Origin of the sequence: Chitinophaga agrisoli (genome assembly GCF_008386695.1) — a bacterium.
In the GTDB taxonomy this organism is placed as follows: Bacteria; Bacteroidota; Bacteroidia; order Chitinophagales; family Chitinophagaceae; genus Chitinophaga; species Chitinophaga agrisoli.
In genome coordinates, this window is sequence record NZ_VUOC01000001.1 from 1267169 (window position 1) to 1382511 (window position 115343).

A 115343-nucleotide genomic window follows, 5' to 3' on the forward strand; every position below is an offset into this window, starting at 1 on the left:
ACCACTATGGCCAATTTTAACCTTGCGCAGATCCTCATGCTGCAATGGCATGTACCAGACCTGGACCTCGTCTCTTTTAACACTTTCGGGAAACTGGGTCTGTTAAATAATAAACTGAACAAATATACCTGGCTTTGGGATGGCCCTTTTATGGTAACAGAATGGGGCGCTTACGGCCCCTGGGAGGTGAACAACACCGTTTGGGGAGCGCCTATTGAAAATACCAGCACTAAAAAAGCAGAACACTACCAGCAGTTATATGCGCAACTGCCGCTTAATAACCCCCGCTGCCTGGGCGCGCTCGTTTTTTACTGGGGCCAGAAACAGGAAACTACGCCTACCTGGTTTAGCCTGTTTGATGAAAACGGCGCTATGTCAGAAGCCGTAGCCGTAATGGAGCAATTGTGGACAGGTCATCAACCTGTTGCCAAAGCCCCGCAGATCCGCTATATGCTGCTGAATAATAAGGGGGCTGCAGACAATATCGTTATAAGACCGGAATTGCCGCAGGAGGCAGAAATACTAATGCAAAGCGCCGTTACAGACAGCCTTTCCTTCCGTTGGGAAATATGGCAGGAGGACTGGTTCAGCGAGTTGAAACAACGGCCGTTGAAGGTATTAGACACCCTAATGACCTCTGCCGGCAAAACAAAATTGTTATTTAAAGCGCCGCTAAAGCAAGGCCCTTACCGGCTGTATGTAAAAGTGACAGATCAACAGGGACATTTTTCAACTACCAATACGCCATTTTACGTAATGGAGTAAAAGAAGAAATAGATAGTTATGCGAACACCCAAAAAAGCATCGCCTCCTTCCCGGATGGAGTTATGGACATTAAGGCTGATGATCCTCATTGGCGCGGGCGGAATGGGGTATTTTTTATACAGCCTGGCCAATCCGCTGCAGGTAGGGTATGCGCCATTTTATTGGCTGCTTTTGGCAGCCACTGTTTTTAATTGCCTGCGCGTGCTGCACGAGTGGTACCACTACTTTTATATTACAGTGCCGCCCACGCCGCCGCTTACAAAAACATTCACCGTAGATATCTTTACCACCTTTTGTGCGGGGGAGCCTTATCCCATGATCGTGGAAACGCTGGAGGCCATACAGGCTATCAGCTACCCGCATACCACTTACTTATGTGATGAAGCGGATGATCCGTATCTGAAAGAAGTATGCCGCCGCCTGGGCGTACAACATGTAACCCGTACCGTTAAACGCAACGCCAAAGCCGGTAACATCAACAATGCCCTGCAGCAGGCCACCGGCGAATTATGCGTAGTGCTGGATCCGGATCATGTACCGCTGCCTGGTTTCCTGGATGCGGTGCTGCCACATTTCAGCAATGAGCAGATTGGTTTTGTTCAGGTGGTGCAGGCATATGATAACCTAAAAGACAGCCTGATAGCCAAAGGTGCTGCTCAGCAAACTTTCCAGTTCTATGGCCCTATGATGATGACCATGAACCGGTATGGCACCGTGCTGGCAATTGGCGCTAACTGTACCTTCCGCAGAGCGGCCCTGGACTCCATAGGCGGCCATGCGGCAGGGCTCTCAGAGGATATGCATACCGCCATGCAGTTGCACGCCAAAGGCTGGAAGTCCGTATACGTGCCGGAGGTATTGACCTATGGCCTGGTGCCTTCTACCTTATCCGCTTACTATAAACAGCAGCTTAAATGGGCGCGCGGCACTTTTGAGCTGCTGGTCACCAGCTATCCCCGTTTATTTAAACAGTTCAGCTGGCGGCAACGCCTGCACTATGGCACCATTCCTTTCCATTATTTTTCAGGGGTTATTTTCCTCATCAACTTCCTGGTGCCTATCCTCTCGCTAACGCTGGACCTGATCCCGTTCCGTATGGACCTGCTTTCCTTTATGCTGGTAGCCTTGCCTTTTATGAGCACTACGCTGGCTATACGGCATTTTGTACAGCGCTGGGTGATGGGGGAGAATGAAAGAGGCAATCACGTGGTAGGCGGTCTGCTGCTCATAGGTACCTGGTGGATCTATATCCTGGGATTTGTGTATACCATCATCCGCAAAAAAATACCCTATATCCCCACGCCAAAGGATGATACGGAATCTGATAACTGGAAGCTGAACATCCCCAACGGCATCATGGCCCTGTTGTCTTTGCTGGCTATCGTATATGGGCTGCACCGCGACTGGAACCCCTATACCTGGGTAATGGCCGGTATAGCGGCTATGAACAGCGGCATCCTGTTATTTAACATCGTTATCAGCCGTCGCAATGATCTCAAACGTATCAAGCAACGCTTTACTACCCTGAAAGAATTGTTTGTTTACTGGCTGTTGTTTAAACGGCAGCTCTGGTGGTTCCGGCACGGTTTGTATACGGGCATCCGCAGGTTTGCGCTGCTGTTCATAATGGGTATTTCCCTTACCGTGTTATACTGCCTCACAGGCGCATCGGGGCTGCCGGCGCCTGCCCATCGCCGCATATCCAAACAGCAGATCTTTTATGCCGGCATATTTGATCCTGTTAGCGATAATGGCCTTTCCTCCATGCAACATATCAATAGGTACCAGCTGGGATATGATGTGCATTTTGGCATTGTATCCCTATACATACCCTGGGGGGATGAAGAAAGATGTTATTTGCCGCAGGCGCTGGTAGACTCCATTTACCGGCAGGGCGCCTGCCCTATGATCACCTGGGAGCCCTGGGAAGGGTTGTTTAAACGCGCCGCCGGCGATGATACGCTGCGGCAGGAGAAAAAAGTATTTGCGCATGTGGTGCAAGGGAATTTTGACCGCTACCTGGAAAAAATGGCCGCACAGCTGCGTGCCCTGAACCGGCCGGTGTACCTGCGCTTTGCCCATGAGGCGGATAACCCGCAGTATCCATGGTCTGCTACCGGTGATAATACGCCGGAAGAATTCAAAGCGGCCTGGCAATATGTGCACGATTTTTTTGTACAACATAAAGTATATAATATCATCTGGGTATGGAATCCCTGGAAACCGGAGGCGGCTGCCGCTTATTTCCCCGGCGCTGCTTATGTGGATTGGTTAGGCGTTACCAGCCTCAATTACGCTAAGGGCGCGTGGAGCGGGTTCCGGGAGCTATATGCGCCTTTTCACCAGCTGCCCTTATTCCGCACTGGTTTGCCGGTAATGGTGGCAGAAGGCGGCTCCCTGCGGGAACAGGGACGGCAGGAACAATGGCTAAGTGATGCGTTTACAGACATCAATACAACATTCCGGGAAATAAAGGCATTTGTGCTGTTTAACTCAGATCTGGATAAGCGGCTGCCAGCGGGCGACAGCGGCACGTTACATTGGAAACTGCAACATCCGGGCACTTGTTTTGCCGCTATAAAAGCACAACAATCTTCCCGCGGTTACCGCGCGTCAACCAGGCAAACAGCTGTTCCTGCCTTACCGGTCTATAACAGCCCGGTAAGGTACCGGCGTTTATTGCCGGATAGCATCCGTGGTATCAATTACCAGAAAGGCCAGCACTGGTACCGCAACTTTTACGCCCTTACCAGCCGGGAGCTGGCCCGTGATATGGAAGGCATGCAGCAGCTTGGCATCAATACCATCAAACGTACGGGGCCGGGCGTGTACGACAGGAATATACTGGCGGCCGCCGCCAGTTACAATATGCAATTGCATTACTGTTTTGATGTGCCGGAGATCAGGGATGTATTTGCAGACAAGAACCGGCTGGATGGGGTTACCGCACAGGTCATCTCTACGGTGCAATCACTAAAGAACAATAAACATATTATAGCCTGGAATATTGGCAATACCCGCTGGCAACAGCTGGATGCGCATTTTTATAAACCCACGCTGTTATACCAGCAACAGGCGTATTTTTCCTGGCTTAAAAAACTGGTGAACCGCATAAAAGCGCTGGATCCGCTACGCCCTGTTACTATGGATGTAGCGGTGAACAATAGCTTGCAGGCAACCATCCGCCTGCTGCAACAGGAATTGCCGGAGATAGATGCGTTTGGACTGGTAATAAACGATATTGCCGGGGCTGCGCAATTACAACGCTTGCCGGCACAAACTTTTATTAGCAGCGTATCTGCGCCGCAATATTTGCAACTGACGGCCGCGGCTACAAATACCTATATTAACAGCTGGCAGGATACCGGGGAAAAAGATCATCTCACATTTGACGGGTTGCTGGATCATTGGGGCCGCCATAAACGGGAGTGGCAGTTACTGGCAGCGCATTGGGGGCATGCCACCGCATCTACATTGCCGGAATTAAGGATCTTACGCCCCGCCAGGCTTACAAAGATCAACAGCCGGCTTACCTATCATGCCATGGTGCCGCAAAATGCCAGCTGGATCCAGGCAGGGGCATTACCCCTGCATTTTGAATGGCGCCTGGTAAAAATGGACGCCGGAGGTAATGCCGTGCTGATGAAAAACCTGGGTCAGGGCCCTGCCATTACATTGGATATTCCGCAGGACCCCGGTATGTATGAGTTATATCTGAGCGCCAGCCGGGGCAATGAGGTAACTACTACACAAACATCCTTAAACATCCCTTTATGACACCAGCCCTCTTTCCTGCAGCACCTTCTGCTCGTCGCCGGTGATGTAGGCAAATATTTTGAGCTCCTCATTACGGTGCTGCAGAAAATAGGTGACGTCAAACTCAATGGTTACTTCCGTCTGGTCTTTTTTAGTGTAGTAAGACTGCCAGTGCACCAACGCCATATAATGAAGATCGTCCAGCGCGGTGATGGTCACATGCCCAATGGTCATTTTAGTAGTGCCTATGCCTTTATAAAAATCATACCCCTTGGGAATGGCCTCGCGGAAAGCGGCATCGTTCTTACCACAGTGTACGCCCAGCGGGCTGGCCTCTATAAAGCAGTCCGCAAAGGCGCTGGTAATACTGGCCGTATCCACGTTGCCTGCCAGCCCATCCCGGAAACGTTTTTCATAGTCCCGGAAAAACTGTTCGATCTTTTCATTGATATGTTGCTGCATGGGAACGGGTTTTAGTCCTGTTTATCCCGGATCTCAGACTTCTTCAGATAGATCTTTTTACCCTTATCATCCACATAGTATTTGCGGTCCATTTTGTCAATATAAACAGTCTGTCCGTCCGGGCCTTCTTTACCTTTATATACTTTATCCTTTACGGCAGATGCGCCTTTTACGGCTACAGAAGCGGTTTTCTGGCCTACCTTCTTACCGGTTTGGCCTACTTTCTTAATAGCCGTATCTACCTGTGCCTGGGTTTCGCTGGCTATCAGGGTAGCAGAAAGGCCAACGGCCATGGCAAACAGCAGGGTGGGCAGTTTTTTCATTGTCTTCATAAAATGGAGGTTTTTTATAGAGGATGGTTCCAATAATAATGCCAGCAACCGGTAAATATTAACAACCTCAGCCGTTCATAATATGCCTGCAAATATGAGCTCATCAGCGTCAAATGCTTACTGCTGTGCCATTTCATGAAACCTGGGCTAACTTGTTAAAAAACTTGACCCATGGAACCCCATCTCTATATTGAAGATGCCGTCCCTGTTATGCCCTCCTTTGAGCTGTTGCTGGCCGAATTTGAAAACCAGTTCAAGGACCGCCTTTTCCCTTCCACGCCTGCTAATCTGTACAATGCCATTGCTTATGTGCTGGATAACCGGGGCAAACGTATACGCCCTGTACTGTGCCTGATGGGTAATGTATTGACCGGTCCTCTACAGCTGGATGCATTCCAGGCAGCCAATGCCATAGAGCTGTATCATAATTTTGCACTGGTGCATGATGATGTGATAGACCGCACACCGCTGCGGCGGGGCAAACCTGCGGTGCATATCAGGTATAATACGCCCACAGCCATCCTCACCGGCGATACCATCCTGTTATACGCCTATGAATACCTGAACCGTATCCAGGGCAGGTATAAGCATAAAGTGATGCAGACCTTTAATGAAGCGGCAAGAGCCGTTTGCGAAGGCCAGCAAATGGACCTGGACATGGAAACCCTGCCCCTGCAAAGCATCGCCTACCAGGACTACCTGCAGATGATCACCCTTAAAACAGCCGTGCTGGTAGCGGCCAGCCTGCAGATAGGCGCTATCATAGGCGGGGCCTTTACAGACGACCAGGAGCACCTGTATGCCTTTGGCAAATACCTGGGCACTGCCTTCCAGGTACAGGATGATTACCTGGATGCCTTTGGCGATTTCCGGAAAACAGGTAAACAACCCGGGGATGATATCATCACCAATAAAAAAACCTTCCTGCTGGTAAAAGCCTATGAATTGTGTAATAACGCGCAAAAATCCCTGTTGCAGGAATTACTTGCCCTGCCTATAGCCGATAAGATACCGGCAGTGTTACAGCTTTACAAGGATTGTAAGGTGGGCGATTGGGCCCTGAAGGAAAAGGACCGGCTGCAGCATCTGGCCCTGCAACACCTGGAAAGTATGTCCGTACCGGCGGTAAATAAACGTCCCCTGCTGGAACTGGCTACCTTGTTACTGAACCGCCAGTATTGATCTGGGTATTGATTTACAGTTGTTTATGTCCCTGAACAAACTTGCTCCCAGCTTGAACAGGCTTTGAAAAGGGCCGGTATGTTTTTCCACCCACCTTTGGCCAAAAAAGAACCATGGGAAAAAAAGCATTGCTGTACCTGTTTGCGATTTGTTTACCTGCCGCTGTAATGGCCCAAACAAAAAAAGGGGAGATCACCGTACCCTTAACGTCCCAGCACTGGGATTTTAAACCCGGCGCCGCCGTATTTGAGGATTATAAGGGAAAGCCTGCCCTGCGGATAATGGATTATAAAGGGCCGGTAGTATCAAAAGACCTGAAGTTCGCTAACGGTACCATTGAATTTGATGTTGCCCCGATAGACTCCTTTTTTGCCAACATGTATTTCCGGTATGTGGATACGCTGGAAAGCGAATGCTTTTACATGCGCGTACGGGGCGGATCAAGTCCCGGCGCTATATATGCCATACAGTACACCCCCATCATAAAAGGAGTGAACCTCTGGGATATGTTACCCCAGTTCCAGGGCCCTGCTACCTATAAAAAAGATGAATGGAACCATATTAAGCTGGTAATAAATGGCAGGCAAATGCGCGCCTATATCAACGACATGCGCAACCCGGTAATGGAGATACCCCGGCTGGAAGGTAATACCACCAGTGGTACAATAGCTTTTGATGGCAAGCAGGCTATTGCCAACCTGGTACTGAAACCCAATGAAACAGCAGGCGTTTCCCCGGAGGAGGGAGCAGACCCCACCGCCTTTGATCCCCGCTATATCCGGCATTGGGCTAAGAGCGCACCGGTGCTGCTGCCCTTTGGCCAGGAGTTATATGAGCGCAACCTGCCTAAGGATATCTCCTGGGATAATATAACCGCGGAACGCCGCGGGCTGGTAAACCTTACCCGCCTCTACGGAGAGAACCGGTTTCACCGCAGCGCCATATGGTTAAAAGTAAAACTACATGTGGCTACAGACCAGAAACACCGTATGGATCTTGGCTTTAGTGACGAGGTATGGGTATTCCTGAACCGCCGTCTGGCCTATGTGGATAAAAACCTGTTCGGCTCCCCGGGTATGAAAGAGCCGGAAGGCCGCTGCGCGGTGAACAACTGCTCCTTTACACTGCCGCTAAAAGCCGGGGACAATGAACTGCTGATAGGCGTATCCAACGACTTCTATGGCTGGGGTATCATTGCCCGGTTGGATGATATCGAGGGAGTGACAGTGATCCCCTAAAGTTCGTTACCTCCTAAAGCATGATACTATTTTGACAATGCTCTCCAAGGCTTCTCCCATGTTTCGGGCACCTCAGCGCACTTGTTAAAATAGTATCATTTTTATACTAAACCATTCGCAGGCTTACTCGGCTTCCACCAGTTTTTTGATCTCCACCAGGATAGGCTGCCATCCATCTGATCCTGCGGTTTCCTCATATCTCCGCTGGCCTTCTGCCACCTTTGAATAATCACCCTGGCTAACGGTCAGCTGTGTTTGGCCGCCTTGTTCTTCCAGGTCATAAGTTACCGTCAGGTAGTTTTCCGGTACATCTGCTATATCAGCATTATTAGGATCAATGGTAGTATAGGCCAGGTGTTTTTCAGGTACCAGCGCTACAATATCCCCTTTTACGGCCACCAGTTCCACCCCGTTAAAGGTGCCTTTCCACAGCAGGGGGCTGCCTATCTTCCAGTCAGACACGGTTTCGCAGCCAAACATATATTTTTTGGTCTGTGCAGGGTTCACAAGCGCGTCCCACACTTTAGCCGCAGGCGCATTAATAGTGATGCTGTTCTTTACAAGTAATGGCGTGTTCATAATATTTTTGGTTTATGAGCACAATATTAGCGTCTTTGCCGCAGGGGATGATTGCGTTTTACGGATTATTTCTAATGGAAAAAGGAGTTACGCCAAACTTTTTCTTAAAAGCATTATTGAAATGCTGGGGCGTGGCATACCCCAATTCAAAGGAGATCTCTGCCGCGGTTTTCTGCGTATCCCGCAAATACTGGTGCGCCAGCTGCAGGCGCTGCTCTGTAAGATAACCAAATACTGTATTGTTAAAGGTTTCTTTAAACCCGCGTTTAAGTTTATACTCGTTCAGGCCCACCGTTCTGGCGATCTCGGAAAGATTAGGCGGACAGTGCACCCGTTCATTGATCAGGTCCCGCACAGCAATGATCTTTTCTTTATCCGTTTTGCTTTTCAGGAACGCGTCCTGCCTGGCATTGGCCGCCTCGTAAGATTCTGCGCATAATACCAGCAATTCTATGCTTTTAGATAACAGGAACAGCTTCTTCAGATCACCGCCGTATTTGCAGTGGATGATCTGTTGCAGCACCTGTTGTATAGGCGCATCTATACTGCCCCATCGCTCAGAGAGCATTACATTCTTACCTTGTAATATATTTTCTGCAAAACGTTGTAAGGGAGCGTTGGCCTGCTGGGTAAACTGCACAAACAGCGCTTTTGGGAACTGGATGCCAAAGATCTCCAGCTCCAGCGTTTTATTCTGCACCTCAATATCAAACCCTTTTGAGTACATGATATTATGATGGCCGCCAATAAGGTCATAGCTGCGGTTAAGCTGCTTATAGGAAAAACTGTAATCCCCCTTCATCCCAAAATGAAAACGCACCACATCAGTATCGCTACTGCCCGGAAAGCTGGTAAGTGTGTGAAATTTTGAGATGGAATGCCCCGCCTGGATCCCGTCGAAGGTCCAGATAACACTATCCATAGTGCCGTATTCCGAAACGCGGTGTTGTTTATCCTCTTGCATAATGATCTTGCAGCACCTAAAGTACAAAATGTTGTGCACCCAATCTGATATGGTCAAAATTCTCAAAACTGAATCTGTAATGGTCTGGGTATTTTACAGAATTTTGCAGTATCAAACCAGAACATATGAACATTCCTTTTTACCAGGTAGACGCCTTTACAAAAATTCCCTTTAAGGGAAACCCGGCGGCCGTATGCATAGTGGATGATACGGTTACAGAAACCATGATGCAGCAAATAGCCGCGGAAAATAACGTATCGGAAACGGCTTTTGTATACCGTAATGAAGAAGGTTTTCAGCTGCGCTGGTTCTCCCCGGTAGTAGAAGTGCCATTGTGTGGCCATGCCACGCTGGCCACCGCGCATGTGCTGTGGGAAGAGGGCATAGTGCCCAAACAGGAAACCATCACTTTTAATACGCTCAGCGGCTGGCTCAGCGCAGCGCAGCATGATGGCTGGATAGCACTGAACTTTCCTTCCCTGCTGGGCCACCAGGTACCATTACCACAGGAGATACGCGACATCCTGGGCGTGAACCCGGTTAATGCCATGTTTATCCTGAACCGTTACCTGGTAGAGCTGGCCACAGAAGCGGAAGTACGCGCGCTTACGCCAGACTTTTCCCGGCTGGTCAATCATCCGCGGATCGTGGTCACTGCAAAAGGAGACCCCGGTTCCCCATTTGATTTTATATCCCGCATGTTCGCCCCCTGCGTAGGCATAAATGAAGATCCCGTAACAGGCGCCGCACATTGCGCATTAGCCCCATACTGGGCGCAGCAACTGGGTAAGCAATCCATGACAGCCTACCAGGCCTCTGCACGCGGCGGTGTGGTAAAAGTAAGACAGGAAGGCGACCGCACCGTGTTTTCCGGAGAAGCGGTAACAGTTATAAAAGGTACTTACACATTAAATCCATCTTATGCAACTGCCACTTTATCAAATTGATGCCTTTACGGATCAGCTTTTCAGGGGTAACCCCGCCTGCGTAGTGCCATTGGAACAATGGCCGGCAGATGAGTTGCTGAAGTCCATCGCCAAAGAGAACTATGTTTCTGAAACAGCTTTTTTTATTCCACAGGGCGATGGTTTTGCGCTCCGCTGGTTTACGCCGGATATTGAGATGGATCTCTGCGGCCATGCCACCCTGGCGGCTGCCCACGCTATCAAAACTATCCTGCAGTATCCCGGAGATAATATCGTATTCAGCTCCAACAGCGGCCCGCTGGAGGTAGCGGTAAAGGACGGCCGGTATACCCTCAACTTCCCCTCCCGTAAACCGGTGGCCGCCCCGCTGCCGGATAACATTTTGCAATCCCTGAACAAGGCGCCGCGTGAAGTGTTAAAGGCGCGTGATTATGTGCTGGTATACGACCAGGAACAGGATGTGCGGGATATCCGTATCAACCGCCAGTTGTTTGACAAGATCAACCTGGACCCCGGCGGCGTGATCATTACCGCAAAAGGGGATAAGGTAGATTTTGTATCCCGTTTCTTCACCACACAGGCCTCCCTGTTCGAAGATCCCGTAACAGGCTCTGCGCACTGCTCGTTGATCCCCTATTGGAGTGAGCAGTTAGGTAAAAAAGAAATGAACGCCCTACAGCTGTCAGAAAGGATGGGTACGTTGCATTGTGTGGATGAGGGCGATAGGGTACTGATCTCCGGCCGCGCCAGAACCTATTCCACCGGCACTTTATGGACGGAATAAAAAAATAAGCTCTTTTCTGTCACATATCGCATGTTCCCTTGTCTTCCTAGCGTAAATCATCGTTTTAAATCTAAATGTGAAGACAATGAGTACGCAGAGAATCACGCTGGCAGATGCGCCTAAGGGAATTACAGACGGTTTGTTTCAATCGGAGCACTATCTTAAAGATTCCGGACTTGACCCAAAACTGAGCAACCTGCTTTGTTACCGGGTATCGCAGATCAATGGTTGCGCTTACTGCCTGGATATGCACTTTAAAGAGGCTATTCATACAGGCGAAACAGAGCAGCGTTTATATTCAGTAAGCGCATGGAGGGAATGCCCTTATTACAGTGAAAAGGAAAGAGCGGCGCTGGCCTATGCGGAAGCGGTTACAAACGTGAACCTGGGGCCGGTGACAGACAGCATATTTGATCCGCTCACAAAATTTTTCTCCAAGGGGGAGATTGCGGACCTTACGCTGGCCATTGTCCAGATCAATACCTGGAACCGGCTCAATATAGCATTCGCTTCCATGCCTGGCGAATACCAGGTAGGACAATTTGCTGGATAAAACAGTGATGTAGCATCGAGAACGATACAAGCCCTCCCGCTCCAACGGGAGGGTTTGTTATTATAGCGCTATGCAAAAAAATAGGGATAAGTTGTCACCGCTTTTCCGGATATTTATTACCCATCAACACCTAAATAATTACATATGGAATACAGGCAATTAGGCGCATCAGGTTTACAGGTGTCAGTATTAAGTTTTGGCACCGCTACTTTTGGAGGAGGAAATGAATTCTTTAAGGCATGGGGCAGCACGCAGGTAGAGGAAGCTGCCCGGCTGCTGGACCTTTGCCTGGATGCAGGCATTAACCTGTTTGATACGGCAGATATCTACTCCCAGGGATTGTCTGAGGAGATCCTGGGAAAGGCCATGGAAGGTAAACGGGACCGGATGATCCTCTCTACCAAATCCACTTTCCCTTTTGGCGATGGCCCCAATAGCCAGGGCTCATCCCGCTACCGCCTTATCAGGCAGGTGGAGGGCAGCCTGAAACGTTTACGTACAGACTATATCGATTTATACCACATGCACGGCTTTGACGGCAATACGCCCGTAGAAGAAACCCTGCGCGCATTGGACGACCTGGTACAAAGTGGTAAGATCCGCTACCTGGCCGCCTCTAATTTCTCCGGCTGGCACCTCATGAAATCCCTGGGTATCGCAGACCGTTTTGGCTGGAACCGGTATATTGCCCACCAGGTATACTACTCTTTACTGAACCGGGAGTATGAATGGGAGCTGATGCCCCTGGGCATGGACCAGCGGGTAGGCGCTATTGTATGGTCGCCGTTAGCGGCCGGCCGGCTGGGGGGCAAATACCGCCGCAATCATCCCCTGCCCAAAGATAGCCGGGTAGCGCAGGGCGGCAGCCCGGTGCCGGATATGGCGGTGAACGAGGAGCTGCTGTATAATATCGTGGATGCGCTGGACGAGGTAGCCGCCGCCACCGGTAAAACCGTGGCGCAGGTGGCACTTAACTGGCTGCTGCAAAGGCCAACGGTAGCCAGTATCCTTTTTGGCGCCCGTAACGAGGCCCAATTAATGGATAACCTGGGCGCAGTAGGCTGGAGCCTTACAACAGCGCAGATCAAACGCCTGGATACCGCCAGCGATACCCCCACCATCTATCCCTACTGGCACCAGCAGCAAAACCTCACGCTCAACCCTCCGCCTAAATTTTATTGATCCCCGCTGATCATAAAGAGGGTCCTGCAATGTATCTTGCAGGACCCTTTCCTATTTATACCTATGAAACTATTTGACTGGTTTAAAAAGAAACCTAAGCCCGGAGAAGAAGAGGACTATGAGTCCGTCATGCACTTACACCTCATGAAAACAATGACGGAACAGCTGGCGATCTTACAGTATCAAGCCATTCCCTCGCCGGAATTTGACATCCTGGAAGTGAACGGCGAGTTTGCCATCGTCCCTTCTATTGGCCGGATCAATGAGCATCCAAACGCGTATGTAGTGCAGCTGGATGTACTTACACTCCATCCGGTTTACTTTCCAGAAGGTATTGAGGTGCACGTGGCTGGTTTGGGCCGGGAACTGGGCGAAGGCATTGCCAGCGCGGTAAATAATTACGTGGGAACCATATTCCCGCCCATTGTAGAAAGTTTTACCTGCAATCACCAACCGGATCTGGATTTTATATCCACCGCCACCGGCCGTGAGATCCTTTGGCATCCCAGGCCTGGTATTATGAGCTTACAAGGTACCTGGAACAGCATGCCGGAAGAGGATGCGTTGTTTGCGCTGCTCAAGACAGCGCTGCAGCAGAACCTGCCGGATCAGCAATTTAACTGGCTCAAACTATATATAGCCCGGCAACCGGACGGCGAGATCATTGCAGAATGTATACTCAATAACGTAGCCTGGGATCTGGGTACGGAGATCATATATACATATGCCCAGGCCTGGCCGCAACCGGGCGATTTCCTTTCCCAAAAGCAGTTTATCATGTTCCGGCGCTGCGATAGATATGATCTGTAGACCTTCGGGAAAAATTGGCAACTCTTTGGGCAAAATGTGCATTCCATAGCCAGGGTTCTTGCTGCACCTTTGTGTCGTTGATCGGAACAAAAATATCAACGAAACAGAACAATGAAAACTTCAACCCTGACAAACAAACTGAAAAGCGTATTAGTCGCTGTTGCCTTTATCTTATTAAACATTGCAGGGGCTAGCGCCCAGGTTAAGAACGTAGTACTTGTACATGGCGCCTTCGCAGATGGCTCCGGATGGAAAAACGTGTACAAGATCTTAGTAGCAAAAGGCTATCATGTAACCGTAGTACAGAATCCCCTGAGCTCACTCGAAGCAGATGTTGCCGCTACCAACGCTGCACTGGATCAGCTGGATGGTCCCGCTATCCTGGTAGGCCATTCATGGGGGGGCGTAGTGATCACACAGGCAGGTCTTAACCCCAAAGTGGCCGGCCTGGTGTATGTAGCCGCCTTTATGCCTGACCAGGGCGAGACCGCCGTAAAATGGATCAGCAGCGCGCCCGCCGCACCAGAAGCTGGTATCCTTGCCCCGGATGCAAACGGTATTGTGTACTATGACAGAGCTAAATATCATGCAGGTTTCTGCGCAGACATCAGCAAAGAAGACGCTGATTTTATGGCCGCCTCACAGGGTACCCTGTATGGTAGCGCATTTGGAACACCTGTTACAAATGTAGCCTGGAAAGAGAAACCTGCTTATGCAATAGTATCTACAGAGGATAAAGCCATTGTGCCTTCTATCCAGCGTGAAATGTACAAACGAGCTAATGCTAAAGTAACAGAGATAAAAGGCAGCCACGTGGTATTCATTTCCCAGCCGCAGGCCGTTGCTAAAGTGATCATCAGCGCCGCAGAAAACGTTAAATAAACGGCTGACTATAAGCTGAACAATTATATATCACAAGGCCGGGGATTTCCGTTGGGAAGCGGGAGCCCCGGTCTTTCATTTTTACCCCGCCATCACGTTCTTATGATACCGGCCCCGGTAATCCAGCGGCGATAAGCCCGTGATCTTACGGAAGATCTCCCGGAATGCTTTTTCATCAGAATACCCCACTTCATACATCACTTCACTGATCGTTTTCACCGTATTCTCAAACGCTTTTTTTGCTACTTCTATCTTTACCCGCTGCCAGTATTCCAATGGCGTATTGCCGGTAGCTTTAATGAAACGCCGGTCAAAATTGCGCCGGCTAACGGCTACCTGCGTGGCCAGTTTGCCAATGGCGATCCGCTCGCCGGGGTTGGCTTCCATCATATCCTGCGCTTTTTTTACCGCTTCATCATCGTGATCCTTTTGCCCGGTGAATATAATAAAGGGCGATTGGCTGCTGCGCCCAATATCTATCTGGAACACCTTGGCGCAGTAAATAGCCGTTGGACGGTCATAATATTTTTCGATCAGGTAAATGATCAGGTTAAGGAAAGAGAAAGCGCCGCCATTAGTATAGATATTATGCTCGTCTGTTATCAGGCGGTCTGGCAGTAGCGTTACCTCCGGGAACATGGAAATAAAAGCGTCTTTAACGGCCCAGTTGGTAGAGCAGGTTTTGCCATCCAGTAAACCGGTAGCCGCCAGCAGGAATGCGCCGGTGCAGATGCTGGCCACCGCGGCGCCCTGGTTATATTGCCATTTTATCCAGTCTGCCAGCTCCTGGTTTAAGGCCATCGTTTCCTCAAAGCAGTGATTGAGGGAGGGGATGATGATAAGATCGGTGTGCTTTATTTTTAACGCAGCCGTATGGGGTTTAATAGTAAAAAGTCCATCATATAGTTCTACCGCTTCAGACAGGCCGGCCAGCTGCACCTCAAAAACGGGCTCCCGCCCCTGCTTTACCCAATACTGATTGGCGCGGGTAAATATTTTCCAGGAGCCTACCATGCTGCTCAGGTTATTATGTCCGTCCGGGACAAGGATGGTTAAGTGTTTCATAACCATATAAAGCTAAGCCATTTTGCTGGCCAAATCAACCCGGGCGAATGGCCAAATGGCCTTATTACACCATTGACGGCGCCGCGCCAAACTGTTTCTTAAAAGCGGTGGAGAAATGCGAATAATCATTAAAACCTACCTCCAGGAATACCTCCGTGGGTTTCATCTTTTTCTGTTTTAAAAGCAGGTGCGCCGCTTCCAGCTTTTTCTGGATCAGCCATTTACCCGGCGTGGTATGATAGATCTTTTCAAAATCACGTTTAAAAGTAGAAACGCTGCGCCCCGTCAGGTAGGCAAAATGCTGCAGGTCGCCATCGTATTGATAATGCTCTTCCATAAAAGCCTCCAGGTCTATCTTACCCGGTTCGCTGAAATCAAACAGCAGGTGCTTCAGATCAGGATTAGCGCCCAGGAAAATAAGCACCGCCTCCTTGATCTTGGTCTTTAACAGTTCCCCGGTAATTTGTTGACTATTTTCCAGGTACGGCGCCAAAGAATCCATATAGTTCCGGAAAAGGGTATTGGGCTGCAGCAAAAATACATTGTCATAGGGCCGGCTGGCCGCAATACTCCGCTGGTAAGGGGCAGACATTTCCAGCAAAGTATCCTGGTCAATACAAATAGATACGGAACGGTATTCACCGCCATCAGGGGGCTGCTTTACAAACTTGCTCAGCCTGTTCTTGACGGCAAACCGGAAATCGCCCGCATTATAGGTCTGCGCCTTATTCCCAAAATACACCATCGAGCTGCCGGAAATAATATAGTCGATCACATGCTGGCGTATAAACAATTCCCCATCTATCACCCGTTTAGAAACGCAGGAATAAACAATTTGAGGAACGGTAGGATCTGTTGGGTTTGACATGATATCAAATATAATTAAAACAAGGCTATGCCTATACTGTCATAGCCTTGTTCAGGAGAGTCATATATTACCTATTGGCCTAAGAACAGCGCGCCCATCTCTTCGCGGGATGCTTCCGGTCCTACCTCCAAACGGCGCTCGTACATACCTTTCGCGTCAGCGCCTGCCGTATAATGCACCTTTTTCTTTCCATCCGTTACCGCCTCATAAACAACGGCGGCCACCTCTTCCGGTGTTGACCCGCTGGTATTGGGATCCATCATACCGGTCACCACGCCCATATACCGGTCCATTAAATCCTGGTAAGGAGCCGCCGGCGTATGCACAATATTGGATGCAAATGCCGTGCGTATAAAACCAGGCGCCACCGTTTTAATACTAATACCCCACGGCGCCAGCTCATAGCTCATGGCTTCACTAAAACCTTCCAGGCCAAATTTTACTGCATGGTAAATGCTATCGAACGGGAAAGTAACTAAACCGGCAATTGAAGTGATATTCACGAATAGGCCGCTTTTTTTGTTCCTGAAATGTGGTACAAATGCCTGCGTGATCCGGATAGCGCCCAGCAGGTTGGTATCCACCTGTTTCCTTAACTGCTCTTCGCTTAGCCCCTCTAATGGTCCCATAGCGCCGTAGGCGGCATTGTTCAATACCACATCTATTTCGCCAGCGGCAATGACCTGCGCAACAATGGCATTGATCTGCGCCGGATCCGCAATATCCAGCGGTAACACGGTTACATGTTCCATGTCATCAAATGAGGCTTTTGTAGTATCGCGCATGGTGGCGATCACTTTCCAGCCATTGTTATGAAACAGGCGCACGGCCGCTTTTCCCAGACCGCTGGAGGTTCCTGTAATGAATATTGTTTTCATGTTGCTTTCATTTGTTTTGTGATACAAAGAAAGCGAGGATGGTGTTAAAGGGGATTGTTGTAAGGTTCAAATAGCATGGGTGAGAAGTTCAATTCTATGACTGCTTCCGGAACCAATTACCAGCAGCTTTTCGCAGTTCGCTGTAATCCGGCTCCTTATCAGCCGCCCAGGCCACAATGCCATCTGGGCGTATCAATACAGCGCTTACACCTAAACGGTCTTTTACGCTACCAGAAATATATCTAATACCATATTCACCAGCCACCTTCTTAAGCGTATCATGACCATCAAGATCAAGCAATATCCCCTGGCCATCATACATTAGCTCCCCAAGGGTTTTCCCATTTTCAAACGTAAAATCGGGAACACTATAACCAACTAGCGGATGACCGCCACCAAGATCATAATGCGTCAAAACACCCCATACTCTTCCCGCAAAATAAGTAGCGCCATCGCGTGTATGCATAAGGTCATGGATAATGGCATGCAGCGCACGGGCATCCGGGTCCGGCCGCATAATAGCCACCTGTGCGCGCGACCAATCCAGTACCTGCGCGCCAATAGGATGCCGTTCCGTATGATAGCTGTCCAGCAAACCTTCGGGCGCTTTCTGTTGAATGGTGGCGGCCAGCTTCCAGCCTAGGTTCATGGCGTCGCCCAACCCCAGGTTAAGTCCCTGGCCGCCCAGGGGTGAATGAATATGCGCAGCATCTCCGGCTAAAAGTACCCGGCCCTTGCGGTAGGCGGTGGCCTGCCGGGCACGGTCTGTCCAGGTGGTGGCTACATGCAGGGCGCTGATAGTAACATCCGTATCCGAGATCCGGCGTAGTAACCCCTGCACATGTTCACGCGTGATAGGTTTGTCCGCATGATGAAACGCTCCGCCATCGAAATCCTGCATCATCAGGTAACCTGGCTGGGATTGAAAATACATGCCGGTGGGCGTCATATTCCGGCCGGGTTTAAGTTGCTCCGGATCGGCAATATCCACTTTCGCAGTGTAACCGGTAAATGCCGGTTCTGTACCGGCAAATTCAAAACCGGCTATTTTGCGCACAACACTCCGGCTACCATCGCAACCCACCAGCCATTTAGCGATAAAAGATTGGTCGCCTGATTGAACAGCTACCCCATGTTCGCTTTGTTGAAGATCTGTAACAGCCAGCCCGCGTTGGATCACTACCCCCAAAGCCTCTGCACGGCGGGCCAGCACAGATTCAAGCTCCGCCATTTCAGATATCATACTGGTATCAGTCGAACCTGGCAGGCGATACGCCCACTGTGAGGTATCAATATTGTCATAATGAAATGGGATACCGGCAAAATGCCCCGCCTGCCGGCTGGGCTGCGGTCCTTGTGTAGTAGCAAATGGATTTTTAAGGTGTTTGGGTACTTCCAGTTCATCTAGCAACCCACGGCGGTAAAGCGCTTCAATGGTAGGGGAGGAGAGGCCCCGTATACCAAAAGGCAATTGTTTTAATGGTGATAGTGGATGCTCCGCCTTTTCTAATATTAAGATGGAACACTTTGCCAGGGCTAGTTCACAGGCAAGGAACAGGCCCACAGGCCCTGCCCCGGAAATGATAACATCGTAGAAAGGATAGTTGGCTGCATTTTCGAGTGTAGCTTTCATATAACATGATTGTTACACAAAATTCCGCATTGCCGCTGCCCTAAGCTTGTACAAACACGACAAAATCCTTACTGCCCGGTTTTCCCTCTGTGCTTCCGCGCGAATGCTGCCGGCGTAGTACCGGTGTAGCGCTTAAATTCCCTGCTCAGGTGAGATTGATCTGTATAACCCAGCTCCTGCGCCAGGCCGGCAATATTGGAGTCTGGATAATGCCATAGTTGGTTGCGTGCCTGCTCAAAACGTATCAGACCGGAGACGTCTTTAACGCTGTAACCGGAAGACTGTTTGAACTTCCTTTCCAATGTACGTACCGTAGCATGCGCTGCTGCCGCTACCTGGCTTACCGCTATGGCGCCGTTGGCTTCCCGCATAGCAGTACCTGCTTTGAATAATGTATTGTCAATTGTGATCCGCGCCCTGGCGTCCAGTAGATACTGTTGTAGCTGCGCCAGCGCTTCATCTATCCTGCCGGCACGGATGCACGTGTCTAATGTGGCTTGCAACCGGGTTATAGGATGCTCCAGTATGCGCAGGCCATCTTTGCCGGATGGTAGCCCAAGCAGATCAAACACCGTCCACGGAAAACACCTGATAGCAATGATCTCCATACGGTCTTTCGTATTAAAAACGGCAGGCTGGTTAAGCAGCCCCATAATAAACGGGGAGGGCAATGGCTGCAGACCATCATCAGATACAAGGCTACACGCGCCCCCGAAATGGAAAATAATTTCGGCGTAGCCATCCGGTAATACTTCAAAATTGGATGGTAATGCGCCCAGGTTGATGCTGTCGTACCAGAAGCATTTTATGATATCACGTAATGCGTGGGGAGGGGCAAATTCTTGGTGCTGCATGTTACAATGGTTTTATGGGTTATAACAGGAGGTTAAGACACTTCAAATTAAAAAAGGCCTTAAGTGCAATCACCTAAAGCCTTTTCTCATTTTGTGGCCTCGCCAAGAATCGAACTTGGATCTGGAGCTTCGGAAACTCTTATACTATCCATTGTACTACGAGGCCGCTTTCTTCAAACCCTGGCCCTTGAGCCAGGAAGGAAGGCAAAACTAAGGTTTTTAGCGCTGAATTGCAAAATGCAATTTCTACATGTTTAAGTTGTTCTTAAAGATCTTCACCGCTATGGCCAGCAATATCACCCCAAAAAACTTACGCACCACCATCAGCCCCGCCTTGCCCAGTATCCGTTCTATCCAGCTCAGGGACCGTAGCACCACATAAATAATGATCAGGTTGACCAGGATGCCCGTTAATATATTATACTCGCCAAAATTCGCTTTTAATGACATGATCGTCGTCAGTGTACCAGAACCGGCTATCAACGGAAACGCAATAGGCACCACACTGCCCGTTTTGGTATCCTGGTCGCTGCTCTTAAAGAACTCTATCCCCAATATCATCTCCAGCCCTATCACAAATATCACAATAGACCCCGCCAACGCAAAAGAATGCACGTCCACGCTCATCAGGCTCAGAAAAGGCTCGCCTACCAGTAAAAAGCCCACCATCAGGAACCCGGAGGCCAACGTGGCCTTACCAGCGTCAATATGTCCCAGCTTCTCCTTCAGGGAAAGCAGCACGGGCACAGAGCCTACTATATCTATTACAGCGAATAAAGTAAAGGTTATTGCAAGGATCTGGTCAAAGCTGAACATTTGGTTGATATATTTTACACAAATATAATTTATTATATGAAGGAGCATAGTTAGCTAAAAAACTTGCTAATTGTCGCGCTATTCCCTTTCTTTGTCCGGTTGCTGGGCTAATCAATGACAATTTATTAGTATATGACGGAAGATATCATTATCCAGATAAGCAATAAGATAAAAGAAAAAAGAAAAGCAAAAGGTATTACTATCCAGGAATTGGCCGACCGGGCAGCTGTTAGTAAGGGGCTTATTTCACAGATAGAGAATAACCGTACTGTACCCTCCCTGCTGGTGCTCGTTAATATCATCCGTTCCCTGAACCTGGATATGAACGAGTTCTTTAACGAAATTGGCCAGCAACAGCAAAGCAGCCGCGTTATTATTAAACAACAGGCCTCCTACCAGGTATTCGAAAAGGAAACGGCCAAAGGCTTTCTCTACAAACGCGTGCTTACCAAAAATGTAAAGAACTACCCGGTAGATATTGTGATCCTGGAACTGAAAAAAGGCGCCCGCCGTACACAAATGGTAAAAACAGATGCCTATGAGTACAAATACATCCTGCAGGGTAGCGTAGAATACCAGATAGAGAACGATAAATATATCCTCAACGAGGGCGATTCCCTTTTCTTCGACGGCCGCCTGGGACATAAACCCGCCAACATAGGAGAGGAGGATGCAAAGATCCTGGTAGTATACTTCTTCCTCGAAACCGAAAACTAAGCCGGTACCCGCTCAAATCCTTGCCCCATATCCCTGATATAAGTATATGATCATGCCCGCATGCCCCATAATTACTTCAATTATTTACATATACTTAATGATAACTTTAGTATTACTTAACAATTAGGTTACATTCTTCTCCAACATTTGCATGATGAAAGGCCTTATGTAGTATTTAGCTATTGAATAACCTAAAACCAAATCTATCCATTATCATGCAAAATCCTTTACACAACCAGTCTAAATGGCTGTGCCTATGCCTCTTACTGTTGCTATCAGCCGCCACTGCGTGGGCACAACAGTCTGTAAGCGGCCAGGTGGTATCGTCAGAAGACCAGCAACCGGTACCCGGTGCTACCATTAAAGTAAAAGGCAGTAGCCGCGGCGCCATGACAGATGGTAAAGGCCAGTTTAGCATCATGGCCAGCCCGGAAGATGTACTGCAGATCACTTACATTGGTTTTACGCCAGCCGAAGTGCCGGTAAAAGACCAGCAAAACATCCTCATCACCCTGCATACCGATAACCGCTCCCTGAACGAGGTAGTGGTAACGGCACTGGGTATCAAAAAAGAAGTAAAACGCCTTGGTTATGCCGTACAGGAGATCAAGGGCGATGACCTGGTAAAAGCCCGGGAACCTAACCCCATTAACGGTCTTACCGGCAAAGTGGCCGGCCTTACGGTAGGCGCTTCCGCAGAAATGCTGGGTAGCCCCCAGGTTTTATTGCGCGGTAGCAACATTAGCCTGTTTGTGGTGGATGGTGTGCCTATCAGCTCAGATACCTGGAACATTTCTCCGGATGATATCGAAAGTTATACTGTGCTCAAAGGCGCTACGGCTTCCGCATTATACGGTTCCCGCGGCCTGAATGGCGCTATTATGATCACAACCAAAAGAGGATCTAAAGACAAACGCGGCTTTTCCGTGGAGTTTAACTCCAGCACCATGTTCGATAACGGCTTTATTGCTATTCCCAAAGTACAGGACGAATACGGTCCTGGCGACCATGGCCGTTATGCTTTCGTAAACGGTAAAGGCGCCGGCACCAACGATGCGGATTATGATATCTGGGGCCCTAAGTTCGAAGGCCAGCTGATACCGCAGTACGATAGTCCTATTGATCCGGTTACCAACAAACGCATTGGCACCCCCTGGACAGCCCGCGGTAAGGATAACCTGGCGCGTTTCCTGCAAACAGGTTTGCTCAGCACGAATAATATTGCCGTATCCGCCAAAACGGATAAGGCAGACCTGCGCTTCTCACTATCGCATTCCTATCAGAACAGCATCGTGCCTAACATGCACCTGAACATTACCAACTTCAATATTTCCGCAGGCTATAACTTCTCTTCCCGCCTGCGCCTGGAGTCTTACCTGAACTATAACCGCCAGTATACGCCTAACTTCCCGGATGTAAGCTATGGCCCCAACAGCCTTATTTATAATATCGAGATCTGGGGCGGCGCGGATTGGAATATAGACGATATGCGTAACTACTGGCAGCCCGGCCAGGAAGGCGTACAGTCCATCTACGCAGAATACCAGCGTTACCACAACCCCTGGTTTGTGGTGAAGGAATGGCTGCGCGGACACTATAAAACAGATGTGAATGGCTACATGAAATTGACTTACCAGATCAATGATCACCTGGAGTTGCTGGGCCGTACGCAGGTAAGTACCTACGATCTGCTGCGTACAGAAAAACTGCCTTACTCTGCGCACCCCTATGGCCGCGAAGAAGGTAAAGGTGATTACCGTGAGGACCGCCGCTCCCTGTTCGAGAACAATACAGATGTATTACTCACCTATCATAATACCCTGGCGGGTAAACTGGAGCTGCGCGCATCTGCCGGCGCCAACGCCCGCAGCTTTAAATACAACTCCAGCTTTGTAAGCACCAATTACCTGAACGCGCCGGGCTGGTATAGCTTTGCCAATACCCGCGATCCGCTGTTTGCCAGCAACTTCCGTTCAGACATGCTGGTGCTCAGCGCCTATGGTTATGTGGATATGACCTATAGCAAATATGCCACCCTGTCCCTCACCGGCCGTTACGACAAGCTGTCTACCCTGCCTCCCGGTAATAACGTGTACTTCTATCCCTCTGCATCTTTAAGTACCGTGGTATCTGATTATGTGAAGCTGCCGGAGGCTATCTCCTTCCTGAAATTGCGTGGCTCCTATGCTAACGTAAAAGGCGGCTTAACACAGGATACCATTGGCGCTACGCCACAGGGTTTTTATCCGCTGGGTTATGGCTCTAATTATTATGCTGCCTATGGCGGCCCTACCTTCCAAAACTCGGCAGGCTACAACGTATCGCCCGTTTACCAGAACCACGTGGGCGGATTTTATACGCATACCATCGCCAACCCCACGCTGAAGCCGTTTTCCAGTACCGCCTACGAAGCCGGTATGGACATCCGCTTCCTAAAGAACCGTATAGGTCTGGATGTTACCTGGTTCACCACTAAGAACGGTCCGCGTATTTACGAGCTGCAAACCACAGACGCTACTGGTTATGAAAAATACCTGGTGAACGGCGTTACCACCCGCAAAAATGGCTGGGAGGCCTCCCTTACCGGCTCGCCACTGCGTAGCAGCACAGGTCTTAACTGGGATGTGATGGTGAACTGGGCCACTTTTACAGAAAAATATGTGGACTTCTACCCGGGTGTTAACACCCTGAATGTGTTCTTTAAACCCGGCGACAGGGTGGATAAACTCTATGGTACCGCTTTTGTACGCACGCCGGATGGCCAGATCATCAATGATCCCGGTGATGGCCGCCCTATCGTAAACCCGGTAAACCAGTTCCTGGGTTATACCAATCCTGACTGGACCTGGGCTATCAACAACACCTTCCGTTACAAGCAATTCAACCTCAGCTTCCAGTTTGATGGTCGTGTAGGTGGTAGCATGATCAACTATATACAACAGCAAACCTTCCGCGGCGGCCGTAATATCCAAACCGTGCAGGGCGTTATGGGCGAAGCCCGCTACCAGGATTATAAAGGCGTTAAATCATGGTTGGGACAAGGCCAGGTGATCAGCAACGGCGCCGCCATCAGCTATGATAACAACGGTAACGTGACCAACTATAAGGATATGCAGTTTGCGCCTAATGGTACCAAAACCTTCCTGCAGGATTACATCAGCATCTATTACAACACCAATGAGGCAAACCTGATCAGTAAAACATTTGCCAAACTGCGCGAAGTAGTGATAGGTTATAACCTGCCGCAAAACTGGCTGGGACGTTCCTTTATCCGTCAGGCCAATGTGTCCTTCGTAGGCCGCAACCTCCTGTACTTTGCCAAGAACAAAGACCTGGATATAGAACAGTACGCGGGCGACCAGGGCATTTCTACCCTGCAAACGCCTACTACCCGCAGGTATGGCTTTAACGTAAACGTTACTTTCTGATGTAAGCGGCAGCGCTTTTCAAATTAAACACCATGAAAAAACTACATATCTTATCAATAATTGCCCTCATAATGGTAGGTACTGCCTGTAACAAGCAGTTCACTGATTATGAAGCAAACAGCAACAAACCCTCAAAGGTGCCACCCAGCCTGGTGCTGTCCGGTATCCTGTCAGATCTGAACACCATAAAACCCTGGAGCGATGTAATGCGCTGGAACCAGTACGATTGCTGTAACTATAACTACTACGGCAACCAGCGTTATGACTGGGGCGGGGCTAATCTTACCAGTTACGCTACTTTGGAGGATGTGGAGCAAATGGAGCAGGAATCCATCCGCCTGGGCGGTAACCCGCTCAATCCCTACACCGCGCTGGGTAAGTTCTTCCGGGCTTTTTTCTATTACCGCATGACCAGCCTCGTAGGCGATCTGCCTATGACGGAAGCCCTGCAGGGAAAGGAAAACCTTACGCCTAAGTATGACGAACAACGCACCATTTTTTTACATATCTTAGGATGGCTGGATGAGGCCAACACAGGATTGGATTCCCTGATCAATCATCCGGACCTGGTAAACACTTCAGAGGGACAAACACTCAGGAACGATTTCTATTACAATAACCAGCTGGACGCCTGGCGCAGGGTGGTGAACGCATTCCGCCTGCGGGTGCTGATCTCCCTTAGCCAGAAAGAAACAGACAGCGAGTTAAAGATCCAACAGCAGTTCAGCGATATCCTTGCCAATCCTACCAAATATCCTTTGCTGGAAAATATGGGACAAAGCCTGCAGTACATATACAACAACATCAACAAATACCCGGTAAACCCGGATAACCTGGGCTTTGATGCTACCCGGTATAATATGTCTGCTACGTACTTGAATACGCTGGTGAGCCTCAATGATCCCCGGGCGTTTATCACCGCGGAACCGGCCACCCAGCAGCTTACCCTGTATAAAAAACGGCCCGATAGCATCACGGCTTATGTAGGCGCTCCCTCCGGGGAGAACCTCGCGGATATGTCCTCCAAGATGTCCAGCGTAGATACCGCCGTATATTCCCTGCGCAGCCGTACCCGCTACTATTCCAACTACACCGCGGAGCCGGGTGTGCTGGTAGGTTATGCGGAAATGTGCTTTAACATTGCAGAGGCCATGAACCGTAAATGGGCCGCGGGCGATGCAGAGGCCTGGTATAAAAAAGGCATACAGGCATCCATGGGCTTTTATGGTATACCCGTAAGCGGTGCAGGCGTGGTAAGTAAAACATACAACAAGATAAAGTATGATATCCCCTTCAATTTCGACGGCGTATATTACACGCAGGCCACCGTTAAATACAAGGGGGATAATACCAACGGCCTGCAGCAGATCTTAACGCAGAAATACCTGGCGCTGTTTGAAAGCAGCGATTGGGAAGGATATTTTAACTGGCGCAGGACCGGTATACCGGCCTTTAGCGAAGGCCCCGGCACCGGCAACAGCGGCAAAGTACCGCTGCGCTTCAAGTATCCTGATAACCATCGTAATGCCAACGCCACGAACTGGGCAGATGCATTAAAACGCCAGTTCAATACCACCACAGATGATATTAACGCAGCCATGTGGCTGATAAAAAAATAAACCAATGTTATTAGCAGACGCCCAACAGATAGTAGATACCGTTTTTGCGTTGTATGAAAAGTACGGCGCTGCAGATTATATTGGAGAGCCTGTCTCCCAGCTGGAACACATGGGCCAGGCGGCCCTGCTGGCAGAGCAGGCAGGCAGCAGCGAGGAGGTGATCCTCGCTGCTTTCTTTCATGATATAGGCCATCTCTGCGAAATGGAAGGCGAATCCATGCACGGCTTGGGCGTAAAAGACCACGAACAGTTTGGCTATGACTACCTGTTAAGACTGGGGTTCTCAGACAATATCGCCCGCCTGGTACGTTCACATGTAGCCGCCAAACGTTACCTCACGTTTAAACATCCGGAGTATTATGCGCAGTTATCAGCAGCCAGCAAACAAACGCTGGGCTTCCAGGGCGGCCCCATGACCGCGCAGGAGGCCGCCGCATTTGAGGCAGATCCGCTGTTTGAGGCAATGGTGCGCCTGCGTACCTGGGACGATCTGGCCAAAGAAACCGGCCAACCCTTGCCGGAATTGCAGCGCTTCAAACAAATGGCGGTAAAACATTTAATGCAGCGTTAACAGCAGCGGTAACCTTTGTTAGTGATCACGGCATACATTCACACTAACGATCATTGCAGCCACTAACTATTAACAAACTATTGTTGATGCTAACTATTCCCTGGATACAGAAACAGTTAAAGCGTACGGACCAGTTTACCTTTTCCCTCTACGCGGCCCTGGTGTCATTTGGTACTTACTCTTGTATGTATGCCTTCCGTAAACCCTTTGCGGCAGCATTATTTGAGGGCGTGAGCTTCCTGGGGATAGACTATAAGATCTGGATAGTCATCGCCCAAACAATGGGATATGCGGCCAGTAAGATCTATGGTATCCGCTTTATTGCGGAAATGCAGAGCGGAAAAAGAGCGCGTAGCATTATATTCCTCATCCTCTTATCCTGGCTGGCGCTGTTACTGTTCGCCGTAGTGCCGGCTCCTTATAATATTCCCCTCCTGTTCCTGAACGGTTTTCCCCTGGGTATGATCTGGGGCCTGGTATTTGGTTACCTGGAAGGCCGGCGCGGTACGGAGTTTATGGGCGCTGTGCTGTCCATCAGCTTTATTTTCTCCTCCGGTTTTGTAAAGTCCGCCGGTAAAATGACGATCGTGGATTGGGGCGTAAGCGAACAGTGGATGCCTTTTATAACAGGCCTGCTGTTTATGGTTCCCCTGCTCATCTTTGTGGTGCTGCTGGAGCAGATCCCTCCGCCCACGGCAGAAGATGAGGCGTTACGTACACGCCGGGAGCCCATGAACAAACAGCAACGCAGGCTGTTCCTGCAACAGTTCCTGCCAGGTTTGGTATTATGTATCATCAGTTATGTGATCCTCACTATGCTGCGCGATATGCGCGATAATTTTGCCGCCAATATCTGGGAAGAATTAGGTATGGGCAAAGACCCCGGCATCTTCACACAAACAGAAGTGCCTATATCGCTGGCCATCTTATTTATTATGGGATTGCTGGTGTTTATAAAGGATAATTATAAGGCATTCATGCTTAATTACCTGATCGTAATCAGTGGTTTTGTGCTGGCCGCGTTGAGCTCATTGTTGTTTATGTATCATTACATGGGCCCTGTATTGTGGATGACGCTTACAGGCCTGGGGCTTTACATGGGTTATATCCCCTTTAACTGTATCTTTTTTGAAAGATTGATTGCCACCTTCAAATATGTAAGTAATGTAGGTTTCCTGATCTATGTAGCAGATTCCTGTGGTTATGTAGGCAGCGTAAGCATCTTGTTGGTAAAGAATTGCAGCAACCTGCACCTTTCCTGGGGCCAGTTTTTTATGAACACCGTATGGAGCCTATCCATACTGGGTATATTGATGATGGTGGGCTCTTACTGGTATTTCCGGAAAAAGTACCGGGAAAGCGTCTCACTCGTTCACACCTAACAATTCCAGGCGGCCGTCTGCCTGCACGCTTATACGTGCCATACGGCCATATTCCACCCGCAGCTCAAAGGAGTTTTCCAGTGGCGTATTAGTTACATAAGCCAGCAGCGAGCGTATTACGCCACTATGCGTTACCAGGGCGGCGTTCTGTTGTTTGGTTATTACCTCCCGGAAGATTTCCACGCTGCGTTTATACAGGTCCTCGTAGCTCTCGCCACCAGGTACACGGGCATACACGTAGTTGTCCATCCAGGCCTGCAGCGCATCCGGCCCAAGGTCGTCCCAGCGTTTCATTTCCCAGTCGCCAAAGTTCAGTTCCTTCAGCCGGTCGTCCGTAGTAAAGTTGTTACCAAATAAAAAACGGGCCAGCTTGCTGCAGCGTTGCAGCGGACTGGCGTAAACGGTCAACGGTGTTTGTGGCAGTAGCTGTTGTACACGGGCGGCTTCCTCCGGGAAGGAGGGGGCCAGGTCCAGATCAGAGAAGCCGTAGCAGGTGCCGCGTTCAATTGCCGGCGTAGTATGCCGGATCAGGTATATTTCCATTCCACTAAGCAAAAGCACAAATATACAACTGTTTCCGCCAATTGCTGTGTGGCGCCCAGGCAATCACCGGTATAACCGCCTATCCACTTTTGCATCAGGCGGCCCATATACCAGCGTGCCAGCCATACCGCCGGCAGGCAGATCAGCAGCCAGTAATCGTGTAATAGTACGATAGCGGCAGCCAGGGGCGCCAATCCAAAAAATGCGGCCAGCGTTAGTTCTCCGCCGCTAATGCCTTTGGATACAGGCTTGGCTTTACTGTCTTCATCTTCCCTTACATAGGAGTGGGTATAGATAATAGTAACAGCCGTAAAACGGCTAAGGGTATGCGCCACAAATATGGCTACCGCGGCTGTACAGGGGGCCAGGTAAAAAAGGCAAAAGAATTTCATCAGCATCAGCAGCAACAGGCCCACCATACCATAGGTGCCTATGCGGCTGTCTTTCATGATCAGCAATATCTTTTCTTTGGTCCAGCCACCGCCAAAGCCATCGCACATATCAGCAAAACCGTCCTCGTGAAAAGCGCCCGTCATCCAGATGCCGGTAAACAGGGATAGGAGTATGCCTATTGCCGGTGGCGCAATAAAGCTGCAGCCATACAATACCAGCGCCATGGTAATGCCCGTCATCCAGCCAATAAAGGGCAGGTAACGGGTGGCCCTGCTAAGCCGGTCCAGCCCATGTGGAATATTGCCCACCGGTATGCGCGTGTAAAACATGATTGCCGTGCGTAGCAGGTACCATTGCTCTTTCATAAACTAAATTATATATCAGGAAGTTCTGTTGGATACCTGCGCATCCGCAAAGCTGGCCATATGTTCCATAAATGCGGCGGCACATTGTATAACAGGCATGGCCATCGCTGCGCCAGTGCCTTCGCCCAGGCGCATATCCAGCTGCAGCAAAGCATTTACCTGCAGGTGCTCCAGCATCAGGCGGTGCCCTTTTTCATGGGAGCAGTGAGAAAAGATACAGTAGTCCGTAACAGCTGGTTGCATACGTTGGGCGGCCATCAGCGCAGCTGTTACAATAAAGCCGTCTATCACTACCATCATACCCAGCGCAGCGGCCTGCAGGATAGCGCCGCATAACATGGCTATCTCAAAACCGCCAAAAGTGGCCAGCACTGTTTCCGCATCGGTGGGTATGCCGTGCCGGTTCAGGGCTTCCTGTAACAACACCGTCTTTTGCAGTATCTGCTGATGGGTGCTGCCAGTGCCGGCGCCGGTACATTCCGCAATAGGCAGACCGGTAAAACAGCTCATTAAGAGGGAGGCAGACGCCGTATTGCCAATGCCCATTTCACCAAAACCGATGGTATTGCAGCCCTGCTGCTGTATATATTGCACGATCTCTGCGCCTGCTTCCATGGCTTTCCGGCACTGATCATGGCTCATAGCCGGCTCGTGCAGGTAGTTGTGGGTACCGTAAGCGATCTTGCGGTCGTTCAGCATGGCATGGGAGGGGAAATCGTGGTTTACGCCTGCGTCTACAATGATCAGCTCTATCTGCAGCTGTTTGCACAGCACATTAATAGCAGCCCCGCCCCGCAGGAAATTATATACCATTTGCGCGGTCACCGCCTGCGGATAAGGGTTTACAAGGCCTTTTTCCGCAATGCCATGATCGCCTGCAAATATGGCGATAGTAGGTTTGGTGATCACCGGCTTCAGTGTTTGCTGTATAAGGCCGGCCTGCAGCGCTATCTCTTCCAGCCTGCCCAATGAACCGGGCGGCTTGGTCTTCTGGTCTATCTTTTCCTGTAATGCGGCGCTAAGCGAACGGTCAACGGGGGAAATATGTATCATAACTGATTTTGCTGATCTGGTAATCATTTTATTGGCACCGCTATACCGGATACCATCAATACTACTTTCTCCGCATGACGGGCAATATATTGGTTCGCCCATCCCTGCAGGTCCGTGAATTTGCGGCCTATCACGGTGTCCGCATGCACGCCCATGCCTATCTCATTGGTCACTATGATAAGGGTAGCATCCTTTTGCCGCAGCAGGTCTATTTCCTGCTGAAGGCCTTTCAGGGTGGCGTCTATATCCTGTTGGTAATGTACAAAGAAATTGGTGAGCCAAAGCGTCACACAGTCAATAACGGCTACCCGTCCTTCCAGGGGGAGTGCGCTTACCTGTAACTGCTCTTCAAAATTGGTCCACTCCGGCCCGCGGTCTTGTTGATGGCGCTTCACCCGCTCTCCAAAATCTTCGTCCCAGATCTTGGCAGTGGCCACATACACAGGCTGAGGGGATAGGCTAAGGGCTAGTTCATGGGCGTACCTGCTTTTGCCAGACCGTACGCCGCCGGTGATAAGATGAAGCATATTAAGTTGGATTGGTCAATTACGCGTACAAAACATATGGCGGTGCAGGGAACCATAATCCCCGCACCGCCACATACAGTATATTATTCACTAACGCTGGGCGTTAGGTAGTTGATAGTTATTAGCAGACAGGGACTGATACCTGCGCTGGATAAGCTCAAATGCGCCAAAGAAGATAGCGCCGTAAAATACATTGCCAAAGAACATGTACTTCATATACGGTACAGCCATGGCATAACATTTTAACAGACCGGCCAGATCCTTCGGATACAGTTGTCCGGTGGTAGGATCCGTACAACCGCCCAGCCATACGCCAAAATCAGTGATCAGCCAGTGTGCAACGGCTGCCGCTACGGAGGCCATCACGATATTACCGATATGCACTTTTTTGATGATCAGCTGTCCGGACAATACCATAGCGGCAAAGCCCAGGTAAGTCCATGCCCAGCCCTGGTACAGCAAACCGCCCTGCGCAAACTCCGGGTAAAATACCCGCTGTATAATAACATCGCTTAAAAACAGGGTCAATAACGGAAACAGGTACGCCTTCCATTTATTATTGAAATAAGCGCCGCCAAACAAGGCCATAGCACCTATGGGCGTAATATTGGAAAGCGGCGTAATATGGCCCTCGCCCAATACCCGCAGAATGCCCGCTGCGAGAATAAACAACAGTAATACGCCCAAACGGGGATTCAGATTCTTAAGTGACATACATTAGTTTTTTGATGTGCGGATCTGTCAGTGACTGCAGCATATCCGCACATTAAATTAACACATTATAGATTAATAGTAACACCGCTGGTAAAATTAAAACGGCGGGTATTATATCCGGCAATCATAAAATACTGCTGATCGGTAATGTTCCGGAAATCAGCATATACTTTCAGGAAGCGGCCCACGCGGTATTCCGCATAAGCGCCCAGGGTATAATAATCCCCCAGCGGTTTAGGACTGGCCAGGTATTGCGGCTCCCAGCGCTGGCTGTTATATTTATATTGCGCGCTTACATACAGGGCAGGGGTTACATTATAACCCAGCTCCAGGTTCAGCGCGTGTTTGGGTATACGGTACAGGTTAAAATAGCTGGTATCCGTATCCAGCTCCTTCACCTTTCCATCGGTATAGGTATAGTTTACATTCAACTGTAATCCTTTAACGATCTCCCAGTTAGCTTCCAGTTCACCGCCATAGGCCTGCTGTTTATTGGCATTGATATATTTACCATACGGCGGATCAGGCAGGCTGTAAAAGGAGATCAGGTTTTTTGTCTCCCGGTAAAAGCCTACAACACGCAGGTTCAGCCGGTTATCGCATAAAGCGCCCTGGTAGCCAGCTTCGTAGTTTACAGAAGATTCCGGCTGCAGGTCTTTATTGCCATACTCAGAATACAGCTGGTATAAAGTAGGCACCTTAAACGCGGAAGAGATATTAACAAAGATCTTATGCTGGTCATTGATCAGGTAAGAAGGGTTAAATGAAATGGTCTGGTTACTGCCATAAATATTATGGTAGTTAAAACGGCCGCCCACTTCGAGGTTAAAACCGCCCACGTTATGCAGCAATAAGGCAGCATAATGGCTGAACTGCCGCATATGCGCACTATCGCCGCTCAGGACTGTGGTATCCTTATAAAACTCACTATAGAGCATGTTATATTGGTCAGTATTGGAAAAGCGGGCATCTGCGCCGGCAATCAGCTGTAGCTGCGGTATAATGTCCCAGTTCACGAAGGTTTCTACCTGGTGGGTGTTAGAAGAAAACTGACTGGTAGAGAATCCTGCATTGGGAGTGAACAGCGTATCATCCAGCAGGTTGCGCTTATTCTGCTGGAAGCTGTATACCACATTCCAGCTGCCTTTCTTAAAATCCAGCCTGCTGCTGATGGCATGCAGCATATACTTATTGTGCATGGTATAGTCCTTATCGTCCGTATACCCCCCGGCGTCCAGGTCCGTATGATAATCGCTCCAGTTCAGCAGGTATTGCAATTTCCAGCGGTTGGTCACCTGCAGGGCTGCTTTGGCAAATACGCTATGGCGTTTAAAACCGTCATTGTCATAGGTATGCGTATAAGCGCTGTCGAAAGCAGAGGAAAAGCCGTCAGACTTATTATACTGGTAGCCCGCGATATAAGAGAACTTGCCCACGCTGCCATTAATGCCTGCGCCGCCCTGCCAGCTTTTATAGCTGCCATAGGAGCCGTTGGCGCTAAGCCCTATCTTTTTATCGCCGGGTTTTTTGGTGATGATGTTGATCACACCGGCTACTGCGTCAGAGCCGTACAAGGTAGACTGACTGCCCCTCAGGATCTCCACGCGTTCGATCTGCGAAACCGGGATGAAGTTAAGGTCAAAGGCATTGGTGATCTGGGAGGCGTCGCTGGCAGGGATACCGTCTATCAGTATCAGGGTATTGCCTGTAGTAGCGCCCCGCATATACACATCCTGGTTGGTGCCGGCGGCATTCTCAGACCCGTTCACTATCAGGCCGGCCTGGTTGTTCAGGATACTGGTAAGCGACTGGCCACTGTGCTTTTGCAGATAGTCTGCCGCGAGCACAGTCACCACTTTGCCGGTTTCGCCGGACTTTTGCGGAAACCTGCTGGCGGTTACCACTAATTCGTTAAGCTGGTTAGTTCTTGAAGTATCCTGTGCATTGGCCAGGGTCGTTGCCCCCAGGATAATAGCCGGAAAGAAAAAGTAGAATTTCCTGCGCATAATGACTCTTGTGAAAATTGTAAGTAATGAACAATATGCGCTGCGGGAGAGATGTAAAAAAGGAATACGGCCACCTCGAACAGGTACCTACATCCTTGGCCTTTCACCCGAAAGCGCGCGGAATGACAATCGTACACCTGGCAGGTCTTCTGACTCTCCTGCTTTCCGGGCCGCCTTCCCGCCCCGCTTTATACGGAACAGTGGCCTTGATTGCCCTGGAAAACTATTCCTAAACCATGTTTAGGATACAGGATTACAGCTACGGGGATAGTTCCGGATTTACACCGGATTCCCATTTTAATCCCGGCTATTACACCGGGAACCAAATGCGGAGCAAACCTACGTAATTAATGTGAAAATGTGCTGATATGCTAATGTGCTAATGAAATCCCCTGACAGTTGCCCTGCATAAAAAGGGGCCGCACCGGCAAGGTGCAGCCCCTGTAAAAACGTATTCATTCATCAATTAATTAAAACCTCCGCTCCAATCCATCAGCACATTAGCACATCAGCACATCATCCCGGCATCCTGGAAATATACTTATCCATTTCCTTGATCTGGCTCACGATCTGCGCAGTCGTTGGCTTCTGCGCCTTGGCGCGGCGGAAAAAGTCTTTGGCGGATTTGAAATCGCGGCGGCTCATAGCAATAGACGCCAGTGTAAGTAACGCCGCAGCGGTATTTTCTTTATCAGGTAAACCCAGTCTAACAGCTTTCTTCAGGTTCTGATCAGCCGTTTTCAGATCATTTTTCTGGTAAGCAATAGTGCCCAGCTGAAAATACTGCATGCCTTCATATTCCTTCATCGGGCTACCCGTCTTAATGCTCTGGCGGATGGTCGCTTCTGCTTTATCCAGGTCCTGGTCATACATGGCCAGGTTACTTTGCATAAAATAGTATACAGAGCGGATGGGTTTGTACAGCAGCTTGGGGAAAGCAACTTTATTCATCAGGCCCATGGCATATTCCACATTACCGGCTTCCACGGCTTCCTGCACCAGGCGCATAGGGCCAAACAGGAAATGCGTAACCAGGCATATTACAGCCAATACCAGTACGATAGTGGCTTCCCACCAGCCCACGGTAAAACCCAGTACCAGGCCACCTAATAATAACACGATACCAATAGGTAAGCGGTATAGAATAAAAATGTTAAATGCTTTCATCCGTTATTTTAATAGAGAGCGCAAAGATAGTGAAAAATGGTCCATTGCATATTGTATTTAGATAATTGAAGGCGGCCCTTGGATACCGCCCGCGGACTCGCTAATCGTTCAACCACGCCCCGCCGACTGCCCATTTTTGACATTTGCCCGCTTCGCCAACTATCTATCCCAGCCAAATCATACAACCGGGTCAACCCGTAATTCATCCTTTCATAACCAGCAACAGTCTATCTATCAATCATTTAACCATCCCATCACCCTCTTCCCCCAAAAATCCCCTTGCATTTCCCAACCAACTCAACTACCTTTGCGTCATCATATCATCTGATGAATAATACCACTCCCATAAAACGGCTTAGTCTTACTGATGAGGTAGCCCAGCGTATCCAGCAGCAGATCTCCCTGGGGCAATACCAACCCGGTGACAAACTGCCTACAGAGCCGGCCCTGATGCAGGAATTCGGCGTAGGCCGCTCTTCCATCCGGGAAGCAGTCCGCATTTTGGCCAATGCTGGCGTACTTCGGGTACAGCAAGGCGTTGGCACATTTGTGGAAGCCCCCAATGGCGCGGAGCCACTCTCGCAACGCCTCAGAAGGGCAGATTTTTCCGACCTGGATGAAGTCCGGCAGCTGCTCGAGCAGAAAATAGCGGAAAAAGCAGCCCTGTACCGTACAGATGCAGATATAGAAAAGATGCGGGAATGCCTCCAGACACGGGACGAGCTCTCAGCGGCTAACGATATAATGGGCTGTATAAAGGCAGATATCGCCTTTCACACGGCTGTTGCCGCAGCGGCAAAGAACAGCATCATGGCAGACCTGCACACCACCGTGGCGCAGCACATGCTGCAGCATTTCATGGTAACACATACCACGACAAAGCCTTTTGTCGATACCCAGCAATGGCACTGGCAATTATTGCAAAGCATCATCGATCAGAAGCCGGAGGAGGTGCAGGAATTGGTATCCCTCATCGTAGGCTACCGCGTACAGGCCCAATCCAATCATTGATATAACGATATAATTTTTATGGACACGGAAACAAAAGCAACAACCGCAGTATTATCCGAAACGGCAAGGGAAACAGCAGAAAAAACGGTATTCTCCATACTGCTGGCCCTCAGCTTTTCACATTTGTTGAATGACACTATTCAGTCCCTTATACCGGCCATCTACCCGGTAGTAAAAGACTCTCTGAAGATCAGCTTTACGCAGGTAGGCCTTATTACGCTTACCTTTCAAATGACCGCCTCTATCCTGCAGCCGCTGGTAGGCTGGTACACAGACAAACATCCTATGCCTTATTCCCTGGCCATTGGAATGGGCTTTACATTGATAGGTCTTATCTGCCTCTCTCTGGCGCACAGCTTCGTAATAGTACTGGTAGCAGTAGGGTTGGTAGGTATGGGTTCCGCCGTATTCCATCCGGAATCATCCCGGCTGGCCTATATGGCCTCCGGTGGCCGGCACGGTATGGCGCAATCTCTTTTCCAACTTGGTGGGAATGCCGGCAGCTCCCTGGGCCCGCTGTTAGCAGCCCTGATCATTGTGCCTTATGGCCAGTTTAACGTGATCTGGTTTTCAATAGCAGCCCTGCTGGCTATTGTGGTAATGTTAAATATCGCCGCCTGGTATAAGGGTAATAAACATCGTGTAAAACCTAAACGCCGTGCGGCAGATGGTACCGCGGTACAGTTGCCTAAAAGCAAGATCGTGTTTGCCCTGTGCATCCTGCTGGTGCTTATCTTCTCCAAGTATTTTTACATGGCCAGCATGACCAGCTACTACACCTTCTACCTCATCGATAAATTCCATCTGTCTGTACAGAGCGCGCAGTTCCACCTGTTCATCTTCCTGTTTGCCATAGCTGCAGGTACGCTTATTGGCGGCCCGGTGGGCGACCGCATAGGCCGCAAATATGTGATATGGATCTCTATACTGGGTGTAGCGCCGTTTACTTTGCTGCTGCCGCACGTAAATCTTTTCTGGACTTCTGTGCTCAGCGTATTCATTGGCGTAATATTATCCTCCGCTTTCTCCGCCATCCTGGTATATGCCCAGGAGCTGGTACCGGGTAAAGTGGGTATGATCGCCGGTTTGTTCTTTGGTCTGGCCTTTGGTATGGCGGGTATTGGCTCTGCCGTATTAGGCCGCCTGGCAGATCATACCAGCATTAACTACGTATTCCAGGTTTGCGCCTGGTTACCGCTGATAGGCCTGCTCACTGGCTTCCTGCCCGATGTAGAGAAGAAGCGTAAATAAAAGATATCATTCCGCTGCGTTGCTCACTTTAGCGGGCGCGGCGCCCTGTTCCCCGCTGGCCGGTAAGATCGTCACCCAAATCCTGGCGATGTTTGCCGGCTAGCGCTTTTGAGGGGTTTACTGCCTCCGGAAACTGTCCCTGTACATCCAACGTCTCTCCCGGATCATGCAATGCTTCCGGTCCCTGCACATCCACCACCCCTCCCGGGTCATGCCGCGATCATCTGACACTTCCGGTCGCTGGCAAACAAATTTTTTGTAACTTATTACGTATTTCGAACCTATTGCGAAACGGGAAGCAACCCATAAAGACAGAGATAAAGTCTTTTTACAATCATGATATCCGGACTATCACAGTTTTTTCAAAAGATCCGCACATATACCAATCTGACGGCTGAAGCAGAAAAAGCATGGACGGATCTGCTACAGGAAAAAACCTTTCAAAAAGGAGCGGATTTTATCAGCATGGGACAAACGCCTCAAAAGGTAGCCTTTGTCACTAAAGGACTTTTTTCCCAATACTATATCACTGACAATGGCGATACAGTTATAAAATATTTCTTCCCGGAGGGCAGGATTGCAGGTTCAATCCCCGCCACATTAACAAGATCCGCAAGTCTTTTTACTATTACCGCATTAGAGGATACAACTGTTCTCGAATACAATTTCCATGATTTTAAGAAATTGGTCTCCATTTACCCTGACATCGCCGGATTTTACATTCGTTACATGGAGCAGCATTGGATCATAGACAAAGAGCCGTTCGAAATCTCCTTGCGAAATGATACCGCCAAAACCCGCTATGATGAATTCCTCAAAAACTACCCGGAATTAGTGAACCGGTTAAAAAAACATCATTTAGCCGCCTATCTTGGCATTACGCCCACGCAGCTGAGCAGGATCTTCTTCGCCAACAAATAATTTTTTGCTTTCTCAACATATGTAAAGGGTTTTGAAAGAGCACTGTCTCATTTTTGTACCATCAATAACAATTAAAACAGTTAAAAATGGCAACAAAAGTATTCATCAATCTCCCCGTGAAGGAGCTGAACAGATCAATGGATTTCTTCACAGCGCTGGGATTTAGCTTTAACCCGCAATTCACAGATGAAAAAGCTGCCTGTATGGTAGTAAGTGAAAGCATCTACGTAATGCTCCTTACCGAAAGCTATTTTCAGACCTTCACCCGCAAAAGTATTGCTAACGCAACTCAATCAACGGAAGTGCTGATTGCATTAGATGCCGCCTCCAGGGACGAGGCCAAACAAATGATCAGCAAAGCCCAATCCTTAGGCGCCCAGATCTACGCAGAGCCTCAAGACCACGGATGGATGTATCAACACAGCTTTGCAGACCTCGACGGCCACCAGTGGGAATTTGTTTATATGGATGAATCACAGCTGCCCAATCAGGAGTAACATTGAATGAGTTGCCGCTTACCCTTTTGTTGTTCCGCTCAACTCAATCAAATTATCACCTCCTGCATTCATTATCCCAAAATGTAGCTGAGTATACGGTACATACAGAATCTTTACACCGGCACAGGCAGAACAGCAAAACTTAAATATCAACAGTTACCTGATTACAATTGGCAGTTTACTGACACGTATTATCTTTAGTCTTACCTATATTCATAAAACCAAAAGCATCATGCCCACGACCAACAAAATCGACGAGTTTGTAAGTAAACTCACACATCCCTTAAAAGCTGAAATTGAAGCAGTCATTAAGATTATCCGCGAAGCCAGCACAAAACTGGAAGAAGACGTAAAATGGGGCGGCCCAAGTTTTGACTACCAAGAACCAATGGCCACCATGAATCCCAGAATTACAGATTATGTCGTTTTCATTTTCCACAAAGGCGAACTGTTAAACGATAAGACCGGATTGCTTGAACCTGCGCCTAAAGGCAAAGCATATGCAAAATTTCATTCAATGGACGATGTGAAAAAGCATAAAGCAGATCTCCAAAAGGTCATAAAGGACTGGATAAAACTAATGGACCAACAATAGGTTTTAAACAAGAATGCCAGCCCTAACCGTATTGGGTACCTGGCAGGCTGACGTATCTCATAAACTAATTACTACATCTAAACTTATCCGCTTCGATAAAAGCTGCTGCTCTTCAGTGGCTTTTATCTTTTGTAAACGCTATTGATCGCTAACTAACCTAAAAGTCCCATTACTATATTTGAATACACCATAGCATCTACCGGACCATCAACAGTTACCCATCCCATTTCAAACAATCCCCATCATCTGCTCCTTTATCAACCCCTTCTCATCAATATGATGCACGATCACCTGCTCTTGCACCAGCACTGCGCCTATCAGCTTACTGCGGTGACACCTCGCCGGATCACTCTCACTACACATGATCGCCAGCGGCACATTCTGTGCATACGCCTTTTGAAGCCGGCGGATGCTATCCTTAAAACTGTCCTTCGCACTGATCACCTCGTAATTTACACAGCCATCCGTCTGGTAACAATCCGGGTCCGACGGCCGCCCTCCCAGGCTGTCGCCCATAAATACATAACGGATGCCCTGCAGGGCCAGCGCAGTCTGTAACTGATTACGGTTAAACTGGGGGTTAAAACGGGAGTAAGGAATGGAGCGCACATCTATCAGGTAGCGGATCTGGTAGGTATGCAGTAGCTCAATAAGTTCCGTAATGGTCCTTCGCCCGTGTCCAATGGTATATAGGGGTCGCTTTTCCATATTCTAAATTACTAAAATTTTTAGTAATTCGGATGGCTTTTATTGAAATGGCCACAATTTGGCGCTTGAAATTCCGGCGAATTTGGTACGCACTGCGTTCCAAAAAAAACAAACCCGGCCGTCTCCGACCGGGCTATAATCAATGCCTTATCCCAACCATTACTGGTTATCCACCCTCGCCTCTATCGTCTGCTGCACAGACGCCGGCAAACTAGATAAAAGATCATACCCCGTAGCGCTTTCAATCGCATCTACAGAAGTCCTGTACTGTTTCCAATCTGTGCTGGTAGTATTAATATTCGGCGTATTCACCGCAATCACACGTGTGCCGGTTGTAATACGGCCCAGGTCATTATTCCCGTTCGGTATCACCACCAGTACTTTCCACACACGGGCAGGCACAGTCACATGGCCATTATCAATAGTATTTACCGTGCCATTGCTGCCGGTACCGCCAGTGCCATAGCTACCCATAATAACATACACCTCATTCCCGGCGGATACAAGTGAGCGTCCATAGCTCTCCAGGTTATTCCAGGTCTGCTGGTTATTATTAGGCGCCTGCGGTATCATGTTCGTCATCAGGAAAGTGGCAGAGTTGGCCGTGGTAGAAGAAGTCCTGTCTGCAGAGGGACAGTTATGCCCACGGTCAAAACCGCTGCCGGAATAGCTGGTGGCCTGTACCTGGTACCAGCCGGAAGGCAGGGTATTATCCGCGCGGAAATCATCCTGACGGTCAGCACTGCCAATGTCGGAGCTGCCGAGGTGCCAGCTAACCCAGTTAGGGGTACCGCGGTCACGGTTATAAGACAGCGTATAATAGGTCCTTACCATCAGGTAGTTGCCGGGATTGGAGGTGCTGGCTACCGCGCCGCTTGGATTGCCCAGCAGCAGGTTATCATTATCGCCGGGGGTAGGCGTGCCACCGCCGCCGGTGCTGCCGGAGCTTACCGTGATATTGTCAATATTGATACGGTTGCTGCCGCCGGATACCTTGCGGATAGACAGGCGGTAGCTGCCGCTGATGTTAACAGTGAAGCTAGCCGTTTGCAGGCTGGTAGAAGAGCTGGTAATGGTGCTGCCTGCCTGGCTGTAGCTGCTGCCGCCATTGGTGGAGATCCACAATTGCCAGGTGCTGCTGCCATCACTGCCAAACACGCCATGGCCAATGGTGATGGTGGTAGCGCCGCCAGTGGCGTCAAAGTTCATGGTAAGGCTACCCGTGTTGCGGATACGGGCGCTCTTAGCGCCTGTTTTGGCGTCTGTGCTCAGATCGCCAACCAATGCGTCGTTAAAGCTCCATGATCCGCTGCCCAGGGTAACATTGCCGGTGGCATAGGCCGTCTTGGAGCCGGTTTCAAAGGTCTCAGATAAAGTGGTTACCGCAGCAATATTGGCAGACATCTGCGCATTGCCGGGCATAGGTTGTAAAGGCGGTGTAACAGCTTCTTTGGTACATGCAGCTAATAGCAGCACCAACAAGATGGCATAACGGGCCTGGATCTTCATGATAGTTTGTTTAGATGGTTTTCAAAAAAGGGAATTAATAGGATTGCTCCGGTTCGTGTTTTTAATGGAATGCTCTGAAGTTTGCTTTAGATAAAATATGGCTTTGATTACGGCCCGAAAATACGCCGCTTGATGGAGTATTAATATGCGGATATGTTATCTGAACTTTAAATAACGCAGGCAATGTTAGATTCTAACATTGCCTGCGGGGGGGTTAACAGTGATGTTACTTCGTACTCGCGCCAACCGCTACCATGTTACCATCACAATGGCTATAATATAATTACCACGGTACAATTACAATATATAGAACCGCTCTGCCTGCTGCGTCTCCGGTACTTGCCTGTCCTGCAATATCTGCTTCAGATCCCGCTCAATATTCCGGGAGATAGCCGTCACCGGCGTATCCGTAGGTTTATTCTCAAACGGGTCCTGCAAATGGATGGCCATTTTCTCGATCAACAAGAAGGAAGCAGAGATCGCTACCACCAGCGGTATCTCAATCACCCCAAAGAATTCTATCAAGCCAAAAGGCAGCAGGATAATAAACAGGTTCATGGTGAGATGGATGTACAGGCTATACGTGGCCGGGAATATTGTATTCTTGATACGCTCACATTTTCCCATTGAGTCACACAGCCGCGTCAGCGTTCTGTCCAGTTCCACCTGCTGGTAACGGTTGATCCATCCCTGTTTCAGCGCATAGTCCAGATCGCGGGCATGCAGCTCCAGTAAGGCTACCGGTTTATTATCAAATTTGGAAATATATTCCAGTTCCCGCGCGCTGATCAGCCGGTCCAACCCATGCATAGGCATCAGCTTACGTAAGGATTGCCCCAGTGCATAACACCAGGCGATCTGCCGTTTTACAAACAGTTCCCGGAAACGCATCACCTCCGGTGGCGTCTCCTCCGGGTGGGCGGTAAACGTGATCAGCTGCCGCGTAAGCGTGCGCGAATCATTTACAATTGCGCCCCAGATAATACGGGCCTCCCACCAGCGCTCATAAGCCTGGTTAGAGCGGAAACCTAATAACAACGAGATCACCGTGCCCAGTATAGCCGGTATGGCTATGGGCACGGAAATCCTTAACGCATGGAAATTATGATGGAAGATAGCGATCGCCATAGCATACAGCGATATCCATACAAGTTCAAACTTGATCTTACCAAACACGTAACCGAAAGGAATATTCTCTTTAAGTAGCATACAACACAATTTTAGTTGGGACATGAACAAACGGCCGTTCTGCAGTAACAGCCGTTCTAAAATGATCAGGCAGTAGCAGCTGGCCGCAGGATCTTTATACGCAGGGAATCTTCGCGGCCATTGGGCGTTAAGGACAACAGCTGACAGCCGGACTTTTCAATAATGCGCAAGGGATCGATACTGTTTTTGGTTACCTTATTAAAACGGTAATACCGGTCATATGCGATCAGCGAAATAGCATTGCCAAACAGGAAGTTCTTGAACACCGCAATGGTGCTGCCATAAAAACATTCTACCTTAATACTGTTAATACGGGCGGGATAACTCTTCTCCAGTTCCGCGCACACCTTGCGGAATTCTTCGCTGATGTGCTCGTAATCTTTCATCCGGCGGGATAGCATCATCAGTTCCTGGATATTGTCAGACATTTTAAAGAAATGCACCAGCAATATGTTCATAGGCTCGTTAATTTCGGCGTTTACTGCCGCCTTTACCATGTCCAGTGAGCGTACGCTAAAGTCAGTGGGGATTAAAATATTTTTCATACACAATGTTTTTTGATGTTCTTGTTTTGTAGCACAAAGAAACACCCGCGGGGTTAGGGCGGCTTAAGAGCAGCATTAGAATGTTATGAGGAAGAGATTAGAACGGGATTAGAGAATAGGTATGTAGTTGATTATTAGCTTATTGCTACCGGCAGGTAGATCTTCACCATGGTGCCGCGCGGTTCCTGGCTTTGTATATCTATAGAGCCTTTATGCAGCCGGATGATGTTCAGGGTTAAAGGTAATCCAATACCATGCCCTTCATAGGGGGATGTGTTGGAGGCCCGGAAAAATGGCACAAATACCTGGGATAGCTCGCCTTTCGGTATCCCTATACCCTGGTCAGTGATCGTGATCATGAGGATGCGCGGCGTGGCCGTTAGCTGTACCACTACCATTTGGTTATCGGAGTATTTACAGGCGTTCAGCACTACATTGCTCAGCGCGAGTTTTAATAGGGTAAGGCTGCCTTCTGTGCTAAGGTTATCCGCCTCTTCCGGCAGGTTATTCAGGTCCAGGACCACCTGGTTGTTAGGATAGATTTGATCTGCCGTGGTCTTCACGCTCCATAGCAGCTCATCCAGCCGTATCTTTTCCCATTGCAGCTTTTGACCGTCAAAACCTGTCTGCGCCAGGCTTAGCAGGCTGCTCACCAGTTGGTTCAGCCGTCCTGCTTCCTGCATGATCAGTTCAAAGGAAGCCCGGTGCTCCGGCGGCAGGCTGCTTTTCTGCATGGCCAATTCCGCTTCCCCGGAGATGATGGTCAACGGCGTGCGGAATTCATGCGAGGCATTGCTGATAAAATTATTCTGCGTTTCAAAAATGGTCTCCAGGCGGGCCAGCATATCATTAAAGGTGATGGCCAGTTCCGCTATCTCATCGGTGCCATTACCGGTGTTTAACCGTAGGTGCAGGTTATTGGCGCTGATCTTTTGCACGTTATAGACAATATCACGCACCGGCTGGAAGATCTGTTTGCTGAAAACAATACCCGTGGTGAATACCACCACGGTAAACACCAGGAGGCCCACCGTTAGTACCTGCTTAAGGTTCTGCAGTTCCTCCGTGCCATACACATCCTGCGCGCTGGTCACCACCATAAAATCATGCCCCTTGCCCAGATATAAACCGGTATAAAAAATGCCATCCCGGTAAAAGCGCGTAGTGCCGTTTTCAATAGCATTTGTATAGAAATAGGTGGGCAGGGGCAGGGGCGATTTCTCCTTCAGTTCCGTTGTGCCGGGTTTAAAGTCCAGGTAATAGTCCTTCTCAAAAGGCAGGTTCTCCAGGTGTTCCTCCTTTAAGCGGAAATAGATATCCGTATTCAGCTTGTCTTCTTCCAGTTTGGCATGCGCTACTATCCGGGCCCTTACTTCCAGCCGGTGGTAGAAGTTCTGGAAAGTGCTGCGGGAGACGAAATAATAAATGAAAATACTCAGCAGCAGCATAATGCCCCCTGTAAGGCCGGTAAAAAGAAAGGCTATCTTATTTCGTATCTTCATATTCTTCGCGCATTACATACCCCATGCCTACCACAGTATGTATAAGTTTAGAGGAGAAATGTTTGTCTATCTTCTTCCGCAGGTAGTTTACGTATACATCCACTACATTGGTGCCCAGGTTAAAATCAATATCCCATACATGCTCCAGGATCTCGATGCGGGATAATACCCTGCGCTGATGTTTCATCAGGAATTCCAGCAGCCGGTATTCTGTGGCCGTCAGGTTCAGCTGCCGGTTGTCGCGGCGGGCGGTTTTGGAGGTGGTATCCAGTTCCAGGTCCCCTATGCGCAGCAAGTGTTCCTCCGGCTGCACGCTTTTTATACGCCGGGTAAGGGTCCGCACCCGGGCGCTTAGTTCCGCCAGCTTAAAAGGCTTTACCAGGTAATCGTCGGCGCCGCTGTCCAGTCCTGTTACAATATTTTCCGTGGTGCCTAATGCGGTCAGCATCATGATGGGGATCTCCTTATTCTGCTTACGGATGCTGCGGCAGATCTCCACGCCATTGATGCCAGGCAGCATAATATCCAGTATCACCAGGTCAAAATCATGGTCAGTGCTCATTTGCAGACCAGATACCCCGTCCATGGCCACGCTGATATCATAGCCGGATTCCGCCAGCCCTCTTTTTATAAGTGATACCACATTCGGCTCATCCTCCACCAATAATATCTTCATCAGCTCCGTTTTGGATGAAAATAATGAAATTCTGCACGTTACCCGTTTGTACATACATAGTTACATAGCTGTCCTGCCCCGTTATAATGCCTGCTGCCTAAGGGAATGGCATTTTATAATGAAATGTTAAAAGTTATAAATGTTAAAAAAGTACACTATTTCCGGCAAATAGTGCACTATGTATAATTGTTACAACAATTAATTTTAATCATCAGAAAACGGAATGGAAAGCATTTACGTATTCGTAAGGAACAAGGACTAAAAAACATTCATAATATGACTACCTGGAAAATTGATGCAGCACACAGCGAAGTAGGATTTAAAGTAAAGCACCTTATGATCACGAATGTGAGCGGGAGATTTACCAACTTTGAGGGAACCATTCACACCAACAGCGAGGACTTTCATGACGCCCGTATCAGCTTTGAAGCAGACGCCAGAAGCGTAACCACCTCCAACCACCAGCGCGATGAGCACCTGAAAACACAGGATTTCTTTGACTGCGACCAGTTTCCCCGGATAAGTTTTGTATCCAGACAGGTCAAAAAAGTAAGCGATGAACATTACCGCCTCATAGGCGATCTCACCATACGCAACCACACGCACAGTATAGAGCTGCATGTTACGTACAACGGCAGCACCCGCGATCCCTGGGGCCAGACCAAAGCGGGTTTTGACCTCAGCGGCCGCCTGCACCGCTCTGATTACGGCCTGCGCTGGAGCGCTACCACAGATACCGGTGGCCTCATACTGGGCGATGAAGTGAAGCTGCACATGCATATAGCGCTGGTACAGGAAGTACCGGTAAGCGTGGCGCAATAAAGGGTCAACTTAACTGACCAGCCACCGGCTGTCAACAATATAACATCCGTTCCCATTCCTCCGGAACATCAAAAAGTCGCTGATCATCAACGGGCAAATTCCCTGCAATCGCTGATGGCTGGCGGCTTTTTGCGTTTCAGATATGCTGACTTTATCCTCAATAATGGGAGTCCATCCTCATGTTTAATGTGTGAGGGGTACGCATTGTTTTGCGTAGAAAGTGTTCATAATCAATCTCATCCATTTCAGCCAAAATGGTGGCATATTTTTCATACAATAAAGGTGTTAAACCTTTTTGCTTATCTTAAATATTGAGCCATGAAAAAGATTGCATTATCATTGATGTTCGTTGCTTTTGCAGGTATGCTGACCGTTAGTGCCAACCACAAACAAACAGTAGCTCAGGTACAGGTGCAGGATGAAAGGAAACCCGTGAAGGTAGAAGAACTGCCCGATGCCGTGAAGACTACCCTGGCTACAGATGAATACAAAGAGTGGACAGCAGACAAGGCCTATTGGGTAAAACCTGCCAGCGGCTCAGAATTCTATGAAATTGAGCTGAAGAAAGGTGATGAAGCAAAAACCGTAAAATTAGATAAAGACGGTAAACCTGTTGCTTAATCCAATCCGTTACTTAACCAAGAGAACCCTGGACATGCAGTAGATAAACAACGGAAGTCCCCCCTAGGGGGGACTTCTCTATTTTTGTTTAATCCGCATTAGTTGACTAATATTACAGTTAAACGGAGTACCAGAATAATACACGCTATGCCCAATATATTACTTGTCGAGGATGACACTACTTTTTCGCAGATCCTGGAAGGCTTCCTGAAGAAGCATGGCCATGACGTAGATGCTGTTTATAACGTAAAGAACGGCGTCCGCTCCCTGGAAAAGAAAGAGTACGACCTGCTGCTGCTGGATTATCGCCTTACGGATGGGAACGGGCTGGAAGTACTGGCTGCCGCCAAAGAACGGGGCATGCATATACCCGCCATTATCATGACCAGCTTTAACGACGTGCGCACCGCTGTACAGGCCATGCGTTCCGGCGCTTTCGACTATATCACCAAACCGGTAAACGCTGACGAGATGCTGCTCGTGCTCAATGAAGCGCTTAACCGTAAGGATGCTGAGCCTGCCAGCCAGCAAAAGGTATTATCTGGTTTTATTGAAGGCGATAGCGAGGTTTCCCATAAATTATACGAATACATTAAGCTGGTAGCCCCTACCGATATGTCTGTGATCATATTGGGGGAAAGCGGTACCGGTAAGGAATACGTGGCCCGCTCTATCCACAGCCTCAGCAAACGGGCAGAGAAGCCTTTCATCGCCGTGGATTGTGGCGCCCTCTCCAAAGAGCTGGCCGCCAGCGAGCTGTTTGGCCATATTAAAGGCGCTTTTACCGGCGCCCTCCAGAACAAAAAAGGCCTGTTCGAAGCCGCCAACGGCGGTACCCTCTTCCTTGATGAAGTAGGCAACCTTAGCTACGAAGTACAGGTAAAGCTGCTCCGCGCCCTGCAGGAAAGGGTTATACAGCCCATTGGCAGCACCCAGCAGATAAAGGTGGATGTACGTATCATCACCGCCACCAACGAAGACCTGCCCTCAGGTAAAAGCAATTTCCGCGAAGACCTCTACCACCGTCTTAACGAGTTTAAGATGGAAGTACCCGCCTTACGGGAAAGGGAAGAGGACCTGGAGATCTTCACCGAGCATTTCATCAAGCTGGCCAACCAGGAGCTGGGCCGCTCTGTAAAACGGATCTCTTCCGGCGCCATGACCGTGTTCCGCCAGTACGACTGGCCGGGTAACCTGCGTGAGCTTAAGAACGTAATCCGGCGGATGGTATTACTCTCCGAAACAGAGACCGCCGGTATGGAAAGCCTCCCTGACGAGATGACCTTCTCTGTGAACCAGATGCCCAAATCACCCAGTACAGACCTCAAGGCCCTTAATGAAACCAATGAAAAAGAATTGATCCGGGAAATACTGCGCCAGGTAAAGAACAATAAAAGCAAAGCCGCCCGGCTGCTTAATATTGATCGTAAGACGCTTTATAAAAAGATGGAGAAGTATCAGATTGAGGGATAAACAGGGAGTCTACCTTGTACAGCAAAGCCCTCATGGCTACGGCCACCTGGTCTATCGCTGCTGCGGCGTCACTGGGGCTGACGGTATCCTGTTGCAGCGATATTTCCAGTACCCGCATCCTGGCCGCCAGTTCACCCGCCCCTATCTGGGCAGTACGGCCGGCCATCCGGTGCAGTAACAGCATCATCTGCTCCATATCCTCACCCTTAGCCGCCATACACAGCTGGTCCAGGTCATAACGGTTATCATTGCTAAAACGTTCCAGGATCTTCTGGATCTGGGTTTTATCCCCAAAAGTCAGTTTTTCCAGTGCGGCCAGGTCAATATCTTCCTCCTCGTTTTCCATTTCATAATCGCCGCCTTCGTCTACATAGTGCTCATCCAGCAGGGCCAGGATCTCCGCTTCGCGGAATGGCTTCATCAGCAGGCCATCAAACCCGCCTGCCTGCAGCACCGCCTCCCGTTCTTCCGGTAAGGCCTGCGCGGTAAGGGCAAAGATCTTCACATCGTCCGGTATATAGGTCCGTAGCCGGTGGCACAGCTCTGCGCCATTAATGCCCGGCATACGCATATCTGCCAGTATCAGCGTTACGTCGTCATCCCAGGGTGTTTCCAGCAGGGTTTCCGGTAGATGGAAGCATTTATGGGCAATGGCATGTTTTTCAAAAATAGAGGAGCACAGGTGCAGGATAAATGGATCATCATCCACTACCCATACCTTACCCTCAAAATGGCCATAATAATGGGTGGCCTCTGTAAGCGGCAGTATAGGCGCACCGCTGGCGGCTGCAAAGGGCAACGCTATGGCAAAGCTGGAGCCCTTGCCCGGTTCGCTGGTCACCTCTATGGAGCCATTCTGCGCTTCCGTGAGGGCTTTTACTATGCTTAGTCCCAACCCGGTGCCGTTATAATTGGCGGTATCGGTAGCCTGTTCAAACTGGTTAAAGATGCGGCGCACATCCTTGGGGGAAATGCCTTTGCCGGTGTCGCTTACGGTAAACGTCAGCAGTACGCCATCGTCTTCCGTGGTGGCGCTATCCTCCACACTCAGGGTAACCTGCCCTTCGTCCGTAAACTTAATGGCATTACCCAGCAGGTTATATAGCAGCTGTTTCAGGCGGAAGGGATCTCCGTTCACCACGCCGCCGCCTGTAATATTATTGTTCAGGGCGAGGACCAGCGCTTTTTTCTCCGCCTGCGGACGGATCACCGCTATTACCTCTTCCAGCAATGGGCGCAGGTCAAAATCCCGGCGCTCAAACGTGAACTTCCCGGAGATGATGCGGCTATAATCCAGCACCTCGTTCACAATATGCAGCAGGTGCTCAGAGGAGTGGAAGATGGCGTCCAGGTGTTTCCGGGACGGTTTGTCCTGCTGCCGCAGCAGGTCCGCATAACCAATAATGGACTGTAAGGGCGTCCGGATCTCATGGCTCATATTGGCCAGGAAACGCTGTTTGGCCATGCCATGATACTCCGCTTCCTCCTTGGCCTGTTCCAGCTCTTGCCGGTACGCATTACTCCGGGTTATATCGGTAAGGATAAGATATACAAGGATGGCCATCAGCAGCAGGAACACGCCCATGATGATACTGATGCGCATAACGCTGGTGCTAACCGTGTTTCTGGCCAGCACATTGTTATGCTCCTCCTGTTTCACCACTTCTTTTTCTACTTCCTGCAGGATAGAAAGCATTTGGCTGGTCAGCACATTACTGGCGTTGGCCAGCTCTATTTCCCGGTTCACAAAACGGCTGCTCTGCAGGCGGCGCTCTTTTTCATAGTCCTGCATAGCCTTTTCAACCTCCCACATAATGCTGTCCTGTTTGGCCAGGGCCAGGGTGTCTATTTTCACATTCACCTCTTCCTTCACCATTTTAGTGGGCGCCTGCTGGGCCGGTGGCGGCACTTCGGCCTCACCTTCCGCCGGTGGCGGGGGCGATTCTGGCTTTTTCTTACCAAACAGGCGGCTAAAGAAACCGCTTTTTACAGGCGGCGTTTCTTCTTCCTTTTCCGCCACGGTGGCGGAATCAGAGGGGTATATAAAGGTGGTGGAGATCTTTTTCTCTGTGGTGATCACCGTACTGTCTATCTGCGGGGCGCTGTTCAGGATCAGTTCGGAAAGGGTCTGTATCTGTTTGGTAAGATCGTTATTGTCTACCAGCCCTTGTCTTACCTGCAGATAGTTCAGGAACAGCTTATCCCGCTCCAGCAGCAGGTGTTTCATAGAATCCAGGCGTTCCCTTTGATTGGCATTATCGCGGTACAGATCACGCAGGCTATCCATTGCCAGGCGGAGCATCTTGGATTCGTTCAGGAAAGTTTTGTAGGAATTGGCCTTGATGAGGGCTTGCCGTTTCTGTAGCTGGTCAAGTTGGGTAATATCGCGGAAAAGGGTGTTTACGATCCGCAGTTTCTCATTAGGCTCAGAAAGGCTTTTTACCGTGTGCAGCATTTCCCGGAATGCGGTACGGCTCACTATCCACGCTAGTCCCAGGGCAATACAACCTGCCAGGAAGGCAATCACCACCTTCCCCTTGACAGACCGTGTAAAAGAACTGTTACCGGGATAATTCATCAATCACAAACCTTTTTGCGCTATCAATAATAAGCCTTTTTGCCCTATTAGGGAAGCTTTTTCACATGTTTTAACGTTTGATTATAAACTCCAGGCGGGGCAAACAGTTGGCTAGTGCCCTTAATAATATACCTATTGCGTGACCAATACGACAGATGTATGGTGCAAAATCCGGACCATATCTACCTCACTTTATACAACCCCGCCGCCACACTTTCCACCACCCCCTTGGGCAACAACCTTACCGCCGCTGCCGTCACCACATTCAGTACCCCGGGTATGATCTCCGCCTTACCCGCAAACAATCCCTGCACGCACCACTCATATACTTGTAGGGCAGCGCCCGCTACAGAAAGGTCTTGCACCAGGTAATGCACGGTAATATTATATTGGGTGGATAACAGGCCGGCCAGCTCTTGTAACTCGCTGCCGGAGCGCGCTACCAGCAGCAGATTATATTTTTAGCAGCCAGCAGGTGAGCCATGGCCCGGCCTATTCCCCTACTGGCCCCGGTAATGAGGGCGTATGATGACATGAAGGTAATGTAGAAACTTTTTTGTATTATTATCCGATCCTCCTTTTTTGAACACGCAATTATTTATCTACGCTGCATGCAATCTGAGAACCATATAACATGGTGGAATGCGTTTAAACAGGGCGATTGGACAGCTTATACGGCTTTGTATGAAGCGTTCTACGCGCCGCTGAATAACTATGGCGTTAAATTTACAGACGATGCGGACTTGGTGCAGGATGCCATACATGATCTGTTTGTACAGCTGTGGACCAGCCGCAATAACCTCAGTGTTCCCGCATCGGTAAAGAATTACCTCTATAAATCCCTGCGCACCCTTTTATTCCGCAAAATACAATCACAGGCGAAGGTAGTGGACATTGATGGCGTGGCAGCCAGCGAACGCTTCACCGTTACCTTTAAACAGGAGCTTACCTTAAATATAGAGGCGCAGGAACTGCGGCAACAGGTAGCCGCCCTTATAGAAAAACTGCCCGCCCGCCAGCAGGAGATCATCTTCCTCCGTTTTTTCGAAGGCGCCACGTATGATGAGATTGCAGACATCATGGGCATCAGCACCAACTCCGCCTATAAATTATTATATAAAGCGCTGGAAAATCTCCAGCGCATTTTAAATAAACGCGCTTTGGCGCTACTGTACTGCATTTTACTGCAATCTGAAATTTTCTTTAAATTTTTTCAGGAATGGGAGGGATAATTTTTCCTCTTTTTGTCTAATAGATTTAAACGGCCCATTAATGCATGCATAACGACAAATACATAGCATATAGCTTACAGGATTTCCTGGATGATGATGCATTTGTCAAATGGGCTACCGGCGCAGTGCCGGGCCAGACAGAGGCCGGCCGCTTCTGGTCTTCTTTTACGGAAACATACCCTGGTAGTGCTGGCAACTTTACACAGGCTTTACAATTCATTCAAACCTACCGCAGCCAGGAGGTAACCACCGCGGCAGACCGGAAAGCGGCCCTGCTGAACAGGATCACCCAAACGCTGGAAGGACAGCAGCAGTTGCCGGAGGCGCCGCAGGCGACGAAGGCATCCCGCGCCTCGCGGGACACTCTCCCCGCGCAAAAGGCACGGCTCCGTTGGCTACGCCCCTGGATGAAAATAGCTGCCTCGCTGCTGCTGATACTGGCCACCGGGTACCTTACCCTCCAGTTCATGCACCGCAAACAGATCGTAGACACTGGCTACGGAGAAAAACGTACCGTAACGCTGCCGGATCATTCCATAGTGATACTCAACGCCAACTCCAGCCTGCACTACGCTAACAGCTGGGATACCAGCGCCCCCCGCGAAGTGTGGATAGAAGGCGAAGCCTTCTTCGATGTGGCGCATATTAATACAGATCCGTTACACATCCACCCGCACGAACGGTTTATCGTACATAGTAAAGACATAACAATAGAAGTACTAGGCACCTCCTTTAATGTGAAAAGCCGCCACGGAAAAACTAACATAGGGCTCGTTACAGGTAAGATCAAAGTAAATTCCACAGGTACGCATGATAGGCCGGCTATCGTGATGTTACCGGGTGATTATATAGAATACGGCGGCGAATCGCTGCTACGCAACCAAAAACTAGAAAGGCCAGAAAAGCTAAAGGACTGGACCAGGAAGGAAATAATCTTTACCAACGCCGCACTGGAGGAAATAATCGAAACACTCCAGGACAACTACGGCTATACCGTTGAAACAAAAGACGAGCACATCCGGCGAATGAAAATCGAAGGAGAGATCAACGTTGCCAATGTTGACGAGCTCCTCACCGTCATCTCTACTACGCTGAATGTCAAAGTGAACAAATCTTCAGAAAAACATCTGGTTTTTTATTTAGGTAGATAGCGGAATATCTGCTAAAAAAAAAGACATGACACGAACAGACCAAAATCTCATTTTGGGCCTCCTTTGGTGTGCCCTCACGTTTGGTATGGGAAGCCCTGTAACTGCGCAGATTGGTAAAGTGTACGCATCCAGACAAACAACCACGTTTCACGCTACCTCCCAGAGCGGAGGTAACAACAAAGCTACGATCTCGTTAAAAGAGGCGCTGGACCGCCTCCGCAAGTTCCATAATATCCGTATCGCGTATCGCGAAGGCCTGCTGGATGGAAAGACCATTGCCGCAGACCTGCTTGATAAAGCAGAACGTATGGAGCCGGAAGCCGCGCTCAAACAGGTTTTAACAGATCAGCGGCTGGAGTATAAACGGATCAATGAAAAACAATTCTCCATCTTTAATCCATCCGCACACACCACAGATAGCCTCGCCAGCCTGCTAAGCGTTTATATGATGGCGGATAAGCTAAAGGGACGCGTGATCTCTTCTAAAGACAGCGGCGCCATACCCGGCGCTACCATCTACCTGAAGAGCGATCCCTCCACCGCTACCATGGCGGATGGCGACGGCCGGTTTGAGCTGACGCTAAAAGACAAGGATAAAACCGGCCCCCTGGTGCTCGTCATCTCCTCTATCGGTTTTGAAAAACAGGAGGTCACCGTATCAGACCCAAACGGCACGATAATCGTAAAGCTGGAAGACGCTAACAAATCGCTCTCAGAAGTGGTGGTCACCGCGCTGGGCATCCGTAAGGAAAAGAAAGCCGTGGCCTTTGCCGTAACAGAAGTAAGCGGCAGCGAGTTCACCAAAGCGCGCGAAATCAACATCGCCAACGCCCTCAGTGGAAAGATCGCGGGCGTAAATGCCACCAGCCTGGCCAGCGGTCCCGGTAGCTCCAGCCGTGTGATCATACGCGGTAACGGCTCCCTTAACGGGGATAACCAGCCGCTGTACGTGGTGAACGGTATGCCCATAGATAATACAAGCCCCGGCGGCACACCCACTACCAGCGATGGTGGCCTGAACGTAGACCGTGGGGATGGTATTGCCGGCATTAACCCGGATGATATTGAGACCATGAGCGTGCTCAAAGGCGGTCCCGCGGCAGCCCTCTATGGTTCCCGCGCGGCTAACGGGGTGATACTTATTACAACGAAAAAAGGCAGGGCAAGAAAGGGCATAGGGGTTGACTATAACACCACGTTAACGCTCGAAAACCCTTCGGTTACTCCGGACTGGCAATATGAATACGGACAAGGGGATGGTGGAGTAAAACCGACCACACAGCAGCAAGCCATTGACTGGGGGCGCCGTTCATTCGGTACCCCCATGGATGGCAGCCTGTACACCGCTTTTGATGGTAAACAACATCCCTATTCGCCGCAGAAGGATAATATTAAGAACTTCTACAACACCGGCACTACCTTCATCAATACCCTGGCATTTAACGGCGGCTCAGAAGTGGTGAATTACCGTTTCTCCCTGTCTAATACAGACAGCAAAAGCATCCTGCCCAATTCTTCCCTCAATAAGAAGATCGCTAACCTCAATGTAAACGCCTACCTGGGCAAAAAGATCAGCATCGAAGCGGTAGCGCAATACAATGTGGAGAACGCCAAGAACCGGCCCAGCGCTGGCGATGCAACGGGCAATCCTAACTGGGCCGTGTACATGATCGCCAATACGGTGGATATACGGTCCATGGCTCCGGGTTATGACTCGGCCGGCCGGGAAATACAGTGGAACGAAACGCCCTATGCGTCCAACTCCTATTTTGTGATCAACCGTTTCCAGAATAACGATACCAAAAACCGTTTCATTGGCCAGGCCAGTATCCGGTACGATGTGCTCAAGAACCTGTTTGTAAAAGGCAGCGTGAGCCGCGATTTCTTTAACTACGATTTCACCGGCATCATACCTACCGGCACCGTGTATACATTGGGTGGTACGGGTACCTATAGTGGCAAAAGGGTATCCGTGGCAGAGACCAATGCCATGCTCACGATGAACTACAATACAAAGTTCTGGGATAAAGTAGGCCTTAACGTGCTGGCTGGCGGTAACAAACGCAAGTACACCAGTGACGAAACAGATATAGACGGTACGCAGTTTGTAATACCGTTCTTCTATAGCTATACCAACCTGGCTACCGTTACCACCAAACCTATCCGCAACCGTACCGCTACCAACTCCCTGTTTGGTTCAATAGACCTGGATTATAAATCACTCATCTTCCTTACCCTTACCGGGCGGCAGGACTGGTTCTCTACCCTCAGTCCTTTAAGCAACAGTATCTTTTACCCGGCTATTGGTACCAGCTTTATTTTATCAGATGCGGTGCAGCTGCCTGCCTGGGTGAACTTCGCAAAGATCCGCGCTTCCTGGGCGCAGGTGGGCGGCGCTACGCCAGACCCGTATATCCTGAACCAGACCTTCAGCAGCGTACAGGGCGGCCACCTGGGCCAGCCGGTACAGCAGGTGACTACTTCGCAGAATGTGAACCTGGTGACCAATGCCACGCTTAAACCGCTTACCTCTACCACCTACGAGGCTGGCCTGGAAGCGCAGTTCCTGCACAACCGCTTAGGTATAGACCTTACCTTCTACGATCGTAAAACCACTAATGATATCGTACGCACTGCCATCTCCCGGGCCTCTGGTTATAACGATGCGCTCCTCAACGTAGGCGAGGTGGATAACAAAGGCGTAGAGTTATTGCTGACCGGCACACCGGTAAAAAGCAAATCTTTCTCCTGGGATGTTAGCTACAACGTAGCCTACAACAAGAACGAAGTAGTAAAACTGGCAGAAGGCCTCAATACCATACAAATGGCGCAGAGCGTAGGCGGCTGGGCATTTGTGCACAATACGGTAGGCCGTCCCTATGGTATCATCAAAGGCTACAAAATGGAGCGGAATGAAAAAGGCGACATCATCTACGCCAGCAACGGTTATCCCGTTAAAAGCGACCTGGTAGAGCTGGGGCAAGGCGTACCGCCCCTTACCATGGGCATCACCAACACCTTTAACTACAAACGCCTCTCCTTTGAGTTTTTGGTGGATGGTAAGTTTGGCAACAAAGTATTCTCCACCATGGATGTATACGCTACCCGCTTTGGCCTGCATAAAAGCACCCTGCCGGGCCGGGAGAACGGGCTGGTACTAAGTGGCGTAAATGAAGCCGGCAATGCGGATACCCACACCATACCGGTAGCCAACCTGCGGCTCTATTATGATAACCTGAAGAACTACACAGAGCTTTTTGTGCAGGATGGCAGCTTTGTAAAACTGCGCCAGGTAATACTCAGCTACCAGCTGCCACTGGATCATGTATGGAAGCTCAAGATGCAGTCTGCCTCCGTATCACTTGTAGCGCGCAACCTGCTTATCCTGTATAAGAATACAGACAATTTTGATCCGGAGTCCAGTTATACCAGCGGCAACGCGCAGGGTTTCGAGGCCTTTGCGGTACCGCGTACGCGTAGCTATGGCTTTAACCTGATGGTGAAATTCTAATTATTCACACTTACACCAAGGAAAATATGTTAAGGACTATTCATAAACTGATCTATGTGGCTGTAATGGGTGTATTGGCATTACAGGCCTGTGATAAAGGGTTTGAAGAGATGAATGTAAACCCGGATGCTTCCCCCGTGGTAGAGCCGGAGTATATGTTCAGTAAAGCCCTGCTGGATGGGATCAGTGGCGGCTATGGCACCAGCACCGCCACTTACTACTCCACCAGCGTGGTATGTGCCGGCGGCGCTATCCAGCATTTTGCTACCTATAAGGATGTACCCGGCCTGGGCGATAAATACTACTGGCAGCAGGGCAGCTATCCCTACGCTTTTTTTGAGAATAGTTATCCCGGCGCCGTAAACGAGATCACTACCGTAGTACAGGCGTTGGAAAAAGACGCGGCAGCCAGTGGCAACAAACTACCCATTGCCCGTATCTGGCGGGTATACGTCATGCACCGTTTAACAGACCTCTACGGAGATATCCCTTATACAGACGCTATCAAAGGCTATACAGACAATAATTTCACCCCCGTATATGACCAGCAGTCTGCCATCTATCCCAATATGCTCAAAGAGCTGGAAGACGCAGCTGCCGCCATTAACCTGGATGCAAGTGTGCCCACATTTGGCGCAGGTGATTTTATCTATAAGGGGAATGCCACACAGTGGAAGAAATTCGCCTACTCACTCATGCTGCGCCTGGGTATGCGCCTCACTAAAATAGATCCGGCCCTGGCTCAAACCTGGGTGGGTAAAGCCATTGCCGGTGGGGTTATCACCACAGAGGCAGATGTGGCATACATGAAGTATGCCGATGGCCCGCAGACCTACAACCAGAACCCCGCCTCCTTTGATATGCTGAGTAACAACTTTGCCTCCGCAGACGGTACCAGTAATACAGAAGGCGGTAAATACGCAAAAACCTTTATTGACTTCCTGAAAACCAATAACGATCCCCGCCTGCCGGTAATAGCCGTGGTGTGGGTCAACGGTCAGCCCAACAGCAGCCCGGCGGTGCAGAAAGGTATGCCCAACGGGCTGCTGGGCAAACCGGCAGATTTTATCTCTTATTCAGAACCTAACCCGGCTACCATCCTGCAAAAATCCGCTCCCTACATTATCATGAGCGGCGGAGAAATGAACCTGCTGCTGGCAGAAGCCGCTGCCCGCGGCTGGTACGGCGGCGATATCTCCGCAGCTTTTACGGCCGGCATCACCGTATCCATGCATAACTGGGCCCTGTTTGGCGGCGCAGGTATCATCAGCAACGAAAACATCAACACCTACCTTACCGCACATCCCTTCAATAACACCGGCGCCCTCACGGATAAGCTTAATCAGATCCATACCCAGATGTGGGTTACCCTGTTCCTTGATGAACAGGAGGGATGGGCCAACTGGCGCCGTACCGGTTTCCCGGCATTGGTACCCGTAAACATTCCCGGCAATATCACCAACGGCACTATTCCGCGCCGCCTCATCTACCCGCCCTCAGAAGAAAGCGTAAATAGCGCCAACTTCCAGCAGGCCGTAGACCGCCAGGGACCTAATGATTTTGTGACCCGCGTATGGTGGGATAAATAAACAGCTAATCACTAAACCCTGCCTTTAATCTGTAGCCGTCATCTACGGGCTATAGCTAAAGGCTAAAAGCTAGTTAATCATGTTAAACGAAAGACGGAACGTACTCAAGAAACTGTTTGCTTCCCTGGCTGGCATCGCCGGCCTGAATGTAGTGGCCAAAGCTGCCTCAAATACCACATTCGATAAACAGGCAAAAAACGTGGTATACGATCAGGAAATACCGCTATTCTCCAGCTCCACCAAACACGGTGGCTTTGTATTCCTGGCCGGCATAGGCGCACACTTCGAAGGCGATATCAAAGCCCACACAGATCATGTGCTCAAAGAGATGGAAAACCAGCTCAAAAAAGCCGGCTCCTCTATGGATAAGGTCCTAAAAGTGAGCGTTTTCCTGCATGACCTGAACGACTATAAAGCAATGAACGAAGTATTCCGCGGCCGCTTTGGCAGTAACCCGCCTGTTCGTACCACCGTGGCCGTATATGGCGGCGTTCCGGGAAATTCACTGGTGGAGATGGATTGCATAGCCGCCGTATAACAAACCTTTCATACCACATATTATGATTACGCGCAGAAATTTGATCAAAAATCTTTCTGCCGTCCCCCTCTTGGGTGGACTGGCAGGTACAGCCAGCATACTGCCTTTTACGGAGGCAGCCGCGGCGGCTCCCGCAAGGGACTATTTCGCGGAACTGGGTGTACGCACCTTCATCAATGCAGCCGGTACCTACACGGCCATGACAGGTTCGCTGATGCTGCCGGAAGTGCTGGCCGCCATCCAGTACGCCGCCAAAGATTTTGTGATGCTGGATGAGATCCAGGATAAAGCCGGACAACGGATCGCCAAACTGGTACGCAGCGAGTATGCAGTAGTTACCTCCGGCGCTTTCTCCGCCATCACCCTGGGCCTCACCGGCGTGCTCTCCGGCATGGATGAGAAAAAGGCCGCCCTGCTGCCACACCTGGCCGGCACCGGTCTTAAAACAGAGGTCATCATGCAAAAAGCGCACGATATTCCTTATGCCCACGCACTAAAGAATACCGGCGTAAAAGTGATCCAGGTAGAAAGCCGCGAAGGGCTGGAAAAGTCCATCAACGACCAAACCGCCATGCTCTTCTTCGTAAACGCAAACAACGCAGAAGGCCCGGTAAAAGTAGAAGACTTCATAAAGATCGCCCACGCCCATAACCTGCCCGCTATGATAGACTGCGCGGCAGATGTACCGCCGGTGGAGAACCTGTGGCGTTTTACAGAAATGGGCTACGATATGGTCTGCTTCTCCGGTGGCAAAGGTATCCGCGGCCCGCAAAGCGCGGGCCTGTTGCTAGGTAAGGAAAAATACCTCAAAGCCGCCCGTTTAAGCATGCCGCCCCGCGGTAATACCATCGGCCGGGGCATGAAAGTAAATAAGGAAGAAGTATTAGGCATGATGGTAGCCCTGGAATACTACCTGCAACGCGATCATGTAAAAGAATGGAAACTCTGGGAAGGCCAGATAGACCTGATCAGCAAAGCAGCTGCATCAGTGCCCGGCGTAAAAACAGAGACCGTTGTACCGGAAACCGCGGCTAACCATATACCCACCCTGCGCATCTCCTGGGATGCGGAGAAAGTGCCCGTAACAGCCACTGCCCTCAGGGAAAAACTACGTAACGGCTCTCCATCCATAGAAGTGGCAGACGCGCCACATGGCAATAAATACGGGATCAGCATCACCACCTGGATGATGGCGCCCGGCCAGGAAAAGATAGTGGCAGCGCGGCTAAAGGAAGCGCTCTCACATTTGTCCTAACGTAAAAATATATACGTCCATGTACAAGATGGCAAGATACGGAAGCCTGCTGATAGGCCTCCTGCTGGCCGTGCGGCTAACCCATGCCCAGCAATACAGCCTGCTTTTAAAAGGTGGTCATGTAATAGATCCTAAGAACAACATCAACCGGGTAATGGATATCGCCATCAGTGGCGATACCATTGCCGCGGTAGCGCCTTCCATAGATGCAGCAAAGGCCGCCCGCGTTATCCACGCAGAAGGGCTCTACGTAACACCCGGGCTCATAGACATCCATAGCCACAACTTTGCCGGCACAGAAGAGAACCGCTACCTGCGCAACAGCTACACCGCTATTGCACCGGATGGTTTTACATTCCGCTGCGGAGTAACGACGGTAGTGGATGCTGGCAGCTCCGGTTGGCGCAGCTTCGAAAAGTTTAAGAAGCAGACCATCCTCCACTCGCAAACCCGCGTACTCGCTTTCCTGAATATAGTAGGCGAAGGCATGGCCGGTGGCGTATACGAGCAGAACATGGAAGATATGGATGCAAAGATGACCGCCCTCACCATCCAGCAAAACAAACAATACCTGGTAGGCATAAAAGTAGCCCACTACGTAGGCAGCGTATGGACGCCGGTAGATCGTGCGGTCGAAGCAGGTAACATCGTTGGCGTACCGGTGATGATCGACTTCGGCTCCCAACACCCGCCGCTCTCCCTGGATTCCCTGTTCATGGAGCACTTGCGGCCAGGTGATATCTTCACTCATGCCTACGCCCAGCTCAAAAGCCGGATGCCCATTGTAAATGCCAATGGCCAGCTGGAGCCTTTTGCCCTGGCTGCCCGCAAACGCGGGATCATTTTTGATGTAGGCCATGGCGGCGCCAGCTTCTCCTTTTCACAGGCCATACCTGCGCTCAAAGCCGGCTTCTATCCATCTACCATCAGCACAGATATCCATACTACCAGCATGAACGCCGGCATGAAAGACATGCTTAATGTAATGTCCAAATTCCTGGTCATGGGTATGGATGTACCCGGCATTATCAAAGCCTCCACGTGGGAGCCCGCTAAGGCCATCCATCACGAAGAACTAGGTCACTTATCACCTGGCGCCGTGGCGGATATCGCCATTCTCCAGGTCATGAAAGGCAAGTTCGGTTTTATAGACGCTACCGGCTCCCGCCTGGAAGGTAACCAGAAACTGGAGTGTGAGCTCACCCTCCGCGCCGGCAAAGTAGTATACGATCTCAATGGCCTGGCCAGCCTGCCTTATCGTGCTGGCGCCACCCTGCAGGTAGAAGAACATGCCGGTGATCATTAAAACTAATATTCCAGGAACAGTAAATACTTGATCTGATACAACATCAGGATATGATAGCACACAGCATACATCGCATTGATTGGAACAATGAACAGTGTTTCCCTGCCGGTCCGGCAAACAGGCCTTGCAGGCACATGTCAATAGCATCCCTCCTAACGCTGCTCCTGGCATTCGCCTGCTGGCCTGCTTTTTTATCCGCCCAAACCCTCTCTAAAGAGGAACTGGTATTCCTGACGGCCGCCTGGAAAGGCGAACGTTTCCCGGATGGCCGTCCTAAGATCCCCGATAGCCTTATCGAAAAAGCCCGGCACATCGGCATCGAAGAAGCCTGGACCATCCTGGATAACGAAGGCTACCACTGCCAGTTTGAAGGCAACTGGAAGATCCTCCACCCGGAAACGCCCGTAGTAGGCCGCGCCGTTACCGCTCAATACCTGCCCTCCCGCCCGGATATAGAAAAGAACATACTGGACAGAGGCCATGGCAAAGGCTTCAAAGGCAACACCAATTCATGGCCTATCCAGCAACTCACCAAAGGCGATGTATACGTGGCAGACGGTATGGGCAAAATAGCGGAAGGCACTATGATAGGCGATAACCTGGGCAATGCCATCTTCACCAAAACCGGCAGCGGTGTGGTCTTCGATGCGGCCGCCCGCGACCTGGAAGGCCTGCGGGATATTCCCGGCTTTAACGCCTTTGTGCGCGACTGGGATCCGTCTTATCTGAAGAACGTATTGCTCATGGGCCTCAACACTCCCATCCGTATTGGCCGCGCGGTAGTATTACCCGGTGATCTGGTGCTGGCGCAGGAAGAAGGTATCCTCTTCATACCCGCCCACATGGCAGAGAAAGTTATCAACACCGCCATCTTCATCGGCATGAAAGACGAATTCGGCCACGCTATGTTAAAGTCCGGCAAATACACCCCCGGCGAGATCGATAACCAATGGAGTGATAAGATCAAAGAAGAATTCCTGCAATGGCTGCAACAGCATCCTGGTCCCATACAGCTCAACCGCCAATCGCTGGATGCCTACCTGCAGGGCCGTACCTGGTAAGTGATTATTTAAAACTGATACAAACATGTCTTTTTCCAACAGATCCAGCCGCCTGCCCGGTATTACGGCGCTGCTGCTACTCATCACCAACATCGTCATGTTTTCCGTAGGCAGGGGAGCGCAGGCCGGTCCTTCTATGATCGCCTGCTGGATAGCCCTGGCATGGTGCTGTAACAGTTATCCCGCCACCAAAGGCTATGTATATACGCTCATGATCTTTGCGGCAGTCACCACCGCCCTGTATTATCCACAGCCCTTCATCAAACCTAACGGCTGGGATCTGTCCATCCTCATCACACCCCTCATTCAGGTCATCATGTTTGGTATGGGTACCTCCATGAGCCTGCGCGATTTTTACGGTGTAGTAAAAATGCCGGCCGGCGTATTGGTAGGCATCACCTGTCACTTTACCATTATGCCGCTGGTAGGCCTGGGCCTCGCTACTGTTCTGCACTTCCCGCCGGAGATCGCCGCCGGCGTTATACTGATCGGCTCTGCTCCCTGCGGTATGGCCTCCAATGTGATCTCTTACCTCGCAAAAGCCAACCTGGCCCTCTCCGTTACCTTAACAGCTGTATCCACCCTGCTGGCGCCTTTTATCACGCCATTACTGATGGAATGGCTGGCCGGTAACTACATTGAGATCAGCGTACAGAAAATGATGTGGGATATCTCTAAAATGGTGCTCATCCCGGTAGCCGGCGGCCTGGTATTCAACCATTTCCTCAGCGGCCGCATTGGCTGGCTCGATAAGCTCATGCCTAAATTATCCATGGCGGCTATTGCCTTTATTATCGTGATCATCACCGCCCACGGACGGGATAGCCTTCTGAATGTAGGCGCCTTACTGGTAGTAGCTGGCCTGGTACATAACCTGTCCGGCTATACATTGGGCTACTGGTTCTGCCGCCTCATCCGCATGAAGGAGCAGGATTGCCGGACCATTGCCATCGAAGTAGGTATGCAAAACGGCGGACTGGCATCCGCCATCGCGAAAGAGATGGGCAAGATAGCTACTGTAGGTTTGGCCCCTGCGATATTTGGACCGGTGATGAATATTACAGGATCATTATTGGCATCCTGGTGGCACCGGCGGCCGCCGGAAGAGGAGGAAGTGGATGCGCAGGTAGGAGAGGGATTAACGGCGTATTAACTTCTTCTTCTGCAAATACCGCTAACTTCCAGCCTTTGTAATCCAAAGGATTTGTTAATCATATGAAGTTAGTTGCTATCCAGAGTAAAATATATGAGATAAGAGGACAGAAAGTAATGTTAGACTTTGATTTGGCTGAATTATATGAGGTGCCAACAAAAATACTGAATCAGGCAGTAAAGAGAAATGAAGACCGTTTCCCGGTCGATTTTATGTTTCAGCTGACTAAAGAAGAATATGAAAGTTTGAGGTCACAAATTGTGACCTCATGTTTACCCACCACATCAATTCCACCCCTCATTCTGCGGATACGCCTCTCCCGTCGTCACCGCATCCAGCTGCGTCTGCGGAATAGGCCGTAACACATGTTTCGCCTGTATATTATTCGTCCCATCTGTATTATGCAACCTTATCCGCTGCAGCAATTTACCCGTCCTCACCAGGTCCCACCACCTCACCAGCTCGCCACACAGCTCCCGGGAGCGCTCATCCAGTATAAAATCCTGCGACAGATCGCCTACCTGCACATCCATCTGCTGAGGATTTCCCGTAGGATAAGCCGCCCGCTCACGGATGGCGTTAATATAACGCAGCGCATCCCCGGCACGGCCATCCATAAACAGGGCTTCGGCGGCGATTAAATAAGTATCTGCCAGCCGGTACACGATCACCGGCCGTATAGATGGGTAATTCATATCCGCCCGTTTGGTATCAAAATACTTGAACATAGCCGGCGATAAAGAAGTAGTATAGGTCCGGGGCGGCATCAGCTTATAAGGCGCCGCAGCTATCTCGGCATCAGTTACATCATGTCCGGGCATAAAGATCGCCGTATCGCCCATCTTAAATTTAGGTTGACCAGCTACCGCGCCGGCAGGAGCGCCCGGCGGCAGAGGACTGGGCCAGCTGGGAATATTACCGGGGTTATTCGCCAGCCACGCCACCTGGAAAGTCTTCTGATAACGGCTATCATTCACCCGCTCCGCAAACACCGTATCCAGCAGCCAGCGGGTAGGTATACACCGGATATACGGCCGGCCGTACAACGTGCTGCGTTGCATGCCGGATTGTTCCTCATACCGGGGCACCCACATATGGTTCAGCACATTATCCGTACCGCCGCTGTTATTAGGCCCGTTATAAGCCAGGTTGGATGTATGTTGTACCGTCCACAGTACTTCACTGTTGTTTTCATTCCCCTCCCTGTATACATCCGCAAAGTCCGGCTGCAGGGATAATCCGGCGGCAGGGGCTACATTGTTGATGAGGTCCATGGCCACTGTGTAGGCGTTCCGGTAATCATCTGCCTGTTTAGCCGAAGAACCAGCCCGGGTAAGATATACTTTTGACAATACATGCATGGCAGCGGCCTTATTCGCCTTACCGGGCAGCATCCCTGTACTGAATGGCCCTGCCGGCAAACCGGCGATAGCATCTTTCAGGTCCTGTACAATAAAATCATATACATCCTTCATCGGCGCCCGTGTAGCAGAGGTGATAATACTGTTCTGAAAATGTTCATTCAGCGTTACATCCCCCCAGAACTGTACCAGCGCGAAATACACATTAGCGCGCAGGAATTTCGCCTCCGCTACCATCCGGTTCTTCACGGCTGTATCCATACCCGTCACGGCCGGCGCATAATCTACAATACCGTTACAGGTATTGATAAACGTATAACAGGCTTTCCATACATTGCCCACCACACCGGTAGAAGGCGTATAGTTGCTGTTATACTTATTAATATCATTATTCCCGTCTATCCCGGTAATAAATTCATCTGTGCCGATCACTGTCATGGTAAACAGGTCCTGTGTGCCCCACAGTGTGCGGGTACTGCCGTAAGCGGCGTCCATTGCCAGTTGCAGCCCCTGTGCGGTAGAAAGGAAGTCCGGCGTAAGAATGGCCCGGGGTTGCTCATCCAGTTTTTTCTGACAGCTGCCAAGCGCAAAGATCAGCGGTAAAGCCAGGTATATAATAGTGCGTAAACGTTTCATGTAAACAGGTTTTAAAGAGTGATGTTAATGCCAAAGATCATAGACCAGGTAGGAGGGGTATCTACCGCCAGCTGTCCGGCAGATTCCGGATCCAGCCCGCCGTAACGGTTGCGGTAGGGCGAGAAAAGGATAAAAGGTTCCTCCGCAGTGGCATAGATCCGCACGGCACTGGCTCCCGTACGCTTCAGTAAGGATGCCGGCAGATTATACCCCAGGCTCATACTCCGGATCTTGATATAACTGGCATCATAATAACTGAGCAGCGATACATAAGGCGTATTGGTGGCGCCGGCATTGGGCTTGGGATAATAGTTCTCATGGTTTAGCGGCGTCCAGTAATGCACGTCCACATTATTATAATTGGCCTGGAAAGTATTGATAAAGCTGCCGCTCTGGTACAGGCGGCTTACCAGCTGGCCACCCATACGGGCAAAGGCCACAATGGTAAGATCAAAGCCCCGGAAAGAGAAACGGTTCGTCATACCGCCCTGCCAGTCCGGTTGATTGGAGCCCAGTACTTCCCGGTCTTTGGCGTCTATCTTCTTGTCTCCGTTAATATCTGCTACCCGGATAGTACCTATCACAGAACCGGAGCCGGTCACGGTAAGGCCCATGCTGCGGGCCGTAGCCGTATCTTCCGCGGTATTCTGCCAGATGCCCACGCGGCGGTAATCAAACGTGCTGCCAATAGGTTTGCCTACAAACCAGCTATTGGCAATATCCTGTTGTACGCCATTGGCCAGCTGGGTGATCTTACCCCGGTTCATAAAAACATTCACGTCCGTCGTCCAGCTAAAATCGCGGCTGGTCTTACCTTGTATGTTCACTGTGGCAATATGCAGCTCCAGGCCTTTGTTCTCCGTTTTACCAATATTGGTCAGGATAGAATTAGGTATACCGGATGTAGGCGGTAATGTTTGCGGCAGTAACAAAGACCGGGTAAATTGTTTATATACTTCCACCGATCCCGAAATACGGTTATCATAGAGCCCAAAATCCAGCCCTATATTAGCGGTAGAGGTATATTCCCAGGTCAGCGCCGGGTTGGGCACATTCGTTTGATAAGCGCCCGTGACATTGCTGGATCCATAGTTGTAATTGATCGCCGTCAGCAGCCCCAGGGTCTGGTAGGGATCAATGGCCGTATTACCCACCGTGCCATAACTGGCCCGCAGTTTCAGGTTGGTGATATTACGCGAATTCTTCAGGAACGGCTCCTGCGATATATTCCAGGCCGCCGCTGCAGAGGGGAACACATGGTATTTATTCCCGGGCGCCAACCGCGAAGACCCGTCAGAGCGCATGGTCAGCGTAAGCAGATACCGGTTATCAAACCCATAATTGATACGCGCCATATAGGAAATAATATCCCATTTTTGATAGGTACCCGTCCCCGTGAGATTATTGGCAAACTGCGCGGCATAGTATTGCAGGTAATCCGCCGCAATATTGCTGTTGTTATAAGAGTTATCCTGGTACTGCGATTGCTGCAGGCTATACAGCCCTGTAAAGTTCAGCTTATGCCGGCCAAAGGTCTTATCATACGTAAGCAGGTTCTCCAGCGTATAGTTTGTGGTAAGCCGCGTCTGTTGCTGCGAAGAGGAAGGCCCGCCCAGGTTATTGGTGGTATTACTGCCATAAAAATTGCCGTAAAAATCTGACTTGATCTCCGCGCCGCCATTAAAACGGTACTTCAATCCATCCGCCAGGTTAATATCCACATACAGTGTAGTAAAGGTGCCAAACCGCCTGCGGGTCTCTTCTACGGCGCCGGGCTCAAAATTGGCCAGCGGGTTCCATACCTGGTTGGCATTACCGGGTATGAATCCTACCAGCTTACCGGTGGTATCATAAGGGCCTGACAGCGGGTTAGCGCGTAAAGCCTGTCCCATAGGATTGGCGCTCTCGCCCTTGGTAGTGGAGTAGTTATTGAGGCTGTTAAGCCCTATCTTAAACCGTTTACCCAACTGCTGATCCACACTTGCCTTTACCGTATACCGCTCAAACGCCTGCCCGGGATAAATACCCGTTTCCCGGAAATACCCGCCGGATAATGCATATTGCGTAAGATCCGTACCGCCGGTAACCCCAATCTGGTGATTGGTGGTAAGCCCCGTTTTATAGATCAGCTTTTGCCAGTCATAACTGCGCCCAGCTTTCATGGAGGCTATTTCTGTAGGCGTAAATGCGCCGTCATCCACGGAAAGGAATTTCGGATCATCTATGCCCGTATACTTACCCGGACTGCCAATCACTTTGGCCCATTTCTTAAAACTGGCAAACGTAGGCCCATCCATGATCGGATAACTACCCCTGGCTTTTACAAAGCCGCCATACCCGCTATAAGTGATCACCGGTTTGCCCGTACGCCCCCTGCGCGTAGTGACCAGTATCACGCCATTCGCTCCCCTGGAGCCATAGATAGCCGTAGAAGACGCGTCTTTCAGCACTTCTATGGACACCACATCATCCGTATTCAGGTCATTGATATTCCCATTATAAGGGATGCCATCCACCACAAACAAAGGATCGTTGGAAGCATTCACAGACCGGGAGCCGCGTATCAGTATTTTAGGCGCTGTACCGGGCTTATTATTACCACCGCTTTTCTGCACATCAATACCTGGGCCCTGCCCCTGTAACGCCTGACTGATATTCGTAACCGGCACATCCTTCAATGCCTGCTCATTAATGGAAGTGATGGCGCCCGTAATATCAGATTTCTTCTGCTTACCATACCCTACCACTATCACCTCATTCAGATCGCTTTTGTTGGATAGCAGCTGTATGGTCAGGTTGGCCGGCGCGCTGCTGCCGATCTGCGTTTCCTGCGGCAGGTAACCAATATAGGTAATACGCAAGGTGCTGTTAGGCGGTACGGTTACTTGGAACGTACCGTCTGACTGGGTAACGCTACCCTTACTGCTGCCCACTAAGGCAATAACAGCGCCCGGTAGCGGCTCCCCATTCTGGTTGGTAACGCGGCCCTTTACAGTTATGGCCGGCGTCTGTTGCGCATACAGTGGGATGATAAGATAAAAAGGACTGCAGCACAATAATACTGTCAGTATCCTGATCGTGATCAGCAATTTCATAACGGAGGTTTTAAGTGATAAAAAAAGAAGTGCTAAAGGAAGGACAGCTTTCCCTTGATAACGTGGTCAATAGCCTGGGTTTCTAAAGCGGATAAACAGTACAGAAGATCATACGGATGCTGGCGGCAGACGGCCAGCATCCGTAGATCCTAATCGGTTATATCGATGTCGTGGATAATAAACGTATAATTCGTGAAGGGCCTTGTCATCACTGCAAGGAGCTCGATTTACCGTCATCAACAGCAATGGATCATCACTGCCGTTTATAGATCATTGGCTGATTACTTCACCGTGCCCTCCAATTGCAGCCTGATCACACTGGCAACCGCATCCGGCGCCTGCGTGGGTAGTTGAATACTCAACCCGTCAGTGGTCTTTGTTGTTTTTAACGCAGTTCCATTAGCCAACAGTTTGGCGGCCATCACCTTGTTACTAACACCGGGCACAGTCAATTTTCCATCTGTGGGCCAGTTAAATACAGAGAGGTATAATATCGTATTGTTACCGGATGTTTTACGGGTGCATCGGCCCCAATCCAGCGGCGCCAGCGGACTGGCCTGTGTGCCATAAATGGCCTCCCCGTTCACCTTCATCCACGCGCCTACATGTTGCAGTGCATTAATACTGCCTTCGGGGAACTCCCCTTCAGCAGTAGGGCCAACATTCAGCAGGTAATTACCACCCTTGGAGGCGATATCCACTAAATTACGTACCAGCGTTTCTGTACTCTTCCATTTGTTATCTGCCCGTTTATACCCCCAGCTGCCGTTCATGGTCATACAGGTTTCCCAGTCGCGCCCATCCAGCTCATGCAGGTTAGGGATCTTCTGTTCAGGGGTTTTATAGTCTCCGGGAAAATTGGGCCGTTTCAGCCGGTCGTTCGTGATGATAGCTGGCTGCAGGGATAACAGCGCATTCAGCTTTTCGGCATATTCATCCGTCATATTGGTAGGCGTATCCCACCATAACACGGCTACATTACCATAATTGGTCAGCAGTTCCTTTACCTGTGGTACTGCTACTTTATCCATATAGCTGCTCATTGGCTCTGTGGTTTGCGCCGGGTCCCAATGACCACTATGTGCCTGCGTGTAGGCGTCTATCTTAGCAGAGTCCGGGTTGGCCCAGCCCTCAGAAGTAACCTTTCGTGCAGCAGCTCCGCCCGGGTTATTCCAGTCCTGCGCCTGGGAGTAATAAAAGCCCAGCTTGATACCGTATTTACGGCAGGCATCCGCCAGCGGTTTAAGCAGGTCCTTGCCATAAGGCGTGGCATCCACTACATTCCACTTACTGGCGCTGGTCTTAAACAAGGCAAAGCCATCATGGTGTTTAGCGGTGATCACAATGTATTTCATACCAGCTTCCTTAGCCAGCTTCACCCAGGCTTCCGGGTTATATTTTACCGGGTTAAAACTTTTGGCAAACTGCTGATAATCCGCCACCGGTATCTTACCCCGGTTCATGATCCATTCGGAGGCTTTGTTGATGGGGTGCCCGTTATACTCGCCGGCCGGCACCGCATATACGCCCCAGTGAATAAACATCCCAAAGCGCGCATCACGCCACCACTCCATCCGCTGATCACGGGTAAGCGCGCTTTGCGCGGCAACAGGGTAGGAGAGAGCGCCCAATAAAACTACGAGGCACAATGCAAGCGCTCTTTGATTCCCGGCAACAAGCCATTTACAGATACGGGCAAAAGATAATGCCCCGTTACTCCCGATAAGAGAAACCGCTTCGCGGGACGGTTGCAACGCCTTTCCTGTATTGTTGCTGGAAGAAAACCCTTTACTGGATGATACTAACCATTTTCGGTTACTGCCGTTAGATATAAGCCCTTCATGTGATGATACTAACCGTTTTCGGTTACTATCATTAGATATAACCCCTTCGCGTGACGACTCTAACCACTTTCGGTCACTACTGCCAAAAGAAAACGGAACTAACCACTTTCGGTTACTAAGTACAAACACCGGGCGTAACAGTAATTTAAAGCTACCAGCAACCCTGTCTAATCCAGCCGGCCGCTGCATACCAGCCTTGCCGCGCAAACGGGCACTAACATACGGGATACAATTGATGACGTTCAGTTTCATAACTGTTTAATTAAATGATGACGTGTATAAATAAGGCAACTAAGAGGGCCTGTCAGAGACATTGCAATCGTTTGCATACATACAGAAAAAAATAGGAGTCATTTAAACTCCTCATAGTTTTTCAAAACGTGCCATTGATCCTTTGCTATCTAATAAAATAGTAACCCTCTTGCCTAAGGTTTTTTAAAGTTCGGGAATAACCTGACCCCTTTTTGAATTGATTTTCACTGATTGTAGTAGTTTTTTCTCCTTTTACCCACTTCGGAAAAAATTTCACCCTCGGGCAACCTTCTTTTAAAGATGTCGTATTAATACTTCGAGTGCACTTCTTTTATCATTTAAAACCTAACAAATTACTCAATTAGAAAATTTATGAAATCCAGATCAGTAAAAACCTTAATCGCCGTAGCGTTAGCTGCGAGCACTTTAGCTGCCTGCGGTAAAGACGACGATAACAATCCCAACCCGCCGGGTAACCCTCCTCCTACTCCAAAGCCTATTGTACAGATAGCCAACGATGCCACCTTTGGAAAGATCATGACAGACAGCACTGGCAGATCTTTATATTTCTTCTCTAGCGATGCAGACGGTAAAAATAATTGCGCTGGCGGATGTGCCACAGCATGGCCCTACTTCTATGCCGGCGATGTAACTAAGATCACCCTGGGCGATACCAGCCTTCACAAAGAAGACTTCGCTACTATCTCCGTTACACAGGATGGTAAAACTTTCAATCAAACTACCTATAAAGGTTGGCCTCTGTACTTCTTTGCACAGGATGCCAAAGCCGGTGATGTAAAAGGTGATAAAGTAGGTAATATATGGTTCGTAGGTAAACCGGATTATACCGTAATGATCGGTTTCAAACAGCTGGTAGGTAACGATGGTAAGAACTACGACAGCAAATATGACCCCAATGGTCCCGCTGGTCCTACCCGTTTCATCACAGACGATCGCGGCAGAACACTGTATGCCTTTACGCCCGATAAAGCCAATACAAATACTTATACAAAGGCAGACTTCAGCAACAATGCCACCTGGCCTATTTTTGAGCTGACCGGTATCAAGAATGTGCCTTCTACACTGGCTAAGACCGACTTCGCTATCATTCAGGGCGTAGCTGGTACCCACACCCAGGTAGTGTACAAAGCACATCCGCTGTACTACTTTGGCCCTGACCAGGCAACAAGAGGCAACACCAAAGGCGTGAGCGTACCCACACCCGGTGTATGGCCTATCGTGAACGAAAGCACTGCTGTTTTAGCACAATAATAAAATTAATAGGGGATCTATACTGAAAATTGGCTCCGCCGGAATGTTGCAAAACATTTTCCAGGCGGAGCCTTTTTTCGATAACATCTAATCGCAATCCTACACGCCTTGATTAAAATTTAATACCGATCGATTGCTACCTGATCAATAACTAACAAGCGCCAACGCCATTTTGATACTTGCTAAAGTGCACACACATATGCTTTACCCCGTTTCCCTTAATTTCAGGGAAAAACAAATACAATGGCAACACAAACAGGCGCATTCAAATTCATCGGCAGGCTGGATGGCGTGATCGGTTACCGCCGGAATGGTAAACACTGCCTTCGTACCATGCCCGCTACCGTACGGCAAACCACCGCCACCAAACAGGCTGCCCATCGCTTCGGCATCGCCAGCCGCCAGGGGAAACTTATCCGCCGGGCATTAGCCCCCCACCTGGATCTACGTAATGACGGCAGCACCACCAACCGTCTTAACAAAGTGCTGGTACAGGCAGGCCCACGTCAGCTGCAAGCCCTGCAAGGCTTCCGCTTTAACCAGCATACCAGTACTGATAGGCTGTTCTATCACCGCCCAACTGTCATACCGGATGGCACGCTCTCAATACCCGCCCAACCGCTTTGTCCAATGGGCGCCGGCACCCACATGGAAGTATGCCTCATAACCGCCCGCATCAACTTCTCTGAGAGAAGGGTAGTAGACGTACAGGAGTCCGCAGAGATCATTGATCTCAGCCAACCATTCAACGGCCTGAAACTAAGTGCACCCGTTGCCGGTAAAGGCGCGCTGCTGATGATACTACAGATAAGGGCATGTATCATGCATAACGGCCAAATACTCCCACTGGGCAACCGCAAATACATGGCTGCAGATATAGTAGCGGTGGTGCCCCCTATGGAACAGCAGCAGTCCCGCAAAAAACAAACTGCCAACCATCCGCATAACCGGCCCGCTGGTAATACCAACACTCACCACATACATAACCCAAACAACAATCATCCGCAACCCGTACTGCCATACCATCCCGGCATAACGGCCATTATAGATGATGAACAGCCGCCTGCATATATGCAACGCAGGGAATAAAACCAGGTAATCCGCTACATCATGTCACAACTAACAACCCATCCCGTTCTTTTTTGAAGGTGCATTCCGCTCCCCGGGCAACCTATGCCCTTACATTGCCAAAACTGTTATACCCGCCATCCCATCTGCTATTATCCCATAAAAAACACCCGGTTCTTTCTTAAACATATCAGGTCGTTTCACAATACGTTCAGTTCCCTCATGAGCATCCCCATTTTATCACGGCAATTCTCTATATCATCACCCGTAGGTCTCCATGTCATCACTCGTAGATCTCCATGTCATCGCCCATAGATGGCCTAATCGCCACCCTCACACCCCCATTTTACCACCATCTCATGTTCACTTAATCATCATCCGATATTCATCAATCCTCCATCCGTCTTTCAATATAAATCCTGATCAAGTCCACCTTTTTTCCGGTACATCTCTACCAAGACAAGCTCTTTCCTTTAGCCGCCCTTTAGCTTTCCTTTATCAATCCTTCGCCGTTCTCCTATATATCTCCATATGACACCTATGGTTCCTATGAATCCTATTGTTCCTACAGTTCCTTCCCATTCTTTTGATATTAACTACAGCGGTTTCTTCACCACGAACAGGCCCTCGACCGCACCCGCCAGCGCCGCCCCGGCCCCATCCCCAAACATTTATTTTTAAATAAGCGAACGCTCACTTATATTTGCACCACCAATGCGTGTACGAGACGAAAACAAAGAAAAAGCCATCCGCGAAAAAGCGATAGCAATGATCGTAAGGGAAGGCCTCGACGGCTTCGGCGTCAATAAACTCGCCAAAGCAGCCGGCGTATCCCCAGCCACCATCTACATCTATTACAAAGATCGCGATGACCTGATCCTCCAGATAGGCCAGGAAATCGCCACCGATCTGATGGCCCATAGCCTCGCCAACTTCGACCCGGACGCCCATTTCGCAGAAGGCCTCAAAAGGCAATGGATCAACCGTGCTGCATACTTTATGCAGCATCCCGTGGAAGTAGCCTTTATCGAACAGATCCGCTACTCCCATTACAACGAGAAGATCCATGCATTAATGAAAGAGCGGTTCAGCGAGATCATGGGCCGCTTCGTTAACAATGCTATCGAACGTAAGGAGCTGGTGCAACTGCCCTTCGAAGTCTTCTGGTCTGTGGCCTATGCCCCACTGTATCAACTGATTAAGTTCCATACACAGGGCCAAAGTTATGTGAACAAACACTTCGAAATATCGCACGAAGTCATGATGCAAACCCTGCAACTCGTGTTAAAAGCACTAAAGCCCTAACGGCTTTTTTTTTACACTAGATAACTAAATGAGCGCTCATTTAAAATATAAGCATATGATAACCGTCTTAAACAGGGAAAGCACCATCAACATCCTGGTGTTTAAAACAGATATCCGCTTCAGTAACGATGTAACCAAAGTGGCGCCGGCCCTCAACAGCCAGCCCGCCATCCGCCGCTGGAATATTGACCGCAGCGATATCGACAAAGTACTGCGCATAGAATCGGACTCACTGCAGGTACAAGACATCATCGGCCTCGTACAGCAAGCCGGTTACCATTGCGAAGAATTACCAGATTGATCTACTATTAACACGACTATTTTTTATGACAACTTCCGCCATTCAACCCAGAGTTTTCACCCGCTACCAGGCATTCATTATTGCCATGTTAGCCATCCTGCAATTCACCGTGGTATTGGATTTTATGGTATTATCGCCCCTGGGCGTACTGCTGCTGGATAAGCTGCAGATCAATACCTCCCAGTTCGGACTGGTAGTATCCGCCTACGCCTTCAGCGCTGGCGCCTCCGGCCTGCTGGCCGCCGGATTTGCAGACCGGTTCGACCGTAAAAAAATGCTGCTGTTCTTTTATGTTGGCTTTATAACAGGCACCCTGTTATGCGCAACAGCGCCCAACTATCATTTCCTGCTCATCGCCAGGATCGTTACCGGCCTGTTTGGCGGCGTTATCAGCTCCATCAGCTTTGCCATCATTACTGACCTGTTTAAGATGGAAGTAAGAGGCCGCGTAATGGGCTTTGTACAAATGGCCTTTGCAGTAAGCCAGGTAATGGGTATTCCCGTAGGCCTCTTGTTGGCTAACCATTTTGGCTGGCATGCGCCGTTCTGGATGATCGCCGGTTTTGGCGCGCTGGTAGGTATTTTGATTGCCGTTTATATGCGGCCGGTTAATGCCCACCTGGCCGTTAAATCCGATCTGAATCCCCTGGTGCATCTGCTGAAAACCTTATCTCAGCCCAACTATCTGCTGGCCTTCGGCGCTACTACATTAATGTCTACCGGCGGTTTTATGCTCATGCCTTTCGCCAGCACTTTCAGCACCCATAACCTGGGCATTACCATGGATCAGCTAACATTATTGTACGGTATTACCGGCGTGTTCTCCATGATCTTTGGCCCCCTCACCGGTAAGCTGAGTGATAGGATCGGCAAGTTCCAGGTGTTCTGCCTGGGCTCCATTGTTACCATCATTACGATAGCCATTTACACTAACCTGGGGCTCACGCCTTTTGCATGGGTGGTAGCGATCAACGTATTCATGTTCCTGGGGGTATCCTCCCGTATGATAGGCGGACAGGCATTAATGACGGCCGTTCCGGAAATGCGTGACAGAGGCGCTTTTATGAGCATCAACTCCTCCGTACAGCAGATCTCCGGCGGTATTGGCTCCGCCGTAGCCGGTATACTGGTGGTACAAACCAGCAGCGGCGCCCTGCAGCATTACGACCGCTTAGGGTACGTAGCTATTGCAGCCACCCTCATTACCATTTCTTTCATGTATTTCGTGAACAAAATGGTGAGCGCGCAGCCGCAGAAAGCGCCCGCTAAGATCGTAGAGGTGCCCGCTGAAGTATAGTACATTTTAGCAGGATAGGGGTGTAAGGATTGAAATTTATTCGTTAATATTGGTTAACGAATGTTCAACCCCTTAAACCCCTATCTTTTATGATCACCGTAGACCAAAAACGAAAGATCATCCAGGTTGTGAATGTTATGGAAACAGGCACGCCTGAAGGCCGTTATGATGTGATCAGCATATTTGCTGATGGTAAGAACGGTTCCCGCCAGATCACCTATGGCCGAAGCCAGGCTACAGAACAAGGCAACCTCAGGAACATTGTGGAAAGGTATGTACGGGCCAACGGCAAATTTTCAGCCGCCCTGGAGCCCTACCTGGCCAAAATTGCTAAACAGCCCCTGGTAAATGACGCGGAATTTAAACGCCTGTTAAAGGTCTCCGCACAGGAAGACCCCCTCATGCGCAATGCACAGGATGTGACCTTCGAAGTATTGTATTACGAGCCCGCCCTGCACTTTTTCCAGAATGAAGGATTTGATCTGTCCTTAAGCCTGTTGGTGATATACGACAGCTATATCCACTCCGGCTGCATACCCGCTTTTTTGCGCAGCCGCTTTCCGGAAGCTACGCCCGCCCGCGGCGGCGACGAAAAGGCATGGATCAAGGCCTACACCACCGTACGGCAGGATTGGCTGGCCAATCACCCCAAAAAGGTGCTGCGCCCCACCGTATACCGCACCCAAAGCTACCTGACTGCCATGAAGGAAGATAACTGGATGCTGGCAAAGCCCCTGAAAGCCCACGGTGTTACAGTTAGCTAGGGAGGTTCCAAAACAACAAAGCATTAATGATCAGCAAGCTCCGGCTACAACCGTCTTCCTGATCATTAATGCTTTATCTATAACCAGCCGTTAATTTCCAGCCGGCCGGCATTAAGACTAACTATCAATCACACCCATCAATCCCGCACACATTCCCGTCCGCGCCATGCTCCAGCCCCGCCTTCGCATACTCCTTATAAGACCGTTCCAGCGCCTGCAGGAATACCTCTTCCGGCTGCGCGCCAGACACCGCATACTTCCTGTCAATCACAAAAAACGGTACGCCCCTGGCGCCCAATGCAGCAGCTTCCGATATATCCTGGTGCACTTCGTTTGCATAACCATTGCCAGCCAGCGCGGCGCTCACTTCTCCGGCATTCAGCCCTATAGAAGCCCCCAGGTCAGCCAGCACCGCATGATCCGCTATATTCTTACCTTCCGTAAAATAAGCTTTGAACAGGCTTTCCTCCGCGGCATCTCCCAGCCCATGCTGCGCGGCCAGATGAGAAAACCGGTGCGCGTCAAAGGAATTAGCCACTACAGCCTTGTCAAAATCATATGTCAGGCCTACTTCCGCCGCCATGGCGGTCACCTGGCTGTTTACCTGCTCCGCGTACTCCAGCGTCCAGCCCTTCCGCTCCGCCAGGTATTCATTGATGTTGGCGCCGCCTTCCTTAGGCATCTCCGGGTCCAGCTGAAAACTCTTCCATACCACCTCAATCGCTTCCCGCTGCGGAAACTGCGCCAGAGCATGCTCAAACCGGCGCTTACCAATATAACAGAACGGGCACATTACGTCCGACCATATTTCTACCTTCATGTGACTACTAACCTTTAAGTAAGTGAATAGATGTTGCAACATCAAAACTACGTATCTTTGCTTACCAATTGTTAGTACTTACCTAAAGGTTAGTGCTATTGTAACCATAAATCTTTGTTATATGATAGAACATGATGGAACAATGAACGCACAGGGGCACTCCCCGGATGAATGCCGCAGCGCAGTAGGCTCCGTACAGGATGCCTTGTATGTGCTCAACGGAAAATGGAAGCTCCCCATCATCATTGCCCTGCGGGAGGGTAATAAACGTTTTGGCGAACTGCAGCGCGTTGTACATGGTATCTCCGCCAAAGTATTATCCCACGAGTTAAAACACCTGGAGCTCAACCAATTTATCCAGCGCCGTGTATATGATACCATGCCCGTAACAGTGGAGTATGAGTTAACGCCCTACAGCGATACCCTTAATAACGTTATCTATGCCCTTAAAGAATGGGGAGAGCAGCACCGTCAGTATATACGTACGGGCGTAAAAGAGAAAAAAGCAATGGCTGTTTAAGCTATTTTCCTTAAATTCGGTTATATCGATCAGAATCATGTAACGCCCCTGGTGTAGCACATAGTAAGGGGGCGGGAAGCGGGCCTCAATCATCTTGAAAAGTATAAGAACCTCATTAGATCAGACTGTCCAAAAAACAGTCATAAGCCATTTGTATCAACCGAAAATCAAACGCTATGCTACGTCAAAGGATGCACACGTGCTATCTCCTCATTGTTTCCATACTGCTACTGAGCGCCTTACCGGCTTTTTCCCAGGTTACCACCGCCACCCTTAGCGGTATTGTTAAAGATCCCAAAGGTACCGCGCTGCCCGGCGCTACCGTGGTGGTAGAATATACCAACGCCGGTATTAAGCAAGGGGTACTCACCCGCGGCGATGGCCGTTTTACCGTGGCCAACCTGCGCGTAGGTGGCCCCTATAAGGTCATCGTCACCTTTCTGGGTTACCAGGAGAATGTTACCGATAATGTATTCCTGGAACTGGGTCTCAACAACACCGTAGAAGTACAGCTGCAGGAAAAAGCCGTACAACTGGGTAATGTTACCATCACCGGCCGCTCTACTGTATTTGATGATAAGAAAACCGGCGCTTCCGTTAATATCAATAACCGCATGATAAAGGCCCTGCCTACTATCTCCCGTTCTGCGGACGATTACCTGCGCCTCACGCCCTCCGCCTCCTTTACCTATAACGGTCTTTCATTTGCCGGGCGTAACGGCCAGTATAATAACTTCTCCCTGGATGGCGCCGTGTTTAATAATCCTTTTGGGTTGGATGCGCCTACCCCCGGCGGACAAACCAACGCACAACCCATCTCCCTGGATGCCATCGACCAGATCCAGGTAAACATTGCGCCCTATGATGTGACCCAGGCGGGATTCACCGGTGCGGGCGTAAATACGGTAACTAAATCCGGCGATAATAACTTCTCCGGTACCGTATACGGCTTTTACCGTAACCAGTCCTTAACAGGCTCCAAAGTTGATAAGAACAAACAGGTAGTTCCAGACCTCCGCCAGCTGCAGGCGGGCTTCTCACTGGGCGGCCCCGTAATAAAGGATAAGCTGTTCTTTTTCGTGAACTTCGAAACAGAACAACGGAAAGACCAGGCCAGCAGCTACGTAGCGCAGAACGGCTCCAACGCAGGCGAAACAAATACCAGCCGCGTGCTGGAATCTGACCTGATGCAGGTAAGCAGCATACTTAAATCACGTTTTGACTACGATACTGGCCCTTACCAGGGCTTTACCCTCGATCAGAAAAGTTATAAATGGCTGGTAAAACTCGACTGGAATATCAGCGCTGCCCACCGCCTCTCATTTACCTATAACGGCCTGGATGCCAGCAAGGATAAACCGGCCCACCCTAGCGCCATCGGCCGCCGCGGACCGGATTTCACCACCCTGCAGTTCCGCAACTCCGGTTACGAGATCGTGAACCGCCTGCACTCTTTTGGTACAGAGCTGAAGTCTAACTTCGGCAGCACTTTTGCCAATAAGCTGCGGGTAGTGTATACCACCTTCAGGGATAGACGAAATCCGTTCTCTGCGCCCTTCCCGGTTATCAATATCACCAAGAACGGCGTACGCTACATCATCGCCGGCGAAGAGCCTTTCTCCATCAATAACCGCCTTAACCAGGATGCCTTCCAGGTCACCAACAACTTTAACGTATTCCTGAATAATCATACACTAACGGCCGGCGCTTCTTTCGAGTCTTATAAATTCGGTAACTCCTTTAACCTTACCGGTTATGGCCCGGCCATCTTCAGCGATGCAGATATCAATACTTTTCTTACGCAGGTACCCATTGGCGGTAACTACGTTTTTGGCGCTTACCCGCTGGATGTGGATGTAGCTTACGCACGTAACCGCGCCGCCGCCAACGAATGGACCTGGTACTACCTCACCGTAGGCCAGGCATCCGGTTACCTGCAGGATGAGTGGCAGCTGGCAGAAAGGTTCCGCCTTACCTATGGCGTAAGGATAGATATTCCCTTCTATTTCAACGCCAGCTACCGTGCGCCCAAACTAAACCCGGACGGCACACTGGCGGGTGGGTTCACAGAAGGAGAGCCCACTGTTCCAAACAACGATCCCCTGGTGCTGTTTGATAAAGATGGCAACCGCCTCAACAATGGCGTAGGTAAAGATGTAGATAATACCCGCTTTCCCTCTAAAAAGCCCCTGTTCTCTCCCCGTATCGGTTTTAACTGGGATGTAAAAGGCGATAAGACCTTACAGGTACGCGGCGGCTCCGGCCTGTTTACGGGCCGTTTCCCATTTGTGTGGATAGGCAACCAGATAGGCAACCCTTTCAGCGATTTCTATAACGTAACAGACCGCGATTTCAAATGGCCGCAGGTATGGCGCTCCAACCTGGGTGTGGATGTGAAGATCCCCTTCGGTACCATCTTCAGTGGCGATGTAGCCTATACCAAGGATGTAAACGCCATGATGGTACGTAACTACAAGCTGGGCACGCCCACAGGTACGCTTAACTCCGGCACCGGCGACAGGCGCAAGATCTACCTGCCAGCAGACCAGGGCGCTAATAACACCTACGCCTTCACCAATACGGACATAGGCTACCAGTTCAATTTCACTTTTCAGGCGCAGCAATATTTCCAGAATGGCCTCTATGCAATGGTGGGGTATAACTACCTGATCGCCAAAGACGCCAGCTCCATCTCCGCAGAAATATCCAGCGATGCCTTTGACCGCAACCCCATCCTCAACAACGCCAACGAAGCTATTTTATCCAGGTCTTTATACGGCAACACACACCGTATTATCGCCGCCTTCTCCAAAAAATGGAGCTATGGCAAGGATAAAAGCTGGGCTACTACCGTATCCCTGTTTGGATCATTGAACTCCGGCAACCGCTTTGCCTATGTATATGGGGGCGATATCAATAACGACGGCACCGCCACCAACGACCTGTTATATGTGCCTACAGATGCGGAGATCAATACCATGCAGTTTACCCCGCTTACGGACGTAAACGGCGTAGTACAGGATGCTGCTACCCAACGGGCAGCCTTCCGCAATTTTATTGAGCAGGATAAATACCTGGGCAAACGCCGTGGCCAGTACACGGAAAAATACGCAGGGGAGAACCCCTGGCTCAACCAGCTGGATCTCCGTATCCTCCAGGACTTTGTGATCCATGGGGCAAAAAAGAACCAGACCCTCCAGCTAAGCATCGACTTTGTAAACCTGGGTAATCTGATCAACAGCAGCTGGGGCGTAGTTAAATATGCCACCACCTCCGGTTATTTCCAGCCGTTGTCTGTTAACTATAACGGCAACGCGCCTACCTATCAGTTCGATCCATCTTTACGCAGCACCTTCACCTCCAGCCCGGACCTCCCTTCCCGCTGGCAGATGCAGGTAGGCCTGCGATATATATTCTAGCGCTCATCACCAAAACGCAGGGGGCTGACCAGTTAATGGCCAGCCCCTTTTTTTCCTTCAACGTCATTTCACCCCCTAAATTTTCAGTCTCACCGCAAACCCTTTTAACTTTTCTCTCTTTCTACAGTCAAATTTGTAATTGAAAACTGAGGGATGATAGTAATGCTGCAACAATCGTTAAAAGTAAAAATCATAAGGCTATGAAAAAGATGCTTGTACCTGTGGTGATCTTATTATTAAGCGCGGTATCCCTGCATACAAATGCGCAGGTAAGGGTAAATGTCAATGTAGGCATACCCGTATATCGTCCCCGTCCGGTGATCGTAGCGCCCGTTCCTCCGCCGGTGATGATTGCCCCTGCGCCCATAGTAGTGGCGCCCCGTCCGGTGGTGGTGTATCATCCCCGTCCGGTGATAGTAGCGCCCGCACCTATAGTGGCCTACCGCCCTGCTCCCGTAGTAGTGGTAAGGCATAGGCCCAGAAGAGTGTATTACTATTAAGCGGCCAATAGATGTGCTCCCTGGCTGCAGTAACTGTGCAGTATTTTTTATTTTTTAAAGGATGGATGGCATATCCAAAAATCGGGTATTTTTGAAGTACTAAATGAATTGAAATGGCACAGTTACCCAAGTTTATGATCGCAGACGATCCTGTAACAGATCCTGACAACGAATATATCTTCCATACGGAAAAGCCGCGCTTTTTTGCCAAACGTGTGGAAGAAGACGAAGAAACCGCCTACATCGACATCGTTGAAGAACTGGATAATGTAGATGAGTTCTTCCACAATGATCCTGATAAAAAGCAGGAACTGCTGGAGCAGTTGGAGGACTGGTACTACAGCTACATGGAGTGGCTGGATGACGAGGGTGATGAATTCGACGATGAAGAAGAGGAGGAAGAGGAAGAAGAAGGTAAATAACCTCCCGCTTCACGCTGCCTGTTACCTGTTTGAATGATGGTCCCCAATCATTAGGGAACGCTATTATATTACAGTCACGGCAAAGAAATTAAAGGGCCTCCCCGGTACCACCGGAGAGGCCCTGCTTTTATGGACATATCAGTAGGTCAATGTATTGATAGCCACGCCGTCTGCTGTTGTACCTGCGCTGTTAGCCGCCCCGGCATCATCTCCGGCCACCATCCCCCTCAACCGCTCGAACAAACCACCAGAGAGGCCCCATTTTTGTGGTTACACCTGTGTACCAATGTATTGATCGCCATGCCGTCTACTGTTGTATCCGCCATGCACTACGATCCTGATAGCGCCACCCTCCGCATCATCTTCCGTTCCGGGATGGTATACGATTATATGGATGTGCCCCCCGCCGTCTACGATGCCATGCGGAACGCCGGCTCCAAAGGCAAATACCTCAACCGCTTTATCAAAGGGAAATATGCTTTCGAAAAGATCAAAGGATAAAATATTTTGTAAATAATACCAATCGGTATAAATTTGTGCCGTCAAAGTGCAGTTGATATGTCCAAAGCAGAAAAAACAAAAGCCTTTATTATTGAAAAAACAGCCCCTGTTTTTAACAGGAAAGGCTTCGCCGGTACATCCTTAACGGATCTCACGGACGCCACCGGCTTGACTAAAGGCAGCATTTATGGCAATTTTGCCAATAAGGACGAAGTAGCGCTGGCCGTATTCGAGCACAACCGCCAGAAAGTAGAGCAGATCGTAAAAGCCGAAATGAGTAAATACACCACCGTACGGGAGCAACTGCTGGTGTATGTGGATGTGTACAAAAACTTCCTCAAATACCCTTTCCCGGACGGCGGATGCCCCATACTCAACACCGCCATAGAGGCAGACGATACCCATCCGGAGCTCAAGGAAAAAGCTGCCGCCGCTATGCTGGCATGGAAGAACCGCATTGCCGTCCTCATAAAAAAAGGGATAGACCAGGGAGAGTTCACCACCCAGGATGATCCGGAACAAACCGCCCTCACCCTCATAGCCTTGCTAGAAGGCGCTGTCATGATCACGAAGCTGACCGGAAAGATCAATTTCCGCAATGCTATCATGCAGTCTGTTGAAAATATGATCAATGCGCTCTGACTATTTTTTACTATAAAATATACCAATCGGTATAAAATAAACAGTGAACAATGCAAAGATTGATCCTGCTGATAACGGTAATAGCTGCCGCCATGATGGAGCTCATAGATACCTCCATCGTAAACGTGGCCCTCTCGCACATGAGCGGCAACCTGGGCGCCACATTGGAAGATACATCCTGGGTGGTTACTTCCTATGCCATTGCCAACGTGATCATCATCCCCATTACCAGCTTCCTCACCAGTAAGCTGGGCAGGCGTAACTATTATATTGGCTCTATACTGGCGTTCACTTTCTTTTCCTTTATGTGCGGGCAATCCACCAATATATGGGAGTTGGTCACCTTCCGCTTCCTGCAGGGCATAGGCGGCGGCGCCCTCTTATCCGTATCTCAGGCCATTGTATTTGAGCTGTTCCCAAAAGAGAAACAGAACGTGGCCAGCGCCATATTCGGCATCGGCGTGTTTGTAGGCCCCACTATCGGCCCCACGCTGGGCGGGTATATCACGGAATATTATTCCTGGCCCTGGATCTTTAATATCAATGTACCTACCGGTATCGCAGTAGCCATGATCTGCTTTAGCCTGCTCAAAGAGCCGGCTATTAAACAACCGGCTAAGAAAATAGACTGGCTGGGCATTTTCCTGCTGGCAGTGGGTGTTAGCGCTTTGCAAACCGTATTGGAAAGGGGAGAAACGGAAGACTGGTTCGAGACCCGCTACATCATCTGGTTAACGGTCACCGCCTTTTTAGGCCTGGTATTATTTGTATGGTGGGAGCTGAAAACAGATCAGCCGGTGGTAAACCTTAGGGTGCTCAAAAGCCGTAACCTCAGCATCGCGGCCTTGCTCACTTTTATCTCCGGTATAGGCCTGTTCAGCTCTGTATTCCTCACACCAGTATTTGCACAAAGGCTGCTGGGCTTTTCGCCTACACAAACCGGCCTGCTGCTGTTGCCGGGCTCCTGTCTGGCCATCCTGGGGTTGATAGTATCCGCGCGTTTATTGCAGCGCGGCGTACCGCCTTTTTATATGATCGGGGCGGGGATGTGTTTGTTTGTTTTCTTCAGCTGGCAGATGTCCGGTATGAACCTCAATTCCAGCGGGTCAGATATCACCGTGGCGCTGTTATCCCGCGCGCTGGGACTGGCTATTGTAACCGTACCGCTTACTACGCTGGCCGTATCTGCCCTGGAACCCAGGGATGTACCCCAGGGTGCTGCCCTCAATAACATGATGCGGCAGCTGGGCGGCTCCTTTGGCATCGCCCTGGTTAATACCTATCTCACTAACCGCAACGCCGTGCACCGCTCAGACCTCGTCAGCAATCTCTCGCCGGATAACCCCCTGCTTTTACAACGCCTGCAGGGATATACCAGCTACTTCCTTACAAAAGGGGCCACCTTCGCAGAAGCAAAGGTAAAAGGACTGCAGGCGCTGGATAATACCATCACCCGGCAGTCAAACCTGCTCAGCTTCAATGATGCGTTCCTGGTCGTAGGTATCTTCTTCCTGCTGGCATTGCCGCTGCTGTTACTGGCTACCAAGAAAAAGCAAGGCCGCCCGGCCGTGGTATTATCGGATCACTAAATTGGCGCCAGATCGGTGAACGCTTGTATAGCAATACTTAACTCTCAAGGGGTGTAAAAACGCCATGTAACAGGGCTAATTGTGACAGTGGCTTTGGTTAATTTTACCTCTATGAAACGCATATCCATTATTGTTCCTAAAGGCGCCATTCTGGGCAGTATCGAAGGCCCGCGCCAGGTCTTCACAGAAGTGAACGCCTTCCTGCAAAGCATGGGCAGGGAGCCCCTGTTTGCCGTACAACTGGTATCCCTCACCAACGAGGCGCCTGTCTACAGCGGCATCTATACCGTAGCCACCAACGCTACCATCGCAGACGTGGCACAAACAGACCTCATCATTATCCCCGCCCTCGATGCGGATATGATGAACAACCTCGAGATCAACCGCGGTTTTATCCCCTGGATCCGCGAGCAATACAAAAAAGGCGCAGAAGTGGCCAGCCTTTGCGTTGGCGCTTTCCTGCTGGCCTCCACCGGCCTGCTCAACGGCCGCAACTGCGCTACCCATTGGCTGGCGGCCAACGACTTCCGCCGCCTCTTCCCGGAAGTGAACCTGGTAGAGGACAAGATAATTACAGACGAAAATGGTCTCTATTCTAGTGGCGGCGCCTTTTCTTATCTCAATCTCATTCTCTATCTTGTTGGAAAATTTGCTGGCCGTGATGTGGCCATATTCTGCTCCAAAGCTTTCCAGATAGATATTGAACGGCATAGCCAGTCCCCTTTTATGATCTTTAAAGGTCAAAAAGAACACGAGGATGATCTGATCAAACAGGCGCAGGAATTTATTGAAGGCAATTTCCAGGACCGTATCACGGTGGATGATCTGGCAGCCAGGGTATACCTGGGCCGGCGCAACTTTGAACGCCGCTTTAAAAAGGCCACGGCCAATACTGTGGTAGAATACATTCAGCGCGTAAAGGTAGAGGCAGCCAAAAAACATTTCGAAACCAGCCGCAAGAACATCAATGAAGTCATGTTTGATGTGGGCTATGCGGATGTAAAAGCCTTCCGCACTATCTTTAGAAAGATCACCGGGTTAACGCCCATCGAATACCGGAACAAATATAACCGCGAAGCCGTTGTTTTAGAAGCATAGTTTTTAACCACCTTACAACACTGTTAGTTTTATGAAACACATTTCCATCCTTATTCCCCAGGGCCATACCAGTATGGTGAACATAGAAGGTACCCATCAGATCTTCTCAGAAGTGAATAACTATTGGATGGAGCGCGAAGGCGTGCCTGTCTTCAACATCCAGCTGGTAGGCCTGCAGGCGGCTACCATGCAGCCCAGCGGTCTGTTCACCACCAACCCCGATGCACTGGTACCGGACGTAGCCAAAACAGACCTCATCATCATCCCCGCCCTCCATGGCGATCCCCGCGAAGGCCTGGAGCAGAACCGCGGTTTCGTACCCTGGATCATAGATCAGTATAAAAAAGGGGCAGAGATAGCTACCTTCTGCATAGGCTCCTTCTTCCTGGCAGGCACCGGCCTACTGAACGGCAAACGTGCCGCTACCCATTGGCGTTTTGTAAATGATTTCCGCAACATGTTCCCGGATGTGAACCTGGTGGATAATAAGATCATTACAGAAGAGGATGGCATCTATACCAGCGGCGGCGCATACTCATATCTGAATCTCTTGCTCTATATCGTAGAAAGATACACGGATCGTGATACCGCTATCTTTATCTCCAAAGCATTCATGATAGACATGGACCGCCAGAGCCAATCACCCTTTATCATCTTCGAAGGCCAGAAAGCCCATGAAGATGAGACCGTAAAAAGCGCCCAGGAATTCATCGAACATAACTTTGCAGAAAAGATCACCGTAGAGCAGCTGGCCAGCAATTTCGCATTAGGACGCCGCAGCCTGGAACGCCGTTTTAAAAAGGCCACCAGTAATACCGTATCTGAATACATACAACGCGTAAAGGTAGAAGCCGCCAAGAAGAGCTTCGAGACCAGCCGTAAAAACATCAATGAAGTAATGTACGATGTAGGTTATGCGGATGTGAAGGCTTTCCGCACCATCTTCCGCAAGGTAACAGGCCTGTCACCCATGGAGTACCGCAACAAGTATAACAAGGAAGCAATGGCCGTATAGATAACTATCCTTTCAATTGCTCAGCTGTAATAGGCAAGTGGCGAATGCGTTTGCCGCTTGCCTTATAAACAGCATTGGCAATAGCTGCTGCTGCCGGTCCCTGCACCGCTTCCCCGGCGCCTAATGGCTTTTCCGCAGGCCGGTTAATAAGCGCTACTTCTACCGCAGGCGCCTGGTTAAATTTAAAGATGGAATAACCGTACCAGTCAACACTGGTTACATGTTGTGTGTTATAGGTCACCTGTTCCAATAGCGTCCAGCTGGCCGCCTGCACCATCCCGCCTTCCGTTTGGTTTTTGATCCCGTCCGGGTTGATGATCTCGCCGGCGTCTACTACTGCCCACATCTTTTCTACCCTGATCAGGGGCGTTTCTCCGCTTTGATCTACATGCACCTGCGCAGCAGCCGCACAATAAGCGCCATTGTTTTTATACCGCGCAAAGGCAATACCGATGCCTGTTCCGGTGGCGGCCCCGCTAGTACCTGCTTCAGATAACCTGGCCCCGCCTGTTCCGGTGGCCTTCGTCAGCAACTCCTGCAGCTTTTTTACCACAGCCACCGCCCGCTCATCCTCCAGGTGTGCCAGGCGAAAAGCAAAAGGCGCTTTCCCTGCTTGCTCCGCCAGTTCATCCATAAACGACTCTATGGCAAACACATTACCAAAAGCGCCCAGGCTACGTAAAGACGATACCCGCAATGGCCCTTTAAAGAAATGTGCATCCACCTGCTGGTTAGGAATATTATAATATGGCTCCGCATTGCGATATGCACCACCGCTATAACTGCCAGACCGGTCATTCTTAAACGCCTTTTCCAGGTAGCGGGCGGGCAATAGATTAGCAGCTTTACCCCCAGGCCGGTTGCCATGCGAGTCAGAGCGCAGCCCATATTGCCAGTGCGTAATATGGCCATCTTTATCCAGCTTTGCGGCAATATTCATCAGCATAGCGCTGCCATAAGGCTCCCAGCCATGCTCCTCCTGCCGCGACCATTGCAGCCGTACATGTTTGCCCGGTACAGCCATGGCCAGCAGGGCCGCTTCTGCCGCTACATCATCAGCCCCGTTATGCCCATAACAGCCGGAGCCCGGCACGCCTTTTACGCGTATCTGTTCCGCCGGCAGCTGCAGCATCTCCGCCAAGGCGGCACGTAATGGGTATACACCCTGACTATGCGTCCATACAAACAGCTGGCCTTTATCAAAAAGGGCTACGGCACATGAAGGGCCGGTAGCTCCATGCATAATATAAGGTTTAAAATAGCTGGCCTGATGGGTGGCGGGCGCTGTAAGTTTTGCGCCTTTTTCCCGCACGGATTCTGTTTGTACCGGCACGGTGGCCAGGTAGGCCGGCAGATCGTCTGCGCCCGCTAACGGCGTACCGGCAGACCATTCCGTATGGGCTGCCAGTACCTGTTGCGCCTGCATAGCCTCATATTCGACTTTTGCGATCACGGCCAGGAAACTGCCATTCACCACCACCTGCAGCAGGCCTGGCACTTTGGCCCGTACGGCCTGTTCATCAAAATGCTGCAGTTTGGCATCATACGCTGCCGGCCGTATCACCCGCGCATGTAACATCCCCGGAAAGCGCAAATCCTGTACATACAGCGGCGCGCCTTTTACCATCAGTGCCACATCATCCCGGTGAACTGATGTCCCGGATATACGATATTGATCTTTAGGCTTTAATGCCACCGGCATTTTTATCTCGCCACTCAGCTGTTTGCCATCCAGTATTTCTGCAAATGACAACCGTTGTTGATTGCCGGATATTACGGTCCCGTTATCCATATGCAGGTCCGCAGCGGGTACCTTTAAACGTACAGCGGCCATCTCCAGCAGGCGTTGCCTGGCAGCAGCAGCGGCATAACGGATAGACATAGCGCTGCTTTCTACGGACATACTGCCCGCCGTATACGCCTCATTAGGCGTTACATCCGTTTCTGCCAATGTTACCGTTACTTTGGAAAGATCCATATCCAGCTCTTCCGCTGCAACTTGCGCCACTGCCGTGCGGATGCCTTGTCCCAGTTCCAGTTTACCCGTAAACACCCGGATGCTGCCATCTGCCAGCACCTGTAACCAGGCGTCTATATCTGCATAATCCCTAAGATTGCCAGGCAGTTCCTGCGTGGGTAACATGGCGGCTGCCAGTGGAAGTTGGCTAAGGGAAAAACCGATGGTAAGGCAGCCCGCGGTTTTAAAGAATTCCCTTCTGGATTGGTCTTTCATCTCAAATATTTTATGAGGGAAGATAGCTGATGCGATCTGGCTAAATATAAAGAAATAATTGGTAAATTCATGGAAGTACTGCATCCTCGTAGCATCTCTGTCCAGCCATTTTATAAACTGATCTGTATGACAAAAACATTCTATACTGTTTTAGCGAACTCGCTTACGGCATCGCTCACTAATACGGTGGTTTGGTTTGCCGTCACCTTCTGGGTATATCTTGAAACAAGATCCGTATTGGCCACCTCCATCATGGCTGGCATCTACCTCAGCACCATAGCCGTATCCGGCTTTTTCCTGGGCTCCATTGTAGACCGCTACCGGAAAAAAGTATCCATGCTCATTTCCAGCCTCTGCTCCTTTATACTCTACGTACTGGCATTTGCCATCTACTTAGCCACCCCGTCAGATGTATTCCGCAATCCTTCCAGCATAGCCCTCTGGGCCTTTATTGTACTAACGCTCCTGGGCGCCATTGCCGGTAATATGCGCACCATCGCGCTCTCCACATTAGTCACCATCCTCATACCGGAAGACACGCGCGATAAGGCCAATGGCCTCGTTGGCACCGTAAACGGCGTATCGTTTTTAGTAGCCTCTATCTTCAGTGGTTTGATCATCGGCTTTATGGGCATCTTCTGGATGCTGGTATTTGCCACCGCCCTCTCCCTGTTAGTGATCCTCCATCTGTGGACGATAAACATCCCGGAAAAGGAGATCGTGCACACTGCAGAAACCAATACAAAACATATCGATGTACGCGGCACCATCAAAGCAGTACGGATCATACCCGGTCTGTTTGCGCTCATTTTCTTTAATACTTTCAATAATTTCCTGGGCGGCGTATTTATGTCCCTGATGGATGCCTATGGTTTATCACTGGTATCTGTGCAGGTATGGGGTATATTATGGGGATTTTTGAGCCTTGGATTTATTGTAGGCGGCCTGGTGATCTCAAAGAAGGGATTGGGCGGCAGGCCCCTGCGTACGCTTTTCCTGGCCAATATCATTATGTGGACCATCAGCATTTTCTTCACCATACAAGCATCCATCATATTGCTCACCGCCGGGCTTTTTATCTATCTCTGCCTCATACCAGTTGTAGAAGCCGCAGAGCAAACCATCATCCAAAAGCTTATCCCACCGGAAAGACAAGGCCGTGTCTTTGGTTTTGCGCAAAGCATAGAACAGGCGGCATCACCCCTCACCGCATTCATGATAGGCCCCATTGCACAATTTATCTTCATCCCCTTCATGACCACCGGCGCCGGCGTAGATATATTAGGCAACTGGTTTGGTACCGGCACTGACAGAGGTATTGCGCTATTATTCATCGTTACGGGCATCGTGGGATTGATCGTCACCATCATCGCCATGCAAACTTACGCATACAGAAGCCTGTCCCTCAATTACCAGGCAAAGTGAGCAGGTTCGCTGGCGGGGGCTGCTCCTGACAACCGGCAATGTCCGTGAAACGCCAGTGTACAAAGGCCCAAAACAAACCCTGGCTGGCATCACACGCTTGTTAGTGCTCAATGGTTGCAACGCCGCTATCTTACTTCTCTTACCTACCCCTCTTGCCCTTTCGCCTATCTCCTGCAGGGATCCAAAAACAAACCTTGGCTGGCGTCACACGCTTGTTGCCGCTCAATAGTTGCAACGCCCCTATACGCATCCCAACGCCCAATAGTCTTCCCAACAGCCAGGCGCAGTTTGTTTTTGGATCCCTGCTGGGATAGTACAAAAACAACCGTCTTAAAGCACCAGAACAATATACCAACTCCGTAGTCGTACTCGAACAAAGCCGGTAATACCATAAACAACAACCCCAATCATTGATCAAACTAAATGTCTTGAAACGACCGTTCTGTACGGTTTTAGACATATCCCCAAATTAGGGGATTGCGGCAACCTTCTCGCTAAACCCTTCGTTTACTACTCCGATATAAATTTTTTCACCTGGTAAAATTTGGCCGTTTAAAATGACAAGTCAAAATCTTGCACGACCAGCATTATTAATGTTATTCATCGTCGCCGTTGTTATCGGCGGTTGGGAGCTCTACCTGCGTTCCTCCGGGTTCGAGCTCTCCTATGACGATGCCGCTCCCCAATGGGCAGAAAAAAGAGCCCTCGTATATGGCGACAAAGCAACTGTATTTATTGGCTCCTCCAGAATGAAATACGATCTGGATGTTGCCACCTGGGAGCACACCACCGGCAGAACAGCCGTACAGTTAGCCATTGACGGTACCTCGCCCATGCCCGTATTACTGGACCTTGCCAATGATCCTGCATTCAAAGGCAGGCTGGTAGTAGACGTTACGGAGATCCTGTTCTTTAGTGAAGTACCCCAGTACAGCAAAGAGCCCGCCGGGGATGTAAGCTTCTACAAAACAGAATCGCCGGCACAAAAAGCAGGCTTCTACCTGAACCGCTTACTGGAATCGAATCTTGTATTGCTGGACAATCAACAGCTGTCACTCAATGCACAGTTCAAAAAGCTCAATATACCCAACCGTCCGGGTGTATTTGAAGTGCCGCCGTTCCCACAGCAGTTTACCAAAGTAACAGCAGACCGGCAGTCTTTTATGACCAACGAATTTTCGTCGGATACCGTGCTGCAACAAAAAGTACAGCATGTTTGGGCCTGGTTCCTGGAGCTGGGCTCACATGCGCCCCCGCCGCCACCGGAAACAGTACCGAATGTGCTGAAGAAAGTAACGGATGCGGTGAACAAGATCAGGGCCCGCGGTGGAGATGTGGTATTCACACGCACCCCTTCTTCCGGCGGCTTCTGGGAGATGGAAAAAGTTGCCTGCCCGCGGGAAAAACTCTGGGATGTGCTGCTGGCTGCCACCAACTGTAAAGGCATCCATTTTATGGATCAGGAAAGTACCAAACACCTGGTTTGCCCGGAATGGTCGCACCTGAGCCTTGCCGGCGCCCGGCAGTTCACCCAGGCGCTTATTACCTTATTGCCATCATCATTTGTAAAATCATAACACCTGTAACCAACACCCCCTGAATCATGGTTTTCAATTCATATACGTTTATCGTATTCTTTGTCATCGTGCTTGTACTGCACTACCTTCCCTTCAGCTGGAAGGTAAAAAAGATCAACCTGCTGCTTGCCAGCTATGTATTTTATGCCGCCTGGAACCCGCCTTTTATCCTGTTGCTTTGGATGTCAACCCTGGTGGATTACTTTGTGGGGAAAGCTTTATACACACAAACCAATGTGCACAAGAAAAGGCTGCTGCTCGTAATAAGCCTCATTGGCAACCTGGGCATGCTTTGTTTCTTCAAATACGGTGGTTTCCTCATGGAAAACTTCGTGTCATTGGTCAATGTTTTTGGATGGAGTTATCATCCGCCCAAGCCGAATATCATCTTACCGGCGGGCATCTCTTTCTATACGTTTACTACCCTATGTTATACGATCGATATGTATAAGAAGGAAAGCAAGCCCATTCCAACCCTGCTCGACTTCTCCCTGTTTGTTACTTTCTTCCCCCACCTGGTAGCAGGTCCTATCGTACGGCCGCCGCAACTGGCTACCCAGTTCGAGACCCCGCATCAGGCTACTAAAAAACAATTGATAGAAGGCCTGTTCTTATTATCACTGGGTCTGTTTATGAAAGTGGTGCTGGCAGATGCTACGCTGTCCGCCTCTGCAGATGCGGTGTTCAATACGCCCCTGGCGCTCACGGCCCTGGATGCATGGTCTGGCGTGCTGGCCTTCACCGGACAGATCTTCTTCGACTTTGCAGGCTATTCTACCTGTGCCATCGGGGCCGCCCTTTGCCTGGGCTTTACCCTGCCGCAGAATTTTAAGTCGCCCTATGCGGCTATCGGCTTCTCCGATTTCTGGCGGCGCTGGCATATTACATTGTCTGCCTGGTTACGGGATTACCTGTACATACCCCTGGGCGGCAACCGTAAAGGCAAATTCCGTACATATATCAATCTCATGATAACAATGCTGCTGGGCGGCTTGTGGCATGGCGCCAACTGGACCTTTGTGGCCTGGGGCGGCTTACACGGGCTGTACCTGTGGGCAGAGCGTTTTATACAGGACCGTAAGGAGAAAAAGGCCCTGTCCATTGAACCGCTCACAGAAACACAGGAAGCGGTAACCCCTAAAGCAAGCGCAGGCTTCTTTTACGCGTTGCTTACTTTCTTCCTGGTGAATATTACCTGGGTCTTCTTCCGGGCTACCACCTTCTCCGGCGCAGGTAAGATCCTGGGCGCTATGGTGGGCCTGGCCAAGGGCGCAGTGCCATTACTGGCTACTATAGCCATACTCAAGATAGGACTAGTGATCGTGTTAATGGTAGCTGCCCATTGGATGCTGCGCCATACCCGCGTGCTGGATGTGGCATATAAGCTGCCCTGGTGGATAACCGGCACGGTATGGTCTGCCATGCTCATATTGCTGATCCTGAGCCAGGAAAGCAGTAGCGCATTCATATATTTTCAATTCTAGGTGTTATAATACAGGGATTATTTTAGTATGTGCCGTTCCGTTTCTACGGTGTGGCACATTTCCCCTTTTTAGGGGATAGGGATTATTCCCCTATATTTGGATACACGTTAGTTAATGTATCCATATGCGGCCAGATTCCACTTTTTATTCCCCATACCGGCTTTTAATTGTATGCCTGTTATTGCTCCTGGTGCCAGTCCGCATATATGGCCAGGCCGCCCAGTTGGAGCAGCTAAACAACACCATCCAGCATCTGCCCCAATACGATGCGCGCAAACAGCAGCGGATAGACAGCCTTAAACGCCTGCTTGCCAGTACCCCCACAAACGATCTTACCGGCCGCTTTAACCTGCATACCCAGTTATATGAGGAATATAAACTGTTTCAATACGATTCCTCCTACCATTATGCCCGCCGCCTCTGGGAAACCTCCCGCCTGATCAACGATACCGGCCGTCTCATGTACGCCAAGATCAAGCTGGCCTTTTCCCTTTTATCCTCCGGTATGTATAAAGAGGCCTACGATTCCCTTTCTACCGTAAATGCCCACGTACTGCCGGATAGCAGCAAGGCGGAATACTACGCCCTCATGGGCCGTTACTACTATGATCTGGGTGATTTTGACAACGACCGTTACCACACACCCGTATACAATATCCTGGGCAGCAAGTATATAGATTCCGCCCTGGCCCTGCTGCCGCCCAACACCTACCGGGCAGGTTACTACAGGGGCCTCAAGGAGCTTAAAGCGGGCAACAGCGCCGGCGCATTAACTATGCTTTCCCGCCTGTTGCAAAATCCTGCGCTGACACAGCACCAGCTGGCCGTTACCACCTCCACCCTCAGCGACCTCTATATCCGCAGTGGCGAAACAGACAAAGCCATCCAGCTGCTCACTATCGCCGTTATTGCAGATATACAGTCTTCCACTAAGGAAACCTCGGCCGCCTTTAACCTGGCCTCCTTATTATATAAGAAAGGGGATGTAAAGAACGCCTCCCTCTGTATTAACCAGGCCATTGCAGATGCGGTATTTTACGGCGCCCGCCAGCGTAAAGTACAGGTAAGCACCATCCTGCCCTTTATTGAGGCACAGAAACTAAATATGGTCGAAAGCCAGAAACGTAAGCTCCTGTTTTATGCCGCCACTGTCACTGCCCTGCTGCTGCTCATCATCGGCCTGGCATTTATCATCCTGCAACAGGTAAAGAAGCTCAAGGCGGCCCAGAAGATCATTACCCAGGCCCATATCAAGGAGCAGGAGATCAACCGCCAGCTGGCAGATACCAATGCCAAACTCCAGGATGCCAATAAGATCAAGGAAAAATACATCGGCTACTTCTTCAACTTCAACGCCGAGTTCTATGATAAGGTAGAAAAGCTAAAACGCTCCCTCGAACAAAAAGTCGCCGACCGTAAATTCGAAGACATCCGTTCCCTCATCGCCAGGATCAACCTCCGTAAAGAAAAGGAAGAGCTGATCAGCAATTTTGACCATGCCTTCCTCAAGCTATTTCCCAATTTCGTCACCGTATTTAACAACATGTTCCGCGAAGAGGACCAGCAGGAACTAAAAGACGGTGAGCTCCTGAACACAGACCTCCGCATATTCGCCCTTATCCGCATGGGCATCCAGGACAGCGAAAAAATAGCCCATATCCTCCAGTACTCCGTCAACACCATCACCACCTACAAAACCCGCATCAAGAACAAATCCATCGTCCCCAATGAGGAATTCGAAAAGCGCGTAATGGAGATAAAGGCGGTCTAACGGCCCCCGGGTTCCCGGCTCCCGTCCCCCACCAGACGTGCCTACAGTGTTGCCGGCAGGTCACAACAAAGAACTCGAAAAACGGGTAATGGAAATAAAAGCGGTCTAATGCCCCCCGGTTCGCGCCAGCCGTGCAATCAGCGTTGCCGGCAGGTTCCGGGGTGGGGCCTTGGCCGGCGCGGCTCCTCCAGCCAACCTGCCGAACGAACCACCCGCGGCGGGCGCAGCCCCACAGCGGAACACTGCCGGCATAGCATATATCCTCACCGCCATCCCCCTGAACCATCCACATAGCAGGTTATAATCAGGTATATATTAATATTCATAATATTTACATAACATAATATGCACCAACCAATTATCATCGCACCGCACCCCATTCCCCCCACTATTTCTTATACTTTCCCCATATAATTTGACCATCGCCCCTAACCACTCTTTCTTTGACTTCCGGAAACAACCACGAGGAAAACTGGCCCGCAGCAACAACCAAATCATCTATCCCTAATTACAACCAAACGTTAGTTTATGACTAAAACATCCACGTTCCTATTGTGCTGGCTTTTGCTATGCACTTTTTTCACCGCCTATGCCCAGGACCGGGTGATCTCCGGCACGGTAACCGACGATACCGGCACAGGGCTAACTGGCGCTACTGTTGCCGTAAAAGGCGGCAAACAGGGAACTTCCACCGGGGCAGGGGGAACGTTTAACATCACCGTACCCGCCGGCGCCGCCACCCTGATGATCTCCTACGTCGGATTTGAGACCAGAGAAGAGAACCTTACCAACCGCAATAACCTCAGCATACAGCTGCTACCCCAGAAAACCCTACTCAATGCAGTGGTAGTAGTGGGGTATGGTACGCAAAAGCGGGCAGACCTTACCGGCGCTGTCGCTTCTGCCCGGGGAGAAGAAATTAAAAGCCTGCCTGTCACCAACGTTCAGGAAGCCCTGCAGGGCCGCCTGGCCGGCGTAGAGGTAGTAAAAAGCTCTGGCGCCCCGGATGCCACCGCCAGCATCATCATCCGCGGCCTCTCCTCGCTGAACAACGCGCCTCCCCTGTACATAGTGGACGGTGTACGCCAGTCCGGCGATAATATCAACATACAGGATATCGCCACCATAGACGTGCTCAAAGACGCCAGCGCGGCCGCCATCTACGGCTCCGCTGCCGCCGGTGGCGTGATCATCATCACCACAAAGAAAGGACAAGGCAGTAAACCTACCGTCAATTTCACCGCCCGCTATGGCGTTACCAAACCGCTCACCATGAAACTGCTGGATAGGGATGAGTTTGTACGCCTCCGCCGTACCCTCAATCCTACCTACCTGTCTGGTGTAGATGCAGATACCCTGCCCAATACAGACTGGGTAGATGAATTGTATGCTAACGGCCGCGAAGAGAACTACAACCTCTCCGTATCCGGTACCACACCCGCCGTAAACTATTACGCCTCTGCTTTTTATAACGGACAGCAGGGCATCTATCTCAATAACAGCTCTTACCTGAGCGGCGCCCGCGTAAACACAGATTTTAAGATCGGCAAACGTGTTAAGATAGGGGAGCAGCTGTATGTATGGAGCCGCAGCACCAAGCCGGAGATAGTAACCGCCATCAATCCGCCCTTCCGCTCCATTCCCATTATGCCCGTGTATGATGATGCAGATCCTAAAAGCCCCTGGGGTAAATCACCCGTAGGCTTTGGCGGTCCCAACCTGGTAGGACAGATCATGACAGCCCATATCACGAACCAGAAATTTAACCTGCAGGGCAATGCCTTTGCAGAAGTACAGCTGCCGCTTTACCTCACCTTCCGCACCACCTTTGGGTATACTTATTATTCCGAGAACCAGAGTTATTTCCAGGATGCATATAACTTCGGACAGGTGGCTACCAGCATCAATGCGTTGCGTAAGTTCAATATCAACCAGCCAACGATCATGTCAAACTACACCCTGTCTTTTGACCATGAATTTGGCAAACATGCAATAAGCGCAGTAATAGGTTATGAGCAGTTTAAGACTACTTTTAACTCCCAGTATGCCACCCAAACTTCCGTAGGCGGCAACTCTTACAGCTTTATACAAACGTCCGCCTCACAGGCCACCGTAAGCGGTGCTTATGATCCCAACGGGCTCATAAAATCCACCTTTGCGCGGGTAAACTATAATTTCGATAGCCGCTATTACCTCTCAGGCTCCATCCGCCGCGATGGTAACTTTACGGTATTCGGTCCCGGTAACCAGTATGGCGTATTCCCCGCCGGTAGCGCCGGTTGGCGTATCAGCGAGGAGCCTTTCTTCCGCGGTTTGTTACATACCATCCCCCAGTTGAAATTGCGCGGCAGCTACGGCGTGCTGGGTAACAGCAATATTGGCGGCTACAAATTCCTGTCCACCTACGATCCGGTGAATGCGCAGAACTTTACGCCCGGCGGCGCCCCCTTCATTGGCGTTACACCTACTTTTATCCCCAACTCCAGCGTAAAATGGGAGAGCGTATACGAAGGCAACATAGGTGTGGATGCGGAGCTACTTAATAGCAAAATGTTTGTTACGGTGGAGTGGTACAACAAAACCACCAAGAACATGCTCTACGGCCTGCCCATCCCAATAAGCTCCGGCATCACCACGCCTTTTTACACCAACATAGGCTCCGTAAGGAACCAGGGGGTAGAAATAGTCCTGGGCTATAAAGACAAAGCAGGCGCGCTCAACTACAGCATCAGCGCCAACGGCGCCTTTAATAAGAACAAAGTGCTTAACCTGGATAACATCAATAACAACCCTATCCTCGATGGCAACAATAACTATGGCAACGCCACCTTTGGCATGATGGTAAACCAGCCCATCACCATCACCAAAGCCGGTTTATCCTTTGGCCAGTTCTATGGGTATAAGGTAGAAGGCATTTACCAGACAGAAGACGAGATCAACAAACACCCCCAGCAGGAAGGCTATAAAGCCCGCCCCGGCGACCTCATATTTGCAGATGTAGACGGCAACGGTACCATCAACGATAAGGACCGTACTGTTATCGGCAATCCCAATCCTAAGTTCATCTACGGCGCTAACATCCGCCTGGACTGGAAAGGGTTTGACCTGGCCATGCAGTTCAATGGCGTAGCCGGCGTAGATATCTTTAATGGTGTAAAGGCTTATTCCTCTTTTCCTTTTGCTGATGGTAATACGACCTCCAAAGTATTTGGCGCTTCTTTCCTGGATAAGAATGGCGTAACAGACCAGCCCCGCATCGATAACAATGATCCCAACGGCAACTACTCCAAATCCAGCAGTTATTTCGTTGAAAGCGGCGCTTACCTCAAGATGAAGAACCTGCAGATAGGATACACCTTTTCGGATGCCTGGCTGCATAAGGTCTCCATCAGGTCTGCCCGCATCTATGTAATGGGTAACAACCTGTTCACCATCACTAAATACTCCGGCATTGACCCGGAACTGGCCGGCACTGTAACAGCCAGAGGTATAGATGCGGTATGGCAATATCCCCATGCCCGCATTTACTCCGTAGGCCTGGACCTTGCCTTCTAACCGCATCTGCTGCATTCCTATTAGCACATTAGCATATCAGCACATTCGCACATTAAACTAACGATCATGTACAAAAAAATATTCCCCCTTATACTCATCACGCTGCTTATACAGACCAGCTGTACCAAAGACCCGGACACCGTGGGACGTACAGATGTATACAGCAGCCTCAATTATCCCACCACACTGCCCGCTTTATTCGCAGTACTTACACCGGCTTATGCCAACATGCGCTCCGCGGAGCTGCATGGTTTTGAGCTGATGTGTAAAGACTTTGCCGGCAGTGAGCACGTAGCAGAATTAGCCTATGGTGGCGATATCTCCTGGACAGAGCTTGTCGTAAATAACATGAACACCAACAACAGCTACGCCAACAATTTATGGGTAGGCCTGTACCGCGGCATTAAGATCACTAACGCTTTCCTGGACCGCGCGGACTTTTACGAACAACAATACGGCTCCCCCGCAGAAGCTACGGACCTTAACCGCATGCGCGGTGAAGCCCATTTCCTCCGGGCCCTCTATTATTTTTACCTGGAATGTTTTTATGGAGAAGCTTATGTAGGCGCAGCCGGCGCCGGTGGCGATAAAAAAGGCGTGCCTATCATCACAGAAATGGCCAGTTCCTTAGATGCCACCCAGGTACCGCGCAATACCGCCGGGGAAGTATGGGCATTCATCATCAGCGAGCTGCAAACCGCCGCAGAACAGCTAAAAGGCGCGCAATGGAGCGGTAATAATACCGGCCGCGCTACAGAATGGAGCGCCAAAGCCCTGTTGGGAAAAGCGTATGTATTTACACAGAACTGGGCCGCCGCCCGTACCGTACTGGAGGATGTGATCAGTAACAGCGGCAAAACCCTCATGCCTTTCAGCAAATACCGCAATGCCTTTAACGGCGTAGACGCAAATGAGTTTAACGAAGAATCCCTTTTTGAGATCAATGTAGACCGTAACTCTATGGGCGGCTACGGCATCTTCGATTTCCCCGCTACCGCCCTTACCACCAGTCAGGGTCTCATCTGGTCGCCCTGTATCCTGGGCAACGATGGTACAGAAGGTACCGGCGTAGGTCTGGGCTATTGCAACGAGTTCTTTAATGATAAGAACCTGGCCCGCTTCGGCTTTAAACAGCCCATCTATTCCCTGGTAAATAATCCGGCTTTTGATAATAGTAAAGACCCTTCTTACACTAATCCAAAGCAGGTACTGGATCCTGCCTACCGCCAGCAATCCCTGGCTGCCCGGACCAATAAAACAGTAGATCCCCGCTTGTACGTATCCGCCATGCAGCCCTGGCTCGATTCTGCCAGTAACGATGGCAACATCTGGCGGCCGGTGGTAAAATACATCGCCATCGACAATGCGCTAAAACCCAACTATTACGGTTGGAGCCTGCGCAAATTCGTTACATACGATAACACCATCTTTAACCGGCAGGCCGCTGCAGATGCAGCTAACTATTACCTGCTGCGCCTGGCAGATGTTTACCTGCTCTACGCAGAAGCCAATATGAACGGCGGTGGTAACAATGCCGTAGCCCTGGAATACATTAACAAAGTAAAAAGAAGGGCCTACGACTACCCTGTAAATGCCGCCTCTCCGGTAGACTATGCAACCCTGACCAGCGCTACCATGGCCGCAGATCCCAACCTGGCCAATAACCCATTACGTTACGAAAGATGGGCAGAATTATTTGGCGAGGGCCATTGGTGGTTCGATGTATGCCGCTGGCGTATCGGCAGTGGCGAAGCAGCCTATTATGCCACCACCCTGGTAGGCGGCGCCATCAAATGGAGCGATGCAAAGTCTTACACCTGGCCCATCCCCTCCAACGAAATGAATACCAATACCAAAATGGTGCAGAACCCGGGTTATTAATATATAAGTCAGGCAGTGTTACTGCCTGCTTTCCTTTTCACTATTCAGTTTTCAGATATGAGATTTAAAAGACTGTTTATTATTGGCTGCAGTATATGTATGTGGCAGGGCCTGATGGCGCAAACAAATGCACCCATCACCATTACACAAAATAAAGTACAGCTCACCTTCACCATAGATCCGGCCGGCCAGCCCATATACACCGTAGACTTTAACGGCAAGGCATTCATAACGCCCTCCCGGCAGGGTTTTGTACTGGCCACGGACAGCCTCTTCTACAAAGGATTTGCCCTCATTAACACAGAAAAAAAATCCGTGGATGAAACCTGGAAACCCGTATGGGGAGAGGTCAGCACCATCCGTAATAGCTATCAGCAGCTGACAGTACACCTCAAACAACAAACCTCCGGTCATTTGCTGGATATCGTATTCCGGGTATTTGACGATGGGGTAGGCTTCCGCTACGAATTTCCCTATCAGCCAGACCTGAAATATTTTACCGTCACAGACGAGCACACAGCATTTAACCTGGCCGGCGATGCCACCGCCTGGTGGATCCCCGGTGATTATGATTCAAACGAATATCCCTACACCACATCAAAACTAAGCCAGGTAAACAATAGCAGCCTGGTACAATCCGCTACAGATATAGCCGTTCGTACCGCCCCGGATCCTTTTGCCGTACAAACGCCACTGATGCTAAAAACAGAGGATCAGCTATATGTAAACATCCACGAAGCCGCACTGCGCAATTATCCCGCCATGCAATTACATGTTGATGGCAATACGCATCAACTATCCGCCCGCCTGGTGCCTGATGCCGTAGGCAACAAAGCCTATCTGCATGCGCCCTGTACTACCCCCTGGCGTACCATTATCGTCAGCGATAAAGCGGCGGATCTGCTGGCCTCCAAAATGATCCTCAACCTGAACGATCCACCCAAAACCACAGACTTTTCCTGGATCCAACCCATGAAATTCGTTGGCATCTGGTGGGAAATGCAAACCGGCAAAAGCACCTGGAACTACGCAGATGCGGATAACCGCGGCAAGGATGACGGGCTGGTACCCAACGGCCGCCATGGCGCTAATACCGCCAACGTAAAAAAGTATATAGATTTCGCCGCCGCCAATGGTTTTAAAGGCGTGCTGGTAGAAGGCTGGAACACCGGCTGGGAAGACTGGTTCGGCAACTGGAAAGAAGAAGTATTCGACTTCGTTACCCCTTACCCGGACTTTAACGTAAAAGAGATTGAACAATATGCCGCCGCAAAAGGCGTTCAGATGATCATGCACAACGAAACCTCCGGTTCCGCTACCAACTATGAGCGGCAGCTGGATACCGCCTTCCGCTTTATGCGGGCCTATGATTATCCCGCCGTAAAAACTGGTTATGTGGGCAGGATCATCCCCCGGGGTGAGCATCATGATGGCCAATGGATGGTAAACCATTACGAACGTGTAGCACAGAAAGGTTTACAATACCATATCATGATAGATGCGCACGAACCGCCCCGCCCTACAGGCCTGCAACGCACCTTCCCTAACTGGATGGCCTCCGAAGCCGGCAGGGGCAATGAATACAACGCTTTCAGCAACGGCACCGCGCCAGACCATGAAACCATCCTGCCCTTTACCCGTTTAATGGGCGGGCCAATGGACTATACGCCCGGCATCTTTAAGTTAAAAGGTTATGCCCCGCATGTGCCGGACCGCCAAATGCATTCCACCCTGGCCAAACAGCTGGCGTTATATGTTACCATCTACAGCCCCCTGCAAATGGTAGCAGACCTGCCAGAGAACTACGAAGCCCACAAAGACGCCTTCCAGTTCATCCGCGATGTACCGGTAGATTGGGATGATACCCGCATACTGGCCGCAGAACCGGGAGATTATATCACCATCGCCCGCAAGGAAAAAGGAAAACCCAACTGGTACATAGGCGCTATCACTGATGAATTACCGCGTAAGGCCGCCATTCCCTTACACTTCTTAGATAAAGGCAAAAAATACCGCGCCACCATCTACGCAGATGCCGATAACGCCGACTGGAAACAAAATCCTGAAGTTTACCATATCACAACCACGGTGGTAGATGCTACCACTATTTTAAACCTTCAACTGGCAGCCGGAGGAGGGGCTGCTATCGCCATTCTCCCTATATGAGCAAATATTTCTGAACCGTTTACTATTCTTAACCCAAACCCATGTTTTTATGAAGAGAACTTTATCGTCATCCGGGATACTCCGGCTGGCCTTTATCCTCGTACTGTATGCCTGTACTTTTAGCACACAGGTATTTGCACAGAGCGATGGGCTTCCGCGTGGCGCCACGCAGTTACCATATCAGCGCTACGAAGCAGAAAGCGGCGCCCGTGGCGGCGGCGCATCGCTCCAATCCTCTCCCCAGTTTGTACAAACAGATATTGCGGCGGAAGCCTCCGATCAGCAATACGTAAGCCTGGCCGCCAGCGGCGCTTATGTTGAATGGACGCTCAGCGCCCCGGCGCAGGGCTTTAACCTGCGGTTTACCATACCGGATAATGGTAACGGTACCGGCCTGTCCGGCGCCTTAGGTCTGTATGTAAATGATGTAAAAGTGCAGGATATCGCCGTGTCATCCTACTGGTCCTACCAGTACTTTCCCGGCGCAGATCCGCAACAGCAGCCCTCCGGTGGCAGCACCAAGATCCTGATGCGCTTTGATGAAGTGCACGTGCGGCTCAACGCTTCCATACCCAGCGGCGCTAAGCTCACCATAAAAAAAGACAATGGAGACGGCATCACCTATGGCGTTGACTTTGTAGAGATGGAATCCGTACCCGGCGCTTTGTCCATGCCAGCCAACTACCTGTCCGTAACAGATTTTGGCGCTAACGGTAATGACAATAACGACGATCTGGCCGCCTTTAACCAATGTATTGCCGCAGCGGCCAGCCAGGGCCGCAACGTATACATCCCTGCCGGCCGCTTTTTACTGAGCCAGAAGATCCTGCTCAACGTGAACAATATGAAGATACAGGGCGCCGGCATCTGGTACACCTATGTATACTTCTCCACCAACCAGCAGTTTGCCGGTGGTATCCTGGCCCGCGCCAGCAATGTGGAGATCTCCCATTTTTCGCTCAATACCGCTAACAATGCCCGTTTGGTCTATGGCGGCGAGCCTAATCCCCTGGGGCAGATGTACAAGGTGTATAAAGGCTTTATGGGCACCTACGGCGCTAACTCCTATGTGCACGACATTTGGGTAGAGCATTTTGAATGCGGTTTCTGGATAGGCGGCTACGATCCCCCGTACCCTATAGATCATACCACTAACATGATGATCTCCAAATGCCGTATCCGCAACAACTATGCGGATGGGGTGAATTTTGCGCAAGGTACTTCCAACTCCACCGTAGAGCAGTCCAGCGTACGTAATAACGGGGATGACGGCCTTGCCGTATGGACCTCCAACGATGCGTCCAACAACGTAATGGGCGTTAACAACACCTTCCGCAATAATACCATCGAGAACAACTGGCGCGCCGGCAGCATCGCTATCTTTGGCGGTACCGGTCACAGCGTACATCACAACCTCATTAAGGATGGTGTAGGCGGTTCTGGTATCCGCTTTACCAATGATTTTCCCGGTTTTTCCTTTGTTTATCCGGGTGATGTGATCCGGGTATATGAGAACACCATCACAGGCTGCGGCACCAGCAACGACCTCTGGAACCAGAAACGTGGCGCAGTAGAGCTGTACGCCAACACCGGCATATTTAACATACAGTTTGATAACACCACCATCCTGCGCTCCCAGCGCGATGCCATCCAGATCTATGGAAACAACTATCACCATATGATCTTCAACAATACGCTGATAGATGGCACGGGCCTGGACCCCGTAGTGCGGGATGTTCCCTCAGATGTATATGGCGGCTTTGGCATTTATGCGCAGGCTAACTCAGACTCCATCGTATTTAACAAGCTGGTGGTACGCAATGCGGAATCCGGTACTTACCTGAACCGTAATACAAACTTCCGCCTTATCATCCGCGATGTGGATATTCCCGTTACCGGCGTCACCATCACCCCATCCACAGATACCACCATTGCAGAAGGCGCCAGCTTCCAGCTGCGGGCCAATGTAGTACCGGTAGATGCTACCAATAAAAACCTTAGCTGGACCTCTTCCAATACAGCCGCCATAACGGTGGATGCCAATGGTAAAGTAACCGCCGCAGGCTTAGGTACGGCTATTATCACCGCTACCACGCAAAGCGGTAATTTTACCGCCACCCGACGCGTAACGGTAACGCCTGCAGTAAATCTTACCGCGCCGGATGCAGATGCCGGAGAGGCAGCCAATCCGGGCACTTTCCGTATCAGCACCTCTGCTATCACACAAACCATTACCGTCAACTACCAGGTCAGTGGTAATGCATCTACGGGTGATTATACCGCCAGTCCGGCGCTCAGCGGCACAATTACACTGTCACCTTCCACGCTGGCACAAACCATTACCATTACCCCGGTAGATGATAATGCTTTCGAGGGACCAGAATCCCTACGCCTTACCCTGCTCCCCGGTACCGGCTACCAGCGGGGTGGCGATACCACTGCCGTTATCACCATTGCAGATAATGACCTGCCGCCCTGTACCTCACCGGTAATTGCCCGCGTAACAGGCAGCGCGCCGGTAATAGATCAGTCTGTTGATGGCGCCTGGTCTGCCGCACCCATCAAAACCATTCCTAACACTGTGTTAGGCAGTGTGCCGGCCAGCTTCGGCGGCCAGTGGCGTGCCCTTTACGACAACACCAACCTGTACCTGCTGGTGCAGGTAAACGATGCCAACCGTATCAACGACTCCGGCGGTAACTGGTGGGAAGACGATGTTGTAGAGATCCTGTTGGATGGCGATAACAGCAAAACCGCCACCTATGACGGCGCCAACGATTTTCAGCTGGGCTTCCGCTGGAATGATAACACCGTACGCGTAGGCGGTAACTCCGTAAACAGGACCACCGGCATCAGCTTCCAGACCTATGCCACCAGCACAGGTTATAACCTGGAGGTAGCCATTCCCTGGTCTACCATCGGCGCCACCCCGGCACTGGGCAAACCCATTGGCTTGGATGTACAGCTGGATAACGATGACAACGGCGGTACCCGCGATGGCCAGAAAACTACCTTCGCTACCGGTACCACCGCCTTCCAGGACCCGCGCGTATTTGGCACGGTATACCTTACCAACTGTAATGCCGTCAATGTACCCGTAACCGGTGTAAGCCTGTCGCCCGCTACCATCAGCCTGTTTGCCGGCGCCTCCCAACAGTTGACCACTACAGTCGCCCCGGCCAATGCCTCCAACACCAACGTAAGCTATACTTCCAATAATACCAGTGTAGCTACCGTAAACAGCAGCGGCCTGGTAACCGGCGTGGCAGTGGGTACGGCAGTGATCACCGTTACCACCGCAGATGGCGGGCGGACCGCTACCTCCAATGTAACTATCACAGCCGGCAATCCACCTGCTACTTATTACCGTATCCGCAACCGCTGGCAGAATACTTACCTGTATGATAATGGTAACCAGGCTGGTTATGCAGCCGCCGCTTCCGCTACCACCAACAACTACCAATGGTCGCTCGAAGATGTAAGCGGTGGTTATGTAGAAATTAAGAACCGCGGTACCGGCGAATACCTGCACATCGCCAACCTGCAACCCTATGTGGAGTGCTCGCCCAGAACGGCCGGCGCTACCAGCTCCCGCTGGGCTACAGAGCCCACCGGCGATGGATATGTACGTATCCGCAACGCATGGCAAACGTCTGATTATATACACATAGAAAACCTGCAGGGTTATGCCCAGCATGGTATCATGTACCCTGTATGGCAAAGCGCCCAGTGGCAGCTGGAAAGCGTGGCAGCAGGGTCACTGGCAAGGACAGGAGGGGACCCGGCCTTGTCCATTGGTAATAACCCTAAAAACACACAGCCTTCCACCGCAAACATTACGTTGGATGTATATCCCAACCCGGTAAGGAATGAGCTGAAACTGCAATCAAAAGCTGATCTCGCAGGCGGCATCGTATACATTTTGAACAGTAACGGCAACATCGTATTGCGCACCAATGCAGATGCCCGTATCGTGAATGTGTCCACGCTGCCACCGGGTGTATACACATTGGTGTTCACCCAGAAGGAGAAGCAGATCACAAAACGTTTCGTAAAAATGTAATAGTCTCATAGTACGGCACACATGTAAAAGCAGAGGCCGTCCCTGTCCAGGGATGGCCTCTCTTGTTATTCTTCCTTCCTTTTAGTAAATTCATCAAACATACTCACCCCTAAAACCAGTATTATGAGCCAACAACCACACCCCACTTTTGGCAATGGCAAAATATGTTACATTGAGCTGCCTGCCCTCGATATCAACCGCTCTGCAGACTTTTACAAAGCTGTCTTTGGATGGAACGTCCGGCAGAATAGCGAAGGCAATACCTCTTTCGACGACGGCGTTGGCGAAGTGAGCGGTACCTGGAGAACAGACCTGCAGCCAGCCAAAGCAGGCAGTTTAACGGTGCATATTATGGTGGATGATCTTAACGCTACTATAGCCGCTGTAACCGCGAATGGCGGCGCAATTACAGAACCGCCCAGCAAAGATGGGTCAGGGAGTTATGCCCGGTTCAGCGACCCCGCCGGCAATATACTGGGCCTTCATCAACAAGGTGGATGATAATATCAAGATGGAAACACTCATACCAACACGGTGTATAATACCTGAACTGTATGCAATCATCTGCTAACATCCGGCAGGTAGTGCCCTTCTTTGAAATAACGGACATGGCAGCCTCCCTCCGTTATTATGTAGAAGGCCTTGGCTTCGAAATGACCCATCACTGGATCCCACGGGACACCATAGAATGGTGCGCCCTTAAAAGGGGCGGCGCTTCCCTCATGCTCCAGGAGTACCGCCGGGATGGCGGGGGCCAGCTACCGCCAAGCAAACCAGGCGTAGGGGTATCCCTGTGTTTTATATGTGAAGATGCATTGGCCTTGTATGATGAGTTCACCGCAAAAGGCATTGCGGTAGAAGAGCCTTTTGTAGGCAACAACATGTGGGTGATCACCCTCCACGACCCAGACGGGTATATCCTGAATTTTGAAAGTGATACCGACGTGCCGGAAGAAACCCGTTATTCCGAATGGAAACAGCAACAATGAACTGCTATCGCGTCAGTTTGGCCAGCACAATCTCCCCCAGCGGGGAAAGCGTATAGCCAGTATCGTGACTGATCGTCAACCCCAGATTCTTAAGCTTGCGGATATGCAGCTTCAGCCATTCTTTTTCCTTACCGGTAACAACACCCAGGTCCACAGCCCTCAACAGGGGATGGGCTTTTATAGCGTTAAGCACAGATACCGTCCAGGGCCCTTCCCTGCTGGAACGGTCCAGCCGCTCCAGCCGTTTACGTAACGTATCCAGATCAGCATCGCTCAGCGCCGTCTGCTCCCGTAGCTGGATACGGGGATCATCAGAATGGTAACGTACGCCTATCCGGTAGATCTCTCCTTCCGTTACCATGTTCAGCATAGCAGTAAGCGCCTTTATGCTATTAAAACCGGCGGCTACCGCCTCCTTGTTAGTTATCTTGTTAAGCGGGATAACCGTAATATCTGTTATCTCCACCAGCCCGATACTCGTTTTGATCAGGCTGCCCGCTCTCGCCGCGGCCCGCTTCCATTTGCGGAAGGCCAGCGATATCGTGCCGGATCGTATGCCATCCAGATGATGTTGTTTAAATAGCATAACTAAATATACAGAATTGCATAATTTGGAATGTGATTATTAACTTTCCTCAAAATATGTATATGAGCAGGTTCCGTCAGTCCACGTTAGTGAGTTTACTTATTGTAGTAACAGCCGGTACAGCGGCCGCGCAGCAGCCACACGAACTCAAGGTGGTAGCCACCGGCGCTGAGTTAAAACAGGTCTCCAAACAGTTCGCCTTTTCAGAAGGGCCTGCCGTAAATAAAGAAGGGGACATCTATTTTACAGATCAACCAAATGATAAGATCTGGAAATACGATACAAAAGGCAAGCTTACCCTGTTTATGGACAAAACGGGCCGCTCCAATGGTTTGTATTTCGATCTTAAAGGCAACCTCATCTCCTGTGCAGATGAAAAAGATGAGCTCTGGTCCATCAGTCCTAATAAAAAAATAACGGTACTGCTCAGCAACTTTGAAGGCAAACGCCTCAATGGTCCCAACGATCTCTGGGTCGATCCCAAAGGAGGCATTTACTTCACAGATCCTTTCTACCCGCGCGATTACTGGGACCGCAAAGAGCCAGAGATCCCCGGCCAGAAAGTATATTACCTGCCCAGGGGTAAAAAGCAACCCCTGATCGTAGAAGACAGCATCGTAAAACCTAATGGTATTGTAGGTACGCCGGATGGCAAATACCTGTACGTAGCAGATATACAGGCCGATAAGACGTACCGCTACAAAATAGACGCCCATGGCGCCTTAACAGACCGGGAGCTATTTGCGCCGCAGGGCTCTGATGGCATGACGCTGGATAATGAAGGCAATGTGTACCTCACCGGCAACGGTGTTACCGTGTATGATGTAAATGGCCATAAGCTGGGAAATATACCCGTACCCTCACACTGGACAGGCAATGTTTGTTTTGGAGGAACAGAGCGTAACATATTATTCATCACCGCCTCTGAATCCATATATACTTTGCAGATGAATGTAAGGGGGATCGAATGATAACCGTCAGTGAGAACCTTGCTGGCGCCAGGGCAGCGCTTATAGCTTAAACATGCCTTTGTAGACCACCCCCTGGCCTGCAGAAAAGGTAGTGATGTGTTGCAGCAGATCCTGCATGTCAATATCGAGCCCGTTTAACCGGATACGCATATCTGGACCCGGGCTTCGGAAACGGATAATAAGGTGGATGTTAGACGACTGGTAGCGGTATCCGGGAGTACGCTCTATTTTATAAGTTTTGATATGCGCCCATTCAGCCATGCTTCCGTTGTGCCAGATGCCGGTAGTATCAATAGTGAATATGACCTTATTAGTAAAAACGCGTATCCACCAGGTGATAGCGACACACAATGCAAGGCAGCCGATTACCATTGTCATGTATCTGCCAAAGGGGTTGGAATGAAACTGGTCCGTGATGGCGATCCATAAAAAAAAGAAAAAAGCCAGGGTGCAAATAGTGGCGGAAGTTATACAATGACTGCGCGATCTTTTTACTGATACGCTTTGAACGGGCGGTGTTGATGTAAGCATAGAGATGAGTACTGGCTCAAAATTAATAGTTACGCGGGTATTTGCAAAAAAGACGCCATCTTGCATATATAATGCTAATCATATGGAAATAGGCATCAGCACATTTGGAGAAGTAGTACCGGAAGGCGTTTCCGGCGGCGCCCTCGATTCTTACCTGCGTATGCAGGAGATCATCGCCGAGGCAAAACTGGCAGATAAGATAGGCCTGGATGTATACGCGGTAGGGGAGCATCACCGGCCGGATTATATGATCTCATCACCGGAAGTAGTATTAGGCGCCATCGCCACCGTAACAGAAAAGATACGGTTGTCCAGTTCCGTTACCGTACTCAGTTCCGCAGATCCTGTACGGGTATTCCAGCAATTTGCCACGGTGGATCTGCTCTCCGGTGGCCGGGCAGAAATACTCGCCGGCCGCGGCTCTTTCATAGAATCCTTCCCCCTCTTTGGCTACAACCTGGCAGACTACGACGCGCTGTTCGAAGAAAAGCTGCAGATGCTGCTGGAGATCAACCGGCAGGAGCAGATTACCTGGCGGGGCAAATTCCGTTCGCCTATTGGTAAACAGGGCATATACCCACGCCCCTTGCAGCCGGCACTACCCATCTGGCTGGGCGTTGGTGGCACGCAGGCGTCTGCTATGAGGGCAGGTAAGCTAAACATTCCCATGACTATGGCCATACTGGGCAGCCCGCCCCGGCAGTTTATATCCCTGGTAAACCTGTACCGCCAAACAGCCAAAGACGCCGGCCATGATCCGGAGCAGCTGCAGCTGGCCGTTAACTCCCAGTGTTATATAGCAGATAGTGCAGACCAGGCGGGAGACGAATTCTTCCCCACCTACGCCGCCCGTATGAACAAGGTAGGTAAGGAGCGGGGTTGGCAACCCCTTACACGGGAATATTTTGACTACATGTGTATGCCGGAAGGACCGCTGTTTGTAGGCAGCGTGCAGGACGTGATTGAGAAGATCATTTACCAGCACGGATTGTTTAAACATACGCGTTTTCTGGCGCAGCTGGTAAAAGGAGAGATCCCGCATGAAAAGATCATGCGCACTATTGAGTTGCTGGGGAGTGAGGTAGCGCCGGCGGTAAGGGAGGCGCTGGGTTAACCTTCTTCTCTTATCTCATTCCAGCCGCCCTGGGATGGGCAATATTATACTTAATAAGAGGGGGGCCTTTTTATATAACCCATTTAACAGGAGTTATTAAGAAATGAGGGATTTGGAACTATTTCACAAATAAAACATCCATCGTCAACGCATTTTGTACAAGTGATGTAGAATACTGATTGTTCGTCAATCCAAAAGTTGTGATCATCGTTAAGAATACTGACTTTCTCGTTTGGGTCTCTTCTCTGAAAACTCCAATTTTTCTCCTTAGCTCATCTGCATATTTTTTGTCTATTGTAAAAGAATTAATGGAGAACTTAACTTCGAAAATATTTATCACCTGATCACGCCGGTCAATTACTAAATCGATTTGAGCCCCTGGGGAATTTGGCCCTAAAGCTAATTAAATATATAGTTAAGGCCAAATTGATTGAGCTAATTGGCCGTAAGCGTTTCTCAAGATACAGTTACGGCCAATTAGATTGTTTATAAGCCGGTTTGTAATTTGAGTCATTTACCTTATAAAATATTGAAAATCAAATTAAAATAATGTTTCCATCGCCATTCTACCGCTCACATACCTCCTTCAACTTCGCCAGCGCATTCGGCCATCCCTCCTCAAACATACTCGTCCATTCCGGCACAGTATGTATCTCCACCTTCACCACCGTACTCCCATTACCCCCCTTAAGCGTATAAGACTCCGTACTCCCCACCCAGCCCTTAGCTGCATCACTATCCCTGTCTTTTGTCCCATCCGGGTTCACTACCGCCACATGTTTGGCAAACAAATATTCATAAGGCCTTACCTCCACCAGCTCCATCAACGTACCGCCCTGCCCCGGCGACAACAGCGCTACTTTCTGTCCCTGTTCCCATACGCCATCATAATAAGCGCCTGTCCAGCCTGCGCCTACCCATTCCTTATACGTATCCGGGTGCATCATGATATCCCATACCCGCTGTTTATCAGCGGCTATCTCTGTTGTAAAGACCAGTATTGCCATGTGATTAGTTTTTATGCTACAAAGATGAGGCTTGTTAGGGGCATACACCGGGTGTTAACGCGACACATTACAGGGCGGTTTCCGACAATCTCACCGTTTCCTTGCTATCCACAACGAATCATACTGCCCGTAAAAGGTAAACCCTGCAGATGGCGTCACCAGGTTCTTGATCACATAAGTAGGCCCCAGCTCATCCCTATGCGCATAATAATCATGAAAAGCCAGGAAACCACCAGATATCAATTTAGGCGCATATAGCTCAAAATCCTGCCGGCAGCCTTCTATAGAATGATCGCCATCTATAAACAACCCATGTATCTTGTCAAACTCCTGCGGGAATTGATAAGAGTACCCCTGCTTAATAACCACCTTATCCAGCACATGTAGTCTGTCCAGGTTTTGTTTGAATTGAGCCAGCAGGTCGCGGTCTCCTTTCTTATCCCGGTAGGTAGCTATATTATCCTCATCCATACAGGCATCCGCGTTAAAAGGGTCAATGGAGTACACCTTACCAGACCGCAGTCCTTTACAAAGACAGTAGGCGCTCTTGCCTTGCCAGCTGCCTATCTCTACCATAACGGCATTACCAGGAAGCTGTCTGGCTATATGATACAGCCCAAGCGCTTCCTGGTCAGATAACCATCCATCCAGATGACGGTAATCTTTGATCTTATTGAGTATCGATTTTGTGATCAGCCGCTGGAACATGCTACAGTATTTTGGTATCCTTAAAGATACTTAATTACCGGCTTACCGCTCCTCCAGCGCCGCATACACCCCTCTATCAACCACAATCCCCAACCGCTTAAAAAACGTACCCGGATCAAACCCCTCCGCCTTGTACAAACCCTGCACCGCCTCCTTTGCTTTATCCAGCGCTTCCTGATTCGCCCAGGTAGCCACGGTTACACAAATAAGATCACCTTCCTGCTCGCTGTACGTATACGCGGCGTCTGTTACAAAACCAGGCAGCGTTTTAAGAAAAGCGCGGTTAACGCGCACCCTGTCCAGGAAAGCTTGCTGCCCGGCCGCCGGTACGCGGAATTTGTCAATAAACTGCACCCAGTCCTTGTGCAATGGCCTGCCGGTAAGCGCCGCCGGATCAGCCGGCAGTACATCCAGCTGCTGTAAAAAGCCCAGGCGGTCTGTTTGGATCTGCGCCTTAATGATCTTACCATCCTGCAATGTAAAGATGGCCATCCCATCATTGCTCACCTTCTTGCCGGTAGCCGCCACCTGCAGGTACTGCCCGGTATGGGTACCCTGCCATTGCCATTGTACCGTTACCTGGTCGCCTTCCGCGCTCAGGTGTTGGATATGCCATTGTATATCCGGGAAAGCTTTGATCAGCTGCGCTATAGGCCCTTCAAAACCCGCAGCGCCCAGCTGTCCCTGAAGGCCGGGATAGCTATCCGCTATCAGTTCCTGTAATAATCCCATGTTCCGTTGGTTCATCGCTTGCTCATAAAGGTTGCGGATGATTTCCTTGTTGTTTTGTGTCGCAGACATTTTTTCCCTCCTTTTTTTAATAGATGTTTGGGCATTGCGCGGTATGGGGATGAATAACAGGCCACATAACAGCCGCAATCCATAACAAAGGTACCGGTCACTTATAGGCGGGAATTGTAAAAAATCATTGATTTACGGATACTCGAAAAGAAATCGGGATTGTCAATGCCGGATATTCGGGCGAACATCGCCGGCCGTTCAGTTAGCAAATTAAAAGTCTAAGAAAGTCTGGTTAACATACAAAACCTCACCTACCAATACCTCGCATTTTGAAAAAAATCCCTGGGCGTCTTCCCCGTAAACAAACGGAAATCCTTTATAAAATGCGACTGATCAAAATACCCTGCTTCATAAGAAGCATCCGTCAGAGAAGCGTAGGAGGGATACTGCCGGATCAATGCCCGCAGGCGTACAATAGAAGCATATTGTTTGGGCGTGGCGCCTATCAGCACCCGGAAACGTTTCTCAAAAGCATCCTGGCTTATATGCAAAGAAGCCGCCAGCTCTTTAACCCGGATAATACCCTTTTGCTGTTTAATAAAACTAACCGCATGTTGCACCAGCAAGTCTGGTGCAGAATATGCCAGCTTACGCAGCAAAAAGCCTTCCATAATAGCAACCCGTTCGGAATGATCAAAAGCTTCTGATAAACGCGTGCTGACCTCATCCAGCTCCGCCGGGCGAAAAAGATTATCAGTTGCCATACACAAGCCAAACAATTCATGGGCGGGCACGCTGGTAAACGCATGTATACCGCCTTCCCGCAATACCACCAGCACATTAGCAGTTCCCTTTTCATAATGGATCTGCCGGGCGGATCTTCTCAGCCCTGTAATAGCCGCCACCGGTATAATGCTGGGATGATCCGCTGTGATGATAGACGTGCGGCCTTTGAACCTGAACGCCATTACAACCGCCGTATCCGGGATAAGCGTATTATCGGCGGATAGCTCGCTTTCAATGATAAGCAGCTCCTTTACAAAAGGCGCTAAAGCAGCAGTGGGAGAAAATCGGGATAGTTCCATGCACGGA

The 115343-nt window shown here is 50.1% G+C and carries 96 protein-coding genes, 1 tRNA gene and 1 riboswitch (1 of these 98 cut by a window edge); of the genes, 60 read left to right on the top strand and 37 right to left on the bottom strand.

The features are described from left to right. Positions 1-765, top strand: the 3' portion of a protein-coding gene (locus tag F0L74_RS05230; RefSeq protein WP_149836756.1) for a glycoside hydrolase family 2 TIM barrel-domain containing protein. 525 nt of this gene lie to the left of the window's left edge; the window shows 765 of its 1290 coding nt (coding positions 526-1290); the start codon falls outside the window, past its left edge; it ends in the stop codon at positions 763-765. Between the two features lie 18 nt (positions 766-783). After that, positions 784-4542: a glycosyltransferase gene (locus tag F0L74_RS05235; protein WP_149836757.1), complete on the top strand. Its 3759-nt coding sequence runs from the start codon at positions 784-786 to the stop codon at positions 4540-4542. Here F0L74_RS05235 and F0L74_RS05240 read toward each other — a convergent pair. Then, entirely contained in the window at positions 4537-4983 is a 447-nt protein-coding gene (locus F0L74_RS05240) for a DUF6841 family protein (protein ID WP_149836758.1), read from the bottom strand. The genes F0L74_RS05235 and F0L74_RS05240 overlap by 6 nt on opposite strands. 11 nt (positions 4984-4994) lie before the next feature. After that, the gene (locus tag F0L74_RS05245; RefSeq protein WP_149836759.1) at positions 4995-5315 is read right to left on the bottom strand and encodes a hypothetical protein; all 321 of its coding nucleotides are present in this window, start codon (positions 5313-5315) and stop codon (positions 4995-4997) included. A 171-nt stretch (positions 5316-5486) separates the two neighbouring features. Between F0L74_RS05245 and F0L74_RS05250 the strand changes: the two genes are divergently transcribed. Further along, the gene (locus F0L74_RS05250; RefSeq protein ID WP_246197624.1) at positions 5487-6497 is read left to right on the top strand and encodes a polyprenyl synthetase family protein; all 1011 of its coding nucleotides are present in this window, start codon (positions 5487-5489) and stop codon (positions 6495-6497) included. Between the two features lie 113 nt (positions 6498-6610). Then, a complete protein-coding gene (locus tag F0L74_RS05255) occupies positions 6611-7735 on the top strand; it encodes a hypothetical protein (protein ID WP_149836760.1) in 1125 nt (374 codons plus the stop codon). A 123-nt stretch (positions 7736-7858) separates the two neighbouring features. Here F0L74_RS05255 and F0L74_RS05260 read toward each other — a convergent pair whose 3' ends face one another. Then, positions 7859-8314, bottom strand: coding sequence for an SRPBCC domain-containing protein (locus tag F0L74_RS05260; RefSeq protein WP_149836761.1), 456 nt, complete (start codon positions 8312-8314; stop codon positions 7859-7861). Between the two features lie 58 nt (positions 8315-8372). Further along, positions 8373-9236 carry a helix-turn-helix domain-containing protein gene (locus tag F0L74_RS05265; RefSeq protein ID WP_213086894.1) on the bottom strand — a complete coding sequence of 288 codons (864 nt, stop codon included), beginning with the start codon at positions 9234-9236 and terminating at the stop codon, positions 8373-8375. Between the two features lie 167 nt (positions 9237-9403). On the opposite strand from F0L74_RS05265, the gene F0L74_RS05270 reads away from it, so the two are divergent. The 6 genes from F0L74_RS05270 to F0L74_RS05295 all read left to right on the top strand — a co-directional run bounded on the left by F0L74_RS05270 (position 9404) and on the right by F0L74_RS05295 (position 14415). Next, entirely contained in the window at positions 9404-10225 is an 822-nt protein-coding gene (locus F0L74_RS05270; protein ID WP_149836763.1) for a PhzF family phenazine biosynthesis protein, read from the top strand. Next, positions 10200-10988 (top strand): PhzF family phenazine biosynthesis protein, encoded by a 789-nt coding sequence (locus tag F0L74_RS05275; protein ID WP_149836764.1) that lies wholly within the window; start codon positions 10200-10202, stop codon positions 10986-10988. The genes F0L74_RS05270 and F0L74_RS05275 overlap by 26 nt, the downstream gene beginning before the upstream one ends. Positions 10989-11073: 85 nt before the next feature. After that, positions 11074-11541: a carboxymuconolactone decarboxylase family protein gene (locus tag F0L74_RS05280; RefSeq protein ID WP_149836765.1), complete on the top strand. Its 468-nt coding sequence runs from the start codon at positions 11074-11076 to the stop codon at positions 11539-11541. 144 nt (positions 11542-11685) lie between these two features. Continuing rightward, positions 11686-12723, top strand: a complete 1038-nt coding sequence (locus tag F0L74_RS05285) for an aldo/keto reductase (protein WP_149836766.1) — start codon at positions 11686-11688, stop codon at positions 12721-12723. Positions 12724-12786: 63 nt separating this feature from the next. Beyond that, positions 12787-13533, top strand: coding sequence for a DUF6348 family protein (locus F0L74_RS05290; protein WP_149836767.1), 747 nt, complete (start codon positions 12787-12789; stop codon positions 13531-13533). Between the two features lie 111 nt (positions 13534-13644). After that, entirely contained in the window at positions 13645-14415 is a 771-nt protein-coding gene (locus F0L74_RS05295; protein WP_149836768.1) for an alpha/beta fold hydrolase, read from the top strand. An 81-nt stretch (positions 14416-14496) separates the two neighbouring features. Here F0L74_RS05295 and F0L74_RS05300 read toward each other — a convergent pair whose 3' ends face one another. From F0L74_RS05300 to F0L74_RS05330, 7 genes are all read right to left on the bottom strand, one after another. Continuing rightward, a complete protein-coding gene (locus F0L74_RS05300; RefSeq protein WP_149836769.1) occupies positions 14497-15480 on the bottom strand; it encodes a GlxA family transcriptional regulator in 984 nt (327 codons plus the stop codon). A 64-nt stretch (positions 15481-15544) separates the two neighbouring features. Next, complete coding sequence (locus F0L74_RS05305; protein ID WP_149836770.1) at positions 15545-16348, bottom strand: helix-turn-helix domain-containing protein; 804 nt, start codon at positions 16346-16348, stop codon at positions 15545-15547. Between the two features lie 71 nt (positions 16349-16419). Further along, positions 16420-17226, bottom strand: a complete 807-nt coding sequence (locus tag F0L74_RS05310) for an SDR family oxidoreductase (protein WP_149836771.1) — start codon at positions 17224-17226, stop codon at positions 16420-16422. 94 nt (positions 17227-17320) lie between these two features. Further along, positions 17321-18859, bottom strand: coding sequence for an FAD-dependent monooxygenase (locus F0L74_RS05315; RefSeq protein WP_149836772.1), 1539 nt, complete (start codon positions 18857-18859; stop codon positions 17321-17323). Positions 18860-18927: 68 nt separating this feature from the next. Further along, on the bottom strand, positions 18928-19713 hold the full coding sequence (locus F0L74_RS05320; protein ID WP_213086895.1) for a helix-turn-helix domain-containing protein: 786 nt from the start codon (positions 19711-19713) through the stop codon (positions 18928-18930). Positions 19714-19807: 94 nt separating this feature from the next. Next, a tRNA-Arg gene (locus tag F0L74_RS05325) sits at positions 19808-19879 on the bottom strand. 80 nt (positions 19880-19959) lie between these two features. Continuing rightward, positions 19960-20529 carry a MarC family protein gene (locus F0L74_RS05330; RefSeq protein WP_149836773.1) on the bottom strand — a complete coding sequence of 190 codons (570 nt, stop codon included), beginning with the start codon at positions 20527-20529 and terminating at the stop codon, positions 19960-19962. Between the two features lie 132 nt (positions 20530-20661). On the opposite strand from F0L74_RS05330, the gene F0L74_RS05335 reads away from it, so the two are divergent. From F0L74_RS05335 to F0L74_RS05355, 5 genes are all read left to right on the top strand, one after another. Beyond that, positions 20662-21246 carry a helix-turn-helix domain-containing protein gene (locus tag F0L74_RS05335; protein ID WP_149836774.1) on the top strand — a complete coding sequence of 195 codons (585 nt, stop codon included), beginning with the start codon at positions 20662-20664 and terminating at the stop codon, positions 21244-21246. 215 nt (positions 21247-21461) lie between these two features. Next, positions 21462-24674: a SusC/RagA family TonB-linked outer membrane protein gene (locus F0L74_RS05340; protein ID WP_149836775.1), complete on the top strand. Its 3213-nt coding sequence runs from the start codon at positions 21462-21464 to the stop codon at positions 24672-24674. A 32-nt stretch (positions 24675-24706) separates the two neighbouring features. Beyond that, the gene (locus F0L74_RS05345) at positions 24707-26293 is read left to right on the top strand and encodes a SusD/RagB family nutrient-binding outer membrane lipoprotein (RefSeq protein WP_149836776.1); all 1587 of its coding nucleotides are present in this window, start codon (positions 24707-24709) and stop codon (positions 26291-26293) included. Between the two features lie 4 nt (positions 26294-26297). Further along, entirely contained in the window at positions 26298-26864 is a 567-nt protein-coding gene (locus F0L74_RS05350) for a phosphonate degradation HD-domain oxygenase (RefSeq protein WP_149836777.1), read from the top strand. A gap of 86 nt (positions 26865-26950) precedes the next feature. Continuing rightward, complete coding sequence (locus tag F0L74_RS05355; RefSeq protein ID WP_149836778.1) at positions 26951-28246, top strand: DUF5690 family protein; 1296 nt, start codon at positions 26951-26953, stop codon at positions 28244-28246. On the opposite strand, the gene cobC is transcribed toward F0L74_RS05355, so the two are convergent. From cobC to F0L74_RS05390, 7 genes are all read right to left on the bottom strand, one after another. Next, a complete protein-coding gene (gene cobC, locus F0L74_RS05360) occupies positions 28229-28789 on the bottom strand; it encodes an alpha-ribazole phosphatase (protein WP_149836779.1) in 561 nt (186 codons plus the stop codon). The two genes, F0L74_RS05355 and cobC, sit on opposite strands and share 18 nt — an antisense overlap. After that, a complete protein-coding gene (gene cobS / locus F0L74_RS05365; protein WP_149836780.1) occupies positions 28774-29547 on the bottom strand; it encodes an adenosylcobinamide-GDP ribazoletransferase in 774 nt (257 codons plus the stop codon). The genes cobC and cobS overlap by 16 nt, the downstream gene beginning before the upstream one ends. Before the next feature lie 15 nt (positions 29548-29562). Then, the gene (gene cobT, locus F0L74_RS05370; protein ID WP_149836781.1) at positions 29563-30600 is read right to left on the bottom strand and encodes a nicotinate-nucleotide--dimethylbenzimidazole phosphoribosyltransferase; all 1038 of its coding nucleotides are present in this window, start codon (positions 30598-30600) and stop codon (positions 29563-29565) included. Positions 30601-30623: 23 nt separating this feature from the next. Further along, entirely contained in the window at positions 30624-31127 is a 504-nt protein-coding gene (locus tag F0L74_RS05375; RefSeq protein ID WP_149836782.1) for a bifunctional adenosylcobinamide kinase/adenosylcobinamide-phosphate guanylyltransferase, read from the bottom strand. A 90-nt stretch (positions 31128-31217) separates the two neighbouring features. Next, a complete protein-coding gene (locus F0L74_RS05380) occupies positions 31218-31841 on the bottom strand; it encodes a DUF6580 family putative transport protein (RefSeq protein WP_149836783.1) in 624 nt (207 codons plus the stop codon). A gap of 65 nt (positions 31842-31906) precedes the next feature. After that, positions 31907-33847 (bottom strand): TonB-dependent receptor plug domain-containing protein, encoded by a 1941-nt coding sequence (locus tag F0L74_RS05385; protein WP_149836784.1) that lies wholly within the window; start codon positions 33845-33847, stop codon positions 31907-31909. Positions 33848-33969: 122 nt separating this feature from the next. Next, a riboswitch (cobalamin riboswitch) is annotated at positions 33970-34189 on the bottom strand. A gap of 174 nt (positions 34190-34363) precedes the next feature. Continuing rightward, positions 34364-35014, bottom strand: coding sequence for a tetratricopeptide repeat protein (locus F0L74_RS05390; RefSeq protein WP_149836785.1), 651 nt, complete (start codon positions 35012-35014; stop codon positions 34364-34366). Positions 35015-35341: 327 nt separating this feature from the next. On the opposite strand from F0L74_RS05390, the gene F0L74_RS05395 reads away from it, so the two are divergent. The 5 genes from F0L74_RS05395 to F0L74_RS05415 all read left to right on the top strand — a co-directional run bounded on the left by F0L74_RS05395 (position 35342) and on the right by F0L74_RS05415 (position 39289). Continuing rightward, positions 35342-36025: a FadR/GntR family transcriptional regulator gene (locus F0L74_RS05395; RefSeq protein ID WP_149836786.1), complete on the top strand. Its 684-nt coding sequence runs from the start codon at positions 35342-35344 to the stop codon at positions 36023-36025. A gap of 18 nt (positions 36026-36043) precedes the next feature. Continuing rightward, entirely contained in the window at positions 36044-37276 is a 1233-nt protein-coding gene (locus F0L74_RS05400; protein WP_149836787.1) for an MFS transporter, read from the top strand. A gap of 336 nt (positions 37277-37612) precedes the next feature. Then, positions 37613-38197, top strand: a complete 585-nt coding sequence (locus F0L74_RS05405; RefSeq protein ID WP_149836788.1) for a Crp/Fnr family transcriptional regulator — start codon at positions 37613-37615, stop codon at positions 38195-38197. An 86-nt stretch (positions 38198-38283) separates the two neighbouring features. Beyond that, complete coding sequence (locus F0L74_RS05410) at positions 38284-38694, top strand: VOC family protein (protein WP_149836789.1); 411 nt, start codon at positions 38284-38286, stop codon at positions 38692-38694. A 232-nt stretch (positions 38695-38926) separates the two neighbouring features. Next, positions 38927-39289: a DUF1801 domain-containing protein gene (locus F0L74_RS05415; protein WP_149836790.1), complete on the top strand. Its 363-nt coding sequence runs from the start codon at positions 38927-38929 to the stop codon at positions 39287-39289. 228 nt (positions 39290-39517) lie between these two features. Here the strand turns inward: F0L74_RS05415 and F0L74_RS05420 are convergent, their stop codons facing one another. The 6 genes from F0L74_RS05420 to F0L74_RS05445 form a co-directional block, all read right to left on the bottom strand. Further along, positions 39518-39997 (bottom strand): DUF488 domain-containing protein, encoded by a 480-nt coding sequence (locus F0L74_RS05420; RefSeq protein ID WP_149836791.1) that lies wholly within the window; start codon positions 39995-39997, stop codon positions 39518-39520. Between the two features lie 159 nt (positions 39998-40156). Continuing rightward, on the bottom strand, positions 40157-41506 hold the full coding sequence (locus tag F0L74_RS05425; protein ID WP_149836792.1) for a DNA/RNA non-specific endonuclease: 1350 nt from the start codon (positions 41504-41506) through the stop codon (positions 40157-40159). A 297-nt stretch (positions 41507-41803) separates the two neighbouring features. After that, positions 41804-42715 (bottom strand): bestrophin family protein, encoded by a 912-nt coding sequence (locus F0L74_RS05430; protein WP_149836793.1) that lies wholly within the window; start codon positions 42713-42715, stop codon positions 41804-41806. Between the two features lie 65 nt (positions 42716-42780). After that, complete coding sequence (locus F0L74_RS05435) at positions 42781-43260, bottom strand: hypothetical protein (RefSeq protein WP_149836794.1); 480 nt, start codon at positions 43258-43260, stop codon at positions 42781-42783. A 134-nt stretch (positions 43261-43394) separates the two neighbouring features. Beyond that, entirely contained in the window at positions 43395-44762 is a 1368-nt protein-coding gene (locus tag F0L74_RS05440; protein WP_149836795.1) for a HAMP domain-containing sensor histidine kinase, read from the bottom strand. Continuing rightward, positions 44746-45438, bottom strand: coding sequence for a response regulator transcription factor (locus F0L74_RS05445; RefSeq protein ID WP_149836796.1), 693 nt, complete (start codon positions 45436-45438; stop codon positions 44746-44748). The genes F0L74_RS05440 and F0L74_RS05445 overlap by 17 nt, the downstream gene beginning before the upstream one ends. A 276-nt stretch (positions 45439-45714) precedes the next feature. On the opposite strand from F0L74_RS05445, the gene F0L74_RS05450 reads away from it, so the two are divergent. The 3 genes from F0L74_RS05450 (at position 45715) to F0L74_RS05460 (ending at position 48354) form a co-directional block, all read left to right on the top strand. Continuing rightward, positions 45715-46260, top strand: coding sequence for a YceI family protein (locus F0L74_RS05450; RefSeq protein WP_149836797.1), 546 nt, complete (start codon positions 45715-45717; stop codon positions 46258-46260). Positions 46261-46578: 318 nt separating this feature from the next. After that, complete coding sequence (locus F0L74_RS05455; RefSeq protein ID WP_149836798.1) at positions 46579-46881, top strand: hypothetical protein; 303 nt, start codon at positions 46579-46581, stop codon at positions 46879-46881. A gap of 147 nt (positions 46882-47028) precedes the next feature. Further along, positions 47029-48354: a sigma-54-dependent transcriptional regulator gene (locus F0L74_RS05460; protein ID WP_149836799.1), complete on the top strand. Its 1326-nt coding sequence runs from the start codon at positions 47029-47031 to the stop codon at positions 48352-48354. On the opposite strand, the gene F0L74_RS05465 is transcribed toward F0L74_RS05460, so the two are convergent. After that, positions 48296-50932, bottom strand: a complete 2637-nt coding sequence (locus F0L74_RS05465; protein WP_246197647.1) for a hybrid sensor histidine kinase/response regulator — start codon at positions 50930-50932, stop codon at positions 48296-48298. The genes F0L74_RS05460 and F0L74_RS05465 overlap by 59 nt on opposite strands. Positions 50933-51114: 182 nt before the next feature. After that, positions 51115-51309: a hypothetical protein gene (locus F0L74_RS33620; RefSeq protein ID WP_213086896.1), complete on the bottom strand. Its 195-nt coding sequence runs from the start codon at positions 51307-51309 to the stop codon at positions 51115-51117. 234 nt (positions 51310-51543) lie between these two features. Between F0L74_RS33620 and F0L74_RS05475 the strand changes: the two genes are divergently transcribed. The 10 genes from F0L74_RS05475 (at position 51544) to F0L74_RS05520 (ending at position 64090) form a co-directional block, all read left to right on the top strand. After that, entirely contained in the window at positions 51544-52164 is a 621-nt protein-coding gene (locus tag F0L74_RS05475; protein ID WP_149836801.1) for an RNA polymerase sigma factor, read from the top strand. 44 nt (positions 52165-52208) lie between these two features. Further along, on the top strand, positions 52209-53315 hold the full coding sequence (locus F0L74_RS05480; protein ID WP_149836802.1) for a FecR family protein: 1107 nt from the start codon (positions 52209-52211) through the stop codon (positions 53313-53315). Between the two features lie 25 nt (positions 53316-53340). Further along, positions 53341-56826: a SusC/RagA family TonB-linked outer membrane protein gene (locus tag F0L74_RS05485; protein ID WP_149836803.1), complete on the top strand. Its 3486-nt coding sequence runs from the start codon at positions 53341-53343 to the stop codon at positions 56824-56826. Positions 56827-56852: 26 nt separating this feature from the next. Further along, on the top strand, positions 56853-58415 hold the full coding sequence (locus F0L74_RS05490) for a SusD/RagB family nutrient-binding outer membrane lipoprotein (protein WP_149836804.1): 1563 nt from the start codon (positions 56853-56855) through the stop codon (positions 58413-58415). 79 nt (positions 58416-58494) lie between these two features. After that, positions 58495-58953 carry a RidA family protein gene (locus F0L74_RS05495; protein ID WP_149836805.1) on the top strand — a complete coding sequence of 153 codons (459 nt, stop codon included), beginning with the start codon at positions 58495-58497 and terminating at the stop codon, positions 58951-58953. Positions 58954-58975: 22 nt separating this feature from the next. Then, on the top strand, positions 58976-60208 hold the full coding sequence (locus F0L74_RS05500; RefSeq protein WP_149836806.1) for an aminotransferase class V-fold PLP-dependent enzyme: 1233 nt from the start codon (positions 58976-58978) through the stop codon (positions 60206-60208). Positions 60209-60227: 19 nt separating this feature from the next. Beyond that, positions 60228-61514, top strand: coding sequence for an amidohydrolase/deacetylase family metallohydrolase (locus tag F0L74_RS05505; protein WP_149836807.1), 1287 nt, complete (start codon positions 60228-60230; stop codon positions 61512-61514). A gap of 134 nt (positions 61515-61648) precedes the next feature. Further along, entirely contained in the window at positions 61649-62575 is a 927-nt protein-coding gene (locus tag F0L74_RS05510) for an RraA family protein (protein WP_149836808.1), read from the top strand. Between the two features lie 25 nt (positions 62576-62600). Beyond that, a complete protein-coding gene (locus tag F0L74_RS05515; protein ID WP_149836809.1) occupies positions 62601-63728 on the top strand; it encodes a bile acid:sodium symporter family protein in 1128 nt (375 codons plus the stop codon). 62 nt (positions 63729-63790) lie between these two features. Beyond that, a complete protein-coding gene (locus tag F0L74_RS05520; RefSeq protein WP_149836810.1) occupies positions 63791-64090 on the top strand; it encodes an ORF6N domain-containing protein in 300 nt (99 codons plus the stop codon). On the opposite strand, the gene F0L74_RS05525 is transcribed toward F0L74_RS05520, so the two are convergent. The 3 genes from F0L74_RS05525 to F0L74_RS05535 form a co-directional block, all read right to left on the bottom strand. After that, positions 64013-65725 carry a RagB/SusD family nutrient uptake outer membrane protein gene (locus F0L74_RS05525; protein WP_149836811.1) on the bottom strand — a complete coding sequence of 571 codons (1713 nt, stop codon included), beginning with the start codon at positions 65723-65725 and terminating at the stop codon, positions 64013-64015. The genes F0L74_RS05520 and F0L74_RS05525 overlap by 78 nt on opposite strands. A gap of 11 nt (positions 65726-65736) precedes the next feature. Beyond that, entirely contained in the window at positions 65737-68820 is a 3084-nt protein-coding gene (locus F0L74_RS05530; protein ID WP_149836812.1) for a SusC/RagA family TonB-linked outer membrane protein, read from the bottom strand. A gap of 281 nt (positions 68821-69101) precedes the next feature. Then, the gene (locus F0L74_RS05535; RefSeq protein ID WP_246197625.1) at positions 69102-70469 is read right to left on the bottom strand and encodes an alpha-L-fucosidase; all 1368 of its coding nucleotides are present in this window, start codon (positions 70467-70469) and stop codon (positions 69102-69104) included. An 819-nt stretch (positions 70470-71288) separates the two neighbouring features. Between F0L74_RS05535 and F0L74_RS05540 the strand changes: the two genes are divergently transcribed. The 6 genes from F0L74_RS05540 to F0L74_RS05565 all read left to right on the top strand — a co-directional run bounded on the left by F0L74_RS05540 (position 71289) and on the right by F0L74_RS05565 (position 76923). After that, on the top strand, positions 71289-72188 hold the full coding sequence (locus F0L74_RS05540; RefSeq protein ID WP_149836813.1) for a COG4315 family predicted lipoprotein: 900 nt from the start codon (positions 71289-71291) through the stop codon (positions 72186-72188). A gap of 243 nt (positions 72189-72431) precedes the next feature. Beyond that, positions 72432-73277 carry a hypothetical protein gene (locus F0L74_RS05545; protein WP_149836814.1) on the top strand — a complete coding sequence of 282 codons (846 nt, stop codon included), beginning with the start codon at positions 72432-72434 and terminating at the stop codon, positions 73275-73277. A 693-nt stretch (positions 73278-73970) separates the two neighbouring features. Next, positions 73971-74561 (top strand): TetR/AcrR family transcriptional regulator, encoded by a 591-nt coding sequence (locus F0L74_RS05550; protein ID WP_149836815.1) that lies wholly within the window; start codon positions 73971-73973, stop codon positions 74559-74561. A 55-nt stretch (positions 74562-74616) separates the two neighbouring features. Continuing rightward, on the top strand, positions 74617-74862 hold the full coding sequence (locus tag F0L74_RS05555; RefSeq protein WP_149836816.1) for a hypothetical protein: 246 nt from the start codon (positions 74617-74619) through the stop codon (positions 74860-74862). A 25-nt stretch (positions 74863-74887) separates the two neighbouring features. Then, positions 74888-76159, top strand: a complete 1272-nt coding sequence (locus F0L74_RS05560; RefSeq protein ID WP_149836817.1) for an MFS transporter — start codon at positions 74888-74890, stop codon at positions 76157-76159. An 89-nt stretch (positions 76160-76248) separates the two neighbouring features. Beyond that, on the top strand, positions 76249-76923 hold the full coding sequence (locus F0L74_RS05565) for a chitosanase (RefSeq protein ID WP_149836818.1): 675 nt from the start codon (positions 76249-76251) through the stop codon (positions 76921-76923). A 124-nt stretch (positions 76924-77047) separates the two neighbouring features. Here F0L74_RS05565 and F0L74_RS05570 read toward each other — a convergent pair whose 3' ends face one another. Next, positions 77048-77743, bottom strand: a complete 696-nt coding sequence (locus tag F0L74_RS05570) for a DsbA family oxidoreductase (RefSeq protein WP_149836819.1) — start codon at positions 77741-77743, stop codon at positions 77048-77050. A gap of 121 nt (positions 77744-77864) precedes the next feature. Between F0L74_RS05570 and F0L74_RS05575 the strand changes: the two genes are divergently transcribed. The 9 genes from F0L74_RS05575 to F0L74_RS05615 all read left to right on the top strand — a co-directional run bounded on the left by F0L74_RS05575 (position 77865) and on the right by F0L74_RS05615 (position 87449). Continuing rightward, entirely contained in the window at positions 77865-78263 is a 399-nt protein-coding gene (locus F0L74_RS05575) for a winged helix-turn-helix transcriptional regulator (RefSeq protein WP_246197626.1), read from the top strand. A 176-nt stretch (positions 78264-78439) separates the two neighbouring features. Continuing rightward, positions 78440-81682, top strand: a complete 3243-nt coding sequence (locus F0L74_RS05580; protein WP_149836820.1) for a TonB-dependent receptor — start codon at positions 78440-78442, stop codon at positions 81680-81682. 200 nt (positions 81683-81882) lie between these two features. Then, positions 81883-82182 carry a hypothetical protein gene (locus tag F0L74_RS05585; RefSeq protein WP_149836821.1) on the top strand — a complete coding sequence of 100 codons (300 nt, stop codon included), beginning with the start codon at positions 81883-81885 and terminating at the stop codon, positions 82180-82182. A 113-nt stretch (positions 82183-82295) separates the two neighbouring features. Beyond that, positions 82296-82604 carry a hypothetical protein gene (locus F0L74_RS05590; RefSeq protein WP_149836822.1) on the top strand — a complete coding sequence of 103 codons (309 nt, stop codon included), beginning with the start codon at positions 82296-82298 and terminating at the stop codon, positions 82602-82604. Positions 82605-82733: 129 nt separating this feature from the next. Next, positions 82734-83105, top strand: coding sequence for a KTSC domain-containing protein (locus F0L74_RS33845; RefSeq protein WP_246197627.1), 372 nt, complete (start codon positions 82734-82736; stop codon positions 83103-83105). 57 nt (positions 83106-83162) lie between these two features. Beyond that, entirely contained in the window at positions 83163-83747 is a 585-nt protein-coding gene (locus tag F0L74_RS05600; protein ID WP_149836823.1) for a TetR/AcrR family transcriptional regulator, read from the top strand. A gap of 50 nt (positions 83748-83797) precedes the next feature. Next, entirely contained in the window at positions 83798-85336 is a 1539-nt protein-coding gene (locus tag F0L74_RS05605; RefSeq protein WP_149836824.1) for a DHA2 family efflux MFS transporter permease subunit, read from the top strand. 111 nt (positions 85337-85447) lie between these two features. Next, complete coding sequence (locus tag F0L74_RS05610) at positions 85448-86434, top strand: GlxA family transcriptional regulator (RefSeq protein WP_149836825.1); 987 nt, start codon at positions 85448-85450, stop codon at positions 86432-86434. A 31-nt stretch (positions 86435-86465) separates the two neighbouring features. Further along, entirely contained in the window at positions 86466-87449 is a 984-nt protein-coding gene (locus F0L74_RS05615) for a GlxA family transcriptional regulator (RefSeq protein ID WP_149836826.1), read from the top strand. 4 nt (positions 87450-87453) lie between these two features. On the opposite strand, the gene F0L74_RS05620 is transcribed toward F0L74_RS05615, so the two are convergent. Continuing rightward, the gene (locus F0L74_RS05620) at positions 87454-89682 is read right to left on the bottom strand and encodes a molybdopterin cofactor-binding domain-containing protein (RefSeq protein ID WP_149836827.1); all 2229 of its coding nucleotides are present in this window, start codon (positions 89680-89682) and stop codon (positions 87454-87456) included. A gap of 126 nt (positions 89683-89808) precedes the next feature. Here F0L74_RS05620 and F0L74_RS05625 point away from each other — a divergent pair, with 126 nt between their 5' ends. The 10 genes from F0L74_RS05625 (at position 89809) to F0L74_RS05670 (ending at position 108593) form a co-directional block, all read left to right on the top strand. Then, positions 89809-91107 carry an MFS transporter gene (locus F0L74_RS05625; RefSeq protein WP_149836828.1) on the top strand — a complete coding sequence of 433 codons (1299 nt, stop codon included), beginning with the start codon at positions 89809-89811 and terminating at the stop codon, positions 91105-91107. Between the two features lie 593 nt (positions 91108-91700). Further along, positions 91701-92684 (top strand): hypothetical protein, encoded by a 984-nt coding sequence (locus F0L74_RS05630; RefSeq protein ID WP_149836829.1) that lies wholly within the window; start codon positions 91701-91703, stop codon positions 92682-92684. A 26-nt stretch (positions 92685-92710) separates the two neighbouring features. Continuing rightward, a complete protein-coding gene (locus F0L74_RS05635) occupies positions 92711-94168 on the top strand; it encodes an MBOAT family O-acyltransferase (RefSeq protein WP_149836830.1) in 1458 nt (485 codons plus the stop codon). Between the two features lie 124 nt (positions 94169-94292). After that, positions 94293-95939, top strand: coding sequence for a SusR family glycan utilization regulator (gene susR, locus F0L74_RS05640; RefSeq protein WP_213086898.1), 1647 nt, complete (start codon positions 94293-94295; stop codon positions 95937-95939). A 528-nt stretch (positions 95940-96467) separates the two neighbouring features. Then, a complete protein-coding gene (locus F0L74_RS05645; protein ID WP_149836831.1) occupies positions 96468-99494 on the top strand; it encodes a SusC/RagA family TonB-linked outer membrane protein in 3027 nt (1008 codons plus the stop codon). A 66-nt stretch (positions 99495-99560) separates the two neighbouring features. Beyond that, positions 99561-101375 carry a RagB/SusD family nutrient uptake outer membrane protein gene (locus F0L74_RS05650; protein WP_149836832.1) on the top strand — a complete coding sequence of 605 codons (1815 nt, stop codon included), beginning with the start codon at positions 99561-99563 and terminating at the stop codon, positions 101373-101375. 57 nt (positions 101376-101432) lie between these two features. Beyond that, a complete protein-coding gene (locus F0L74_RS05655) occupies positions 101433-103541 on the top strand; it encodes a glycoside hydrolase family 97 protein (RefSeq protein ID WP_188315865.1) in 2109 nt (702 codons plus the stop codon). Between the two features lie 49 nt (positions 103542-103590). Then, positions 103591-107604 carry a sugar-binding protein gene (locus F0L74_RS05660; RefSeq protein ID WP_149836833.1) on the top strand — a complete coding sequence of 1338 codons (4014 nt, stop codon included), beginning with the start codon at positions 103591-103593 and terminating at the stop codon, positions 107602-107604. A gap of 123 nt (positions 107605-107727) precedes the next feature. Then, the gene (locus tag F0L74_RS05665) at positions 107728-108105 is read left to right on the top strand and encodes a VOC family protein (protein WP_149836834.1); all 378 of its coding nucleotides are present in this window, start codon (positions 107728-107730) and stop codon (positions 108103-108105) included. A 53-nt stretch (positions 108106-108158) separates the two neighbouring features. Then, the gene (locus F0L74_RS05670) at positions 108159-108593 is read left to right on the top strand and encodes a VOC family protein (RefSeq protein WP_149836835.1); all 435 of its coding nucleotides are present in this window, start codon (positions 108159-108161) and stop codon (positions 108591-108593) included. Between the two features lie 4 nt (positions 108594-108597). Here the strand turns inward: F0L74_RS05670 and F0L74_RS05675 are convergent, their stop codons facing one another. Continuing rightward, complete coding sequence (locus F0L74_RS05675; protein ID WP_149836836.1) at positions 108598-109179, bottom strand: ASCH domain-containing protein; 582 nt, start codon at positions 109177-109179, stop codon at positions 108598-108600. Positions 109180-109241: 62 nt separating this feature from the next. Here F0L74_RS05675 and F0L74_RS05680 point away from each other — a divergent pair, with 62 nt between their 5' ends. Beyond that, positions 109242-110150, top strand: coding sequence for an SMP-30/gluconolactonase/LRE family protein (locus F0L74_RS05680; RefSeq protein WP_149836837.1), 909 nt, complete (start codon positions 109242-109244; stop codon positions 110148-110150). A gap of 39 nt (positions 110151-110189) precedes the next feature. Here F0L74_RS05680 and F0L74_RS05685 read toward each other — a convergent pair whose 3' ends face one another. Continuing rightward, positions 110190-110528 (bottom strand): hypothetical protein, encoded by a 339-nt coding sequence (locus F0L74_RS05685; RefSeq protein ID WP_149836838.1) that lies wholly within the window; start codon positions 110526-110528, stop codon positions 110190-110192. A 235-nt stretch (positions 110529-110763) separates the two neighbouring features. Between F0L74_RS05685 and F0L74_RS05690 the strand changes: the two genes are divergently transcribed. Continuing rightward, complete coding sequence (locus F0L74_RS05690) at positions 110764-111795, top strand: Atu2307/SP_0267 family LLM class monooxygenase (RefSeq protein WP_149836839.1); 1032 nt, start codon at positions 110764-110766, stop codon at positions 111793-111795. A gap of 566 nt (positions 111796-112361) precedes the next feature. Here the strand turns inward: F0L74_RS05690 and F0L74_RS05700 are convergent. From F0L74_RS05700 to F0L74_RS05715, 4 genes are all read right to left on the bottom strand, one after another. After that, on the bottom strand, positions 112362-112802 hold the full coding sequence (locus F0L74_RS05700) for an SRPBCC family protein (protein ID WP_149836840.1): 441 nt from the start codon (positions 112800-112802) through the stop codon (positions 112362-112364). 90 nt (positions 112803-112892) lie between these two features. Next, on the bottom strand, positions 112893-113510 hold the full coding sequence (locus F0L74_RS05705; RefSeq protein WP_149836841.1) for a class I SAM-dependent methyltransferase: 618 nt from the start codon (positions 113508-113510) through the stop codon (positions 112893-112895). Between the two features lie 42 nt (positions 113511-113552). Beyond that, on the bottom strand, positions 113553-114311 hold the full coding sequence (locus F0L74_RS05710; protein ID WP_149836842.1) for an ester cyclase: 759 nt from the start codon (positions 114309-114311) through the stop codon (positions 113553-113555). Positions 114312-114562: 251 nt separating this feature from the next. Further along, the gene (locus F0L74_RS05715) at positions 114563-115336 is read right to left on the bottom strand and encodes a helix-turn-helix transcriptional regulator (RefSeq protein WP_149836843.1); all 774 of its coding nucleotides are present in this window, start codon (positions 115334-115336) and stop codon (positions 114563-114565) included. Positions 115337-115343: the final 7 nt, after the last annotated feature.

What these genes read in the sequence shown, in the direction of transcription:
- F0L74_RS05235 (WP_149836757.1), top strand. Translation starts at nt 784, where the DNA reads ATGCGAACACCCAAAAAAGCATCGCCTCCTTCCCGGATGGAGTTATGG.
- F0L74_RS05240 (WP_149836758.1), bottom strand. Translation starts at nt 4,983, where the DNA reads ATGCAGCAACATATCAATGAAAAGATCGAACAGTTTTTCCGGGACTAT.
- F0L74_RS05245 (WP_149836759.1), bottom strand. Translation starts at nt 5,315, where the DNA reads ATGAAGACAATGAAAAAACTGCCCACCCTGCTGTTTGCCATGGCCGTT.
- F0L74_RS05250 (WP_246197624.1), top strand. Translation starts at nt 5,487, where the DNA reads ATGGAACCCCATCTCTATATTGAAGATGCCGTCCCTGTTATGCCCTCC.
- F0L74_RS05255 (WP_149836760.1), top strand. Translation starts at nt 6,611, where the DNA reads ATGGGAAAAAAAGCATTGCTGTACCTGTTTGCGATTTGTTTACCTGCC.
- F0L74_RS05260 (WP_149836761.1), bottom strand. Translation starts at nt 8,314, where the DNA reads ATGAACACGCCATTACTTGTAAAGAACAGCATCACTATTAATGCGCCT.
- F0L74_RS05265 (WP_213086894.1), bottom strand. Translation starts at nt 9,236, where the DNA reads ATGGATAGTGTTATCTGGACCTTCGACGGGATCCAGGCGGGGCATTCC.
- F0L74_RS05270 (WP_149836763.1), top strand. Translation starts at nt 9,404, where the DNA reads ATGAACATTCCTTTTTACCAGGTAGACGCCTTTACAAAAATTCCCTTT.
- F0L74_RS05275 (WP_149836764.1), top strand. Translation starts at nt 10,200, where the DNA reads ATGCAACTGCCACTTTATCAAATTGATGCCTTTACGGATCAGCTTTTC.
- F0L74_RS05280 (WP_149836765.1), top strand. Translation starts at nt 11,074, where the DNA reads ATGAGTACGCAGAGAATCACGCTGGCAGATGCGCCTAAGGGAATTACA.
- F0L74_RS05285 (WP_149836766.1), top strand. Translation starts at nt 11,686, where the DNA reads ATGGAATACAGGCAATTAGGCGCATCAGGTTTACAGGTGTCAGTATTA.
- F0L74_RS05290 (WP_149836767.1), top strand. Translation starts at nt 12,787, where the DNA reads ATGAAACTATTTGACTGGTTTAAAAAGAAACCTAAGCCCGGAGAAGAA.
- F0L74_RS05295 (WP_149836768.1), top strand. Translation starts at nt 13,645, where the DNA reads ATGAAAACTTCAACCCTGACAAACAAACTGAAAAGCGTATTAGTCGCT.
- F0L74_RS05300 (WP_149836769.1), bottom strand. Translation starts at nt 15,480, where the DNA reads ATGAAACACTTAACCATCCTTGTCCCGGACGGACATAATAACCTGAGC.
- F0L74_RS05305 (WP_149836770.1), bottom strand. Translation starts at nt 16,348, where the DNA reads ATGTCAAACCCAACAGATCCTACCGTTCCTCAAATTGTTTATTCCTGC.
- F0L74_RS05310 (WP_149836771.1), bottom strand. Translation starts at nt 17,226, where the DNA reads ATGAAAACAATATTCATTACAGGAACCTCCAGCGGTCTGGGAAAAGCG.
- F0L74_RS05315 (WP_149836772.1), bottom strand. Translation starts at nt 18,859, where the DNA reads ATGAAAGCTACACTCGAAAATGCAGCCAACTATCCTTTCTACGATGTT.
- F0L74_RS05320 (WP_213086895.1), bottom strand. Translation starts at nt 19,713, where the DNA reads ATGCAGCACCAAGAATTTGCCCCTCCCCACGCATTACGTGATATCATA.
- F0L74_RS05330 (WP_149836773.1), bottom strand. Translation starts at nt 20,529, where the DNA reads ATGTTCAGCTTTGACCAGATCCTTGCAATAACCTTTACTTTATTCGCT.
- F0L74_RS05335 (WP_149836774.1), top strand. Translation starts at nt 20,662, where the DNA reads ATGACGGAAGATATCATTATCCAGATAAGCAATAAGATAAAAGAAAAA.
- F0L74_RS05340 (WP_149836775.1), top strand. Translation starts at nt 21,462, where the DNA reads ATGCAAAATCCTTTACACAACCAGTCTAAATGGCTGTGCCTATGCCTC.
- F0L74_RS05345 (WP_149836776.1), top strand. Translation starts at nt 24,707, where the DNA reads ATGAAAAAACTACATATCTTATCAATAATTGCCCTCATAATGGTAGGT.
- F0L74_RS05350 (WP_149836777.1), top strand. Translation starts at nt 26,298, where the DNA reads ATGTTATTAGCAGACGCCCAACAGATAGTAGATACCGTTTTTGCGTTG.
- F0L74_RS05355 (WP_149836778.1), top strand. Translation starts at nt 26,951, where the DNA reads ATGCTAACTATTCCCTGGATACAGAAACAGTTAAAGCGTACGGACCAG.
- cobC (WP_149836779.1), bottom strand. Translation starts at nt 28,789, where the DNA reads ATGGAAATATACCTGATCCGGCATACTACGCCGGCAATTGAACGCGGC.
- cobS (WP_149836780.1), bottom strand. Translation starts at nt 29,547, where the DNA reads ATGAAAGAGCAATGGTACCTGCTACGCACGGCAATCATGTTTTACACG.
- cobT (WP_149836781.1), bottom strand. Translation starts at nt 30,600, where the DNA reads ATGATACATATTTCCCCCGTTGACCGTTCGCTTAGCGCCGCATTACAG.
- F0L74_RS05375 (WP_149836782.1), bottom strand. Translation starts at nt 31,127, where the DNA reads ATGCTTCATCTTATCACCGGCGGCGTACGGTCTGGCAAAAGCAGGTAC.
- F0L74_RS05380 (WP_149836783.1), bottom strand. Translation starts at nt 31,841, where the DNA reads ATGTCACTTAAGAATCTGAATCCCCGTTTGGGCGTATTACTGTTGTTT.
- F0L74_RS05385 (WP_149836784.1), bottom strand. Translation starts at nt 33,847, where the DNA reads ATGCGCAGGAAATTCTACTTTTTCTTTCCGGCTATTATCCTGGGGGCA.
- F0L74_RS05390 (WP_149836785.1), bottom strand. Translation starts at nt 35,014, where the DNA reads ATGAAAGCATTTAACATTTTTATTCTATACCGCTTACCTATTGGTATC.
- F0L74_RS05395 (WP_149836786.1), top strand. Translation starts at nt 35,342, where the DNA reads ATGAATAATACCACTCCCATAAAACGGCTTAGTCTTACTGATGAGGTA.
- F0L74_RS05400 (WP_149836787.1), top strand. Translation starts at nt 36,044, where the DNA reads ATGGACACGGAAACAAAAGCAACAACCGCAGTATTATCCGAAACGGCA.
- F0L74_RS05405 (WP_149836788.1), top strand. Translation starts at nt 37,613, where the DNA reads ATGATATCCGGACTATCACAGTTTTTTCAAAAGATCCGCACATATACC.
- F0L74_RS05410 (WP_149836789.1), top strand. Translation starts at nt 38,284, where the DNA reads ATGGCAACAAAAGTATTCATCAATCTCCCCGTGAAGGAGCTGAACAGA.
- F0L74_RS05415 (WP_149836790.1), top strand. Translation starts at nt 38,927, where the DNA reads ATGCCCACGACCAACAAAATCGACGAGTTTGTAAGTAAACTCACACAT.
- F0L74_RS05420 (WP_149836791.1), bottom strand. Translation starts at nt 39,997, where the DNA reads ATGGAAAAGCGACCCCTATATACCATTGGACACGGGCGAAGGACCATT.
- F0L74_RS05425 (WP_149836792.1), bottom strand. Translation starts at nt 41,506, where the DNA reads ATGAAGATCCAGGCCCGTTATGCCATCTTGTTGGTGCTGCTATTAGCT.
- F0L74_RS05430 (WP_149836793.1), bottom strand. Translation starts at nt 42,715, where the DNA reads ATGCTACTTAAAGAGAATATTCCTTTCGGTTACGTGTTTGGTAAGATC.
- F0L74_RS05435 (WP_149836794.1), bottom strand. Translation starts at nt 43,260, where the DNA reads ATGAAAAATATTTTAATCCCCACTGACTTTAGCGTACGCTCACTGGAC.
- F0L74_RS05440 (WP_149836795.1), bottom strand. Translation starts at nt 44,762, where the DNA reads ATGAAGATACGAAATAAGATAGCCTTTCTTTTTACCGGCCTTACAGGG.
- F0L74_RS05445 (WP_149836796.1), bottom strand. Translation starts at nt 45,438, where the DNA reads ATGAAGATATTATTGGTGGAGGATGAGCCGAATGTGGTATCACTTATA.
- F0L74_RS05450 (WP_149836797.1), top strand. Translation starts at nt 45,715, where the DNA reads ATGACTACCTGGAAAATTGATGCAGCACACAGCGAAGTAGGATTTAAA.
- F0L74_RS05455 (WP_149836798.1), top strand. Translation starts at nt 46,579, where the DNA reads ATGAAAAAGATTGCATTATCATTGATGTTCGTTGCTTTTGCAGGTATG.
- F0L74_RS05460 (WP_149836799.1), top strand. Translation starts at nt 47,029, where the DNA reads ATGCCCAATATATTACTTGTCGAGGATGACACTACTTTTTCGCAGATC.
- F0L74_RS05465 (WP_246197647.1), bottom strand. Translation starts at nt 50,932, where the DNA reads ATGAATTATCCCGGTAACAGTTCTTTTACACGGTCTGTCAAGGGGAAG.
- F0L74_RS05475 (WP_149836801.1), top strand. Translation starts at nt 51,544, where the DNA reads ATGCAATCTGAGAACCATATAACATGGTGGAATGCGTTTAAACAGGGC.
- F0L74_RS05480 (WP_149836802.1), top strand. Translation starts at nt 52,209, where the DNA reads ATGCATAACGACAAATACATAGCATATAGCTTACAGGATTTCCTGGAT.
- F0L74_RS05485 (WP_149836803.1), top strand. Translation starts at nt 53,341, where the DNA reads ATGACACGAACAGACCAAAATCTCATTTTGGGCCTCCTTTGGTGTGCC.
- F0L74_RS05490 (WP_149836804.1), top strand. Translation starts at nt 56,853, where the DNA reads ATGTTAAGGACTATTCATAAACTGATCTATGTGGCTGTAATGGGTGTA.
- F0L74_RS05495 (WP_149836805.1), top strand. Translation starts at nt 58,495, where the DNA reads ATGTTAAACGAAAGACGGAACGTACTCAAGAAACTGTTTGCTTCCCTG.
- F0L74_RS05500 (WP_149836806.1), top strand. Translation starts at nt 58,976, where the DNA reads ATGATTACGCGCAGAAATTTGATCAAAAATCTTTCTGCCGTCCCCCTC.
- F0L74_RS05505 (WP_149836807.1), top strand. Translation starts at nt 60,228, where the DNA reads ATGTACAAGATGGCAAGATACGGAAGCCTGCTGATAGGCCTCCTGCTG.
- F0L74_RS05510 (WP_149836808.1), top strand. Translation starts at nt 61,649, where the DNA reads ATGTCAATAGCATCCCTCCTAACGCTGCTCCTGGCATTCGCCTGCTGG.
- F0L74_RS05515 (WP_149836809.1), top strand. Translation starts at nt 62,601, where the DNA reads ATGTCTTTTTCCAACAGATCCAGCCGCCTGCCCGGTATTACGGCGCTG.
- F0L74_RS05520 (WP_149836810.1), top strand. Translation starts at nt 63,791, where the DNA reads ATGAAGTTAGTTGCTATCCAGAGTAAAATATATGAGATAAGAGGACAG.
- F0L74_RS05525 (WP_149836811.1), bottom strand. Translation starts at nt 65,725, where the DNA reads ATGAAACGTTTACGCACTATTATATACCTGGCTTTACCGCTGATCTTT.
- F0L74_RS05530 (WP_149836812.1), bottom strand. Translation starts at nt 68,820, where the DNA reads ATGAAATTGCTGATCACGATCAGGATACTGACAGTATTATTGTGCTGC.
- F0L74_RS05540 (WP_149836813.1), top strand. Translation starts at nt 71,289, where the DNA reads ATGAAATCCAGATCAGTAAAAACCTTAATCGCCGTAGCGTTAGCTGCG.
- F0L74_RS05545 (WP_149836814.1), top strand. Translation starts at nt 72,432, where the DNA reads ATGGCAACACAAACAGGCGCATTCAAATTCATCGGCAGGCTGGATGGC.
- F0L74_RS05550 (WP_149836815.1), top strand. Translation starts at nt 73,971, where the DNA reads ATGCGTGTACGAGACGAAAACAAAGAAAAAGCCATCCGCGAAAAAGCG.
- F0L74_RS05555 (WP_149836816.1), top strand. Translation starts at nt 74,617, where the DNA reads ATGATAACCGTCTTAAACAGGGAAAGCACCATCAACATCCTGGTGTTT.
- F0L74_RS05560 (WP_149836817.1), top strand. Translation starts at nt 74,888, where the DNA reads ATGACAACTTCCGCCATTCAACCCAGAGTTTTCACCCGCTACCAGGCA.
- F0L74_RS05565 (WP_149836818.1), top strand. Translation starts at nt 76,249, where the DNA reads ATGATCACCGTAGACCAAAAACGAAAGATCATCCAGGTTGTGAATGTT.
- F0L74_RS05570 (WP_149836819.1), bottom strand. Translation starts at nt 77,743, where the DNA reads ATGAAGGTAGAAATATGGTCGGACGTAATGTGCCCGTTCTGTTATATT.
- F0L74_RS05575 (WP_246197626.1), top strand. Translation starts at nt 77,865, where the DNA reads ATGATAGAACATGATGGAACAATGAACGCACAGGGGCACTCCCCGGAT.
- F0L74_RS05580 (WP_149836820.1), top strand. Translation starts at nt 78,440, where the DNA reads ATGCTACGTCAAAGGATGCACACGTGCTATCTCCTCATTGTTTCCATA.
- F0L74_RS05585 (WP_149836821.1), top strand. Translation starts at nt 81,883, where the DNA reads ATGAAAAAGATGCTTGTACCTGTGGTGATCTTATTATTAAGCGCGGTA.
- F0L74_RS05590 (WP_149836822.1), top strand. Translation starts at nt 82,296, where the DNA reads ATGGCACAGTTACCCAAGTTTATGATCGCAGACGATCCTGTAACAGAT.
- F0L74_RS33845 (WP_246197627.1), top strand. Translation starts at nt 82,734, where the DNA reads ATGGACATATCAGTAGGTCAATGTATTGATAGCCACGCCGTCTGCTGT.
- F0L74_RS05600 (WP_149836823.1), top strand. Translation starts at nt 83,163, where the DNA reads ATGTCCAAAGCAGAAAAAACAAAAGCCTTTATTATTGAAAAAACAGCC.
- F0L74_RS05605 (WP_149836824.1), top strand. Translation starts at nt 83,798, where the DNA reads ATGCAAAGATTGATCCTGCTGATAACGGTAATAGCTGCCGCCATGATG.
- F0L74_RS05610 (WP_149836825.1), top strand. Translation starts at nt 85,448, where the DNA reads ATGAAACGCATATCCATTATTGTTCCTAAAGGCGCCATTCTGGGCAGT.
- F0L74_RS05615 (WP_149836826.1), top strand. Translation starts at nt 86,466, where the DNA reads ATGAAACACATTTCCATCCTTATTCCCCAGGGCCATACCAGTATGGTG.
- F0L74_RS05620 (WP_149836827.1), bottom strand. Translation starts at nt 89,682, where the DNA reads ATGAAAGACCAATCCAGAAGGGAATTCTTTAAAACCGCGGGCTGCCTT.
- F0L74_RS05625 (WP_149836828.1), top strand. Translation starts at nt 89,809, where the DNA reads ATGACAAAAACATTCTATACTGTTTTAGCGAACTCGCTTACGGCATCG.
- F0L74_RS05630 (WP_149836829.1), top strand. Translation starts at nt 91,701, where the DNA reads ATGTTATTCATCGTCGCCGTTGTTATCGGCGGTTGGGAGCTCTACCTG.
- F0L74_RS05635 (WP_149836830.1), top strand. Translation starts at nt 92,711, where the DNA reads ATGGTTTTCAATTCATATACGTTTATCGTATTCTTTGTCATCGTGCTT.
- susR (WP_213086898.1), top strand. Translation starts at nt 94,293, where the DNA reads ATGCGGCCAGATTCCACTTTTTATTCCCCATACCGGCTTTTAATTGTA.
- F0L74_RS05645 (WP_149836831.1), top strand. Translation starts at nt 96,468, where the DNA reads ATGACTAAAACATCCACGTTCCTATTGTGCTGGCTTTTGCTATGCACT.
- F0L74_RS05650 (WP_149836832.1), top strand. Translation starts at nt 99,561, where the DNA reads ATGTACAAAAAAATATTCCCCCTTATACTCATCACGCTGCTTATACAG.
- F0L74_RS05655 (WP_188315865.1), top strand. Translation starts at nt 101,433, where the DNA reads ATGAGATTTAAAAGACTGTTTATTATTGGCTGCAGTATATGTATGTGG.
- F0L74_RS05660 (WP_149836833.1), top strand. Translation starts at nt 103,591, where the DNA reads ATGAAGAGAACTTTATCGTCATCCGGGATACTCCGGCTGGCCTTTATC.
- F0L74_RS05665 (WP_149836834.1), top strand. Translation starts at nt 107,728, where the DNA reads ATGAGCCAACAACCACACCCCACTTTTGGCAATGGCAAAATATGTTAC.
- F0L74_RS05670 (WP_149836835.1), top strand. Translation starts at nt 108,159, where the DNA reads ATGCAATCATCTGCTAACATCCGGCAGGTAGTGCCCTTCTTTGAAATA.
- F0L74_RS05675 (WP_149836836.1), bottom strand. Translation starts at nt 109,179, where the DNA reads ATGCTATTTAAACAACATCATCTGGATGGCATACGATCCGGCACGATA.
- F0L74_RS05680 (WP_149836837.1), top strand. Translation starts at nt 109,242, where the DNA reads ATGAGCAGGTTCCGTCAGTCCACGTTAGTGAGTTTACTTATTGTAGTA.
- F0L74_RS05685 (WP_149836838.1), bottom strand. Translation starts at nt 110,528, where the DNA reads ATGACAATGGTAATCGGCTGCCTTGCATTGTGTGTCGCTATCACCTGG.
- F0L74_RS05690 (WP_149836839.1), top strand. Translation starts at nt 110,764, where the DNA reads ATGGAAATAGGCATCAGCACATTTGGAGAAGTAGTACCGGAAGGCGTT.
- F0L74_RS05700 (WP_149836840.1), bottom strand. Translation starts at nt 112,802, where the DNA reads ATGGCAATACTGGTCTTTACAACAGAGATAGCCGCTGATAAACAGCGG.
- F0L74_RS05705 (WP_149836841.1), bottom strand. Translation starts at nt 113,510, where the DNA reads ATGTTCCAGCGGCTGATCACAAAATCGATACTCAATAAGATCAAAGAT.
- F0L74_RS05710 (WP_149836842.1), bottom strand. Translation starts at nt 114,311, where the DNA reads ATGTCTGCGACACAAAACAACAAGGAAATCATCCGCAACCTTTATGAG.
- F0L74_RS05715 (WP_149836843.1), bottom strand. Translation starts at nt 115,336, where the DNA reads ATGGAACTATCCCGATTTTCTCCCACTGCTGCTTTAGCGCCTTTTGTA.